The sequence below is a fragment of the Polynucleobacter kasalickyi genome, assembly GCF_900176405.1.
GTDB classification, from domain to species: Bacteria; Pseudomonadota; Gammaproteobacteria; order Burkholderiales; family Burkholderiaceae; genus Polynucleobacter; species Polynucleobacter kasalickyi.
The window spans coordinates 1-112,715 of record NZ_FWXJ01000010.1 but is presented as its reverse complement, the minus strand read 5'-3'; the positions used below and the strand labels follow the sequence as shown (position 1 = coordinate 112,715).

The 112,715-nt window shown below is 40.9% G+C and carries 127 protein-coding genes, 1 tRNA gene, 1 pseudogene and 1 riboswitch (1 of these 130 running past the window's edge); of the genes and pseudogenes, 79 read left to right on the top strand and 50 right to left on the bottom strand.

Annotation, left to right across the window (positions count from 1 at the left end; genetic code table 11):
* The 4 genes from B8983_RS10125 to dksA all read left to right on the top strand — a co-directional run.
* Positions 1-540: the 3' portion of a tyrosine recombinase XerC gene (locus tag B8983_RS10125; RefSeq protein WP_084284151.1), read on the top strand. 465 nt of this gene lie to the left of the window's left edge; only the last 540 of its 1,005 coding nucleotides appear in the window; the start codon falls outside the window, past its left edge; it ends in the stop codon at positions 538-540.
* A gap of 2 nt (positions 541-542) precedes the next feature.
* Positions 543-1,748 carry a class I SAM-dependent rRNA methyltransferase gene (locus B8983_RS10120; protein ID WP_084284149.1) on the top strand — a complete coding sequence of 402 codons (1,206 nt, stop codon included), beginning with the start codon at positions 543-545 and terminating at the stop codon, positions 1,746-1,748.
* Between the two features lie 49 nt (positions 1,749-1,797).
* Entirely contained in the window at positions 1,798-2,841 is a 1,044-nt protein-coding gene (locus tag B8983_RS10115; RefSeq protein WP_084284146.1) for a CobW family GTP-binding protein, read from the top strand.
* A gap of 159 nt (positions 2,842-3,000) precedes the next feature.
* A complete protein-coding gene (gene dksA, locus B8983_RS10110) occupies positions 3,001-3,450 on the top strand; it encodes an RNA polymerase-binding protein DksA (protein ID WP_084284201.1) in 450 nt (149 codons plus the stop codon).
* Between the two features lie 86 nt (positions 3,451-3,536).
* Here dksA and B8983_RS10105 read toward each other — a convergent pair whose 3' ends face one another.
* A complete protein-coding gene (locus B8983_RS10105; protein ID WP_084284144.1) occupies positions 3,537-5,555 on the bottom strand; it encodes a TonB-dependent receptor in 2,019 nt (672 codons plus the stop codon).
* 53 nt (positions 5,556-5,608) lie between these two features.
* Positions 5,609-6,019, bottom strand: a complete 411-nt coding sequence (locus B8983_RS10100; protein ID WP_084284142.1) for a hypothetical protein — start codon at positions 6,017-6,019, stop codon at positions 5,609-5,611.
* Between the two features lie 159 nt (positions 6,020-6,178).
* Here B8983_RS10100 and argB point away from each other — a divergent pair, with 159 nt between their 5' ends.
* From argB to B8983_RS10075, 5 genes are read left to right on the top strand one after another with little or no spacing between them, the layout of a single operon-like run.
* Complete coding sequence (argB, locus tag B8983_RS10095; RefSeq protein ID WP_084284140.1) at positions 6,179-7,081, top strand: acetylglutamate kinase; 903 nt, start codon at positions 6,179-6,181, stop codon at positions 7,079-7,081.
* Between the two features lies 1 nt (position 7,082).
* Positions 7,083-7,721 carry a nucleoid occlusion factor SlmA gene (gene slmA, locus B8983_RS10090; protein ID WP_084284138.1) on the top strand — a complete coding sequence of 213 codons (639 nt, stop codon included), beginning with the start codon at positions 7,083-7,085 and terminating at the stop codon, positions 7,719-7,721.
* Positions 7,718-8,851 (top strand): homoserine O-succinyltransferase MetX, encoded by a 1,134-nt coding sequence (gene metX / locus B8983_RS10085; RefSeq protein ID WP_084284135.1) that lies wholly within the window; start codon positions 7,718-7,720, stop codon positions 8,849-8,851. The genes slmA and metX overlap by 4 nt, the downstream gene beginning before the upstream one ends.
* A complete protein-coding gene (metW, locus tag B8983_RS10080) occupies positions 8,848-9,441 on the top strand; it encodes a methionine biosynthesis protein MetW (RefSeq protein WP_084284134.1) in 594 nt (197 codons plus the stop codon). Before metX ends, metW begins: the two co-directional genes overlap by 4 nt.
* On the top strand, positions 9,438-10,817 hold the full coding sequence (locus B8983_RS10075; protein WP_304442181.1) for an AmpG family muropeptide MFS transporter: 1,380 nt from the start codon (positions 9,438-9,440) through the stop codon (positions 10,815-10,817). The genes metW and B8983_RS10075 overlap by 4 nt, the downstream gene beginning before the upstream one ends.
* On the opposite strand, the gene B8983_RS10070 is transcribed toward B8983_RS10075, so the two are convergent.
* Complete coding sequence (locus B8983_RS10070) at positions 10,814-11,596, bottom strand: exodeoxyribonuclease III (RefSeq protein ID WP_084284196.1); 783 nt, start codon at positions 11,594-11,596, stop codon at positions 10,814-10,816. The genes B8983_RS10075 and B8983_RS10070 overlap by 4 nt on opposite strands.
* Positions 11,597-11,663: 67 nt before the next feature.
* Here B8983_RS10070 and pyrE point away from each other — a divergent pair, with 67 nt between their 5' ends.
* Positions 11,664-12,335, top strand: a complete 672-nt coding sequence (pyrE, locus tag B8983_RS10065) for an orotate phosphoribosyltransferase (RefSeq protein WP_084284132.1) — start codon at positions 11,664-11,666, stop codon at positions 12,333-12,335.
* 21 nt (positions 12,336-12,356) lie between these two features.
* Here the strand turns inward: pyrE and dapF are convergent, their stop codons facing one another.
* The 3 genes from dapF to B8983_RS10050 are packed head-to-tail and all read right to left on the bottom strand — an operon-like array spanning position 12,357 to position 15,000.
* A complete protein-coding gene (dapF, locus tag B8983_RS10060) occupies positions 12,357-13,232 on the bottom strand; it encodes a diaminopimelate epimerase (RefSeq protein WP_084284130.1) in 876 nt (291 codons plus the stop codon).
* 2 nt (positions 13,233-13,234) lie between these two features.
* Positions 13,235-14,122, bottom strand: coding sequence for an LpxL/LpxP family acyltransferase (locus B8983_RS10055; protein ID WP_159460885.1), 888 nt, complete (start codon positions 14,120-14,122; stop codon positions 13,235-13,237).
* Between the two features lie 5 nt (positions 14,123-14,127).
* A complete protein-coding gene (locus B8983_RS10050) occupies positions 14,128-15,000 on the bottom strand; it encodes a lysophospholipid acyltransferase family protein (RefSeq protein WP_084284125.1) in 873 nt (290 codons plus the stop codon).
* 182 nt (positions 15,001-15,182) lie between these two features.
* Between B8983_RS10050 and metK the strand changes: the two genes are divergently transcribed.
* The 3 genes from metK (at position 15,183) to metF (ending at position 18,799) form a co-directional block, all read left to right on the top strand.
* Positions 15,183-16,349 (top strand): methionine adenosyltransferase, encoded by a 1,167-nt coding sequence (gene metK / locus B8983_RS10045; RefSeq protein WP_084284122.1) that lies wholly within the window; start codon positions 15,183-15,185, stop codon positions 16,347-16,349.
* A 9-nt stretch (positions 16,350-16,358) separates the two neighbouring features.
* A riboswitch (S-adenosyl-L-homocysteine riboswitch) is annotated at positions 16,359-16,454 on the top strand.
* A gap of 64 nt (positions 16,455-16,518) precedes the next feature.
* Positions 16,519-17,955, top strand: coding sequence for an adenosylhomocysteinase (gene ahcY / locus B8983_RS10040; protein ID WP_200806892.1), 1,437 nt, complete (start codon positions 16,519-16,521; stop codon positions 17,953-17,955).
* Between the two features lie 7 nt (positions 17,956-17,962).
* On the top strand, positions 17,963-18,799 hold the full coding sequence (gene metF, locus B8983_RS10035; RefSeq protein WP_200806891.1) for a methylenetetrahydrofolate reductase [NAD(P)H]: 837 nt from the start codon (positions 17,963-17,965) through the stop codon (positions 18,797-18,799).
* On the opposite strand, the gene B8983_RS10030 is transcribed toward metF, so the two are convergent.
* Together B8983_RS10030 and B8983_RS10025 are read right to left on the bottom strand one after the other, a co-directional pair.
* Positions 18,796-19,329: a DUF1439 domain-containing protein gene (locus tag B8983_RS10030; RefSeq protein WP_084284118.1), complete on the bottom strand. Its 534-nt coding sequence runs from the start codon at positions 19,327-19,329 to the stop codon at positions 18,796-18,798. The genes metF and B8983_RS10030 overlap by 4 nt on opposite strands.
* A gap of 4 nt (positions 19,330-19,333) precedes the next feature.
* Positions 19,334-19,948: a 5-formyltetrahydrofolate cyclo-ligase gene (locus tag B8983_RS10025; protein ID WP_084284114.1), complete on the bottom strand. Its 615-nt coding sequence runs from the start codon at positions 19,946-19,948 to the stop codon at positions 19,334-19,336.
* A 39-nt stretch (positions 19,949-19,987) separates the two neighbouring features.
* Here B8983_RS10025 and B8983_RS10020 point away from each other — a divergent pair, with 39 nt between their 5' ends.
* Genes B8983_RS10020 through B8983_RS14280 form a run of 3 tightly spaced genes read left to right on the top strand, consistent with a single transcriptional unit; the run spans position 19,988 to position 24,029 of the window.
* Positions 19,988-21,985, top strand: a complete 1,998-nt coding sequence (locus tag B8983_RS10020; protein WP_084284109.1) for a lytic transglycosylase domain-containing protein — start codon at positions 19,988-19,990, stop codon at positions 21,983-21,985.
* Positions 21,986-22,020: 35 nt separating this feature from the next.
* A complete protein-coding gene (locus tag B8983_RS10015) occupies positions 22,021-22,929 on the top strand; it encodes a complex I NDUFA9 subunit family protein (protein ID WP_084284105.1) in 909 nt (302 codons plus the stop codon).
* Positions 22,926-24,029, top strand: coding sequence for a tRNA nucleotidyltransferase/poly(A) polymerase-related protein (locus B8983_RS14280; protein WP_084284101.1), 1,104 nt, complete (start codon positions 22,926-22,928; stop codon positions 24,027-24,029). The genes B8983_RS10015 and B8983_RS14280 overlap by 4 nt, the downstream gene beginning before the upstream one ends.
* On the opposite strand, the gene B8983_RS10005 is transcribed toward B8983_RS14280, so the two are convergent.
* Complete coding sequence (locus B8983_RS10005; protein WP_084284097.1) at positions 24,004-25,227, bottom strand: class I SAM-dependent methyltransferase; 1,224 nt, start codon at positions 25,225-25,227, stop codon at positions 24,004-24,006. The two genes, B8983_RS14280 and B8983_RS10005, sit on opposite strands and share 26 nt — an antisense overlap.
* Before the next feature lie 17 nt (positions 25,228-25,244).
* Between B8983_RS10005 and B8983_RS10000 the strand changes: the two genes are divergently transcribed.
* Genes B8983_RS10000 through glmS form a run of 5 tightly spaced genes read left to right on the top strand, consistent with a single transcriptional unit; the run spans position 25,245 to position 30,574 of the window.
* The gene (locus tag B8983_RS10000) at positions 25,245-26,024 is read left to right on the top strand and encodes an SDR family oxidoreductase (protein WP_084284093.1); all 780 of its coding nucleotides are present in this window, start codon (positions 25,245-25,247) and stop codon (positions 26,022-26,024) included.
* 7 nt (positions 26,025-26,031) lie between these two features.
* The gene (locus B8983_RS09995) at positions 26,032-26,427 is read left to right on the top strand and encodes a dihydroneopterin aldolase (RefSeq protein WP_084284191.1); all 396 of its coding nucleotides are present in this window, start codon (positions 26,032-26,034) and stop codon (positions 26,425-26,427) included.
* A 14-nt stretch (positions 26,428-26,441) separates the two neighbouring features.
* Positions 26,442-27,329, top strand: coding sequence for a tRNA 2-thiocytidine(32) synthetase TtcA (gene ttcA / locus B8983_RS09990; RefSeq protein ID WP_084284092.1), 888 nt, complete (start codon positions 26,442-26,444; stop codon positions 27,327-27,329).
* A 35-nt stretch (positions 27,330-27,364) separates the two neighbouring features.
* Positions 27,365-28,732 carry a bifunctional UDP-N-acetylglucosamine diphosphorylase/glucosamine-1-phosphate N-acetyltransferase GlmU gene (gene glmU / locus B8983_RS09985; RefSeq protein WP_084284090.1) on the top strand — a complete coding sequence of 456 codons (1,368 nt, stop codon included), beginning with the start codon at positions 27,365-27,367 and terminating at the stop codon, positions 28,730-28,732.
* Between the two features lie 18 nt (positions 28,733-28,750).
* On the top strand, positions 28,751-30,574 hold the full coding sequence (gene glmS, locus B8983_RS09980; protein ID WP_084284085.1) for a glutamine--fructose-6-phosphate transaminase (isomerizing): 1,824 nt from the start codon (positions 28,751-28,753) through the stop codon (positions 30,572-30,574).
* A gap of 13 nt (positions 30,575-30,587) precedes the next feature.
* Here the strand turns inward: glmS and B8983_RS14390 are convergent, their stop codons facing one another.
* Positions 30,588-30,872 (bottom strand): CcdB family protein, encoded by a 285-nt coding sequence (locus B8983_RS14390; protein WP_084284189.1) that lies wholly within the window; start codon positions 30,870-30,872, stop codon positions 30,588-30,590.
* A gap of 274 nt (positions 30,873-31,146) precedes the next feature.
* Between B8983_RS14390 and B8983_RS14120 the strand changes: the two genes are divergently transcribed.
* The 4 genes from B8983_RS14120 (at position 31,147) to B8983_RS09960 (ending at position 33,910) form a co-directional block, all read left to right on the top strand.
* Positions 31,147-31,296: an ATP-binding protein gene (locus B8983_RS14120; protein WP_200806890.1), complete on the top strand. Its 150-nt coding sequence runs from the start codon at positions 31,147-31,149 to the stop codon at positions 31,294-31,296.
* Between the two features lie 47 nt (positions 31,297-31,343).
* On the top strand, positions 31,344-32,393 hold the full coding sequence (locus tag B8983_RS09970; protein ID WP_234987002.1) for an ATP-binding protein: 1,050 nt from the start codon (positions 31,344-31,346) through the stop codon (positions 32,391-32,393).
* Between the two features lie 125 nt (positions 32,394-32,518).
* On the top strand, positions 32,519-33,217 hold the full coding sequence (locus tag B8983_RS09965) for a DUF3293 domain-containing protein (protein WP_159460884.1): 699 nt from the start codon (positions 32,519-32,521) through the stop codon (positions 33,215-33,217).
* A gap of 213 nt (positions 33,218-33,430) precedes the next feature.
* Entirely contained in the window at positions 33,431-33,910 is a 480-nt protein-coding gene (locus B8983_RS09960) for an arsenate reductase ArsC (protein WP_084284076.1), read from the top strand.
* Here B8983_RS09960 and B8983_RS09955 read toward each other — a convergent pair.
* Complete coding sequence (locus tag B8983_RS09955) at positions 33,907-34,641, bottom strand: pseudouridine synthase (protein WP_084284074.1); 735 nt, start codon at positions 34,639-34,641, stop codon at positions 33,907-33,909. The two genes, B8983_RS09960 and B8983_RS09955, sit on opposite strands and share 4 nt — an antisense overlap.
* A 117-nt stretch (positions 34,642-34,758) precedes the next feature.
* Between B8983_RS09955 and B8983_RS09950 the strand changes: the two genes are divergently transcribed.
* From B8983_RS09950 to B8983_RS09940, 3 genes are read left to right on the top strand one after another with little or no spacing between them, the layout of a single operon-like run.
* Complete coding sequence (locus B8983_RS09950) at positions 34,759-35,202, top strand: DUF3106 domain-containing protein (RefSeq protein WP_084284069.1); 444 nt, start codon at positions 34,759-34,761, stop codon at positions 35,200-35,202.
* A 16-nt stretch (positions 35,203-35,218) separates the two neighbouring features.
* A complete protein-coding gene (locus tag B8983_RS09945) occupies positions 35,219-35,764 on the top strand; it encodes an RNA polymerase sigma factor (protein ID WP_159460883.1) in 546 nt (181 codons plus the stop codon).
* Positions 35,754-36,053 (top strand): hypothetical protein, encoded by a 300-nt coding sequence (locus B8983_RS09940; RefSeq protein ID WP_084284058.1) that lies wholly within the window; start codon positions 35,754-35,756, stop codon positions 36,051-36,053. Before B8983_RS09945 ends, B8983_RS09940 begins: the two co-directional genes overlap by 11 nt.
* On the opposite strand, the gene B8983_RS09935 is transcribed toward B8983_RS09940, so the two are convergent.
* From B8983_RS09935 to B8983_RS09925, 3 genes are read right to left on the bottom strand one after another with little or no spacing between them, the layout of a single operon-like run.
* Complete coding sequence (locus B8983_RS09935) at positions 36,050-36,961, bottom strand: MBL fold metallo-hydrolase (protein ID WP_159460882.1); 912 nt, start codon at positions 36,959-36,961, stop codon at positions 36,050-36,052. The genes B8983_RS09940 and B8983_RS09935 overlap by 4 nt on opposite strands.
* Before the next feature lie 4 nt (positions 36,962-36,965).
* Positions 36,966-37,646, bottom strand: a complete 681-nt coding sequence (gene can / locus B8983_RS09930; protein WP_084284052.1) for a carbonate dehydratase — start codon at positions 37,644-37,646, stop codon at positions 36,966-36,968.
* Positions 37,643-38,023: an isocitrate dehydrogenase kinase/phosphatase AceK regulatory subunit gene (locus tag B8983_RS09925; RefSeq protein WP_084284050.1), complete on the bottom strand. Its 381-nt coding sequence runs from the start codon at positions 38,021-38,023 to the stop codon at positions 37,643-37,645. The genes can and B8983_RS09925 overlap by 4 nt, the downstream gene beginning before the upstream one ends.
* A 40-nt stretch (positions 38,024-38,063) precedes the next feature.
* Here B8983_RS09925 and B8983_RS09920 point away from each other — a divergent pair, with 40 nt between their 5' ends.
* Positions 38,064-39,125 carry an MBL fold metallo-hydrolase gene (locus B8983_RS09920; RefSeq protein WP_084284045.1) on the top strand — a complete coding sequence of 354 codons (1,062 nt, stop codon included), beginning with the start codon at positions 38,064-38,066 and terminating at the stop codon, positions 39,123-39,125.
* Here B8983_RS09920 and B8983_RS09915 read toward each other — a convergent pair.
* On the bottom strand, positions 39,082-39,642 hold the full coding sequence (locus B8983_RS09915) for a PhaM family polyhydroxyalkanoate granule multifunctional regulatory protein (protein ID WP_084284043.1): 561 nt from the start codon (positions 39,640-39,642) through the stop codon (positions 39,082-39,084). The genes B8983_RS09920 and B8983_RS09915 overlap by 44 nt on opposite strands.
* 81 nt (positions 39,643-39,723) lie before the next feature.
* Between B8983_RS09915 and B8983_RS09910 the strand changes: the two genes are divergently transcribed.
* A complete protein-coding gene (locus B8983_RS09910; RefSeq protein ID WP_084284041.1) occupies positions 39,724-40,800 on the top strand; it encodes a homocysteine S-methyltransferase family protein in 1,077 nt (358 codons plus the stop codon).
* Positions 40,787-43,543: a methionine synthase gene (gene metH, locus B8983_RS09905; protein ID WP_084284040.1), complete on the top strand. Its 2,757-nt coding sequence runs from the start codon at positions 40,787-40,789 to the stop codon at positions 43,541-43,543. The genes B8983_RS09910 and metH overlap by 14 nt, the downstream gene beginning before the upstream one ends.
* 19 nt (positions 43,544-43,562) lie before the next feature.
* On the opposite strand, the gene B8983_RS09900 is transcribed toward metH, so the two are convergent.
* The gene (locus B8983_RS09900; RefSeq protein ID WP_234987001.1) at positions 43,563-43,898 is read right to left on the bottom strand and encodes a DUF1840 domain-containing protein; all 336 of its coding nucleotides are present in this window, start codon (positions 43,896-43,898) and stop codon (positions 43,563-43,565) included.
* On the opposite strand from B8983_RS09900, the gene argS reads away from it, so the two are divergent.
* The 3 genes from argS to B8983_RS09885 are packed head-to-tail and all read left to right on the top strand — an operon-like array spanning position 43,897 to position 46,992.
* Positions 43,897-45,663 (top strand): arginine--tRNA ligase, encoded by a 1,767-nt coding sequence (gene argS, locus B8983_RS09895; RefSeq protein WP_084284038.1) that lies wholly within the window; start codon positions 43,897-43,899, stop codon positions 45,661-45,663. The genes B8983_RS09900 and argS overlap by 2 nt on opposite strands.
* A gap of 49 nt (positions 45,664-45,712) precedes the next feature.
* On the top strand, positions 45,713-46,297 hold the full coding sequence (locus B8983_RS09890; protein ID WP_159460881.1) for an SPOR domain-containing protein: 585 nt from the start codon (positions 45,713-45,715) through the stop codon (positions 46,295-46,297).
* A complete protein-coding gene (locus tag B8983_RS09885; RefSeq protein WP_084284034.1) occupies positions 46,294-46,992 on the top strand; it encodes a thiol:disulfide interchange protein DsbA/DsbL in 699 nt (232 codons plus the stop codon). The genes B8983_RS09890 and B8983_RS09885 overlap by 4 nt, the downstream gene beginning before the upstream one ends.
* Positions 46,993-47,054: 62 nt before the next feature.
* Here B8983_RS09885 and B8983_RS09880 read toward each other — a convergent pair whose 3' ends face one another.
* From B8983_RS09880 to B8983_RS09855, 6 genes and pseudogenes are all read right to left on the bottom strand, one after another.
* Positions 47,055-47,501 carry a nuclear transport factor 2 family protein gene (locus tag B8983_RS09880; protein ID WP_084284032.1) on the bottom strand — a complete coding sequence of 149 codons (447 nt, stop codon included), beginning with the start codon at positions 47,499-47,501 and terminating at the stop codon, positions 47,055-47,057.
* Positions 47,502-47,516: 15 nt separating this feature from the next.
* On the bottom strand, positions 47,517-48,305 hold the full coding sequence (locus tag B8983_RS09875) for an SDR family NAD(P)-dependent oxidoreductase (protein WP_084284030.1): 789 nt from the start codon (positions 48,303-48,305) through the stop codon (positions 47,517-47,519).
* The gene (locus B8983_RS09870; protein ID WP_159460880.1) at positions 48,295-49,503 is read right to left on the bottom strand and encodes an SAM-dependent methyltransferase; all 1,209 of its coding nucleotides are present in this window, start codon (positions 49,501-49,503) and stop codon (positions 48,295-48,297) included. Before B8983_RS09870 ends, B8983_RS09875 begins: the two co-directional genes overlap by 11 nt.
* 13 nt (positions 49,504-49,516) lie before the next feature.
* Positions 49,517-50,281 carry a DUF1365 domain-containing protein gene (locus B8983_RS09865; RefSeq protein WP_084284020.1) on the bottom strand — a complete coding sequence of 255 codons (765 nt, stop codon included), beginning with the start codon at positions 50,279-50,281 and terminating at the stop codon, positions 49,517-49,519.
* 2 nt (positions 50,282-50,283) lie between these two features.
* Positions 50,284-51,612, bottom strand: coding sequence for an NAD(P)/FAD-dependent oxidoreductase (locus B8983_RS09860; RefSeq protein WP_084284017.1), 1,329 nt, complete (start codon positions 51,610-51,612; stop codon positions 50,284-50,286).
* Positions 51,612-52,121, bottom strand: a pseudogene (locus B8983_RS09855) (glutathione peroxidase); the annotation flags it as partial. The pseudogene B8983_RS09855 and the gene B8983_RS09860, both read right to left, overlap by 1 nt.
* A gap of 154 nt (positions 52,122-52,275) precedes the next feature.
* Here B8983_RS09855 and rfaE2 point away from each other — a divergent pair.
* Positions 52,276-52,782, top strand: coding sequence for a D-glycero-beta-D-manno-heptose 1-phosphate adenylyltransferase (gene rfaE2, locus B8983_RS09850; protein WP_084284010.1), 507 nt, complete (start codon positions 52,276-52,278; stop codon positions 52,780-52,782).
* Here rfaE2 and B8983_RS09845 read toward each other — a convergent pair.
* The 3 genes from B8983_RS09845 to B8983_RS09835 are packed head-to-tail and all read right to left on the bottom strand — an operon-like array spanning position 52,779 to position 54,634.
* Positions 52,779-53,009, bottom strand: a complete 231-nt coding sequence (locus B8983_RS09845) for a hypothetical protein (RefSeq protein ID WP_084284008.1) — start codon at positions 53,007-53,009, stop codon at positions 52,779-52,781. The two genes, rfaE2 and B8983_RS09845, sit on opposite strands and share 4 nt — an antisense overlap.
* Complete coding sequence (locus B8983_RS09840; RefSeq protein WP_084284006.1) at positions 53,006-53,842, bottom strand: type III pantothenate kinase; 837 nt, start codon at positions 53,840-53,842, stop codon at positions 53,006-53,008. Before B8983_RS09840 ends, B8983_RS09845 begins: the two co-directional genes overlap by 4 nt.
* Before the next feature lie 6 nt (positions 53,843-53,848).
* A complete protein-coding gene (locus B8983_RS09835) occupies positions 53,849-54,634 on the bottom strand; it encodes a biotin--[acetyl-CoA-carboxylase] ligase (RefSeq protein WP_084284002.1) in 786 nt (261 codons plus the stop codon).
* Positions 54,635-54,655: 21 nt separating this feature from the next.
* Here B8983_RS09835 and B8983_RS09830 point away from each other — a divergent pair, with 21 nt between their 5' ends.
* The 8 genes from B8983_RS09830 to B8983_RS09795 all read left to right on the top strand — a co-directional run bounded on the left by B8983_RS09830 (position 54,656) and on the right by B8983_RS09795 (position 60,234).
* Entirely contained in the window at positions 54,656-55,792 is a 1,137-nt protein-coding gene (locus tag B8983_RS09830) for a VanZ family protein (RefSeq protein WP_084283997.1), read from the top strand.
* A gap of 7 nt (positions 55,793-55,799) precedes the next feature.
* A complete protein-coding gene (locus B8983_RS09825) occupies positions 55,800-56,123 on the top strand; it encodes a (2Fe-2S) ferredoxin domain-containing protein (protein ID WP_084283993.1) in 324 nt (107 codons plus the stop codon).
* Entirely contained in the window at positions 56,123-56,830 is a 708-nt protein-coding gene (locus B8983_RS09820; protein WP_084284186.1) for an alpha/beta hydrolase, read from the top strand. The genes B8983_RS09825 and B8983_RS09820 overlap by 1 nt, the downstream gene beginning before the upstream one ends.
* A complete protein-coding gene (locus B8983_RS09815) occupies positions 56,817-57,086 on the top strand; it encodes an HP0495 family protein (RefSeq protein ID WP_084283991.1) in 270 nt (89 codons plus the stop codon). Before B8983_RS09820 ends, B8983_RS09815 begins: the two co-directional genes overlap by 14 nt.
* A gap of 3 nt (positions 57,087-57,089) precedes the next feature.
* Positions 57,090-57,749, top strand: a complete 660-nt coding sequence (lipB, locus tag B8983_RS09810; RefSeq protein WP_084283989.1) for a lipoyl(octanoyl) transferase LipB — start codon at positions 57,090-57,092, stop codon at positions 57,747-57,749.
* Between the two features lie 20 nt (positions 57,750-57,769).
* A complete protein-coding gene (gene lipA, locus B8983_RS09805; RefSeq protein WP_084283987.1) occupies positions 57,770-58,753 on the top strand; it encodes a lipoyl synthase in 984 nt (327 codons plus the stop codon).
* 23 nt (positions 58,754-58,776) lie between these two features.
* Complete coding sequence (locus B8983_RS09800) at positions 58,777-59,160, top strand: VOC family protein (RefSeq protein WP_439650388.1); 384 nt, start codon at positions 58,777-58,779, stop codon at positions 59,158-59,160.
* Positions 59,161-59,634: 474 nt separating this feature from the next.
* On the top strand, positions 59,635-60,234 hold the full coding sequence (locus B8983_RS09795; protein WP_084283980.1) for a hypothetical protein: 600 nt from the start codon (positions 59,635-59,637) through the stop codon (positions 60,232-60,234).
* 38 nt (positions 60,235-60,272) lie between these two features.
* On the opposite strand, the gene B8983_RS09790 is transcribed toward B8983_RS09795, so the two are convergent.
* A complete protein-coding gene (locus B8983_RS09790; protein ID WP_084283976.1) occupies positions 60,273-60,539 on the bottom strand; it encodes an accessory factor UbiK family protein in 267 nt (88 codons plus the stop codon).
* Between the two features lie 219 nt (positions 60,540-60,758).
* Here B8983_RS09790 and B8983_RS09785 point away from each other — a divergent pair, with 219 nt between their 5' ends.
* The 8 genes from B8983_RS09785 (at position 60,759) to ptsP (ending at position 68,212) form a co-directional block, all read left to right on the top strand.
* The gene (locus B8983_RS09785; RefSeq protein ID WP_084283973.1) at positions 60,759-61,535 is read left to right on the top strand and encodes a TorF family putative porin; all 777 of its coding nucleotides are present in this window, start codon (positions 60,759-60,761) and stop codon (positions 61,533-61,535) included.
* Between the two features lie 29 nt (positions 61,536-61,564).
* A complete protein-coding gene (locus B8983_RS09780; RefSeq protein ID WP_084283972.1) occupies positions 61,565-61,903 on the top strand; it encodes a P-II family nitrogen regulator in 339 nt (112 codons plus the stop codon).
* A 12-nt stretch (positions 61,904-61,915) separates the two neighbouring features.
* A complete protein-coding gene (gene amt, locus B8983_RS09775) occupies positions 61,916-63,403 on the top strand; it encodes an ammonium transporter (RefSeq protein ID WP_084283971.1) in 1,488 nt (495 codons plus the stop codon).
* Positions 63,404-63,529: 126 nt separating this feature from the next.
* The gene (gene gshA / locus B8983_RS09770; protein ID WP_084283970.1) at positions 63,530-64,822 is read left to right on the top strand and encodes a glutamate--cysteine ligase; all 1,293 of its coding nucleotides are present in this window, start codon (positions 63,530-63,532) and stop codon (positions 64,820-64,822) included.
* A 2-nt stretch (positions 64,823-64,824) separates the two neighbouring features.
* Positions 64,825-65,772, top strand: a complete 948-nt coding sequence (gene gshB, locus B8983_RS09765; RefSeq protein ID WP_084283969.1) for a glutathione synthase — start codon at positions 64,825-64,827, stop codon at positions 65,770-65,772.
* 1 nt (position 65,773) lies between these two features.
* Positions 65,774-66,190 carry a PTS sugar transporter subunit IIA gene (locus B8983_RS09760; protein ID WP_084283968.1) on the top strand — a complete coding sequence of 139 codons (417 nt, stop codon included), beginning with the start codon at positions 65,774-65,776 and terminating at the stop codon, positions 66,188-66,190.
* 13 nt (positions 66,191-66,203) lie between these two features.
* Positions 66,204-66,473, top strand: a complete 270-nt coding sequence (locus B8983_RS09755; protein WP_084283967.1) for an HPr family phosphocarrier protein — start codon at positions 66,204-66,206, stop codon at positions 66,471-66,473.
* Positions 66,473-68,212 carry a phosphoenolpyruvate--protein phosphotransferase gene (gene ptsP, locus B8983_RS09750; protein ID WP_084283966.1) on the top strand — a complete coding sequence of 580 codons (1,740 nt, stop codon included), beginning with the start codon at positions 66,473-66,475 and terminating at the stop codon, positions 68,210-68,212. Before B8983_RS09755 ends, ptsP begins: the two co-directional genes overlap by 1 nt.
* Here ptsP and B8983_RS09745 read toward each other — a convergent pair.
* From B8983_RS09745 to gpmA, 3 genes are read right to left on the bottom strand one after another with little or no spacing between them, the layout of a single operon-like run.
* The gene (locus B8983_RS09745) at positions 68,209-68,964 is read right to left on the bottom strand and encodes a HesA/MoeB/ThiF family protein (RefSeq protein WP_084283965.1); all 756 of its coding nucleotides are present in this window, start codon (positions 68,962-68,964) and stop codon (positions 68,209-68,211) included. The genes ptsP and B8983_RS09745 overlap by 4 nt on opposite strands.
* Positions 68,965-68,982: 18 nt before the next feature.
* Positions 68,983-70,416, bottom strand: a complete 1,434-nt coding sequence (locus B8983_RS09740; RefSeq protein ID WP_084283964.1) for a S41 family peptidase — start codon at positions 70,414-70,416, stop codon at positions 68,983-68,985.
* Positions 70,417-70,421: 5 nt separating this feature from the next.
* On the bottom strand, positions 70,422-71,111 hold the full coding sequence (gene gpmA / locus B8983_RS09735) for a 2,3-diphosphoglycerate-dependent phosphoglycerate mutase (protein ID WP_084283963.1): 690 nt from the start codon (positions 71,109-71,111) through the stop codon (positions 70,422-70,424).
* A 91-nt stretch (positions 71,112-71,202) separates the two neighbouring features.
* On the opposite strand from gpmA, the gene B8983_RS09730 reads away from it, so the two are divergent.
* From B8983_RS09730 to B8983_RS09715, 4 genes are read left to right on the top strand one after another with little or no spacing between them, the layout of a single operon-like run.
* Positions 71,203-71,556 (top strand): rhodanese-like domain-containing protein, encoded by a 354-nt coding sequence (locus tag B8983_RS09730; protein ID WP_159460879.1) that lies wholly within the window; start codon positions 71,203-71,205, stop codon positions 71,554-71,556.
* A 20-nt stretch (positions 71,557-71,576) separates the two neighbouring features.
* Positions 71,577-71,834, top strand: coding sequence for a glutaredoxin 3 (gene grxC, locus B8983_RS09725; protein ID WP_084283961.1), 258 nt, complete (start codon positions 71,577-71,579; stop codon positions 71,832-71,834).
* 20 nt (positions 71,835-71,854) lie between these two features.
* Positions 71,855-72,367 (top strand): protein-export chaperone SecB, encoded by a 513-nt coding sequence (gene secB / locus B8983_RS09720; RefSeq protein WP_084283960.1) that lies wholly within the window; start codon positions 71,855-71,857, stop codon positions 72,365-72,367.
* Positions 72,368-72,407: 40 nt separating this feature from the next.
* Positions 72,408-73,439: an NAD(P)H-dependent glycerol-3-phosphate dehydrogenase gene (locus B8983_RS09715; protein WP_084283959.1), complete on the top strand. Its 1,032-nt coding sequence runs from the start codon at positions 72,408-72,410 to the stop codon at positions 73,437-73,439.
* 23 nt (positions 73,440-73,462) lie between these two features.
* On the opposite strand, the gene B8983_RS09710 is transcribed toward B8983_RS09715, so the two are convergent.
* Together B8983_RS09710 and B8983_RS13890 are read right to left on the bottom strand one after the other, a co-directional pair.
* On the bottom strand, positions 73,463-73,933 hold the full coding sequence (locus tag B8983_RS09710) for a tRNA (cytidine(34)-2'-O)-methyltransferase (RefSeq protein WP_084283958.1): 471 nt from the start codon (positions 73,931-73,933) through the stop codon (positions 73,463-73,465).
* Entirely contained in the window at positions 73,915-74,376 is a 462-nt protein-coding gene (locus B8983_RS13890; protein WP_143736157.1) for a hypothetical protein, read from the bottom strand. The genes B8983_RS09710 and B8983_RS13890 overlap by 19 nt, the downstream gene beginning before the upstream one ends.
* Before the next feature lie 279 nt (positions 74,377-74,655).
* Between B8983_RS13890 and B8983_RS09700 the strand changes: the two genes are divergently transcribed.
* From B8983_RS09700 to B8983_RS09675, 7 genes are all read left to right on the top strand, one after another.
* Complete coding sequence (locus B8983_RS09700; RefSeq protein ID WP_084283956.1) at positions 74,656-75,429, top strand: methyltransferase domain-containing protein; 774 nt, start codon at positions 74,656-74,658, stop codon at positions 75,427-75,429.
* 142 nt (positions 75,430-75,571) lie between these two features.
* Positions 75,572-76,738 carry a cytochrome c oxidase subunit II gene (coxB, locus tag B8983_RS09695; RefSeq protein WP_084283955.1) on the top strand — a complete coding sequence of 389 codons (1,167 nt, stop codon included), beginning with the start codon at positions 75,572-75,574 and terminating at the stop codon, positions 76,736-76,738.
* 43 nt (positions 76,739-76,781) lie between these two features.
* The gene (gene ctaD / locus B8983_RS09690; RefSeq protein WP_084283954.1) at positions 76,782-78,383 is read left to right on the top strand and encodes a cytochrome c oxidase subunit I; all 1,602 of its coding nucleotides are present in this window, start codon (positions 76,782-76,784) and stop codon (positions 78,381-78,383) included.
* A gap of 7 nt (positions 78,384-78,390) precedes the next feature.
* Positions 78,391-78,522 (top strand): cytochrome oxidase small assembly protein, encoded by a 132-nt coding sequence (locus tag B8983_RS14385; protein ID WP_369405856.1) that lies wholly within the window; start codon positions 78,391-78,393, stop codon positions 78,520-78,522.
* A gap of 9 nt (positions 78,523-78,531) precedes the next feature.
* Positions 78,532-79,122: a cytochrome c oxidase assembly protein gene (locus B8983_RS09685; protein ID WP_304442180.1), complete on the top strand. Its 591-nt coding sequence runs from the start codon at positions 78,532-78,534 to the stop codon at positions 79,120-79,122.
* A 9-nt stretch (positions 79,123-79,131) separates the two neighbouring features.
* Positions 79,132-79,335 (top strand): DUF2970 domain-containing protein, encoded by a 204-nt coding sequence (locus tag B8983_RS09680; protein WP_084283953.1) that lies wholly within the window; start codon positions 79,132-79,134, stop codon positions 79,333-79,335.
* Positions 79,336-79,365: 30 nt separating this feature from the next.
* Positions 79,366-80,226: a cytochrome c oxidase subunit 3 gene (locus tag B8983_RS09675; RefSeq protein WP_084283952.1), complete on the top strand. Its 861-nt coding sequence runs from the start codon at positions 79,366-79,368 to the stop codon at positions 80,224-80,226.
* Between the two features lie 49 nt (positions 80,227-80,275).
* On the opposite strand, the gene B8983_RS09670 is transcribed toward B8983_RS09675, so the two are convergent.
* On the bottom strand, positions 80,276-80,485 hold the full coding sequence (locus tag B8983_RS09670) for a twin transmembrane helix small protein (protein ID WP_084283951.1): 210 nt from the start codon (positions 80,483-80,485) through the stop codon (positions 80,276-80,278).
* Between the two features lie 27 nt (positions 80,486-80,512).
* On the opposite strand from B8983_RS09670, the gene B8983_RS09665 reads away from it, so the two are divergent.
* The 5 genes from B8983_RS09665 to B8983_RS09645 are packed head-to-tail and all read left to right on the top strand — an operon-like array spanning position 80,513 to position 84,566.
* Positions 80,513-81,289, top strand: coding sequence for an SURF1 family protein (locus B8983_RS09665; protein WP_084283950.1), 777 nt, complete (start codon positions 80,513-80,515; stop codon positions 81,287-81,289).
* Positions 81,290-81,316: 27 nt separating this feature from the next.
* Positions 81,317-81,973: a redox-active disulfide-containing membrane protein gene (locus B8983_RS09660; RefSeq protein ID WP_084283949.1), complete on the top strand. Its 657-nt coding sequence runs from the start codon at positions 81,317-81,319 to the stop codon at positions 81,971-81,973.
* Positions 81,974-81,975: 2 nt separating this feature from the next.
* Positions 81,976-83,091: a COX15/CtaA family protein gene (locus B8983_RS09655; protein ID WP_084283948.1), complete on the top strand. Its 1,116-nt coding sequence runs from the start codon at positions 81,976-81,978 to the stop codon at positions 83,089-83,091.
* The gene (gene cyoE / locus B8983_RS09650) at positions 83,084-83,965 is read left to right on the top strand and encodes a heme o synthase (RefSeq protein WP_084283947.1); all 882 of its coding nucleotides are present in this window, start codon (positions 83,084-83,086) and stop codon (positions 83,963-83,965) included. The genes B8983_RS09655 and cyoE overlap by 8 nt, the downstream gene beginning before the upstream one ends.
* Positions 83,958-84,566 (top strand): SCO family protein, encoded by a 609-nt coding sequence (locus B8983_RS09645; RefSeq protein ID WP_084283946.1) that lies wholly within the window; start codon positions 83,958-83,960, stop codon positions 84,564-84,566. The genes cyoE and B8983_RS09645 overlap by 8 nt, the downstream gene beginning before the upstream one ends.
* Here B8983_RS09645 and rpoH read toward each other — a convergent pair.
* Positions 84,563-85,483: an RNA polymerase sigma factor RpoH gene (gene rpoH, locus B8983_RS09640; RefSeq protein ID WP_084283945.1), complete on the bottom strand. Its 921-nt coding sequence runs from the start codon at positions 85,481-85,483 to the stop codon at positions 84,563-84,565. The genes B8983_RS09645 and rpoH overlap by 4 nt on opposite strands.
* A gap of 173 nt (positions 85,484-85,656) precedes the next feature.
* Entirely contained in the window at positions 85,657-86,553 is an 897-nt protein-coding gene (ftsY, locus tag B8983_RS09635) for a signal recognition particle-docking protein FtsY (protein ID WP_084283944.1), read from the bottom strand.
* A gap of 40 nt (positions 86,554-86,593) precedes the next feature.
* On the opposite strand from ftsY, the gene B8983_RS09630 reads away from it, so the two are divergent.
* Genes B8983_RS09630 through B8983_RS09610 form a run of 5 tightly spaced genes read left to right on the top strand, consistent with a single transcriptional unit; the run spans position 86,594 to position 90,703 of the window.
* The gene (locus B8983_RS09630; protein ID WP_084283943.1) at positions 86,594-87,988 is read left to right on the top strand and encodes a M16 family metallopeptidase; all 1,395 of its coding nucleotides are present in this window, start codon (positions 86,594-86,596) and stop codon (positions 87,986-87,988) included.
* 11 nt (positions 87,989-87,999) lie between these two features.
* Positions 88,000-89,340, top strand: a complete 1,341-nt coding sequence (locus tag B8983_RS09625; RefSeq protein WP_159460878.1) for a M16 family metallopeptidase — start codon at positions 88,000-88,002, stop codon at positions 89,338-89,340.
* Positions 89,337-89,933: a 16S rRNA (guanine(966)-N(2))-methyltransferase RsmD gene (rsmD, locus tag B8983_RS09620; RefSeq protein WP_084283941.1), complete on the top strand. Its 597-nt coding sequence runs from the start codon at positions 89,337-89,339 to the stop codon at positions 89,931-89,933. The genes B8983_RS09625 and rsmD overlap by 4 nt, the downstream gene beginning before the upstream one ends.
* 19 nt (positions 89,934-89,952) lie before the next feature.
* A complete protein-coding gene (coaD, locus tag B8983_RS09615) occupies positions 89,953-90,441 on the top strand; it encodes a pantetheine-phosphate adenylyltransferase (RefSeq protein ID WP_084283940.1) in 489 nt (162 codons plus the stop codon).
* A 1-nt stretch (position 90,442) separates the two neighbouring features.
* Positions 90,443-90,703: a YfhL family 4Fe-4S dicluster ferredoxin gene (locus B8983_RS09610; protein ID WP_084283939.1), complete on the top strand. Its 261-nt coding sequence runs from the start codon at positions 90,443-90,445 to the stop codon at positions 90,701-90,703.
* Here the strand turns inward: B8983_RS09610 and pth are convergent.
* The 6 genes from pth to B8983_RS09580 all read right to left on the bottom strand — a co-directional run bounded on the left by pth (position 90,689) and on the right by B8983_RS09580 (position 95,674).
* A complete protein-coding gene (gene pth, locus B8983_RS09605; RefSeq protein WP_084283938.1) occupies positions 90,689-91,276 on the bottom strand; it encodes an aminoacyl-tRNA hydrolase in 588 nt (195 codons plus the stop codon). The two genes, B8983_RS09610 and pth, sit on opposite strands and share 15 nt — an antisense overlap.
* Before the next feature lie 87 nt (positions 91,277-91,363).
* Positions 91,364-92,014: a 50S ribosomal protein L25/general stress protein Ctc gene (locus tag B8983_RS09600; protein ID WP_084283937.1), complete on the bottom strand. Its 651-nt coding sequence runs from the start codon at positions 92,012-92,014 to the stop codon at positions 91,364-91,366.
* 117 nt (positions 92,015-92,131) lie between these two features.
* The gene (locus B8983_RS09595) at positions 92,132-93,091 is read right to left on the bottom strand and encodes a ribose-phosphate pyrophosphokinase (RefSeq protein WP_084283936.1); all 960 of its coding nucleotides are present in this window, start codon (positions 93,089-93,091) and stop codon (positions 92,132-92,134) included.
* A 104-nt stretch (positions 93,092-93,195) separates the two neighbouring features.
* A tRNA-Gln gene (locus B8983_RS09590) sits at positions 93,196-93,272 on the bottom strand.
* Positions 93,250-94,173, bottom strand: coding sequence for a 4-(cytidine 5'-diphospho)-2-C-methyl-D-erythritol kinase (gene ispE, locus B8983_RS09585; protein ID WP_084283935.1), 924 nt, complete (start codon positions 94,171-94,173; stop codon positions 93,250-93,252). The genes B8983_RS09590 and ispE overlap by 23 nt, the downstream gene beginning before the upstream one ends.
* Positions 94,166-95,674 carry a lipoprotein insertase outer membrane protein LolB gene (locus B8983_RS09580; RefSeq protein ID WP_084283934.1) on the bottom strand — a complete coding sequence of 503 codons (1,509 nt, stop codon included), beginning with the start codon at positions 95,672-95,674 and terminating at the stop codon, positions 94,166-94,168. Before B8983_RS09580 ends, ispE begins: the two co-directional genes overlap by 8 nt.
* 38 nt (positions 95,675-95,712) lie before the next feature.
* On the opposite strand from B8983_RS09580, the gene mutM reads away from it, so the two are divergent.
* Complete coding sequence (mutM, locus tag B8983_RS09575) at positions 95,713-96,546, top strand: bifunctional DNA-formamidopyrimidine glycosylase/DNA-(apurinic or apyrimidinic site) lyase (RefSeq protein ID WP_084283933.1); 834 nt, start codon at positions 95,713-95,715, stop codon at positions 96,544-96,546.
* Positions 96,543-97,658: an A/G-specific adenine glycosylase gene (gene mutY, locus B8983_RS09570; RefSeq protein ID WP_234986997.1), complete on the top strand. Its 1,116-nt coding sequence runs from the start codon at positions 96,543-96,545 to the stop codon at positions 97,656-97,658. Before mutM ends, mutY begins: the two co-directional genes overlap by 4 nt.
* Here mutY and rapZ read toward each other — a convergent pair.
* The 9 genes from rapZ to B8983_RS09525 all read right to left on the bottom strand — a co-directional run bounded on the left by rapZ (position 97,641) and on the right by B8983_RS09525 (position 103,987).
* Positions 97,641-98,525 carry an RNase adapter RapZ gene (rapZ, locus tag B8983_RS09565; RefSeq protein WP_084283931.1) on the bottom strand — a complete coding sequence of 295 codons (885 nt, stop codon included), beginning with the start codon at positions 98,523-98,525 and terminating at the stop codon, positions 97,641-97,643. The genes mutY and rapZ overlap by 18 nt on opposite strands.
* A gap of 1 nt (position 98,526) precedes the next feature.
* Positions 98,527-99,477, bottom strand: a complete 951-nt coding sequence (hprK, locus tag B8983_RS09560; protein ID WP_200806893.1) for an HPr(Ser) kinase/phosphatase — start codon at positions 99,475-99,477, stop codon at positions 98,527-98,529.
* Between the two features lie 23 nt (positions 99,478-99,500).
* On the bottom strand, positions 99,501-99,947 hold the full coding sequence (locus tag B8983_RS09555) for a PTS sugar transporter subunit IIA (RefSeq protein ID WP_084283929.1): 447 nt from the start codon (positions 99,945-99,947) through the stop codon (positions 99,501-99,503).
* Positions 99,948-99,966: 19 nt separating this feature from the next.
* Entirely contained in the window at positions 99,967-100,311 is a 345-nt protein-coding gene (hpf, locus tag B8983_RS09550; RefSeq protein ID WP_084283928.1) for a ribosome hibernation-promoting factor, HPF/YfiA family, read from the bottom strand.
* Between the two features lie 124 nt (positions 100,312-100,435).
* The gene (gene lptB / locus B8983_RS09545) at positions 100,436-101,197 is read right to left on the bottom strand and encodes an LPS export ABC transporter ATP-binding protein (protein ID WP_084283927.1); all 762 of its coding nucleotides are present in this window, start codon (positions 101,195-101,197) and stop codon (positions 100,436-100,438) included.
* Positions 101,184-101,768, bottom strand: a complete 585-nt coding sequence (locus B8983_RS09540; protein WP_143736156.1) for an LptA/OstA family protein — start codon at positions 101,766-101,768, stop codon at positions 101,184-101,186. The genes lptB and B8983_RS09540 overlap by 14 nt, the downstream gene beginning before the upstream one ends.
* 4 nt (positions 101,769-101,772) lie before the next feature.
* A complete protein-coding gene (gene lptC / locus B8983_RS09535) occupies positions 101,773-102,420 on the bottom strand; it encodes an LPS export ABC transporter periplasmic protein LptC (protein ID WP_084283925.1) in 648 nt (215 codons plus the stop codon).
* Positions 102,420-102,980, bottom strand: coding sequence for a KdsC family phosphatase (locus B8983_RS09530; protein WP_234986996.1), 561 nt, complete (start codon positions 102,978-102,980; stop codon positions 102,420-102,422). The genes lptC and B8983_RS09530 overlap by 1 nt, the downstream gene beginning before the upstream one ends.
* A gap of 11 nt (positions 102,981-102,991) precedes the next feature.
* Positions 102,992-103,987 carry a KpsF/GutQ family sugar-phosphate isomerase gene (locus B8983_RS09525; protein ID WP_084283923.1) on the bottom strand — a complete coding sequence of 332 codons (996 nt, stop codon included), beginning with the start codon at positions 103,985-103,987 and terminating at the stop codon, positions 102,992-102,994.
* 12 nt (positions 103,988-103,999) lie between these two features.
* Between B8983_RS09525 and B8983_RS09520 the strand changes: the two genes are divergently transcribed.
* Positions 104,000-106,003, top strand: a complete 2,004-nt coding sequence (locus tag B8983_RS09520; RefSeq protein WP_084283922.1) for a cation:proton antiporter — start codon at positions 104,000-104,002, stop codon at positions 106,001-106,003.
* Between the two features lie 17 nt (positions 106,004-106,020).
* Here the strand turns inward: B8983_RS09520 and uvrA are convergent, their stop codons facing one another.
* Positions 106,021-108,888 carry an excinuclease ABC subunit UvrA gene (gene uvrA / locus B8983_RS09515; protein ID WP_084283921.1) on the bottom strand — a complete coding sequence of 956 codons (2,868 nt, stop codon included), beginning with the start codon at positions 108,886-108,888 and terminating at the stop codon, positions 106,021-106,023.
* A gap of 50 nt (positions 108,889-108,938) precedes the next feature.
* On the opposite strand from uvrA, the gene B8983_RS09510 reads away from it, so the two are divergent.
* The 4 genes from B8983_RS09510 (at position 108,939) to B8983_RS09495 (ending at position 112,548) form a co-directional block, all read left to right on the top strand.
* Entirely contained in the window at positions 108,939-110,144 is a 1,206-nt protein-coding gene (locus B8983_RS09510) for an MFS transporter (protein ID WP_084283920.1), read from the top strand.
* Between the two features lie 96 nt (positions 110,145-110,240).
* Complete coding sequence (gene ssb / locus B8983_RS09505) at positions 110,241-110,696, top strand: single-stranded DNA-binding protein (protein WP_084283919.1); 456 nt, start codon at positions 110,241-110,243, stop codon at positions 110,694-110,696.
* A gap of 122 nt (positions 110,697-110,818) precedes the next feature.
* Entirely contained in the window at positions 110,819-111,907 is a 1,089-nt protein-coding gene (locus B8983_RS09500) for an alpha/beta hydrolase (protein ID WP_084283918.1), read from the top strand.
* 113 nt (positions 111,908-112,020) lie between these two features.
* Entirely contained in the window at positions 112,021-112,548 is a 528-nt protein-coding gene (locus B8983_RS09495) for a GlcG/HbpS family heme-binding protein (RefSeq protein ID WP_200806888.1), read from the top strand.
* The last annotated feature ends 167 nt before the right edge of the window (positions 112,549-112,715 follow it).

Below are 112,715 nucleotides of genomic sequence, written 5' to 3'. Positions count from 1 at the left end.
GTGAGGGACTACGCCATCGTCGAGTTGTTTTATTCTTCAGGCTTACGTTTGTCAGAACTACTGAGTATTGAAATTCGGTTGTCGGGAGATCGTCCAAATGCTCGACAAAGTTGGCTTGATTGGGAAACTGCCGAAGTAAATGTTTTTGGTAAAGGCGGTAAACGACGCATCGTACCTGTTGGCTCCATGGCAATGCAAGCACTGATACATTGGCGAGCAGAATGGGAGCGAAGGATGCCAGATTTGTTCGGACCTTTATTTATAAACGAAGCAGGAGTCAGCTTAGCACCTCGAACGGTGCAAGCCAGGCTTAAAAAATTAGCGGTTAGTGCTGGTTTACCAATCCATGTTCACCCGCACATGCTGAGGCACTCCTTTGCCAGCCATGTTTTGCAATCGTCCCATGACTTGCGAGCAGTACAAGAAATGTTAGGACACGTCAGTATCGGTAGTACCCAAATTTACACCTCTTTAGATTTTCAACATTTAGCGCAGGCTTATGATCAAGCCCACCCTAGAGCAAAACCAGAAAAAAGTTAACGATGCAAGCCAATCTTATATTAGTCGCAGGTAAAGAAAGAGCCCCGATGCAGGGCCACCCTTGGATTTTTTCAGGAGCCATTAAAAGCTTTTCGGGAAAAATGAGCCCAGGGTCAACGGTCACAGTCCATAGTGATGATGGTAAATTTATTGGCCGAGCTGCTTATAGTCCATCATCCCAAATTCGAGCAAGAATTTGGTCATGGGATGAAAATGAACCGATTGATCACGCCTTTTTTAAAAGAAAAATTGCTGCTGCAATTGCCCATCGTAATAAGTGGGTAAAAGATACCAATGCCATTCGCTTAATTTTTGGTGAGGCAGATGGCTTGCCTGGACTCGTGGTTGATCAGTATGACAAAATTTTAGTCTGTCAATTTCTAAGCGCAGGAGTTGAGCACTGGAAAGAGGTGATTGTTGGCATTCTGCAGGCACAAACACATTGTGAAACGATTATTGAACGCTCGGACGCAGCCGTAAGAGAGCGTGAAGGATTGCCTTTAATTAGCGGTGTACTTTACGGTGAGTTAAAAAACCCTGAGGTGATTGCTGTTGAAAACGATATTCAATATTTAATTAACCCCTTTGAAGGCCATAAAACGGGCTTTTATATTGATCAACGTGATAATCGAGCCCTAGTTGCCCAATGGGCTAAAGATTGTCGCGTTTTAAATACCTTCTGTTATACCGGTGGTTTTTCACTTGCTGCGTTACATGGTGGTGCGAAAGAAGTGATCTCGGTAGATTCCTCAGGGGATGCTTTAGCAGTTGCCCAACGCCAAGTGGCGTTAAATGGCTTTGATCAAAGCAAAGCGCAATGGTTAGATAGAGATGCTTTTGAGGTGTTAAAAGAATTTCGAGTAGCGGAAGAGTTATTTGACATCATTATTTTAGATCCGCCGAAGTTTGCTCCATCTGCCCAACATTTATCAAGAGCAAAAAAAGCCTATAAAGATATCAATCGCTCGGCCATGCAAATGTTGCGTCCTGGCGGGCTACTTTTCACCTTTTCTTGCTCCGGTGCAATGGATTTAGAAACATTTGATCAAACGGTAATGTCTGCAAGTGTTGAGGCCGCAAGTCACAAAAAGGACGAAAATCTAAAATTTAGAGTATTAAAACGCTTGACTTCAGGGCAAGACCACCCTAAATTGATTTCCTTTCCTGAAGGAGACTACTTAAAAGGACTCCTTTTAGAAAGAATTTGATGTACATTAGAGCGTTGTATTTGTAATTTTAATTATTTTGTAGGTTTTTATGGCACTTATTCCAGTAACAATTTTGACCGGTTTTCTTGGTAGCGGGAAAACAACCCTTTTAAAACACATTCTCACAGAAGATCACGGCAAAAAAATTGCCGTCATAGAAAATGAGTTTGGTGAAGAAAATATTGATAATGAAATCTTGATTCAAGATAGCAATGAACAAATTGTTCAGATGAGTAATGGTTGCGTCTGCTGTACGATTCGTGGCGATTTAGTAACCGCCTTGAACCAGTTGTGGGAACAGCGCAAAAATAAACAAATTAATTTTGACCGAGTGGTCATTGAGACCACTGGGATTGCAAACCCTGGGCCCGTCGCACAAACTTTCTTTATGGATGATGATGTGGCGGAACACTACGCGTTAGATGCGGTAGTGACCTTAGTCGATGCAAAACATGGTGATGTGCAACTTAATGAACATGAAGAAGCGCAGCAACAAGTAGGATTTGCTGACCAAATTTTTATCACCAAAACTGACGTGGTGGAGCCAAAAACAATTCAAGCACTGCGTAATCGTTTGGTGCACATGAATCCTAAAGCACCGATTAAAGAAATTCAAAAAGGCGTAGTTAATTTAGACGAAGTCTTTGATTTGCATGGATTTAATTTAAATGCTAAGTTGGATATTGATCCACACTTTTTAGAGCAAGAAAACCATGATGATTGTGGTCACGATCACTCTCATGATCATGACCACCATGGTCACGACCACCATGACCACCATCATCACGGTCACACAGATCGCATCCAGTCATTTGTCTTTAGAAGTGAAAAGCCGTTTGATCATAAAAAATTAGAAGATTTTTTGGGTGGTATTTTGTCTGTGTTTGGTGAAAAACTTCTCCGTTACAAGGGTGTCCTCTTCATCAAAGGATCAAATCGTAAAGTCGTTTTACAAGGTGTTCATGAAATGATGGGTAGTGATATGGCGGGTCCATGGGGTAAAGAATTAAAGCAAACGAAGTTAGTGTTTATAGGGATTGATTTACCAAAAGATACCCTTATGATGGGTCTTGAAGGTTGTTTAGTAAATTAAACAGCCATTTTTTATTTATTTCATATAAAGTGTGTAAAGTAAAAAGAGGGAGACGTGATGGCAACGAATAAAAAAATAAAAGCGCCAAATGATTTAGAATCGGCACCCAGCTCAACAAAAGTAAAAACAACTGCTAAAAATAGTGAAACAACCAAAGACATGACTACAAAACAAAAGAAAACTGATAAAACCGAAGTTCAGGAGATTCTTTCTGAAGAAGCTTTGTTAAAGATGTCTGAAAAAGACTATATGAATAAACAGCAGCTAGAGTTTTTTAAAGAGCGCTTGCACCATTTAAAAGATGATTTACTTAAAAATGCAAACGTCACTACAGAAAACCTCCGTGAGAATAACTTGGTACCAGATCCTGCAGATCGGGCAACGATTGAGGAAGAACATGCTTTGGAGCTTCGCACGCGAGATCGCGAAAGAAAACTGTTGAAAAAAGTGGAACAGGCCTTGGCACGTATTGAGTCAGGTGATTATGGTTGGTGTGAAGAGACTGGGGAAGCAATTGGCATCTCCCGTTTATTGGCAAGACCTACTGCTAATTTGTCCTTAGAAGCCCAGGAGCGAAGAGAGCTTCGTCAAAAATTATTTGGTGACTAAATTCCGTATAGCAAATTGCTGTTTGGAACAGCCAACAAACTCAACCCTAAAAGAATACTCAATATCTTTTAGGGTTTTTTCTTATATCAATAGAAAAGACTGAGGCCAAGCATCAAGTTGCGACCCGCTGATGGGGCATTCATCCGAATTGTTTCTACCGTTGTTGAGTACCTGATGGTGTCATTCAGTAGATTATTGGCCATGAGGTAAAGATTGCCATCCACAGATCCTAGATTGAATCTACGTGCAAGTCGAATATCTAATTTGTTATAGCTTGGAGTAGGGTAAGTTTCAAACGTCGCTAACCTTGTTTGTCCTAGGCCATGAATAAGGCTCAGTTTAGAACTCCACAATCCCTGATTAAAACCTATATGCCCACCTAAGCGCATGGCAGGTTGTAGTGGTAGGTTTGACGCATCCTCAAAAGTACCACGCACCCCATCACTGAATACGCGAGCAGAAAACCCAGACCCTTGTGGATTGAAAAGTAACTCTGATTCGAATCCGGTCAGAGAAGCGTTTGCTTGAGTAAATTGCCTGATGGGGTAATTCGAGCTTACATCGACCGCATTCAAATACTGGCCATAAATGTAATCTTTAGTTTTATTTTGATATAGGTTCAATTGACCTCGCCAGAGTCCCTTTGTTTTTTTCCAGCCCCACTCGATTTGATAGGCAGATTCTTTAGTTAGGGCCGAATTACCAATGTCGTAGGAAGCAGTAGCATCATGGTTCCCATAAGAAAATAGTTCATCTACCGCGGGTGCGCGCTGGGTCATTTGTAGCGTTACACCAGTTTGATAGCCTTCCAAATAATTCCAAAAAGCACTACTTGAGGCAGAGTATAGATGAGTTTGAACACTAGTTCGTAAGGGGGAATTATAGGTCGTTAGATTAGAAAACAGAGGAGTATCTGCATAGGGGATATCGTTATCTGGATTTTGACTCACTCTCTCAAAGCGTAAGCCCGTTTTAATATCAATGCTTGCGACTGAGGTGTTTTCGACGAGGAATATGGCCAGATTATTAGACTGAGTTTTTGGGATGATGGCAGCCGTTGCCCCAACACCCGTTAAATCAATCGCACCTAATCGACCTGTACTGAGTTGTATGCCGAAAGAACCACTCCAGTCAGCGATTGGTTCATGAAAAGCCTCTAGTCTTAACTGATTGACTATATTCGTAAAATAGGTTTGTGGGACGTGATCAATGGATTGTTCGGTATGTTGGTAATTGGTATAAGCATATTTAAGGTCAAGTTGAGAAATACCAGCTACTGGATGACGAATCACATGGACTAAGTCGAGTCTTTTTTGTATCAGATCAATATAAGACCCCTCTACCGACGGGATGCCGTAATCATTCCGGTATTCGCCATATGAAATACCAGTATAAGATTGGTCGGCATGATAAGTAGCGCCAAAGCCAAGATCAGAAAGTTGCGCGGAAGAGTAGTTTTGAGTTAATCCGTCTGGTCGCACATAATCATCGCTTGATTTTTTGATACCATCAAAATGTAGTGACCACCGACCTACCGAACCTTCTGTTAAAAGGCCAGTCAAGTAACCTTTATCCTGAAAGTTATATTGAGTTTGGAATTCAGAGTAAGGATTTGAAATACTGCTTTCGGCAATCCGATTGTTATCAATCGTGATTAAACCTGCGTTAGAGCCTGAACCAAACCGCAAAGCATCGCTACCCCTAAAGATTTGTATTTTTTGTAAAAAGACCGGATCTACACTCACTGCATGGTCATTCGAAAGACTCGATAGGTCGCCTGTACCCATACTATTTTGCAAAATAGGGACTCGATTGCCAGACATTCCTCGGAGGACAGGGCGACTGGCATTATTTCCAAAGGAGGTACTACCAACCCCCAATTCATCATTTAGTAAGGCGCCTAAGTTACTCGTGTTTTGTTGTGAAATATTGACGTTCGGTATCGAAAAAGTAGCATTTTCGGATTTGGTCGTAGCACCAGAGACGGTTATTTCCTCTAATTCCGTAAATGTGGAACTAGGAGTTTGTGCATAACTGGCTGAAGCACTTAAAAAAAACAACCAAAACCTGAAAAAATAGACAAATATTTTTTTGACAAAACACATAAAAACTCCCCATACGATGATGGATTAACGCAATGAATGAAAAAACTTATAAATCAGCGTGAGAGGAGTTGCGGCGGAGCTCTACTTAAAAAATATTGAGGGAGTTTATAGCTAAAATTCGGTAAAAATATTGGGGGAAGCAGGAAAAAAACGAGTGAGCTAGCAAATTGAATTTGAGTCGTTAAGAAAACGGCAGTAGTTAAAGAGCAGGAGTCCCAAGCAAAGCAGTTATGAGTAATCGAGGAGTTGGGTTGACTCTTGTCAGAAACCCCAATCGCAAGGCTTAGTTGCCCTAGTCCACCTTGATCGTTTTCTTGAATCAGCGCTGAGCTGACTGCAGTTGGGGTCCAACCATGGTTAATCGCATGACCCAAGCCAAAAAATTGCGTCCATAGTACTGCACAAGTTATCAGGAATATAACAAGTCGATGGCGCACTTTTGAGGATGATGAATGGGCATGCATAGCAATAATTTACCATTCTCTTTTGCCAAGTGGTGAATTAATAGTAGTTCACGCGATCAATAAAGTGTTGTAACTGAAAAGAATCTGTAATATATATTCAAACCTTAACAGAATTAGACTATAAAATAAGTAACGCTAAATAAACGCAAATTAAAAATTATGGACAAACAACAAATCACGCTGAGTGATATCGCACCTACCCTCAAGGCTGAAATTTTAGCGGAGGCACTACCTTACATTAAAAAATATCACGGTAAAACAATCGTTATTAAATATGGCGGTAATGCCATGACCGAGGATCGTTTAAAAGAAGGCTTTGCTAGAGACGTCATCTTATTAAAACTGGTTGGTATGAATCCCGTGGTTGTCCATGGTGGTGGACCACAAATTGATGATGCTTTGAAAAAAATTGGTAAGGCTGGAACCTTTATTCAAGGGATGCGCGTGACCGATGATGAAACCATGGAGGTCGTCGAGTGGGTTTTGGGGGGCGAAGTTCAACAAGATATCGTGATGATGATTAACCAGTTTGGTGGTCAGGCAGTCGGATTAACGGGCAAAGACGGTGGATTAATCAAGGCAAAAAAACTCTGGATGACTGATCGGGAAGATCCAACCAAGAAAATTGATATCGGTTTTGTTGGTGAAATTAGCTCCATTAATCCTGCAGTTGTAAAGGCTTTACAAGATGACGCTTTTATTCCAGTGATTTCGCCGATCGGCTTTGGTGAAGACGGACGTGCCTATAACATCAATGCCGATGTTGTTGCTGGCAAAATGGCCGAGATCCTCAATGCAGAAAAACTAGTCATGATGACCAATATTCCCGGAGTAATGAACAGTAAAGGGGAATTATTGACGGATTTAACGGCTAAAGAAATTGACGAACTCTTTGCTGATGGTACTATTTCAGGTGGGATGCTACCAAAAATTTCTTCTGCATTAGATGCCGCAAGATGTGGTGTAAATTCTGTTCATATTATTGACGGTAGAATTGAACATTCACTTCTTTTAGAAATTTTGACAGAACAAGCTTTTGGAACAATGATTCGATCAAACTAATATGAGTACCTCACCAATGGAAAACCTAACGGCTGTAGACCAAGAGACAACTGCTCGTAAGCGACCAAAGCCGGGTGAGAGACGTATTCAAATTTTACAAGCCTTGGCAGAGATGTTAGAAAATCCGCAGGGCGATCGAGTTACCACTTCAGCACTTGCTGCCAAGATTTCAGTTTCAGAAGCTGCGCTGTATCGGCATTTCGCTAGTAAAGCCCAAATGTTTGATGGCTTGATTGTGTTTATTGAGCAAAGTATTTTTGGTCTGATTAATCAAATCATCGCCAGAGATGAGAGCGGCGTAAACCAAATTAAGGAAATTGCCTCGATTCTTTTGGCGTTCGCAGAAAAAAACCCTGGCATGACAAGAGTGCTCTTAGGCGACTCTTTGTTTCAAGAAGACGCAAGATTACAGGAAAGAATTAATCAACTATTAGAGCGAGTTGAAGCATCGCTAAAGCAATCCTTTCGGATTATGCAAACCCAACAAAACTTAAACTGGGCGCCAGAGGAAATTAGTCAGCGTTCAAGTCTAGTAATGACTTTCGTCGTCGGTAATTGGCATCGGTTTGCTAGAAGCGGCTTTAAGAAGTCACCGATGGACCATGCTCTACCGTCGCTTAACATCATCTTGATGGTATGAGTAGTTTAAACACCCAATCACATCACTTACAATTTTTTGAGCCAATTCAACTTCAGTCTGGGGCTCAATTTGGGCCTTACTCCTTGGCTGTCGAAACCTATGGCACTTTGAATGCGGATTGTTCAAATGCTATCTTGGTTTGCCATGCGCTTAATGCTTCCCATCATGTTGCTGGGGTAGATGAGAAGGGACAATTAGGCTGGTGGGACAATTTAATTGGTCCGGGTAAATGTGTTGATACCAATGATTATTTTGTCATTGGGATTAATAACCTTGGATCCTGTTTTGGTTCAACGGGGCCGATGAGTATTGACCCTGCGACTGGCCACCCCTATGGCTCAAGCTTCCCCGTATTAACCGTAGAAGATTGGGTGAATACGCAAGAGCGAGTGGCGAATCACTTTAAAATTGAAAAATTTGCTGCAGTGATTGGTGGAAGCCTGGGTGGCATGCAGGCCTTGACTTGGGCTATTTTGTACCCTGAGAGAATTGAACATTGTGTTGTGATTGCATCCGCAGCAAATTTATCAGCTCAAAATATTGCGTTCAACCAAATTGCCAGAAGTGCAATTATGAGTGACCCAGATTTTCATGGGGGTAATTTTTATGCTCATGGAGTAGTTCCAAATCGTGGTCTACGAGTGGCGCGAATGGTAGGTCATGTGACATACTTATCGGACGACGATATGGCGCAGAAATTTGGTCGTACCTTGCGTAGAACAGCACAAGAAGGACAAGATTATCGCTATAGTTTTGATACCGAGTTTGAAGTAGAAAGTTATCTTCGTTACCAGGGCGATAAATTTTCTGAGTATTTTGATGCAAATACGTACTTATTAATTACCCGAGTACTCGATTATTTTGATCCAGCCAAAGCGCATCAGGGCAATCTTAATCAGGCCTTGAGCAAAGTACTTGCTAAGTTTTTGGTGATTAGTTTTACGACCGATTGGCGCTTTGCCCCGACCCGTAGTCGGGAGATTGTTAAAGCATTGTTAGACAATCAAAAAGAAGTCAGTTACGCTGAAATTGATGCACCTCATGGGCATGATGCATTTTTATTGGATGATCCAAGATATCATCAGTTAGTCAAAGCTTATTTTCAAAAAATAAAACGGGGGAAGCTATGACCCCGCATATTCGAGCAGATTTTGCAGCGATTGCAGATTGGATTGCACCTCACTCCAGTTTATTAGATGTTGGATGCGGTGATGGAGAATTCTTAGAGTTTATCCAAGGCGTGAAGCAAGTGAAGACCTATGGTGTGGAGATTGCTGATCAAAGTGTTTTAGCTTGTGTGGCGCGAGGTCTCAATGTCATTCAACAAGATCTTGAAGGGGGTCTAGCACTGTTTGAGGATAAAAGTTTTGACACGGTCATCTTGTCTCAAACCCTACAAACGATTCATCAAACTGAAAAGATTTTGCATGAAGTGGCTCGGGTCGGTAAAGAGTGTGTCGTGTCTTTTCCTAACTTTGCCCATTGGTCTCATCGCATTGATGTTTTCATGGGGCGTATGCCGATTTCTAAATCATTGCCTTACCAATGGTATGACACACCGAATGTAAGGGTATTAACGATTGCAGACTTCGAGTTGCTTGCCAATCAAATCGGCCTTACAATACTCGACCGTGTTGTCCTAGATGGAGGTAAGAGAGTGAATTGGTGTAGTAATTTATTAGGTAGTTTAGCAATTTATAGGGTGTGTTCTTCGAAATGACAGGATTAGATTTCAAACACACCAAACAACAAAAATCAGAAATTTCATTTACACATCAGCAAAAAAAAAGTTGGACTAACATCCTTCAAACCTACACAAAGTGGCGTACCTTGAGAATGTTAGGGCTGGGATTTTCTGCTGGCTTACCCCTGCTATTGATCTTCGGTACATTGAGTTTTTGGTTGCGAGAGGCAGGTATCAATCGAACAACCATTGGGTTTTTATCGTGGATTGGTTTGATGTATGGTTTCAAATGGGTCTGGGCACCACTCGTCGACCGTTTACCTATTCCTTTTCTGAGTCGAAAAATTGGGCGACGCAAATCCTGGTTGCTATTGGCTCAGGGTCTCGTTATTTTAGGCTTGATCGGCATGTCTCAAGCGGACCCAGCACAAAATTTGTCAATCTTGGTTTGGAGCGCTCTGCTTGTTGCTTTTGGTTCAGCAACTCAAGATATCGCTCTGGATGCATTTCGTATTGAGTCTGCTTCAGCAGAGGAACAGGGAGCCTTGGCAGCTGCTTATCAGACTGGCTATCGCCTTGCTATGATTTGGGCTGGTGCGGGGGCCTTATGGTTGGCAGCAAGAGCACAAGGGGAAACGGTCGGTTATGACTTAAATGCTTGGCACATCGCTTATGGGTGGATGGCGGCGTCTATGTTGCCTGGGATATTGATTGTCTTGATCTCAAAAGAAAAGACCCCACTGACTGCCACAGGTGCCCGAAGAAATCTTGCGGTCTGGTTGCGTGAGGCATTTTTGCAACCCTTCGTTGATTTTATTAGTCGCTATGGTTGGTATGCAATTTTGATCTTATCCTTAATTGCTGTTTACCGCATCAGTGATGTGGTGATGGGCATTATGGCTAATCCCTTTTATGTGGATATGGGTTATACCAAGGATGAAGTAGCTGCTACATCAAAGGTTTTTGGCGTCATCATGACCCTTGTCGGCGCATTCATTGGTGGGGGCTTAACGATTCGTTTCGGTATTTTACGGATTCTGATGCTAGGGGCATTCTTATCAGCACTCAGTAATTTATTGTTCGCTTGGCTGGCAACAGCGGGACATGATCTTTACGGATTAATTTTTGTGATTTCTGCCGATAATTTAAGTTCTGGAATTGCCTCTGCTGCTTTCATTGCTTACATTTCATCACTCACTAATATTCAGTACAGCGCTACTCAATATGCGTTATTTAGTTCGATGATGTTGATCGTACCAAAATGGCTAGCTGGTTTTTCAGGGATGTATGTAGACCACTTTGGCTATCAGCATTTCTTTATTTTTACCGCAGTTATAGGTATGCCAGTATTTGTTCTGATTTATCTAGTTGAAAAATTTGCACCAACCATCAGTGCTGAAGAGACTAGTTAGAGAGAGAAATCATAATCAATAATTAGAGGAGCGTGATCTGAAAAACGTTCCTCTTTGTAAACTTTCTGAGTGATCGCTGTTTTGGCTAAAGTATCCGTAGCGATCTGATAGTCGATGCGCCATCCAACATTATTGGCATAGGCTTGACCACGCTGACTCCACCAAGTGTAGCAAGTATCTGTCGCGGTTGGCTCAAGCAATCGATAGACATCCGTAAAGCCTTCATTGGTAAATAGGTGGGTTAACCATGCCCGTTCAGCTGGTAAAAAGCCCGAGTTTTTAACGTTGCCTTTCCAGTTTTTTAAATCGATTTCATGGTGGGCAATGTTGATATCACCGCATAAAACAATCTCACAACCAGACTTTTTCAATTGCACGAGAAAAGGTAAAAACACATCTAAAAATCTAAATTTAGAGGCTTGACGATCCTCAGAGGCAGACCCAGAGGGGAAATATGCAGAGATAATCCACCGGTTCCCAAACCTCAGTGCGGTATATCGACCTTCATTATCAAATTCTGCGGCACCAAAGCCAGTAAAGATTTCATCGGGTTGATGGCGGGTATAAATACCGGTGCCACTATAGCCTTTCTTTTGCGCAAAATGGAAGTAACCTTGATAGTTCCCGGGTTTAGTAAACTCTTCCCCAAGATCATTTGCTTGCGCTTTAATCTCTTGTAAACAAACAAAATCAGCTTCACTTTTGGCAAGCCATTGTAAAAAGCCTTTTTTAGTTGCAGAGCGGATACCATTTAAGTTGGCGGAGACAATTCTGATCATAGATATAAAAGATAAAAAACAATAAAAAAGTAGATAGCGACTTAAAATAGTAGAAATTAATTTAAGCATATCTATTATGAACTCAAACTCTTTCGAATTTATCCAATTTTCCCTTGATGCTAAAGTGTTAGCTTTTGGATCTTTCAAAACTAAAGCCGGTCGGATGTCCCCTTATTTCTTTAATGCGGGTGATTTTAATGATGGCGCAAGACTAGGTGCGTTGGGCGAGTTTTACGCGAATGCGTTGCTTGCTAGTCAAATTGAATTTGATATGCTATTCGGGCCGGCATATAAAGGGATTACCTTAGCGGCGACAACGGCTGTAGCGTTAGCTAAAAAAGACAAAAATGTCCCATTTGCCTACAACCGTAAAGAGGTTAAAGATCACGGTGAGGGCGGCACTCTCGTGGGAGCAAAGCTGCAAGGTAAAGTAGTCATTATCGATGATGTTATTTCTGCGGGAACTTCAGTACGTGAATCGGTTGAAATGATCAAAAAGGCTGGCGCACAACCCTGTGCGGTGTTGATTGCTTTAGACCGTATGGAACGATCTGGGGATGCAGTAAATGTTGGTGAATTCTCTGCAGTGCAAGCGGTGAAGGAAGAGTTTGGTATTCCTGTTATCGCCATTGCGAATTTACAAGATTTGCTCGATTTTTTACAAAGTACAGCGGATACCCATCTTCAACAAAATTTGGTGGCCGTACAAACGTATCGGAATACCTACGGGATTCGTTAATTTCTAACGGTAAAGTCTTGATTACAGGTCTGGCACACTAATTTTGCCTTCAAATACAGTTTCGGCTGGACCTGTCATCATCACGGAGGCATTTTTACCATCATTCGCGTATTGCCACTCAATCAAGAGTTCGCCACCCTTGGTATGAACACTGACTGGCGAATCGAGGACGCCCTGTAAGATGCCAGCCACTACTGCTGCACAAGCACCAGTTCCACAAGAAAGCGTTTCGCCTGAACCGCGTTCAAACACCCTTAAATGAATGGTATTACGATCAATGATTTGCATAAAGCCAGCATTGACTCGTGCCGGAAAACTTGGGTGATGCTCAATGAGTGGCCCTGTTAAAAGCACTGGAGCTTTATCAAGTGCATCAACAATTTGAACGGCATGTGGATTGCCCATCGAAACGGGCGTAACCCAAAAGGAACCTTCTTTTGTTGGCAAAAGGTAATTGATGGTGTCTGCAGTTACTCGAGACTCCAGGCCACTCGGATGAAATGGTATGAGGGGTAAATCTAAAACGGGTGCACCCATGTTTACCTCAACCAAGCCGTGATCTTTTTCACTGAGTACGAGTAAGGTATGGGCAACTTCTACGCTAATTTGTTTTTTGTCAGTAAGATTTTTTTCACGCACAAAACGAACGAAACATCTTGAACCATTACCACACTGCTCTACTTCAGATCCGTCATGGTTGATGATCCGATATTTGAATTCTGCATCTGGACGAGTTGGTTTCTCAATTAATAAAATCTGATCTGCACCAATCCCAAACTGTCGATCTGCTAAATAGCGCCACTGCGCACGACTCATATTGGAGAGGTCTTGATGGATGCCATCAATCACAATAAAGTCATTGCCGGCACCATGCATTTTCGTAAAGTGAAGTTCCATAATTAATAAAATTTGGGTTGGTTGTCAGGACGGTTTTTGAATCGCTTATGCACCCAATAATACTCTTCTATGCGTGGTTGTATCATCGACTCAAAGTGTTGGTTTAAACGCTTAGTGTCGTGCACAAAATCATTGCTTGGGAAGTTTTCCCAAGGTTTACTGATTTGGCAGGTATAAGATTGGCCATCCGGATTGAGCGAGGTTGTAACGCTACAAACTTGTGCTTTTGCAAGTAGCGCAATCCTAGACACGGAGGTTACGGTACAGGTTGGAATACCAAAGAATGGAACAAATACTGAGTCCTGTACCCCGAGGTCCATGTCAGGAGAAATAACAACGGGTTGACCGGCCTTTAAACTACGAATCATCTCGCGCGAAGACTGCAATCGATTACGCATTTTTGCGCCAAAACGTTCACGCCAAGTGCAAATACGTGAATCAAAAAAATCATTTTTCATTTTTACATACAACGTAGACGGCTCTTTAATGCCTAGCTCAGACATGTACAAGGATAAAGCCACTGCCCCTGCCTCTATTCCCATTAAATGTATTCCCACTAATAGTCTTGGCACACCATCGTCGAGTGGGACCTCACTCTGTACGGAGACAAGTTTTTTAATTTGATTTTTTGACCCAAGCCATAAATAGGCTCTCTCCGTCATACTCCTACCAAATAAACGCCAATTTTTCTTTGCAATCTCTGCGCGTTCTTGGTCAGATAACTCTGGAAAACATCGCTGCAAATTGATAGCAACGACTTTTTTCCGTTCAATTGGCAAGGAGCTAGCAATCGTACCCAATACATCACCAATACAATGATTGAGTCTAATTGGTAGGTACGATAAGAAATATAAAAAACCTAGTGCAAGGTAGTTAAGAAAAAGGGACATGAACTTCATTCAATAGCTTTAGGTGTCATCGTGCCATCTACCGGAGCAGAAATGCCTAGTGGAGCTTTATAGCGATTGTAGGACCAAAGGTATTGATCCGGGTGAGTCATGATCACCTCTTCTAACGCTTGATTAATTTGTTCCGCTGACTCTACAGGAACTTTACTTAAAGGTGTTGTAATGCGTTTAGCCTGCATCAACCAACCTTTACCATTTGGTTTACGAATGGCCGAAAAAATAATCGTCGGCACTGCATTTTTATTAGCAATCTTGGCCGGAAGTACCGCTGTGTAGGCTGGCTTTCCAAAGAAAGAAGCCCAAACACCCTCACCCTGTCCAGGTACCTGATCTGGCAAAATGCCCACAGCCTCACCTTTTTGTAGGGCTCTTGCTACTTGCCTCACCCCTTGTAAATTGGCTGGCACAAAATTCATTTGAGGGTGAGACCGCCCTTTTTCAATCAACTCATTTAACCAGGCTTGTTTTGCGGGTTTATAGATAATCGTGGCTGTAAAGTGCTCCGCCAAAACTCTTGGGATCATTTCAAAAGCCCCTAAATGCGGTGTTAGCATCAGTAAGCCACGCCCTTCGGCATAGGCCTCTTCGACGAGGTGCCAATCTTGTATTTCGGTGATGGCGAGTGCTTTTTGGGGATTGTGCCAGATCCAAAGACTATCCGTTAACATCATCCCAGCGGATTTTGCACAGGCGATTGGATTAATTTTGATGCCATATTTTTGGGTGGCATGTGTCGTATTTTCTAAAATATACCGACGATCATTTTTAGAAAAATGAAAAGTCAAAAACCCTAAAAGGGATCCAATCGATTGAAGCCACTGGAGGGGCAAATTGCCTAAAAAGTAAATAATCCATCTCATCCCACTATGATATGCAATTTTTGTAAGTTTGAAAAAATATTCTTTTTCAGATACACTAACAGATAGTAATCATCGCCGAGTTAAAGACAACTTGCAGGGCGACTCAAAAATTCTGCTAAAGCGTCGCCGTATGGATTAAGTTGTCGGCACGTGTTGTCATAACTTTTTTAGGAATCCATTTAATGGCGAACGAATATTTATTTACCTCCGAGTCTGTTTCAGAAGGCCATCCAGACAAAGTCTCCGATCAAATTTCTGACTCAATCCTTGATGCAATCATTGCTCAAGATCCAACTGCACGTGTAGCTGCAGAGACACTTTGCAACACGGGTCTAGTGGTTTTAGCAGGTGAAATTACTACTACAGCAAATGTAGACTACATCAAAGTTGCGAGAGATACGCTCAAGTCAATTGGCTATGACAATACTGAATACGGTATCGATTACAAAGGTTGCGCAGTATTAGTTGCATATGACAAGCAAAGTCCTGATATCAAGCAAGGTGTTGACAGTGCTGAAGATGATCCTTTGAACATGGGTGCAGGTGATCAAGGTTTAATGTTTGGTTATGCCGTCAATGAAACTCCTGAGTTAATGCCTTTGCCAATTCATTTGTCACATCGTTTGGTAGAGCGTCAATCACAACTGAGAAGAGATGGTCGTTTGTCTTGGTTGCGTCCTGATGCGAAGTCCCAAGTGACCTTGCGTTATGTTGACGGTAAGCCACACTCGATTGATACGGTTGTTTTGTCTACACAACACGCACCTGATATTGAGTTGGCTGCTCTCAGAGAAGCTGTAATTGAAGAAATTATTAAACCAGTATTGCCTAAAGAGTTAATTAAGGGTGAAATTAAGTACTTGGTAAACCCAACTGGCAGATTTGTGATTGGCGGTCCACAAGGTGATTGTGGTTTGACGGGGCGCAAAATTATTGTTGATACCTACGGTGGTTCATGCCCCCATGGCGGTGGTGCATTCTCTGGTAAAGATCCATCCAAGGTTGACCGCTCAGCTGCTTACGCAACTCGCTATGTAGCTAAAAATGTGGTTGCTGCCGGTCTTGCCACGAAATGTTTAGTTCAAGTTTCTTATGCGATTGGCGTTGCAAAACCGACCTCTGTGTGGGTTAGCACCTATGGGACCGGCGTTATTTCGGATGAGAAAATTGCTGAGTTAGTAAGTGAACACTTTGATTTAAGACCAAAAGGTATCGTGCAAATGTTAGATTTATTACGTCCAATTTATCGTAATACAGCCGCATACGGACATTTTGGTCGTGAAGAGCCAGACTTTACCTGGGAGAAAACAGATAAAGCCGCAGCATTAAAAGCAGCAGCAGGTTTATAATAGTACAAATTCTTCAAGGAGCGTTGCGAGGATGTTTTCTTATTTAAGAAAACACCCCAGGCTTGAAGGGGCTCTTATGGGTCTTAGCAACGGCGCTCACTAACCAAGTAATGCATGGTTGGTGGGCTTTTTTTTGCCCTCAATTATGTCTAAATTTATCGGAGAGTATATGAACCTACCAATGAACGGGACTGCCAACGATTATGAAATCGCGGATATAACATTAGCAGATTTCGGCCGTAAAGAAATCGCTATCGCTGAAACAGAAATGCCAGGACTGATGGCAATTCGTCAAGAATATCAAGTTAATCAACCACTCAAGGGTGCACGGATTACAGGTTCACTGCACATGACTATTCAGACGGCGGTATTAATTCAAACATTGCAAGCATTGGGGGCAGACGTGCGCTGGGCTTCTTGCAATATTTATTCCACACAAGATCACGCCGCTGCCGCAATTGTTGCGGATGGTACGCCAGTGTTCGCCATTAAAGGTGAAACTCTTGAGCAATATTGGGACTTTACTCACCGTATTTTTGAGTGGACTGATGGTGGTTATTCCAACATGATTTTGGATGATGGTGGCGATGCAACTTTGCTATTACATTTGGGTGCCCGCGCAGAAAAAGACTTAAGCATTTTAAGTAACCCAACTAGCGAAGAAGAAACAATTTTGTATGCTTCGATTAAAGCCAAGCTTTTAAAAGACCCAACTTGGTATTCTGTCAGACTGGCACAAGTGAAGGGCGTGACAGAGGAAACAACCACAGGTGTGCATCGTTTGTATCAGATGTTTAAAAAAGGCGAGTTAAAGTTCCCGGCCATTAACGTCAACGACTCTGTTACAAAAAGTAAGTTTGATAATCTCTATGGCTGTCGTGAATCATTAGTGGATGCAATTAAACGTGCAACCGATGTGATGATTGCTGGTAAGGTGGCAGTTGTGGCTGGTTATGGTGATGTAGGTAAAGGTTCTGCACAAGCTTTGCGTGCACTATCCGCTCAAGTTTGGGTAACTGAAGTTGATCCGATTTGCGCTTTGCAAGCAGCGATGGAAGGTTATCGGGTCGTGACGATGGATTATGCGGCTGATAAAGCAGATATTTTTGTAACAGCTACAGGTAACTATCATGTGATTACTGAAGAGCACATGTTAAAAATGAAGAACCAAGCGATTGTTTGTAATATTGGTCACTTTGATAATGAGATTGATGTGGCTAGTGTAGAAAAATACCGTTGGGAAGAAATTAAACCGCAAGTTGATCACATTATTTTCCCAGCTAGTAATGGTCAGCCAGAGAAGCGGATCATCATTCTTGCTAAAGGTCGTTTAGTGAATTTGGGTTGTGGTACAGGTCACCCTTCTTACGTGATGAGTTCCTCTTTTGCCAATCAAACGATTGCACAAATTGAGTTATGGACCAAGGCGAACACGAATGAGTACCCGATTGGTGTATATACTTTACCGAAGCATTTAGATGAAAAAGTGGCTGTTTTGCAATTAAGATCACTGAATGCGCAGTTGACTGTTTTGCGTCCAGACCAAGCCGATTACATTGGTGTTTCACAAAGCGGCCCATTTAAACCTGATCATTATCGTTATTAATTAATCAATGAATATATCTGAGATAGAAATTAGCGTTGAGTTTTTTCCACCGAAAACACCCGAGGGTGCCAGTAAGTTAAATTTGGTTTCGCAACGCCTGACAGAGGCGATTGCGCCAAGTTTTTGCTCGGTAACCTTTGGTGCTGGTGGATCTACACAAGAAGGCACGATTGCAACCGTCCAACAACTTCTCGCCAACGGCAATGATGCGGCGCCTCATTTGTCTTGTGTCGGTAGCTCGAAAGAGAACATTCTTTCTTTAGTGAACCGCTATCAAGAGATGGGCGTTAAGCGGATTGTCGCCCTGCGTGGAGACTTACCCTCGGGTATGGGGCAATATGGTGAATTTCATCATGCGAACGAATTAGTTTCTTTTATTCGTGAAAAAACCGGTGATTGGTTTCATATTGAAGTCGCGGCCTATCCCGAGTTTCATCCGCAATCTAGTTCTGCAGAGTCAGATATTCAACACTTTGTGAATAAGGTGAAAGCAGGTGCTAATTCAGCTATAACGCAATACTTCTTTAACTCAGATGCTTATTTTCAGTTCTTAGATGATGTGGAATCCCGTGGCGTTACTGTCGATATCGTGCCAGGCATTATGCCGATTACGAGCTCTACCCAGTTAATGCGATTTTCTGATACTTGTGGTGCAGAAATTCCACGCTGGTTAAGGCGTCGCTTAGAGGGCTTTGGGGATGATACTGCTTCTATCAAAGCATTTGGTGAAGAAGTGGTGAGTGACCTTTGCCTTCAGTTGATCAGTGGTGGTGCGCCGGGCTTACATTTTTATTCTTTAAATATGGCTGAACCTACGATTCAGATTGTGAATAATCTGCGTTAATCAAAGTAAAAACGGATTCCTTCCGCCTCTACTTTAAGATGCGATGGTGCCTTTGGTATCATCGCATTTTTACTTGTAAATTCATATACTGTGATGCCATTCAATAGCTGAGTCAAGATTGGATTGAGCTGCATCAATAACTTTTCTGAAGATGAGTAGAGGTTGTCAATATCTAAGGACTCAATTTGAGGTTGCATTAAGAGGACTTTTTTTGACATGTTGTCATACCTGAAGGAAGAACTGAAGCGTACTTTTCCTTTGATGGCAGATTGATTGGGCAGAATTATGGAGATAGAACTGGCAACCTCAATGCGCTGTGAATTTTCTTTGGTAGAAACATCCGTATTATTTAATTGAATCATTAATAAGGGTGAAAAATCTTGCGTAATTGGCGCATGTAATTGCAAATACAAATTAATCAATGAGGTCGGCAATAAATAGTCAGATTTTGCCTGACTAAAAACACTAAAAAAACAACCAAAGATAAGTATTAAGAATGCACGACGTAATGGAATAGACGTTGATTTCAATGTATTAAGGTCTCAAGTAGAGAGAAGATTCGGTGAGCATTCCTTGCAGGGGATAATCATGTTCCTGTGGTATCCAAAGAGGATGATCTGTTTCTAAGGCGTCTAAGGAGATGCCTAATACAAATGGTTGGCTGCCTTGATGTTGATACTCATTCAGCGTACGATCGTAATAACCTCCCCCATAGCCAATTCTCCAGATCTGCATCTCGGCAAAAAACCAGCCTACACAGGGCGCAATGATTAGATCTGGCTCTATCCTCTCTGTGCCAACTGGTTCGAAGATATTTGCAAAACCTTTTGTCATTGTGGTTTTGTCGTCCCAGGCGAAGAACTGGAGTACTTGATGTCGTTTTGTGATGGGCAAAGCAAGTTTTCTATTAGAATCATGGCGTTGCCAATCTAATAGGGGAACCCTGAGATCCAGCTCGCCATGGATTGGCCAATAAAACGCGATCTTTTGAATATTTAGCGAATATATCGTGTCGATTTTCTCTATAGCCATTAAAATCTTACTATGCAGTAATTTTTCAAAATGAGGCTTTACAGCAAGTTGAGCTTGACGCTCCTTGCGTAAATCGATCAGTTGTTGTCGTACTGCTTTATTTTGTACTTCATGCATAGGAGTTCAAATCCGTTGAAAGGGCTTTAGCAAGAATATATGCATCACTTAATACCATCCTTTACCAAATATTTTCAAGTTACCTTAATCGTTTCTATTATTACTTGTTTTGCGTCATTTGGGCACACTGAAGCAAAAGAGGTGAAAAACTCAAAGCATTCTGCTGGAAAAAGTACGAATGAAAATACCGCTGCACAAAACCCAAACAATACCCCCATTCCAGGCAATCAAGAATTAAGTGATAAAGATTTACAGTTTATCGATTTGCGCGAAGCTGCGCGTAAAAATGATTTGTTAAAGGCGCTTCAACTTGCGGGGAATCTCAAAGATTATCCAATGCAAGATTATGTTGAGTATTTTAAGTTAAAGCCAAGACTTTATGATTCGTCTGGTCGAGCAAATGCCATGACAGATGCCGATCGTGAAGTGGAAAGATTTCTCCAGCGCTACAAGGATACTGGACTAGCGGATCGACTGAGGAACGATTGGATTTTGGTATTAGGTAAGCGAAGAGATTGGAACGAGGTCGATCGACAGTACGCACAATTTGCCTTAGATGATGATACCCAAGTGAAATGCTATTCATTTTTAGCGCGCTTATATAAAGGTGAAAATCCAAAGCAGGTAGGTCTTGCTGCCAGAGCAGCGATGCAAGATGCAAGGTATTTTGGTGAAGGTTGTCCAGATGCAGTGCAAGCATTACAAGCTCGGGGCGGTTTAACCCAGTCTGAAGCAGAAGCAATTAGTCGAATCGCCTCAGAAAATAGTTTAGATACCTTGGCAAAAAAAATGGCGAATGATCCCATTTTTGAAATGGTCAAGTTGGCAAGGACTAATCCGACTTTGGCACTAATCAAATTAGAAGAATTTGATTTTGCTGGTTCATCTGAGCATCGTGGATTAATGTATGGCGTAGTTGGTCAGTTCCTCGCCAAAAAACAAGATCCCAAAGCACTCGAAATGTTTAAACGTCAACACCAACTGAGCGACAGTGGACTACTCTCCCCTGAGTCTTCTGAGTGGAAAGTGAGAGCTGCTCTGAAGGAAAAAGATTGGAAGTTTGTTAAAGAGTCGATTGAAACGATGCCAGATTGGATCCGCTTACGAGATCCGGCCTGGACTTATTGGTACGGTCGAGCACTCAAGGAATTGAAGGACCAAAGAGCAAACGAATACTTTATGTCCATCTCTTCACAATTTAATTTTTATGGTCAATTAGCCTTAGAGGAACTCAACAAGCAAATCGTGATTCCCGCCAAAGTTACCGTGAGTGATAACGAAATATCTACGATCGGATTGACACACTCAGCCTTCGATAAGGCTGCTAAGTTGTATGCCATGAATCTGCGGACAGAAGGAAATCGTGAATGGAATTGGGAATTAAGAAATTTATCTGATCGTGAACTGATTGCAGCGGCTGAATATGGTAAACGGATTGGGCTGTTAGATAGAACCGTAAGTACCGCTGATCGAACCAAGATTGAACATAATTTTTCATTGCGATATCCAACTCCTTATATTGAGAAACTGAATCCGATTACCCAGAAAATTAATTTAGATATCCATTGGGTTTATGGTTTGATTCGCCAAGAGTCTCGTTTCATTACTTCAGCAAAATCTGGCGTGGGTGCGTCTGGTTTGATGCAAGTGATGCCGACAACCGGCAAGTATGTGGCTAAAAAAATTGGCTTATCAGATTTTCGCCCTGAGAATCTTGCAGAAATTAATACGAATTTAATGATTGGCTGTAATTATTTGAACATGGTCTTGAACGATTTGGATGGCTCTTGGGGATTGGCCTCAGCGGCCTACAATGCAGGGCCGAGTAGACCGAAGCAATGGCGCCAGTCATTAAAGAAACAAGTAGATGGTGCCATTTTTGCCGAAACGATTCCTTTCAATGAGACAAGAACCTATGTTAAAAATGTTTTATCGAACGCTGTTTATTATGCGCATTTAAATGGTAAAACAAACTCTCTTAAAGAAAAATTAGGAAATGTTTATCCCGCTGTTGCCGTAACATCTAATTTGCCCTGAGTTTTCTGAGCCACATTTTTTAAACTGGAATTTTTATGAGTCAACAAGTATTAATTATTGGTGGTACCGGCTTTGTTGGATCTCATCTTACCCAAGAACTCTTGGCGCAAAATTATTCCGTGGTCATTGCCAAAAGATCAGATAGTCCATCGAAGTATTTATTAGATCAGCGTGCGCGTGTGATATCGCATCATGATTATTCTGAAATGGGTGTGCGAGAACTGTTAGGTCATGTACCTAAGGATGCCGTGGTAATTAACTTGGTGGGTGTCTTACACGCAAAACAAGATGATCCTTATGGACCGGAGTTTTTAGAAGCGCATGTCAATATTCCGACGCACATCATTTCTGCCATGAAATTTTTAGGCATGAAAAGATATCTGCATATGAGCGCACTTGGAGCTGATGCAGATGGAACTTCCATGTACCTTCGGTCAAAAGGTGATGCAGAGGATCTGGTCAGGAACTCTGGCCTCGACTTTACTATCTTTAGACCCTCAGTAGTTTTTGGTAACGACGACCAATTTATTAATATGTTTGGAAAGTTACAAAAATATTTTCCGATCATGCCATTAGGTGGCGCTAAAGTCTTATTTCAACCGGTGAGTGTGGAAGATGTCAGTAAGGCTTTTACCCAAGCTATTGCGATGCCCCAAACCATCCACCAGTCTATCGACTTATGTGGTCCAACAGTCTATTCCTTAGCTGAAATTGTAAAATTTGCGGCGAAACGTCAAGGCGTATCTCGACCCATTATTCCTTTACCAAATTGGGCGACATATTTACAGGCATGTTTACTTGAGTTCCTGCCTGGACCCAAAGTGATGTCACGAGACAATGTGGCTTCCATGAAAACGCCTAGCGTGTTGTCATCCGGATCACCTAATCCCTTAGAGCAAATTTTTGGATTGACTCCAACTCCATTAGAAAGTTTACTCAAGTGAAAGTGTATGTAGTCGGCGGTGCGATTCGCGATCAGTTACTCGGCTTATCAGCATCTGATCGTGATTATGTGGTGGTTGGGAGTACACCACAAGCAATGATTGCCAAAGGATTTATACCTGTAGGGCAAGACTTTCCAGTTTTTCTTCATCCGCAAACGAAAGAGGAGTACGCCTTAGCGAGGACGGAAAGAAAGTCTGGACAGGGATATAAGGGCTTTACTTTTTACACTTCCCCAGAGGTCACTCTTGAGCAAGATTTAATTCGTAGGGATTTTACGATCAATGCGATGGCGCAAGAGGTCGACGATAACGGAGCCTTGGTCGGTCCGATCATCGATCCCTATGGCGGTCAAATGGATTTAAAGGGACACCTGTTTCGCCATGTAAGCGATGCCTTTAAAGAGGACCCTTTGCGAATACTCCGCTTAGGCAGATTCTTGGCACGCTTTAATACCTTTGTAGTAGCGCCAACGACGCTAACCTTAGTTCAAGAAATGGTACAAAACCAAGAGTTGCAATATTTAGTACCAGAGCGCATTTGGCAGGAATTGAGCCGTGGCTTATTAGAATCTAAACCCTCGCGCATGTTTGATTTTTTGCGGGAAATAGGCGTTAATCAAGCCTTGTTACCAGGCCATCTATTTGTTGATTCGAGATTGAAAAATACCGGAAAAGTTCTAGATCAACTTGCAATAGAGCACGCTCCTTTAGAAAATCGATTAGCCGTTTTATTGTGTGAACTCGATCGCGCTGAAGTTGATCAGTGGCTTGAACAGAATAAAGTTCCAACAGATTTAAGAAACTTTGCCAAAGCATATGGTCAGGTGAATCGTTTTTTAAAGACGAGCCACTCTACCCCTAATGAGTTTTTGAGTCTTTTCGACGGCTCTGATTTATGGCGAAAGTCAGAGCGATTTATGCAGCTCTGCACCTTAGCTAGGTCATTAGGGATGGATACTCTTATATTGGACGCAGTCATCAAAAAGGTTCAAGCAGTAAATTCTGGTGAGATTGCAAAGCAAGTCACCAGCAATAATGGTCAAGATATTGCTAACGCAGTGATGGCGGCTCGTCTTAAAGCAATCTCATCCGCCCTCTAAAGCCCGGTAAGGTATTCAATAATTCATCCAATGAATCATCTTTTAGGCGATTCATTGACCATGCCGCCACTTTAAATAACTCGCCCATTTCTGCTTCTGAAATGAGTTTCTGTAGGGCATTACTTTGGGGTAAAAATCGCATTGGATCGTTGATGTCGGCGTTCGATAATAGTAATTGACCAATACCAGCATCCAGTAGGTAAGCACCTTGACTAAGATAGGCAATTAAATCGAGACCTTCATTGAGGGCGACTTGATTTAAGCTAGTCCATTCCACATGGGCGGTTAGATCACATAAGCCAGGTAAATAAAATAAGTCATTAATGGAGTGGTGTTGGTGATGCGCAATGATGGTCCCTTGCGCTCTTTGGGGATGGTAATACTCTTTTGCGGGAAAGCCATAATCAATCGTCATCAGTAGACCTTGACGAAGAGATTTAGCAATCATGGCGATCCAAGATTGCGCACGTAAATGGGTTTCGGTTTGATAACCAACGGGTAAATCAGTATCATTTTCACGCAGATAAGTTGGTAAATCTTCCATTGGAACTTTCTGATAGTCTATCCATATCCAATGGTCAGAAAAGCTCGGTGAGCTTGCATGAGGGTTTTGCGTGATGCCACGGTAATACCACCCATCTGCCTTTTTAATGATGAGGTCGACGGGGAAAGCGTCAATCACTTCATTCGCTAGAATCACCCCATCAAATTCAACGGGCATAGCCGAAAGCCATTCGATAGCGACTGGGATTTGATGTTCTTTAATAAATTGCTGGAGATGTGTCTTTTGACGCTCTTGTAAATCCGGAGAGACCTCTAAGATTTGATAAACATGGGGAAGAGTATTTAGCTGATGTAACTGCAGTAGAATACTGGCCGCTAAAGCCCCGGATCCGGCTCCAAACTCTAGAATTTTGGCAATATGTCGACCAGCCCGAAAATGTTGAATCACTGGAGAGATTGTTTCTGCAATACTTGCACCAAAATATGGACTGATTTCAGGAGCGGTTATAAAATCACCCTTTGACCCAAGTTTCATTGCGCCGCCAGTGTAATACCCTAATGTTGGGGAATACAGGGCTAAATCCATAAAGTCAGAAAATAGCAATCTATTGTCAGATTTTTGAATAACTTCATCAATAAGGATCGATAATTGACGACAGTGGGATAATGCTTCGGTATTGCTTAGTATTTCCATGAAAGATCTAAATTTAAATGAACCAACAAAATAAAATTGCGCTGATCACCGGTGCTGCAAAACGAGTAGGGCGAGTGATTGCGCTACAAATGGCTGCGGCAGGCTGGGATATTGCAATTCATTATGGTAAATCAAAGCAAGACGCTCTAGGGGTAATTTCGCAAATTGAAGACATGGGGTGCCGAGTCATTGGCATTGAAGCGGATCTGCAAGATCCTGAAGAAGTTAAAAAAATCCTACCCGAATGTGTTGCTCGCTTAGGTTTGCCAGACTGCTTAATCAATAATGCTGCTTTATTTGAGTATGACGAGCCAAGTGCCTTTCAGAGCGATTTATTGAATGCACATATGCAGATCAATGTCGCTGCCCCCTTAATATTGTCTGAACAACTTTATCAACTGCATGCTGCGCAAACTTCGCCCAAAGAGCCTGCTGTCATTATTCATTTGCTGGATCAAAAATTAGATAATTTAAACCCGGATTTTTTTTCATATACGATGTCGAAGGCCGCTTTAGAAGCTGCCATGAAAATGCAAGCACTGCATTTTGCTCCTAAGCTAAGGGTGGTAGGAGTTGCGCCAGGTATTACGATGATTTCCGGTGATCAAAGTGCTTCTAGCTTTCAACAAGCGCATCAAATGACACCACTGCAAAGGTCCTCGTCACCGGAGGACATTGCACAAGGTATTCTTTATGTTTGTAGCGCAAAAGCGATGACAGGAACAACCCTCCAAATTGATGGTGGCCAACACTTATTTGGCTCACGCAGAGATGTAATGTTTTTAACGAATGAATAAAGGATTTATGACTTCCGCAACTAATACCAATGTACTGGCTAATTGCCGTAGATTGTTTCTTAAAGATTACGATGTCCCAATGAATATTGGCGTGCATGAGTTTGAAAAAAAAGCTGAACAACGGGTGATTATTAATATTGATTTGTATGTGCCATTAAAGGACAACTCGCCACAGCAAGACGATTTAGCAGAAGTGGTTGATTATGACTTTATGCGCGAGACCATCAAGTCCATTGTGAGTCAAGGGCATATACAGTTACAGGAAACTTTGTGTGATGAAATTATGCAAAGAATGTTGGCCCATCCTCTCGTCATCGCTGCAAGAGTGAGTTCTGAAAAACCTGATGTGTATCCTGATTGCGCCAGTGTTGGTGTTGAATCCTTTCAAATGAAAAACCTGTAATTATCCCAATACCTATGACTACAGATCCCCGCAAAGCCGCCTACGAAGAAAATAAATTGGCAAAGAAGCTATGTCGCTTAGCCGGTCAGGCGATAGGCGATTTTAAGATGATTGAAGACGGTGATAAGGTGATGGTGTGCTTATCCGGCGGCAAAGATAGTTATGCCATGTTGGATGTATTGCTGAAGCTTCGCGCTAGAGCCCCTATACACTTTGATATTGTTGCCGTGAACTTAGATCAAAAGCAGCCGGGATTTCCTGAAGATGTTTTACCAAATTATTTGCGTAATTTAGAGGTGCCCTTTCATATTGAGGAACAGGATACTTACAGCATTGTGAAGCGGGTAGTGCCCGAAGGAAAAACCACCTGTGGCCTTTGCTCGAGATTAAGAAGAGGTATTTTGTATCGGGTGGCGGATGAACTTGGGGCGACAAAAATCGCTTTAGGCCATCACCGTGAAGATATTTTAGAAACGCTACTATTGAATATGTTCTATGGCGGCAAGTTAAAAGCCATGCCTCCTAAACTAAAATCTGATGATGGTCGGCATATTGTGATTCGTCCATTGGCATATGTTCCGGAAAAATATCTAGAAGCTTATGCAATCCAAGAGAACTTCCCCATTATTCCTTGTAATTTATGTGGCAGCCAAACCAACTTGCAACGAGTGGCAATGAAAGAGCTTTTAAAGTCTTGGGAGAAAAGTCATCCGGGTCGTGTGGAGAGTATTTTTAAGTCTCTCACTCAAGTTACTCCCTCACATTTGCTAGATTCTGAGTTATTTGATTTTCAAGATTTATCGCTCAATGTAAGCCCCAATGAGGGGGATAAAGCAATTGATGAAGGTTTTGATTCATCCTGTATTAGTACGGAAAATGTACAATTGATTCAGTTCAATTGATGCTCTTTGTAATTTAACTCCGATAGCCACGATTCATGAATATAGTCATACTTGCAGCTGGACAAGGTAAAAGAATGAAATCTTCTTTGCCGAAGGTACTTCATCGCATTGGTGGAAAATCAATGCTCGGACATGTTTTAGATGGCGTTACTCAAATTGCTCCAACTACCCAGCCCTGTATTGTGATTGGCCATGGTGCCGAACAAGTTCAGTCTTACCTCAGTAAAGATTTTCCCAATGTACAAACAGCTATTCAAGCAGAGCAAAAAGGTACTGGCCACGCAGTGTTGCAGGCGAGTCCCTTTTTAACAAATGCCGGTACTACGATTGTTTTGTATGGGGATGTACCACTGATTCAAGCAGATACATTACAACAATTAAAGCAATTAGCCGAAGATGGTGGCTTGGTTGTTCTCACCCAATGGATGGATAATCCAACCGGTTATGGACGCATCGTTCGGAATGTGAATGGTGAGGTGGTTGGTATTGTCGAGGAAAAAGATGCCTCGATCTCCCAAAAAGAAATTAAAGAAATTAATACTGGCATGCTGGCTTGCAACACAGCTGATCTTAAAAGATGGCTGGGCTTGTTACAACCTAATAATGCGCAAGGTGAGTATTATTTAACGGACATCATCGCGCTGGCTGCTCAAGAAAGTGTACCTATTCGAACGACGCAAGCAACTTTTGGTTGGGAGGTACAAGGTGTTAACAGCCGCTCACAATTAGCCGCTTTAGAGCGGGAATATCAATCCTTTTTGGCGAGTAACTTGTTAGAGAGTGGCGTGACCTTGGCGGACCCAGCCAGAATTGATATTCGTGGCACTTTAAATTGCGCAAGTGATGTGTATATTGATGTTGGCTGTGTCTTCGAGGGTGATGTTCAAATTGCTTCTGGCGTGAAGATTGGCCCCTATTGTGTGGTGAAGAACGCTAGTATTGGTCAAGATACACAGATTCATGCTTTTTCGCACATTGAAGACGCCCAAGTTGGCACTAGTGCCGTGATTGGTCCTTATGCTAGACTAAGACCTGGTGCACAAATTGCCGATCAAGCGCATATCGGCAATTTCGTGGAAGTAAAAAATGCTCAAATTGGTCTTGGTAGTAAGGCAAATCATTTGTCCTATATTGGCGATGCGATTGTTGGTGCTGGTGTAAATATTGGTGCTGGCACAATTACTTGTAACTATGATGGAGTGAACAAGCACCAAACCATTATTGAAGATGGTGCTTTTATTGGTTCTGACTCGCAATTAGTGGCGCCTGTTAGAGTCGGTAAGGGAGCCACCCTGGGTGCTGGTACAACCTTAACCAAAGATGCGCCACCTGATCAATTAACAGTGAGTCGAGCAAAGCAAGTCAGTTTGACTTGGAAGCGACCAGAAAAAATCAAAAAATAATTTTATTAAGGCAGAATTATGTGCGGGATTGTTGGAGCAGTTTCTAAAAGAAATATTGTCAGCATCTTAGTTGAGGGGCTGTCTCGCTTAGAGTACCGAGGATATGATTCTTGTGGTTTGGCAGTGGTCAATGAAAAAAACCAACTAGAGCGAAGCAGAACAACACAACGCGTTGCTGAACTAAAAGAAAATACGACTGCCTTATATGGTGCTACAGGGATTGCTCACACGCGCTGGGCGACCCACGGCAAACCAAATACTGATAATGCCCATCCCCACTTTTCTGGTGACTTAATTGGGGTTGTACATAATGGGATTATTGAAAATTACGAATCTTTAAGAGCGGAATTGATCGGTAAAGGATATCAGTTTACTTCCCAGACTGATACCGAAGTAATTGCTCACTTGGTACATAATAACTATTCTTCAATGAATCATCGTGATTTGGTCGAGGCTGTCAGGCTTACCCTTCCAAGACTACATGGTGCCTACGCCATCGGTGTCATTGCCCAAGATATGCCAGGTATTTTAGTTGGCGCTAGAGCCGGTTCGCCTCTCGTCGTTGCCTATGGAGAGCAGGAAAACTTCCTAGCCTCAGATGCATTAGCCGTTGCAGAACATGCTAAAAGCATGACGTTCTTAGACGAGGGTGATCTTGTGGCCCTTACCCCAGACTCCGTCAAGGTGATGAATTTTGCCGGAGAGATACTCCAGCGTGAGATTCGTCCGGTACCCGCTCAGGTCGCTTCGGTTGAGCTTGGACCTTATCAACATTTCATGCAAAAAGAAATCTTTGAACAGCCAACAGCGATTGCCAACACGATTGGTAATGTCGAAAAAATTGACTTTGATATTTTTGGCGCAACCCATGCCGATTGGTCAGAAATTAATCAAGTATTGATTCTTGCTTGTGGAACTAGTTATTACTCAGCCTGTGTGGCTAAATATTGGATTGAAGCATTGGCAGGAGTTTCGACTCAAGTAGAAATTGCTAGTGAGTATCGCTATCGAGTTTCGGTTCCCAATCCCAAAGCCTTGGTAGTGGTCGTCTCTCAATCTGGCGAGACTGCGGATACTTTAGCGGCACTTCGTCATGCAAAATCTTTGGGGCATGAGAAGACCTTAGCAATCTGTAATGTGGCCTCTAGTGCCATGATGCGTGAAACGATGTGGAAATTTCAAACGAATGCGGGTACCGAAATTGGCGTTGCTTCCACCAAAGCTTTTACAACCCAGTTAGTTGGCTTGTACTTCTTAGCATTAACTTTGGCTAAATTAGGCAAGAGTCCAACGCCAATTCACGAAAAAGAACATATTGATCGTCTGCGTCATTTGCCGGCAGCCTTAAATGCAGTATTAGCCTTAGAACCACAAGTGATAGCGTGGGCACAGCAATTTGCAAAATATCATAACGCTCTCTTCTTGGGCCGTGGAATGCATTATCCCATCGCACTCGAGGGCGCCTTGAAGTTGAAGGAAATATCCTATATCCATGCTGAAGCTTATCCTGCTGGAGAACTAAAGCATGGACCGCTTGCCTTGGTGGACGAGACGATGCCAGTCGTAACTGTTGCTCCAAATGATGATCTGCTCGAGAAACTCAAGTCAAACATGCAAGAAGTCGCTGCTAGAGGTGGCCAGTTATATGTGTTTGCTGATGTGGATGCCAATATACAAGCAAGTGCTGGGATCCATGTGATTCGTATGCCAGAAAACTATGGCAACTTATCCCCGATTCTTCATGTGGTGCCATTGCAACTATTGGCCTATCACACTGCTCTTGCCCTTGGCACTGATGTAGATAAACCAAGAAACTTGGCTAAAAGTGTCACTGTAGAGTAAAAGTTAATTTTTTCTATGGTCGTGTTTTTAGATAAACTAAAAACCGTCGAGCAAGCGGTCTATGACTGTGATAATTAGATTTTGATGGTCTTTTAAAGAATAAACTTGTTTTTTTAAAAGTGAACATGGAACTGCCGCCATATCCTGGGGTTTCTAAGATATATCTATTTCCTTTAATGATAAATTGCGGTAAAAAATCTTGAGGCAGCCTAACTTGTTTATATTGCTTAGCGTTTTTTAAAGAAATGACAACTCTAGCTGAACGTTTATCTAATAACTCAGCTTGAACATCAAACAGATAAGGGTAGAATTATTTTTTTCGGATGAACTATCGTAAACAGTAAATCGTTCAATTAAAAACTTCTTCATTGCTCAAGTGGAAGTCCCTCTAACTCTATGATTTTATTGTAAGAAGAGAAGAAATCGGAATGTTCAAGCTTCTATAGCCTTTCTTTTTCAGATTCGAATTTTTATAACATCATTCCCTTTAGTGCATTTAGAAGCACCCTAACCTTTCAATTGGACGGGGTACAACCTTTCAATTGGACGGAGATTGCGTTAAACCTAAAGTTATGGATAATTCAACTTTACATCCTCGCTTTGCTCTCCATCGATTGGTAGAGGCACTGCAAGATACGCCGGTGGTACTTATTCATGGTCCACGCCAATGTGGAAAAACAACGTTTGCACGCTCTGTGGGCGATGCAGCTGGTTATTCATAATCAGTTTTGATGATGATGTCTTAAGGGCATCAGTTAAAACAGATCCGATGGGATTTGTGACAGAGTTACCTGATAAAGTGGTGTTGGATGAGGTGCAGCGAGTACCTGAGTTGTTTACTTCGCTTAAATTGGTGGTTGACCGTGATCGGCGACCAGGACGATTCATTCTGACTGGTTCGGCAAACGTGTTATTGGTAACAAAGTTGGCAGATTCTTTGGCCGGTCGTATGGAAATTTTACGCCTTCACCCACTTTCGCAGTGTGAGCTGGGAGCAATAAAATCAAACTTTCTTAATGAGTTATTTGGGGATGGTTTTAAGATGAAGCAGCAGGCAAGATTGGGTAAGGAACTTATCGAGCGGATTGTGGCTGGCGGCTATCCCGCCGCTCTTGCTAGATCTTCATCACTTAGACGTGCAACTTGGTATCGTAAATACATTGAAACAATGATACAACGTGATGTAAGAGATATTGCACGAATTAGTTCGCTAGATGTGCTACCACGTTTGCTATCTCTAGCTGCTGGGCAGACGGCCAGGATGCTTAATGTTAGCGAGCTGGGATCTCCTTTTCAGCTGAGTCGCCCAACAATACGCGATTATGTAACCTTACTAGAGCGTGTATTTTTACTCGAAGAATTGCCACCTTGGCACAATAACCGTTTAAGCAGGCTAATTAAAACTCCAAAGTTGCATTTAGGAGATTCAGGACTTGCTTGCGCTTTGCTTGGGGTAGACGCCGCAACATTATGGGAGGATCGTACCCTGCTTGGACAACTATTGGAAACTTTTATATTCCAGGAACTTCGCCGTCAAGCAAGTTGGCAAGATGATCCAATAAATTTTTACTATTATCGTGATAAAGATGGAGTAGAAGTAGACATAGTGTTGGAAGGTCGTGGCCAATCTGTAGCTGGTGTGGAAGTGAAAGCAGCCGCCACTGTATCGCTAAGAGATTTTCATGGGTTGCGAAAACTGAAGGAAAGCAGTGGAAATCGATTTGCTGGAGGTGTTGTTTTGTACGATGGCGAAGTTACGACTACATTTGGTGAGAAGTTGTTTGCTGTGCCAATACGAAGTCTATTTGAGCCCACCTGATGATCTTTCTTATGAACTAAAATTTGGTGGAAGAACATTTAAAAAAGTGGCTGTAACAGATTGAACAACCTTAAAACCTGAAAAACCATTTTTTTTGGCAAAATATGATTAAAAAGACAAACTCAATGATTCACCAAATCTCCCCTCAACTTATCAAAGCATACCGTCAAGCCTCTTATGTGGTGTTTGGGGATGAAGGTGAAATCGCCCTAAAAGTAGGTAAAGTAAGTCTAGAATTGGTCACGATATTGAAGAAAAATAATGTCAACTGCGCCGCATTTTTGACAGCTTACAACCCGCATAGTCAGCAACTTGAGCGCACCGCAAATCAACTATCCCAGGCAAAATTATTAGAGGAGTTGCAATCTCAACATATTGATTGTTTACTAGGTGAAGGGCGTGATGACTCGGGAGAGTGGCTAGCTGAGTCAAGTGTGCTTGCCTTGGGTATTGGCTTACAAAACGCCGAAATGTTGGCTCAACAATTTAAACAGAATGCTTTTGTTTGGGTTAATAATTTAGATGGACTAGTCAGTTTGCGACTATGTCATCAGATAGCCATCCCTACTTCTAGTGAAGCTAATCAATGGATCTCGCAGTTACCTGCACATTTACAGGAAGTTGCTAGGCTGACGCCATTTACAGAAATAGCCTGGCTAATGAGTGTGCCAGACCAAGAACTTGAGCATTGGTTAAATGTTGATTCTTGGGATTTAAATAAACCATGGCCACTAGCAAGACCAGACGGATCAGCAATGGGCGTTGGTTCTGAGCTTGACCGAGTCTTTCGTCTCATTCCAGCTGGTGTGCAACGATTCATCTAGAAAAAAGTGCAAATCAATGACTAGTCATCATTTTGCAATAGTATTGCAGTTACTATAGGAATGACCATTTAAAAGGTGTTAGTAGCTCAATACCGTCAATTTCTTGTAGTAGAGCAATCAAGAGGAACTGCACAAGTTAAAAATTGATTAAGTTTTCGTGATGAAGTAGTTCCACTAACTTACTGTTTAATTAAAATTGAAAGACAGCTGCAAATGAAGACATACAACATCCTATTCTTGTGTACCCATAACTCAGGTAGATCTATTATTGCGGAAGCATTAGCTTCAACCCAAGCAAAAGGAAAATTCACTGGATATTCTGCTGGATCAACACCAGGTGATACAGTGAGTCCGTATGCAATAGAGATAGCAAAAGAACACGGCTATGATTTATCAAAATTACGTAGTAAAAGTTGGGATGAGTATGCTCTACCAGATGCACCACATATGGATTTCATTATTACGGTTTGTGATAATGCCGCCGGAGAAGAGTGCCCATACTGGCCCGGCAATCCAGCAGTCGCGCATTGGGGATTTCCAGATCCATCATTGGTAGAAGGTTCTGAAGAAAAGAAACGTCAAGCGTATAAAGATGTGATGGTCGGCCTGAAAAAGAGAATTGATATATTGGCTGATTTACCTGATGAATCGCTCGATTCACTAAATATTAAAGCGATTCATTCTCAAGTTTAAGTTGTCGGGTTTTTAGAGAGCTGGTTAAGTTCATCTGGCTTCAACCAGCGCCATTCGCCCTCTTTAAGAGCCTCTGGCAAGACAAACTCGCCGATTTGGAATCGATGTAGTTGCTCCACATGATTGCCTGCAGCAACCATCATTCTTTTTACTTGATGATATCTACCCTCAACGATCGTCATGTTCAGTTGGAAATCACCCACTTGTTCACAAGCGATGGCATTACATGGGGTGGGATCATCGTCCAGTACCACACCATTTAGTAAGCGTTCAATTTGCTCTTTTTGAATTACTTCAGCGGTAGTGATTTGATAGACCTTACCGATGTTTTTCTTCGGGGAGGTCATCTTATGGATAAACTGACCATCGTCAGAGATTAATAAAAGGCCCGTTGTATCTTGATCTAAGCGACCCACACATTGGACCCCACGCTCAATTAACGGGGCAGGTAAAAGTCCATAGATACTCGGATGATGTTTTGTCTTATGCGAACATTCATAGCCAGTCGGTTTATTAAAAACAATGTAAGCTTTCTCATGAAACTCCCAATCTTGTCCTTCAATCGTGAGTAATAAATTGATGGGGCTAAAAAGCTCTTGAGGGTCTTCCACTAAAACACCATTCACCTTGACCATGTCAGCAAAAACTAAATTATTACAATGGCGGCGGGTGCCAAAGCCTTGGCTAAACAAAATTTTATCGAGGGGGATTTTTTTAATGGAAGTCGCCATATAGATTGAACCTAAAAGGATATTTTAATCTGTAATAGATTTAACTAATAAATCTACCGTAAGTAATTGAATCTTTAAATTGTCAAAAGAATAAATCAACTAAAGGAGCTTTTTAAAATGAAGCAAAGTATTTATAGATTATTACAAATTACGGCGATGACTTTCTCTATCAGCGGTTTTGCGCTAGCGGCACTACCCGAGCCATTGGATCCGAGGGAAGTTGCGAATATGCCGATTGAACAAAGGCAGGCTCGCGCTAAGGAATTACATGAATTAATGAAACAAGCAACGCCAGAAGAACGTAAAGAGTTTCATCAAAAATTGCGTTTAAAAATGCAATCCTTATCTCCCGATGAGAGACGTGCAATGCATGAAAAGATGAAAGAACAATGGAAAGCCTTAACGCCTGAACAAAGAGAGCAAAGGAAAAAGGAGCGTCATGAATATTTAAAATCACTTTCACCAGAGCAAAGAGAGGAAATGAAACAAGAAAGGCATCGTTTGCTTGAAAAATTTCCTCCGAAGGAGCGGGAAGGTTGGAATAATGAGCTATCTAAATAATTAAGAAAGATTGCTATTGAAAACCAAGCAATGGAATAACGATCAGGAGTTACTTACTGCCGCCGTTGGGGGTAGCTCTATAGCGACAGCAGAGATTGTCTTACTTTTATCAGATGATGCAATTAGGTTGGCATGGCGCATCATGGGTACAAATCAAGATGCAGAAGATGTCGTACAGAGTGCCTTCTTTAAATTGTGGAAAAATCACGAGCACTTTAAGGGCGAGGCAAAATTAAAAACATACTTTTATACGATTGTTCAAAGAGAGTGTTTTAATGCACTTAAGAAAAATAAAAATCACTGGAATCTTGATGACCTGGATGAAATTAGTGAAGAAATTTCTGATGCTAATTACTCTGAAGATGCGGGTGAGCTGAAATCAGCTATCCATAGATTGCCACCCAAGCAGCGCTTAGCGATAGTCCTGTGGGCCTATTACGACAACACCGCTGAAGAAATTGGTGAGCAATTAGAGATGAATAAAAATGCAGTAGACCAATTGTTGTTTAGAGCAAAAGCAAATTTGAAAAAATATTTTGAGAGTAAAAATCATGCAAGATGAACAATTAAAAAAACTGCTTCTGAGTGAGCCTGCACCAAATGCGAATCAAGAATTCAAAATGAAGATGCTCAATCAGTTAGATTTATTGTCAGTTGAGAATGACCATTTTTTTAGCACAACGCATAACACCCTTATCCAAAAAAACCAAAGCAATTGGCAGTATTTAGTCATCGCATTCATGATTGCTACTACTGCTCTTATTCTGACGCATCATCAACAAACTGATCACATTGACGATGAACTAGCAAAGCTCAATCCGATGACTGAGTTAACCCTATCGACCCTTTAGGCATTGAATAAGGTTTGCATACGAATCTTAATTGCATTAGATTTGACTAAGGCATTGAGTGATTGTTGAAACAAATCATGGATTGGTTGATTGAGGAGCTCAGCAATTTTTTGCAGCATTGGCGTATTTTTGAACCAGTCTAATGCTATCTCTTGGCTGCATTGTTGCCATTCCAGTAACTTAAACTTTAGTAGTACATTGACCACGTGGATCAAGTTACGATCGGGATTTTTGCGCAGATAAGCCAAGCGATCGTGGGCAAAAATAAGCGCCTGCGAAACATCATTAAAAATACTGCCATGTCCAGGAATTACAATGTTTGGTTCAATCTCAGCAATCAATTCGAGGGTCGCAAAAGCCCCGTCAATATTTGGGACACCTTCATTGTTTGGAAACAATGCACCAAATCCCTTTTCCCAAAGTGCATCACCGGAAATTAGAATTTTATATTCAGGATTAAACAATAATTGAGCTTGATCTTCATGGCCAGGCGCTTGATGAATTTCCCAATCTAGGTTGCCAAGTGTGATCACTGTATTGGGTTGATAAGTACCAAACGCACTAAAAACTGGGCAAGGTTGCCCGAGCTCCGAGAAGCCGAGTAATGGTTCATTCCAATCTTGTACCGCATCAAATTCGGCACTAGGGACTAACAATTTAAAATTAAAATCATTGATTAATGCCGCATTACCCCCGCAATGATCAGAGTGTAAGTGCGTATTAATTAAGAACCTAGGAGTCCTGTCCGTGAGTACTTGCATCTTTAGATTTAATAATTCAATAGTTTGTGATTGATGCGTACAAAAGCCGCTATCAATCACATCTAAAAAATTATCAGACCACAGATACACTTGATTGGCTGAGAGCCAACCTCGCTCAATCACTTGCAAATTAGATGGAAGAGGCAATGCGTTAGCCAACGATATTTTGGAATTTAGAAATTACGGAGCGGTACCGGCTTTCTAACTCAGCAATATTTTGGATGCTCATTCCTAAATCACGGGCATAGCCATCATGTAAACCATAAATCCAGCCATGTACCGTTAAGGGTTGTCCTCGTTGCCAAGCATCTTGCACAATCGTGGATTGGCAAACATTGCTTACTTGTTCAACCACATTTAATTCACAGAGGTAGTCTAATTTTTCTTGACGATCCAGTACTTTACCCAAGTATTGACCATGTTTGTCTTCCACGTCTTTGACATGGCGAATCCAATTATCAGCAAGGCCAACACGAATATTTTCCATTGCGGCTCGAACGCCCGAACAACCATAGTGACCAACCACAATGATATGTTTGACCTTTAATAAATCAATCGCAAATTGAATGACTGAAAGGGCATTCAGATCTGTATGTGCAATCACATTGGCGATATTGCGATGGACAAAAATTTCACCTGGAGCAAGACCAATGACCTGATTGGCAGGTACTCGAGAATCAGAACAACCAATCCATAAATATTCTGGAGATTGTTGATTTGCTAATCGTTGAAAAAAGTCCGGGTCTTCGGTGATGTTTTTTTGCACCCATTCTTGGTTATTTTTAAATAGCTCCGTGAGGTGATGAGGATTTTCAGAGGTTATGTTGGTCATTCCGAGATCCTTTCGTTTGATAATGTTGTTTGCTTGTTAATAAATCTTAAGTGCTGTGGGTAACTAAATAAACTGGGGGTAACCCCTTTGGGTAATTTTACTTGCTGCCAAATTTCTGAATCGAAGTGGAAGGTGCCACACTTATCTGCCAAAGAAACAATACGCCCCTTAACTCTGTCATCATCTCTGTCATCAGAATACTCAATTCGACCTTTGATATGCTCATGAATACCAACTCGGTTTTGTGACTCGAAAGACTGCATTGCATCTAAGTTGGCTTCTCGAAATATTCGATCATGGCGATTAAATCCATCTAAAATAAGCTCAGACATATCAGAGACAAATTGCACAGATAAAAATTTAGGAAATTTAGACATACAAATATCTTAATGTAAAACCAACTATTAAAGACAAAATATGACCCCAATTCACTACCCATTTGAAGATAATATGCCCCTTCCAGGCCAAGTACAGGCCGTTGCTGACGGAGTTTTTTGGTTACGAATGAAACTACCATTTGCTTTAAACCATATTAATTTGTGGTTATTACGAGATTGTTTAAATGGCGTTGAAGGTTGGACTGTGGTGGATTGCGGAATTACCTCTCAGGAAACAAAAGATGCTTGGGAGCAAATTTTTGCCAATCATTTGCAGGGTTTACCAATTATTCGGGTACTCGTCACCCACATGCACCCTGACCATGTGGGATTGGCGCATTGGATTTGTGAGCGCTATAAAGCGCCTTTATGGATGTCCATGACCGATTTTTTAATGGCAAGATGGTTGAGCTCCAAAGAGGGGGGAGCTGCGATTGGGTCGGTCTCAGGTGGCGGAGGTTCAGCAGATCATTTTGCAAGGCACGGACTCACCAATGAAGAGGATTTGGCAAAGGTTAGAGCACGTTCTGATTATTACAGTAATCTTGTGCCAGCAGTGCCACAGAGATTTCACCGGATTCAGGATCAAGATTTGATAACCATCGGCAACCGTACTTGGCGAGCAATTAGTGGCTTTGGCCACTCACCAGAGCATATGTCACTCGTTTGCGAGGATAGTAAGATCATGATTACCGGAGATATGCTGTTGCCTCGTATTTCAACCAATGTTAGCGTGCATGATGTCGAGCCAGATGCTGACCCATTGGGCTTATTTTTAGATTCTTTAAAAAAATATCTACCCCTAGATCCAGCGACCTTGTTGTTACCTTCACATGGCAAACCCTTTCAAGGCATGCATTTTAGAATTGATGAACTGGTCAAACATCATGATGACCGTCTGGCCGAGACATTCAATGCCTGCGAAAAACCAGCGACTGCTAAAGAAATCATCCCGATTCTATTTAAAAGAGAGTTAGATATTCATCAGTTAACTTTTGCAATGGGAGAAACCATTGCCCACCTCAATTACTTGATGAGGCGAGGCAAATTAAATCGAATTAGCGACTCCGAGGGGATCTGGCGGTTTTCGCAGAAGGTTTAGCCGCCGTCTTGCGTGCTCTTGGTTTTGCGGTAGTTTTTTTTGCCGAAGGAGCTGCCTGTGCAAAACCTTGCATCATGGTTGCGGCCGACTTGGACATTTGTTCCATCAATTCTTGAGCGAGTTTTCCTCCGGCACCAGCAAATTCGGTTGCCTGAGCAAAACCTTCAGCTGCCTTCGCTGTGGTTTGATCAGTCGTCTCCGCTGAGGAGCTATTCTTCATTGTCTCGGCAATCCCTTGTAATGTAGACAGGGTCGCTCTTTGCACTTCGAGACCTTGAACAGTAGTTTGTAAAACATTTAAATTTAAGGTGAGCCAAGCTTCCACACTCTTTAAATCTTTAATTCGTTTATCTAACTCCTCGATATCGAGTGTGGGAATTCCAAATGGGTTTAAAGAGGACATACCAGGAATACCAAAATTCGGCATCCCGTTCTCTTTACTAGCTGTAGAAGCGTTTGACCACATATTTTTCATCATTTCTACGCTTTGTTGAAAGTCCGGCATTGGATTAAACATTTTGAGCTCCACTAAAGATTGTTATCTAATTGTAAAATATAAGACTTCAGTAACTAAATCAATCTTTTTTTAGAATCATCTATGTCTCCTCAACCGTCAAACCAATTGATTCAATACACAAAAGGTCAGCTTTTGCCAGAATTGCTTAGCCAACGCATTTTGATTTTGGATGGTGCAATGGGCACGATGATTCAACAATATAAATTACAAGAGGAAGATTTTCGTGGCGGATCTCATCGCTTTGATAATCATCCTATTGATTTAAAAGGGAATAACGAGTTACTTTCTATTACAAAACCTGAAGTCATTTTGGAGATTCACCAAAAGTATCTCGCTGCGGGTGCCGATATTATTGAAACGAATACTTTTGGTGCAACTACAGTCGCCCAAGAGGATTACCATTTGGCTGACTTGGCTCGGGAGATGAATCTTGCCTCAGCAAAATTAGCTAGACAGGCGTGCGATGAGTATTCAACACCAGACAAACCACGATTTGTTGCTGGAGCCCTTGGCCCAACACCAAAAACAGCCAGTATCTCTCCGGATGTAAATGACCCTGGTGCTCGAAATGTGAATTTTGAAACACTAAGAAAAGCATATTACGAGCAAGTAGAAGCATTGGTCGAAGGGGGTATTGACGTCCTTTTAGTGGAAACTGTCTTTGATACGCTCAATGCAAAAGCTGCACTTTATGCGATTGATGAATACTTCGAGAACTCTGGTGAGCGTTTACCAATTATGATTTCTGGGACGGTAACGGATGCGTCAGGCAGAATTTTGTCAGGTCAAACTGTATCGGCTTTCTGGAATAGTTTGCGTCACGCTAAACCGCTCACTTTTGGCTTAAATTGTGCTTTGGGTGCAACCCTAATGAAGCCTTATATTGCTGAGTTAGCGAAGATTTGTGATGTAGCAATTTCATGTTACCCAAATGCCGGATTACCGAATCCAATGAGTGATACAGGCTTTGATGAAACCCCAGAAATTACTTCAAGATTAATTGAAGATTTTTCAAAAGATGGTCTCGTCAATTTGGTTGGTGGTTGTTGTGGAACTACGCCAGAGCATATTGCCGCCATTGCTAAAAAAGTTGCAAACTATTCACCTCGAAAAGTATCAGATATTTGGAATTCTTATAGGTCAAATGCCAGTGAGTAAAAATAATAACCTACCGCCACTTCGACTCTCAGGCTTAGAAGCATTTAATCTTGAGTCCCATATTCGATTCGTTAACATTGGTGAGCGCACCAATGTGACGGGTTCTAAGGCATTTGCACGTCTAATTCTTAACAACATGTTCGATGACGCTTTAAAGGTTGCTCGGCAACAAGTGGAGAATGGTGCACAAATCATTGATATCAACATGGATGAGGCGATGTTGGATTCAAAGGCTGCCATGGTGCGCTTTTTAAATCTGATAGCTTCTGAACCAGATATTGCTAGAGTACCCATGATGATTGACTCTTCAAAATGGGAAGTCATTGAAGCAGGCCTTCGTTGCGTGCAAGGAAAAGCAATTGTTAACTCCATTTCTCTAAAAGAGGGTGTTGAGCCTTTTGCCTTGCAAGCTAAAAAAATTAAGCGTTATGGTGCTGCTGCAGTAGTGATGGCTTTTGATGAGCAAGGTCAAGCAGATACCTATGAAAGAAAAATTGAAATTTGCAAGAGATCCTATGATTTCTTAGTCAATGAAATTGGTTTTGCTGCCGAAGATATTATTTTTGACCCCAATATTTTTGCGATTGCTACTGGGATTGAAGAGCATGATAACTACGCGGTCGATTTCATTAATGCGACTCGTTGGATTAAGGAAAATTTACCTGGTGCTAAGGTCAGCGGTGGCGTCTCTAACGTTAGTTTCTCTTTCCGCGGCAATGACCATGTGCGAGAAGCGATTCACACAGTTTTCTTGTACCATGCCATCGAGGCGGGTATGGATATGGGCATTGTTAATGCCGGTCAGCTTGGTGTGTATGCTGATTTAGACCCTGAATTACGTGAGCGCGTTGAAGATGTGGTTCTGAATCGATTCAAAGAAAAAGATGGCAAGACGACTACCGAACGGTTGCTAGAAATTGCCGATAACTACAAAGGTGGCGGCACTAAACAATTACAAACTTTGGCTTGGCGTGAAGAACCAGTGCGAGCTAGACTCTCACACGCTCTTGTACAAGGGATTACCGACTTTATTGTTGAGGACACAGAAGAAATTCGTTCTGAAATTGAACGCGCTGGTGGTCGTCCGATTGAGGTGATTGAAGGACCACTCATGGATGGCATGAATGTGGTTGGTGAGTTATTTGGTGCTGGAAAAATGTTTTTACCCCAAGTGGTTAAAAGTGCGAGGGTTATGAAGCAAGCGGTAGCTCATCTGATTCCATATATTGAAGAAGAAAAGCGTCAGTATGAAGCGGCTGGACGTGATGTCAGGTCGAAGGGAAAAATTATCATGGCTACTGTAAAAGGTGACGTCCATGATATTGGTAAAAATATCGTAACAGTTGTGTTGCAATGTAATAACTTTGATGTTGTCAACATGGGTGTGATGGTGCCGTGTAATCAAATTTTGCAAAAAGCTAAGGAAGAAAATGCGGACATCATTGGCTTATCTGGCTTGATTACGCCTTCTTTAGAAGAAATGACTTATGTTGCGCAAGAAATGCAAAAGGACGATTATTTTAGATCTAGAAATATTCCTTTGATGATTGGTGGCGCTACTACTTCTAAAGTCCATACTGCAGTGAAGATTGCACCTCATTATGATGGGCCAGTAATTTATGTGCCAGATGCTTCAAGATCTGTTTCAGTTGCTTCAAGTTTGTTGTCAGATGAGTCTGCCAAACAATACTTGCAAACGATCAAAGATGACTATGAGAAAACTCGTCAATTACACGCCAGCAGAAAAGCTACTCCTTTAATTACGTTTGAAGCTGCGGCACAAAATGCTGAGAAATTAGATTGGGATCATTTTGCAATTTCCGCTCCTAAATTTATTGGGCGTCGCGTATTTAAGAATTTTGACTTAAATGAAATTGCTAAATTTATTGATTGGAGTCCGTTCTTCCAAACTTGGGATTTAGCGGGTAAGTTCCCTAAGATTTTAGAAGATGAAATTGTCGGCGAGTCTGCCACTAAAGTATTTGCAGATGGCCAAAAGATGTTAGAGCGTTTGATTCAAGGGCGCTGGTTGACTGCAAATGCTGTCGTAGCTTTTTATCCCGCAGCAAGTGACGGGGAGGATATTTTATTATTTAGCGACGAGTCAAGAACTGAAAAAATTCTGACATGGCACCAATTAAGACAGCAAACGGATCGACCAGTCGTTGAGGGTGTGAAGCGCCCAAATCGATGTTTGGCTGACTATGTGGCTCCGATACAAAGCGGTAAAAAAGATTACGTAGGGATGTTCGCTGTTACCACCGGTCATGGCGTAGAAGCTAAGGTTGATGAGTTTATACGTCAGCATGATGATTACAATGCGATCTTACTGAAAGCACTTGCGGATCGATTGGCAGAGGCGTTTGCTGAATACATGCATTATCGTGTTCGAACTGACTTGTGGGGATATGTTGCCAATGAGTCCTTGAGTAATGAGGAGATGATTGATGAGAAATACATTGGCATTCGTCCAGCCCCTGGTTATCCAGCTTGTCCAGAACACAGTGTTAAATTAGCAATGTTTGAAGTACTTCAAGCAGATGAAATTGGCATGGAGTTGACGGAGTCTCTTGCAATGAATCCTGCTTCAAGTGTGTCAGGTTTTTATTTGGCGAATCCAGAAGCGCAGTACTTTAATGTTGGACAGATTGGTTTAGATCAAGTCAATCATTTAGCGAATCGTTCACAGCGTACTGTAGATGATACGATTAGGGCAGTTTCTAGCAACTTTGACTCAAATTAAAAAATCTTTCGTTACGGGCTTAAACACCCCAAACGATAGGCTCTTGGTATTTGTGAGCAGATTTGAGAAGTGTCAAGAAAGGAAAAGCTCTCTGGCCAAGTCGGTCAGAGCTTGCCAGTTCTTCTCTTGACATGGTTGAGCGAGCAATGACATCTTGTTCGATGGCAGACTCTAGCGTTCGAATCAAGGTTGGTAAGGTATCAACCGTTAAAATACCGGTAGGTTCTAGTTTTTTGCCGATTGTCAGAAAAATCTTCTTAGTAAGATCTTCTAACATGAGGCAATTTGCAGAATTTTTAGATTGAAATTTATATAGCATTTTTTTAGCATACACTACGGAATCCATTTTTGTCATGCTTGTACAAACTCAAAAACATTTAGAACGCTTAATTCACGACGGATTAATGCAAGTTGCTCAAAAACAGCAATTAAATCAAGATAATCTACCAGTTGCAAGACTGGAAAGGCCAAAAGTCGCCGAACATGGTGATGTTGCGACCAATATCGCCATGCAAATCGCCAAGTCTTGGAAAATGAATCCTAAAGATTTAGCAAGTCAATTGGTCCAAGAAATTGAACAGCTTGATCCACAAAAAGAAACAATTAGTAGCCTAGAAATTGCCGGGCCAGGCTTTATTAATATTCGCTTGAGTAATGTCGTCAAGCAATCCGTTGTCCAACAAATTTTGAGTCAGGGGCAATCTTTTGGTATTTTGCCACCGCAGGAAGAGCCCCCTGTATTGATTGAATTTGTTTCCGCCAATCCAACCGGCCCATTGCATGTGGGACATGGTCGACAAGCGGCGCTCGGTGATATTTTGGCAAGCGTCATACAGACGCAAGGTAGAAAAGTACATCGAGAGTTTTATTACAACGATGCTGGTGTCCAGATTCAGAATTTAGCAATCTCTACGCAAGCCAGAATCAATGGTCTAGAACCAGGTATGGAAGGATGGCCAGAAAACGCATACAACGGAATGTACATTAAGGATATTGCGAATGCTTACTTGGCAGGACAGACGATTTCAGCTGCTGACTTGGCTCCTGTTGTCGCCTCCAAAGATCCCCAAAATTTAGAAAATATTAAACGCTTCGCAGTAGCCTATTTAAGACAAGAGCAAGATATTGACTTGAGAGCCCTTGGCGTCCATTTTGATGAATACTATTTGGAATCCTCCCTTTATTCTGATGGCAGTGTCGAAAAGATTGTTTCTGATCTGACAGAACTTGGGAAGACCTATGAACTGGAAGGCGCTCTTTGGTTAAGAACAACTGAAGATGGAGATGATAAAGACCGAGTCATGAAAAAAACCGATGGTACCTTTACGTATTTTGTACCTGATGTTGCCTATCATGCCAGTAAGTGGGCGCGTGGATACCACGCAGTTATTAATATTCAAGGAAGTGATCATCATGGCACTATCGCTCGGGTTCGATCAGGAATACAAGGAGTCGCAGCGAAGAGATCATGGGCAGTCCCGAAAGACTACCCTCAGTACATCCTTCATAAAATGGTCACTGTTTTAAAAAATGGTGAAGAGGTCAAGATTTCCAAAAGAGCTGGTTCTTATGTCACGGTTCGAGATCTAATTGAGTGGTCTGGTGGGGTTAATGAGGATTTATCAGAGTCCGATCGAATCGCTGCCTTAGAAAAGGGTAAAGATGCTGTTCGCTTTTTCTTGATTTCTCGGAAGGCGGATACGGAGTTTGTCTTTGATATCGACCTAGCTTTGCAACAAAATGATGAAAATCCAATCTTTTATGTGCAATATGCTCATGCAAGAATTTGTTCGATTTTGCGTCAATGGGCTGGAGATGAATCCAGTTTAAAGACGGTTGCTTTGGAAAAATTAGCAAGTAAGGCGGCTGATGATTTGATGAGAAGGTTAAGTCAGTATCCACAAATGTTGTCTGATGCTGCCAACGACTTGACACCCCATAGCGTGGCCTTTTACCTAAGAGATTTAGCGGCCGATTTTCATTCTTTTTATAACTCCGACAGAGTCTTGGTAGACGATGAAGAGCTAAAAAATGCTCGGTTAGCGTTACTCTTAGCGACAAAACAAGTGCTAGCAAATGGCCTAGGAATATTAGGGGTTAATGCACCTGAAAAAATGTAAATTGCAGGTGTAAATTTTAGGGGTTATGATGGATAAAATGGACATTAATATGAATCAAAAATTATTCATTAATCAAGGCGGAAATACTTTTATTGGTATTGTGATTGGCCTTATTCTTGGCCTTGGCATTGCTTTGGGTGTGGCTTATGTCATCTCAAAAAACTCCCCAGAAGATAAGGCGACTAGTCGGTCATCCGAAATGGGACTAGTTCCCAAGCTATCTAACTCCGTAGATCCTGGTCAAGTGCCTGATGTGAATCAACCCCTTAGAAAAAATAAATCGAACGATGAGGCCAATAATGACCCTGTAGCATCGGTTGTGAAAAGCAGTCAAGATACCACCCCAGCAATTGCTCCACCAGCAAATGTTGCAACAACGGAGAGTTCGAAATCAGATACGATCTACTGGGTTCAACTGGGTGCTTATGGAGATAAAAGTACGGCCGAAAGTGAGAAAGCTTCTTTTGCTTTACAGGGCGTTCAAACAAAATTAATTGAGGGTAGAAATGATGGCCAAACAATTTGGCGTCTCAGACTAGGTCCTTTTACTACCGAAAGCGAAGTTCAAACCTCCAAAACAGCGTTAGAGAACATAGGAATCTCTTATACCGTCATTAAGGCAAAAAAATCATGAAAAGACAATTTTTTAAAAATTCTTTGGGCTTATCCTTATTATTAATAGGCTCTATTGTAAGTGCGCAATTACTTCCACCTGGTGCTAAATCAGTTGTCACACCAGCACCAGCACCAACTACTCAAGCTAGTAGCTTTGTGGAGGGGCTTGATTACCGAAAGTTAGTATCGCCCCAGCCAACGGAGTCTAAAGGAAAAATCGAAGTGGTTGAATTTTTTTGGTACGGTTGTCCGCACTGTAACGATTTAGAGCCAGAGTTATTGGCTTGGTCCAAAAGGCAAAAAAAGGATGTTGTACTAAAGAAAGTGCCAGTAGCATTTCGTGATGATTTCTTAGCCCATAGCCAAATATTCTATGCTTTAGAGTCCATGGGTAAAGAAGCAGAGTTCACGCCGAAAGTATTCCAAGCCATTCACACAGAGCGGAAATCTTTGTTAAAAGAAGAGGAAATTTCGAATTGGGTTGCGGCGCAAGGACTAGATCAAAAAGCTTTCATGACGGCTTACAAATCTTTTACGGTGATTACAAAAGCAAAGACAGCTAATACGGTTTCACAATCCTATCGTGTAGATGGAGTGCCAACGATTGCAGTACAGGGCAAATATATGACTTCCCCATCAATCGCTGGTACAAAACAAAGAGCTATCGAAACGCTAGACTTTTTAGTTGAGCAAAGTAGAAGCGGCAAGATGTAGTTTTTAGAAAATTTACGGACTAGATTTGGAGCCTAAATAGACTCCAAATTTTTGTATACAAATTAGGCTAACTTTTTAAGGCCCTTCATTAGAGATCCAATGAGAGGTAAATGTTCATAAATACCCTCCGCAGGGTCCCAATAATCCGTGTGGGAAGAGACTAAACAGTCTTCGTTAAACTGTAGCCAACTTACCCCAGTCACGCATTTCTTCGTAGTATCCCAGCGCTTAAATTGAAAGTGAAACTCCCAAAGCAAACAAGCTGAATGATCTTTTTGTAGTGCTTGCCGCACAATAAATCGGGGGTAATCAACTTGCTCAAACATCTTGATAAAAATCTTTTTGATTTCATCCCTACCAACCACTCGATTAAATGGATCTTTAAAAGATGCATCCATGGCGTAAAGCGCGACGAGTTCATCGATTGTTGCAATTGAAATAGTTTCGTATTTTAATTGGAGAGTTTCGATAGCACCTCTTAATGCGTCAATCTTGAACGAGTTTTCCATAGAGCGATGCCTTCATTACTGAGTAATAAATTTTTTAACAAGCCAAAAATAAATCGGATAGGGGAGGATGCGTAACAATTTCAAGAAAAAAGAAAACTCTTTCGGGAAATGAGTTTCAAACTCGCCTTTTTTTAAACCATTACCAATTTCTTCTGCCGCCCTTTCTGGGGAAATCAAGGAGGGCATTTTGAAGTCATTAATTGCTGTCGCTGGAGTCTTGACGAAGCCCGGACAAATAATATGTACCCCAATACCTAGTGGATTTAAATCCTCATATAACGATTCCGCAAAGTTTAAAAGAGCAGCTTTGGTCGGACCGTAAATCAGTGATTTGGGTAGACCACTATAGCCTGCAACACTTCCGACCAAAGCGATATGTCCATGACCTTGTTTTAAAAACTGCGGGATCAGAAAATTCAATACGCGAATCGGGCCTAGTAAATTCGTTGAGACCATGTTTTCTGCATCAACAATATTTAAAGTTTTGGCTTCAATGGGCGTATACACGCCTGAGACAAATAAGAGAAGATCAATCGTAGAAAAGTGATTTAAAACTGCCGCTTGCGCCTTTTCAACACTCTCCAGTGACATTACATCCAAGGGGATGATATTACTTTGTACACCAAATTCATTAGTAAGCGTTTGGTTGAGATCAAGGAGTGATTCTTCCCGTCTAGAAGAAATAATTAAGTTGGCACCTTCTTTGGCTAACCAACGGGCACATGCGTGACCGATTCCTGAGGAGGCTCCAATTAACCAAACATTTTTGTTATGAAAATCCTTTAACGGAGGATTAAGACTCATGGAGTGGTTTTTCTATAGTAAATTGAACAACATCTAAAGTTTTCTCAGCAAAGCCAGCCGCACAATAATATAAATAAAAATTCCAAAGGCGAATAAACTCATCCTTAAAGCCTAGCGCTTTAATTGCATCAATCTGTTGATTAAAGGAATCCGCCCAAATTCTTAATGTTTGAGCATAATCTTCACCAAAATAAAAGCGATCTTTGACCTTTAGGCCTGCTGCTTTCACTTGACTCTCAAAGGCACTAACAGAGGGTAACATCCCACCGGGAAAAATATATTGTTGAATAAAGTCAGTGCTAGTTCGATAAACTGGAAAGAGTTCATCGTCAATCACAATCGTTTGAATGACAGCCTTTTTCCCAGGCTTTAAACAACGATCAATGGTCTTAAAGAATGAAGGCCAAAAGGCCTCACCAACTGCTTCAAACATTTCAATGGAAACAATCCCATCGTATTCATGATTGCAATCACGATAGTCCTGAAGAATGGCAGCACTATTTTGCTCAGCAAAGCTAGCATTCGAGCCTTTTGCGGCTAATTCTTGTTGTACATAATTCAATTGTTCAGTGGAAATCGTAATTCCATCAACGGCAACATTTTGTAAGTTGGCACGCTTCATGAAATTACCCCAACCACAACCAATTTCCAAAATCTTATTACCTTGTTCAACCTCTAAATTGCTTAAGATTTTTTCGCATTTCGCATTCTGAGCATCTTGCAAGGGTTGGTGATAGTTACCATTGAATAAAGCACTGGAATACATCATGCTTGGGTCTAGCCATAAGCCATAAAACTGATTACCAAGGTCGTAATGAGCATGGATATTTTTTTTACTTTGAGCTTTTGTGTTTCGGTGTAAAAAATGTTTTAGTTTATAAATGAGCGAGCCAAACCAAGTGCCATAAATAAGTTGAGTAAAAAAAGATCTATTTTGTAAAACCAATCGTAATAATTTTTCTAAATCATCGGTCTGCCAAAAGTTTTTAAAAAATCCCTCTGCTACTCCAATATCACCACTAGAGATTGCTAATGAAAAGGCCTTTAAATCATTAATTTTTATCTGTATGGGGGTGTCATGATCGTGGGCTAATTGACCAAAAATATGTTTCGAACCATCGGGCAACGAAAATATAAATTGCCCCCCTTGAACTTTTTTAAAACAGCTAAATACGATCTTTTTGGAAATGAGTGACATAGAATGATATTGCTTAAGTAGTTGTTGTAGCTGGTTTTTTATAAAATTTTGCACCTTTAACCAACAATTTAATAGCCTGAAAATGAATTTTAACAATAACTCCAAAAGTGAGTAATGGATAGTTAAAAAAAGCATTTAATTTGCTTGCAAAGGTAATGGGACTTTCTTGACCACTGATGCTTGTCATGAGTACGCAATCCTCTTGATCAAAGTATTCAATTCGACTGACGTGTCGTGCTTGGTGTTCAAGCTCTTGCCGCATAAACCGGAATTGATAACGTCCCTTCACATCAAAGAATGGAGAAACGTAAAACAGCTTATCGGTGTGCAGCGTTTTACCCCATGGTAAGTTATCTTGATGGTCATGAAGCAAATACGCATGACGATCACCGAAGGTATTGTTTACCTCGGCAACGATTGCCACCAGGTTATTTTTATCATCATGACAAAACCAAAAACTTACCGGATTAAAAACATAACCAAAAAATCGTGGGAAGGTATGCAGCCAAATTTCGCCGTTAGCTTTTTCAATCTGGTGATCAGATAAGAGTTGCTCTACCCAATGTAAGGATGTCTGATTGTTAAGACCGTGGTCTTTGTCATAAAAGGAAAAGATAGAAAATTTATTATCCCCGATTCCCACATTAGAAAGCAATTTGGGATCTTGCTTTCTGGAACGCATCGGAATGCGCAGGTAGAAAACACGATATGAAAATCGATTATTCGGTTGATAACGATGATGAATAACTCTGCCAAAGTGAAAAGAAGCTTGTGCCATTTTTAAAAATGAGCATTCCGCATAATTTCACTGGCAATTAATTCACCTGATTTAAAACCATCCTCATGGAATCCGTAGCCAGTCCAAGCCCCACAAAACCACACTTTATGTTTACCTTGAATATTTGGTAATAATTTTTGAGCGGCAATTGCTTGAGTGTCAAACAACGGATGAGAATATTCGATGGTTTGAAATATTTTGTCCTGTTTTGGTAAGGTATGAGGATTTAAGGTAACAATAACTTGGTGCTCCTTAAGGTCCACGGGGATTGGTTGGAGCTTATTAATCAAATAGTGGACGCAAACAGCACTCGAATCATCGAGGCCCTGACCAACTGGAGTATTTGACGCATAGTTCCATGCAGCCCATACCTTTTTTTCAGCCGGCAACTGTGATTCATCCGAGTGTACATAAGCAATATTATTTTTATAAGGGATCGAACCTAATATTTGCTGTTCGTTTTCAGTCGGGTCTTGAATAATCGATAGTGCCTCATCACTGTGACAGGCTAATACAACTTCATCAAAAGTTTTGATCTGACCACTATTTAAATGTAAATCAACGCCGTTCGCATGCCTTGTCAGGTAATGAATACCATCCATTAACACGGGAATTCCTTTTTCTTTTAATTTATCCAAAACGCGATGAACATATTCTCTAGAGCCCCCCTTGACAGTAAACCATTGCGGGCGATTGACGATATCCAGTAGGCCATGATTTTCACAAAATTGTGCCAGGGTCAAGATTGGAAACTTCAGCATCTCTTGCGTTGTACAGGACCAAATTGCACCAACCATTGGTAAAAGATACCAATCTCTAAAAGGCAAACCGAGGCGGTTCTTTTGCAGAAAATCCTCAACACTAATTTCTGGGGAATTGGCGATCGCATTTGTTTTAGCGAGTTTTTTACAAAGCGCATTAAAGCGCAAAATATCAATAACCATGCCCCAAAATTTCCAACTCAATAAGTTCCGTCTTTGCGCAAATAGGGTATTAATCGTATCCCCAGCCCACTCAAGGGCGGTGCCGTTTTTTCTTGGAATAGAAACCGCAAACGACATTTCCGATTTTGCCACTGGAACTTTTAATTCATCAAAAAAGTGAATTAATCTTGGATAGGTGCGTTCATTAAAAACTAAAAAGCCAGTATCAATCCAAAAAGATTGATCACTTCCGGGAGGAGTGTAAGAAATTGAGTGGCTATGACCACCAATACGAGCTTGTTTTTCGAACAAAACCACTTCTAAATTTGGGTCATTGCGTAATGCATAGGCGCAGCTGAGTCCTGATATACCACCGCCAACGATGGCGATTCGTTTCTTTTGAGACATTACTTCTTTCCGGCTAATAGTTTTTCGATTTCAGAGGTGACGGTTCTGCTGTCTGGATTGGTCATGCTACTAAAGGATTTGATGACATTTCCATCACGATCAATTAAATATTTATAAAAATTCCATTTTGGTGATGTTTTTGTCTTTTCTTGTAGTAGTTTAAAGAGTGGATTCGCTGTTGCCCCGCTTACCGAGGTTTTAGCAAACATGGGGAACTTTACATCGTAGGTATTCTTACAGAAATCTGCGATTTCTTTATTTGAGCCAGGCTCTTGTTGGCCGAAATCATTAGAAGGGAAACCTAAAACGACGAAGCCTTTCGCAGCATAAGTAGCATAAATTTTTTCTAAACCTTCGTACTGAGAGGTAAAACCACAGTAACTCGCGGTATTAACGACCAGTACCACCTTTCCTTTATATTGACAAAGGTCTTGGGTAACTTCGTCTTGTAACCGAGGAAATTTGAAATCCAAAGAGGTTGGGCACGTTTCTGCACTAAAACTAAAAGTAGGAAGAATTATTGCAAAACACAATAAAAGTTTGATAAAAAATCTTGTAAAACAATGCATACTAAATTTTCCAAATTTTATAAATAACCTAAAGTCTAAGCGATATTTAAAACAATTTCCGAAAAGGATGTTTTAAATAATTTAGAATGAAACAATGAATCCAGTTAGTTACCCATCTCCTGTCTTTGAAAGTAAAGTCTTACCGATTAATTTTACGTCAGATCAACTTTCAAAAGCACTGCAAGCCATTGAAAAACCTGTGGTTTTTACTAATGGAGTATTTGACATCTTACACCGTGGACATGTTACCTATCTAGCGCAGGCTAAAAGTTTGGGGGCTAGTTTAGTTGTCGGTGTGAATGCTGATATCTCAGTAAGAATGCTTGGTAAAGGCGATGACAGGCCAATCAACCCGGAGATAGACCGTATGTGCTTACTTGCTTCTCTCGAAAGTGTTGATTTAGTCGTCCCGTTTTCTGAAAAAACACCGGTCTCTTTGATTGCCCAAATTCGACCAGAAATTTATGTAAAAGGTGGCGATTACGACATTGAGACCTTGGCTGAAACCGAACTCGTTCGAACCTGGGGTGGTTTGGCTTACGCCATCCCTTTTATTCATTTCAGTTCAACCACTAAATTGCTTGAGAAAATTCGAGTTTAATTTTTCTTCGTTTTCTCTACTTCCAACACAGCTTTCACCTCGCCATTGATGGTAATTGGCGCAATATTTTTTATCATTTCCTCACTGATTAGTCGTTCTGGGGAGTTAGAAGACTCTAGCCACCGATCAATCTGCTCGATGGTCCCCATTGGATTAAAAATGTTGCTAAATATGAGCACGACATTGATGAAAATACAGAGAATGAGTAACCACTTGATTGTTTTCAAATGTGGGCTTCCTTGTGATGTAGACGCCATGCATTGAGGCCGACAAGAATTAGATTTGGCTCTTGAACGAATTTCACTTGGTTTGAATCAGAGAGTAAATATGCCTCTAATAGATTGGCATTGCCACCAGTGATCAAGATAAGTTCTAAGTGAGGTAATTGTGCGATTGCTTGTTGGATGGCTCCTACCGTTGCCAAAACCACGCCCATTCCGATAGCATCTTTGGTGCTGGTGCCGAATGGAATGGCGAGCGTTCCTTGGTTATTAAAAGTCTGATCATCATCCCTTGAAGTTGTCAGTTGATTGGCTTCTAGGGTTGGTAAATTAGCGGTGGATTTACCCAATGACTTGAGCATTAAATCTAGCCCAGGTATGATCCAACCGCCGATGAATTTTGACCCTTGGTGGAGGTAGTCAATCGTCGTTGCAGTACCTGAAGCAATCACTAGGATGTTTTTTTCAGGATAAAGTGTTTTCGCTCCCAACATCCCGGCTAATCGATCGGTACCAAGTTCGGTGGGGCGTTGATAGCCGTTATCAAACCCGGGAATAACTGTTTCCCCACTGAGTTGATAAAGAGTGGCACTTGGGAAATGCGCTTGCCAAATTTTCAAAACATCGAGTTGTCCCACACAAGTACAAAAAATATTTTGAATGACCGCAACGGAGCTTGATGTCAACAGAGAGTCGAACTGTTGCATGATTTGCTCTGAAAGTTCTTGATTGTTAATGATTCCGGACTGCTCAATGCTCAAAGAGCCCCCTAAACCGGATTTCGTTGTAATCCATTTACTTCTGGTGTTGCCAATATCAAGTAGTAAATCAAGTTCCATTAGTATTTATTGAGAGTTGCGTAAAGAGATATTGCCATTATGAATGGTTTGTAGCCCAATCGGAGATTCCAACATTAAAGCGCCTTCGGCCGTGATCCCGATCACCCTGCCACTTTGAGTAACTTGTTGGTCTTCGATTAGAACCACATCCCGTTGATGATAAATGTGGCAATCATTCCACCGTAAAATATCTAAAATATAGTTTTGGTTTGTAAATGCGTTTAAACCCTGAATCAATTGATACGTAATCGTTTTCCAAAGCGCCATTCGATCAATGACTTTGTTATTGCTAAGAGGTAAATGCTCTAGAGAACTGACGCTGTAAGTACTATTGATGGGGGTATTTAAATTACTCATATTTAGCCCGATACCAATAATGGTCCAAATAGGCTCAGTTGGTTTTTTTTGACCACTTTCAATTAATACCCCCCCAATTTTTGAGTTATTGAGAAAAATATCATTTGGCCACTTGAGACCTAAACCAACATTTTGAAGAGTTTTTAGATCAGTATTCCAATACAGTGCAATACTTTCTAAAATAGCTAAACCAACCACTAAACTTAGTGGTTGTAATGCCCTTAAATTGGTTGTTGGTTCAAAAGAATAAGCAAGCGAGAAAGTTAATGAGTGATTTTCTTCAGAAATCCAAGCATTTCCTCGGCGCCCTCGACCAGCGGTTTGATGGATTGCTAGGCGACTAATGGGTTGATGTAATTCATTATTTCGCCAACGATTCATTAAATCGAGGTTGGTAGAGAGTGTTTCGCTAACTTGTTCAAAAAGACATGGCATGTATGAATGATAATGTAAATAATGTTAGTAGAAATGATCAAGAAGTCCAATAACTCAACTCAAGAGATAAATGATCTTGCCCCCTTGGTATTGGCAAGGCTCTCTCTTACCGTGATTACTGCATTAATAATATTTGCCAGTTTGACACCATTCAATTTTCATTTATTCACTTTAAATCCTTTTGCATGGATTGCAGCTCCTCTACCTAAATATATCCCGCTATTTGATGTGGAAGTGAATGTACTTGGGTACTTACCTTTAGGTTTTTTAACTGTTTTTGCCCTTTTCCCACGCTGGGTGAAATGGCCTGCATTTATATTTAGTTTACTGTTCGGCATAATCCTTTCAGCAAGTTTAGAGTCTGCGCAAACCTACTTATCCACTAGGGTTGCTAATTTGACGGATTTATACGCTAACGCATTAGGCACATTTATTGGCGCCTTATTAGCCATAACGATTCATCCAGTCTGGTTGTCTGAACAGTTGACTACCCGCTTTCGTATTACTCTCAAAGGTAAAAATCAGGGGATCTTCCTTTTATTGGCAATTTTCCCTATTGCTCAAATATTTCCTCAGAATGTGTGGCTGGGTATGGGCGATTTTAATTTAGCGTTTTTAAGAATCTCCCCTTATTGGTCAACACTATTGAATAACACCACGCAAGAAGTGATCATCGCGGCGCTTGCCGTAATAAGTACTAGTGCCTTCTTGATGTGTGGAACCTCAATGCAGTTTCCAAAAATTAAAGTGGTTTTTAGCATTATTTTTGTCGGCGGAGTACTAAAGATTGCGATGTCACAACTCCAATATGGCTCCTTTGATATAAAACATTGGATTAGCATTGCCAACCTTGCTGGCGTGATCATCGGCTTCATCGGCGCAATCGTGATAAGGAATTGTTCTCGAGTTACGCAATGGGTTGTGGCACTAGTGGGTTTTATATTGCTATTGATACTCGTTAATATATTGCCCCAAAACCCTTATTATTTATCCCAACTACAATTACTTCCTCAAGGGCGTTTAACGCATTTCAATGGCTTATTAGAGTCGATCACGATGATCTGGCCTCTTCTAGCGATTTTCCTTTTAACCAAGCAATACAAATCCTTTCACGATTCTTTTAGCGCGTCTTCAGGAGTGGAAGTTAAACAGATATAATTTGCAGATGAGTCAATTTCAATACCACGCCTTTTTTTGTCTAAATCTTCGTAAGAATGGAGAAAATTCTTGCGAAAATCACTGTGCTACCGATTTATTTGATTATGCAAAAGCTGAATGCAAGCGTTTAAACCTCAACGGAGTAGGTAAAGTGCGCGTCAATCGTGCTGGGTGTCTAGATCGATGTGATTTTGGACCAGTCATGGTTGTTTACCCAGAGGGCATTTGGTATCAATTGGTGGATAAAGAGGATATTGATGAAATTATTCAAAGCCATTTTATGAACGGTACACCAGTAGCAAGACTTGCCTTAAGTGATGCATCGATATGATGAAAGCGATTGACCAACTTATTCCCATTACGATTGGCGTTGCACAAGCTAAGATTGAATTTCCTGAAGCTTTGACGGTTGATCCAAGTACAACCATTCAAGGGATTGCTATTGTTGCTCATCCGCATCCACTCATGGGCGGTACGATGGATAACAAGGTTGCTGTCACGCTATCAAAAACATTGAATAAATTAGGTTTTATTACCGTCAGGTTTAACTTCCGTGGGGTGGGGCAATCAACCGGTGTGCATGATCATGGTATTGGTGAAACACAGGATCTTGAAGAAATTGTAGCCTTGGTGAGAAGTTCAGCATTTTGGGAAACGATCCCACAGACTCAGGCTTTACCATGGGTCCAAGAGATTCCTAGATTGCCTTATGTCTTAGCTGGGTTCTCCTTTGGCACTTTCGTGAGTAGCCGCTTGGTGGAAAAACTGCAAGAAGATCTGCCGAAAAGGTTAATTCTAGTTGGAACTGCCTGTGGCAAATGGGATGTGCCAAATGTGCCAGCTAATTCAATCATTATTCATGGCGAGTTAGATGAAACCATCTTATTAAGTAATGTTTTTGAGTGGGCAAGACCACAAGAACTAATAGTTCAAGTAGTACCTGGAGCGGATCATTTTTTTCATCGCAAATTACATTGCATTAGACAGGCGATTACAGCCGCTTGGTACGGAGTAGAAAATGGACATGACCATACATAATGAGTCTTTAATAAAGTATCCTTGCAACTTTCCTATCAAGGTAATGGGCAAAAACCATCCTGACTTCAAACCCGCTGTGGCGATGGTTTGCAAGCAGTTTGACCCACAATTTAATTATTCGGAAATTGAAGAGCGGATGTCAAAATCGAATAATTATTTAGGATTAACGGTGAATATCAATGCCACGAGTCGAGAGCAGTTGGATGAGATTTATCGCACCTTATCGACTCACCCCTTAGTTAGCGTTGTTTTATAAGCGATGCCAAGTAATGCCATCGAGGTATTACATCTTGGAGTGCAGGATTACCTAAGCACTTATGAGGCGATGAAAGAGTTTACTCAACAGCGGACCGAGTCAACTCAGGATCAAATTTGGGTTTTAGAGCATCCGCCAGTTTTCACCCTTGGATTAGCTGGTGAGATGCAGCATTTATTAGTTGAGCACTCAGATATTCCCGTAGTTAGAGTCGATCGTGGCGGTCAAATTACCTACCATGGCCCTGGCCAACTAGTCGTTTATTTGCTATTAAATTTGAAGCGTCAGCAATTATATGTGCGTGAATTAGTCAATAAAATTGAACAAGCTGTCATTGATACACTTTTACAATTAGATGTTTACGCCCAAAGAAAACCAGGAGCACCTGGCATCTATTTAAGTGAGCAAAACATTGGCTATGAGTATTTGGCGGGGGCAAAAATAGCCGCTTTAGGTTTGAAAATTACCAAACAATGCACTTATCATGGCTTATCCCTTAATGTAAATATGGATTTAAAGCCCTTTGAAATGATTAATCCATGTGGATATCCAGGGATGCAAACAGTTGATTTGGCTTCATTAAATAAGAGTAAAGCCCTTTTAGACGTTTCCAACATATTAATTAATGCCTTAACAAGTCAATTGCATCAACACCATAGCTGACTTAAGAATAAAATACTACTATGACTGATAAAACAATTACCGAACTGGCTTACGACCCATTAAAAAAGCAAAAATCCGCTGAAAAGACTTCGCGTATTCCGATTAAGATCGTACCGATTGAGCAAGTATTGAAAAAGCCGGATTGGATCCGTGTGCGGGCTAGTTCTGGCAATTCGAGGTTTTCTGAGATCAAAAAGATTCTGAGAGAAAACCAATTAGTGACGGTGTGTGAAGAAGCAAGTTGCCCCAATATCGGTGAATGTTTTGGCAAAGGTACGGCAACTTTCATGATTATGGGTGAAAAATGTACCCGAAGATGTCCATTCTGTGACGTTGGTCATGGTAGGCCAGATCCTTTAGATGTGAATGAGCCAATGAATTTGGCGAAGACGATAGCCGCCTTAAAACTGAGCTATGTTGTGATTACTAGCGTCGATAGAGATGATTTGCGTGATGGTGGTGCAATGCACTTTGTCTCTTGTATTCAAAATACCAAAGAGCTTTCTCCAAATACCAAGGTGGAAGTTTTAGTCCCAGATTTTAGAGGCCGTCTTGAAAAAGCCTTAGAAATTTTTGGCACCAATAATGGCCTAGGTTTGCCAGATGTGATGAACCACAACTTAGAGACGGTGCCTCGTTTATACAAGGAAGCAAGACCGGGTGCAGATTATTTACACTCCCTCAAATTATTAAAAGATTTTAAAGAGTTATATCCCAATATCCCTACAAAAAGTGGTCTCATGGTTGGACTTGGCGAGACAGATGAAGAAATCTTAGAGGTGATGCGCGATATGAGAGAGCATCAAATTGATATGCTGACGATTGGCCAGTATCTTGCTCCGTCGAATCACCACTTGCCAGTGAGACGATATGTTCATCCAGATACATTTAAGATGTATGAGGAAGAGGCGATCAAAATGGGCTTTACCCATGCTGCTGTGGGTGCTATGGTGCGGTCAAGTTATCACGCGGATCAGCAAGCGCACGATGCTGGAGTCATTTAAAAAAACAATAATAGATAGGAATCATGATGTTTAGTCACATTATGCTGGGAGCAAACGATTTAGAGGTTTCAAGAGATTTCTATGATGCTGCGTTAGGAGTTTTAGGCATTAAGCCTGGCAGTCAAAGTAATCAGCGATATTTTTACCGAGGTCCGGGCGGTGTCTTTGCGATTACAAAGCCAATTGATGGGAATGACGCAACACCTGCCAATGGTGGGACCATTGGCTTTAGCGCCAAATCAGTTGCTGAAGTAGATGCTTTTTACGCCATCGGCATTAATCATGGTGGAAGTGCTTGCGAAGGAGCCCCAGGGTATCGTGAAGGCGTTGCTGGTACTGTCTATATTGCTTGGCTCAGAGATCCTGCTGGTAATAAAATTTGCGCTTTGCATAGGATTCCCAAATAAGCTATCAGCACTCTTTCGCAAGTTAGGAAACATAGCAAATTTGAGAGAATAAGGTATAGAATAAGGGTAAATGAATGGAGTACTCGTTCTTTACTATGATTTAGATTATTTTTTTAAGGAATACGATGATGAATAGCACAGCAATTGAAACAAAAAATAAATTAGCAAAAATATACTTGGTAATGGGTTTAGCATTTGTTGGGTTATTTTCAACCATCACAATCTTATCGCTGTTTGTTTCCTCACTGAACTTTTAATCAGCTCTAAATGGATTGAAAAGCTCATATTGGGCTCAAAAGTATAAAATTTCCCCAATCGATTGCTGTGTCGTTCCAATAAAACCAATCATGGATTGACTTGCTTGCTAACGAAGTAAATAGCTAATTGAGCCACCTTTTGTAACTCAGCAATTTGACCATTAACTATGTGCACTATTCGAGCATTTAGTAGACTCAACAGGCGTATTTTTTATCGATGCAAAATAATCATTGGATATCACTGAAGCAAATATTTTGCATATTACTGGTTAGCATCTTTTTATGCGCTTGCACCGCGACATTTAATTGGCGAGAAATCCGATCAGATGAGCAAGGCTACTCTGCATTATTTCCTGCAAAGTCAAATGTTGAGCAAAAAAAACTACCTTTTAACGATCGTTTGATTGAAATTTCTTTGGAGACTTCCTCCGCCGATGAGGCTTTATTTGCTATTGGTAGTTTGAAGCTCGATGAAAAAGAAAACGCAAGTGCGGATTTGATAACACTCATGCAAAAAAATGCTCAACGTAGTATTCAGCAAGAGACAGAGCCTATTTTATTAAAAGCAAGTTTTAAATTGGCTGGTGAAAACAATACCAAGATTGATGGTGATGGCTTTCAATTGAGTGGTGTTAGCCTAGATGGTAAATTTCGAATATATTGGGTTTACTGGCTCAAGCGTTCTGATAGCAATCAAATGACACGCGTTTACCAGTTAACAGCCATGAAGGCTTTTAAGCAAAAACCTTCAGGCCAAGAAATCAGCTCAATCACTGAGCAATTTAATACTTTCCTAGGTGGCTTCAAGCCATATTAAGTAATCAACTGTCTGAAATAGGCTGAAAAAATCAGTAATTAAGAGTTTGTCAGCAACTTCGCTTCTAGTGCCGCAACTTTCTCTTCTAACTCTTCAAGCTTGGTACGGGTTTTGGCAAGAACTTGAACTTGTATCTCAAACTCTTCACGAGTAATGAGATCCATCTTTTGAAATCCTTGCTGCATTAAACCTTTGACGTTCTTTTCAATGTCCTTCGCGGGAGACTGAGCTACAGCATCAGAGACCTTTTTTTGGACATCTTCGGCCATCGTTTGGAATTTTTTAAAGAAATCAGAATTACTCATGAGCATCTTCCAAGAAGTTAAACATCACTAATCATAAACTTTTTGTGTGAAATATGTGCAGAAGCCAATTTCACCAATGTGGTGCGACATAAAATAGCCATGCAATATTTTGGTGAATGTTAACTAGAGGAGTAAATCCGTTTTGTAACAATAGAGTTAAGAAAAGTGTAGTTTTATTATTTGTAACAATTTTTATTAACTTGAATTGGGATTATTTAAATGAAAAACAAAATTTTAGCTTTAAGCGCAATTTCCGCAGCATGTTTGATGATGATGTCTACTGCAATGGCAGCTGATGAGCCAGCAGTTGCTGCTGATCCAGGTCCTGTAACAGCAAACGTTACTTTAGGTAGTGAATATCGTTATCGTGGTATTTCACAAACAAATTCAAAGCCAACAATTCAAGGTGGTTTTGATTATGCGCACGAAAGCGGTTTTTATGTTGGTAACTGGAATTCAAACATTAGCTGGTTAAGTGATGCTGCTCCAGGTTCTTCAGCACCGATCGAAATGGATTTCTACGGGGGATACAAAAAAGAAGTAGCTGAAGGCTTAACTTTAGATGGCGGTGTGCTCCAGTATTACTACCCAACTTCAAACTACCCAAGTGCTAGTACAAACCCAAATACTACTGAGTTGTATGTAGCTGCTACTTATACTTTTGCAACTTTAAAATATTCATACGCTGTAACTGATCTCTTCGGCTTTGCTGGAAGTAAGGGATCTGGATATGTAGATTTAGCGTTAAATTATGATACAGGCGTTGAAGGCATCACTTTAAATGCACACGTTGGTTATCAAAAAGTTGCAGGTTCTGCAAATCCTAACGCGTCTTACACAGACTGGAAATTAGGTTTAACAAAAGACTTGGGTCATGGTATGAACGTTGCTGTAGCTTACATCGGTACAAATGCTGATGGCACAGTTTACGTTTCACCAACTGGTCAAAACCTCGGCCGTGGCACAGGCTTTATTTCATTCACTAAAGCATTTTAATTTAATCATCCACGGATGAGGAGAGCTATATGAAACTAATCATAGCAATTATTAAACCCTTCAAACTGGACGAAGTCCGTGAAGCACTAGCAGGTGTTGGTGTTTCTGGAATTACCGTTACAGAAGTGAAGGGCTTTGGACGCCAAAAGGGTCACACAGAACTTTATCGTGGAGCTGAATACGTAGTTGATTTCCTACCGAAGGTAAGAGTTGACGCGGTTGTAAGCGACGATTTAGTTGATCGTGCGATCGAAGTAATTGAAACAGCTGCTCGCACAGGAAAAATTGGCGACGGTAAGATTTTCGTTACCCCTATTGAGCAAGTTGTGCGTATTCGTACCGGTGAAACCGGCGCGGCAGCACTATAAAAGGAGTTTAAAATGACTAATTGGATTAAAAAAATAGTTGCTGTTAGCGCGGTATTAGTAAGTTTAGGTGCGGCTTCATTGTTGCCTACAACTAACGTATTCGCTGACGAAAAAGCAGCGCCAGCTGCAGCTGCAACTGCAGCAGCTCCGGCCGCAGCAGCGCCAGCTGAACCAGCTGCTGCAGCACCAGTTCCTAACAAGGGCGACACAGCTTGGTTACTTGTTTGTACAGCACTCGTAATTATGATGACTGTTCCTGCCTTAGGTTTGTTTTACGGTGGTTTAGTCCGTAAGAAAAACATGCTTTCCGTATTAATGCAGTGTTTAGTTGTATTTTCCTTAATTATGGTTCTTTGGGCTATTTACGGATACAGCTTGGCATTTACTGAAGGAAATGCATTCTTTGGTGGTTTTGATCGTCTCTTCTTATCTGGTATCACTCCAGATTCAGTGGCAGCGACCTTCTCTAAAGGTGTAGTTGTTCCAGAATTGGCATACATGGTCTTCCAAGCAGCTTTTGCTTCTATCACAGTATGTTTGATCATTGGTGCGTTTGTTGAGCGTATTAAGTTTTCTGCAGTATTACTTTTTGCAGTTCTCTGGTTTACATTCAGCTACCTACCAGTTGCTCACATGGTTTGGTTCTGGTCAGGTCCTGATGCTTACACTGACGCGGCTGCTGCTGAAAAAGCAACTGCTGTTGCCGGATGGTTATTCCAAAAAGGTGCTTTAGACTTTGCTGGTGGTACCGTTGTTCATATCAATGCTGCGGTTGCTGGCTTAGTTGGCGCGTTCGTTGTTGGTAAGAGAATTGGTTACGGTAAAGAAGCATTTAAGCCGCATAGTCTTACTTTAACAATGGTAGGTGCTTCATTATTGTGGGTAGGTTGGTTTGGATTTAATGCTGGATCAGCATTAGAAGCAAACGGTAGTGCAGCCTTAGCATTTGCAAATACTTTAATGGCAACAGCTGCGGCAGTAATGTCATGGATTCTTGCTGAGTGGGCATTAAAAGGCAAGCCATCCATGTTAGGTGGCGCATCAGGAGCTGTTGCAGGTTTAGTTGCAGTAACTCCAGCTGCAGGTTACGTTGGTGTGATGGGCGCTCTCATTATTGGCCTAATTGCTGGCGTAGTTTGCTTATGGGGTGTTTCTGGACTCAAGAAGTTGATTGGTGCAGATGACAGCTTAGATGTATTCGGTGTTCACGGAGTAGGTGGCGTTACTGGAGCCCTATTAACTGGTGTATTTGCATCACCATCACTCGGCGGCACAGGTATTTATGACTACGTTGCTAACGCTGTTGCTCCTGATTACTCAATCATTGATCAAGTAATCATTCAAGCTACTGCTGTAGGCACGACGATTGTTGTATCCGGTGTTGTTGCTTTCGTTAGCTACAAGATTGTTGATATGATCGTTGGTTTACGTGTAAGTGAAGAAGAAGAGCGCGAAGGTTTAGATATCAGTTCACACGGTGAAACTGCTTACGAAATGTAATCTATAAGTAGTATTAGTAGTGATTTAATCGGGTACTAATGTGAGTTAGTACCCGATTTTTTTATAAATAAATAAAAATTATCTAAAATGAGTATTCGATGATGAAAATATACTTACAATAGAAATATGGTCCCACACTTAATTACTGCTTTAAATGGCCCTTTATTAGACCTTGAAAAAAAAGTTCTAGAGGCTACCCCGACTATCGAACGTTGGTTCAGACTAGAGTGGCAAGATCACACACCGCCATTTTATTGTTCAGTTGATTTAAGAAATTCAGGTTTTAAGCTTGCCCCTGTAGATACGAACCTATTCCCAGGTGGATTTAATAATCTCTCACCTGAGATGCTACCGCTAGCGGTACAAGCGGCAATGGCGGCGATTGAGAAAATTTGTCCTGAAGCCAGAAACCTATTATTAATTCCAGAACGCCATACAAGAAATGTCTTTTATTTGCAAAATGTGGCAAGACTTGTTTCTATTTTGCGTCAAACAGGGCTGAATGTTCGACTAGGAACACTTTCTGATGAAATCAAGAAGACAACAGTCGTTGATTTGCCAGATGGACAGCGTTTAACCTTGGAACCATTATCACGTATCGGTTTAAAAGGTCGAAGATTGGGTTTAAAAGACTTTGATCCTTGTTCTATCCTTCTAAACAACGATTTATCTGCTGGTGTACCAGACATCTTAAAAAATATTCACGAACAGTACGTATTGCCACCATTACACGCAGGTTGGAGTACCCGTAGAAAATCTCAACATTTTGCCTGCTATGACGATGTCGTTAAAAAATTCGCCAAAGCAATTGACATTGATCCTTGGGTCTTAAATCCCTACTTTGCAGCCGTAAAAAATGTTGATTTTAATGCGCGTGTCGGCGAAGAAGAGTTGCAAGAGACGGCGGCAGGACTCCTTAAGAAAGTTGCTAAAAAATACAAACAAATGGGGATTAAAGAAAAGCCCTATTTGGTGGTCAAGCCTGATGCTGGAACTTACGGTATGGGTATTATGACCATCCATGATGCTAGCGAGTTGAAAGACTTAAATCGTCGTGAACGAAATAAGATGAGTGTCATTAAGGAAGGCCTTGAGGTGACTGACGTGATTATTCAAGAGGGCGTTCATACTTTTGAGAAGGTCAATGAAGCAGTCGCAGAGCCAGTTGTCTATATGATTGACCGTTATGTGATTGGTGGATTTTACCGAGTCCATACGGGTAGAGGTCCTGATGAGAGTTTAAATGCACCTGGCATGCACTTTGTCCCCTTAGCCTTTGAACAAAATGCCATCCCTGATGTCACGGCGAAACCTGGATGTGCCGTACCCAACCGATTCTATTTGTATGGAGTTGTTGCGCGTCTTGCTTTGTTGGCAGCATCACTTGAATTAGAACGAACAGATCCTGATCGGGAATAACCATGCAACTTTTATTCATTGCTGACCCGATAGAATCTTTTAAGCCATATAAGGATTCAACCTTGGCAATGATGGTGGCTGCTCAGGCCGCTGGCCATGAAATTTTTTATGCTTGGTCAGAGTCTTTAGCTTCCTTTGATGAGAATGTAACCGCCTTAGCTGTAAAAATCAGTGTGGATAAGTCATCCGCAAATTGGTTCACAAAGTATGAGGAGCGTAGGACAAGTCTGTGTGATTTTGACGCGGTTTTAATGCGTCAAGATCCGCCTTTTTCTGCAGAATATTTAGCAAATACTTTGTTGCTTTCTCAAGCGGAACGATTGGGCGCGAAAGTGTTTAATGACCCAAGTGCTCTGCGTGACCACTCAGAAAAAGTCGCTATCTTGGAGTTTCCGGAATTAATTGCTCCAACCACCATCACCAGAGAACTATCAATTATTAGAGCGTTCCATCAAAAGCACCAAGATATCATCATCAAGCCACTAGATGGCATGGGTGGAATGGGTGTATTTCGAGTTGGTAAGGATGGTCTAAATCTTGGCAGTATTGTAGAAACTTTGGGCAATAATGGCGCCCGTTCCTTAATGGTTCAAAAATATATCCCTGAAATCACCCAAGGCGATAATCGGATTTTACTGATTGATGGCGAACCTATACCGTATTTGTTGGCCCGTATTCCACAGGAAGGTGATATCAGAGGAAATTTAGCAGCTGGTGGTAAAGGCGTAGCTAGACCATTAACTGAAAATGAATTGTGCATAGCTAAAAAAATTGGTACCCAATTGGCTAACAGAGGATTATTTTTAGTCGGTATCGATATGATTGGTTCATACTTAACAGAAATCAATGTAACTAGTCCGACCTGTTTTGTGGAGATTTTTGATCAGACTGGTTTTGACGTCGCTTCAACTTTTATTGGAGCATTAGAAAAACGAATTATGGAAAGCTAAGATGGCTGGAATCTTAATCGTTGCACACACCCCAATTGCTTCTGCAATGTTGGATTTTGTTGATCATATTTATGGATCTATTCCAGATAAAATTCAAGCCCTAGATATTCCAGCGCACGAAGATACTAAAATTTCTGCGCAAAGATTACAGGCGGCAGTTGATTTAGTATCTGAAAGTAAACAGGTTTTAATTTTGACAGATATTCTAGGAGCTACGCCAGCGAACGTGGCCGGAAAATTTGCTCTCAATGATACTGACAATCAAATCATGGTAATTACGGGACTTAATTTATCAATGTTGCTTCGTGCTGTAAGTCATCGTCATGAACCACTTGAGCAGATTGTCGAAAAATCACTTCAGGGTGGTATGCAAGGGGTTGTGAAGATTAGAACCTCTGCCAAAATGACCATTGAATAAATCGTAAGAAGATATGCAATCACAAACAGTAAAAATAATTAATCAATTAGGCTTGCATGCTCGGGCATCCGCCAAGCTGACCCAGTTGGCAAGTGAATTTCCCTGTGATATCTTTATTGAGAGAAAAGGTCGTAAAGTTAATGCAAAAAGCATCATGGGCGTCATGATGCTAGCCGCTGGAATCGGTAGTGAGGTCCAATTAGAAACCTCTGGAGAGCAAGAGCAAGAGGCAATGACTGCACTAGTCGAACTTATAAATAATAAGTTTGGCGAGGGTCAATAATGAGCTTTACTTTGCATGGGTTGTCTGTATCTCAAGGAGTAGCGATTGGTCGCGCCTTAACTATTTCTGCCGCTTCTTTAGAGGTTAATCATCAATTTATCTCAGATGACCAATGTGAATTTGAGGTGGCGCGTCTAAAAAATGCATTTATCCACGCCCAAGAAGAATTACAAAAACTGAAAGATAGTTTGCCGGAGAACTCCCCTGAGGAGATGGCTGCATTTTTAGATGTGCACCGATTCATTCTTGAGGATAAAGACTTACAAAAAAAACCAACAGAACTCATCTTAAAAAGAAAATATAACGCTGCTTGGGCTTTAACCACCGTACTAGATGATCTTTTGGCAGAGTTTGATGAAATCGATGACCCTTACTTAAAAGAGCGGGGTGCGGATTTCCGCCAAGTCATTGAAAGGGTCTTGGTAGCACTGAAAGAAGATGCTAGACCTGCCAATCCACATCACACTGATCTCGACCGATCAAACTCCGAAGTGATTATCGTGGCTCAAGATATTGCTCCTCACGACATGATGCATTTCAAGGAGTTTAACTTTTGTGGCTTTGTGACTGATTTTGGTGGCCGAAATTCGCATACAGCAATTGTTGCCCGTAGTTTAGATATTCCCGCTGCAGTCGGTGTGAAGTTGGCTAGTCAAATGATTCTTGATGATGAGTGGATCATTGTGGATGGTGATCGTGGGATTGTGATTGTCAACCCATCAGAAATTATCCTAGATGAATATCGTCATCGGCAAGCAGAGTTAAAACTCGCTAAAGAAAAATTAGAACAACTGAAATATACCCAAACGATGACTTTGGATGGTGTTCAAATTAATTTGTTAGCAAATATAGAAATGCCTGAGGATGCCTCTGAGGCAATGGAACGTGGAGCTTTAGGGATTGGCTTATTTCGTTCAGAGTTCTTGTTCATGAATCGTGACGGCAAATTACCGAATGAAGAAGAGCAGTATCTGGCCTATGCTCAGACCATAGAAGCAATGCACGGGTTACCTGTAAACATTAGAACGATTGACATCGGTGCAGATAAAAATTTGGGAAATGATGAAAATAATGTTACCAGCGATATTTCACCCCTAGGCTTAAGAGGAATTCGCTGGTCCTTATCCGAACCAGAAATCTTCTTAACCCAGTTACGGGCCATTCTAAGAGCTTCTGCTCATGGAAAAACCCAAATTATGGTTCCCATGCTTGCCCAAGTGCATGAAATTGATTTGACCTTCAACTTAATCGCGCAAGCTAAAAAACAATTAGAAGATCGCGCGATTGCGTTTGATCCAAATATCAAGATTGGCGCAATGATTGAATTGCCCGCCGCAGCTCTCACAATGCCAGCCTTTTTGAGCCGCTTTGATTTTCTATCAATTGGTACAAACGACTTGATTCAATATACTTTAGGGATTGATCGAACCGACAATGCGGTAGCAAATCTGTACGACCCTCTTCACCCAGCGATTATTCAATTGATTGCAAGAATTATTAGTGAGGCAAATGCCGCCAATATTTCTATTTCTGTCTGTGGAGAAATGGCTGGCGATGCAAAGGCAACTAAATTACTGCTAGCAATGGGCCTGAAGGATTTTTCAATGCATGCGAATCAAATCCTCGTTGTGAAGCGAGAAATCTTAAAGTCGAATACGGTTAAATTGAAGAAATTTCTACCAAAGATTTTGCAAACGTATCATCCAGATACAATCAAAGAACTAGTCGAAAGCCTTTAGTTTTTCGTTGGATGACAAACGCTACAACTAGGGTTTCTAGAAATTTTAATGTGGGAGAAGTCTGAACGCTTTGCATCCCACATACCAAGCTTTCCCACCATACTATTCCCAAAGCCAATTAATAGTTGCAAGGCATTCGCGGCTTGGATAGAGCCGATAATTCCTACCAATGGAGAAAATACGCCCATTTGCGAGCACTTTACTTCTTCAAAGGATTCTTCAGGTGAAAAAAGACAGGCATAGCATGGGGAGTGTTCGAGCCTACTGTCAAACACACTAAATTGCCCATCAAATTGGAGAGCTGCTCCGAATACTAGAGGCTTTCTAGTGGTAACACAGACCTTATTAATTAATTGCCTAGTTTTAAAGTTATCAGTGCAATCAATCACCACATCAATTTCTGCTATCCGTTCCATTAGAAAAGCTTCATCAGCCCGTTGTGCAAATGCCGTAACTTTAATGAGCGGATTTAATTTTTCTAAAAAAGTCTTAGCCGCATCCACTTTATGTTGGCCAATATTTTCTGACGAATAGGTAATTTGACGTTGTAAATTAGTGAGATCAACTTCATCATCATCAATCAGTGTAATCGCACCAACGCCCGATGCAGCCAAATAGGGTGCACAAGCAGAACCAAGTCCACCCGCACCAATGATTAACACGTGGGAGTTGATTAAAACATCAACCCCCTCGATACCAATATCGTCTAGCAGAATATGCCTTGAATACCGAAGTAACTCCTGGTCATCCATGATCAAGTTGTTGAAAAATTACTCTAGTTTCGATTTGGATTTAATGACTTCGCGACCCGTTAAGAATGCTCTTGCTTGTGAAAGCATAAAGTCGTCTTCAGAGCCAAACTCGGGAAGCTTTTTAGCTTTTTCTTTGGCGCGATCTTCTGGTGTCATTTTGGCATTTTTCTCTTCTAATGCTTGTAATTCTGCCATACGACGTTTTTCACGCTCACTCATTAATTGATCTTCAGCCTTTTGTTTGTTTTTCAGGTGATTTTCACTATCAATTTCACGCGTTACTAAAACATCAAATGGATCACCATCGGCATTTTGATCAACTGCAATATCTGGCTTGATGCCATAAGCTTGAATCGATTTGCCATTCGGCGTGTAGTAATAAGCGGTAGTAATTTTTAAAGCCGTATCAGCAGTGATTTGACGAACAGTTTGAACCGAACCTTTACCAAAGGTGGTTTTGCCCATAATAGTTGCACGTTTGTAATCCTGTAAGGCGCCTGAAACGATTTCAGATGCTGAAGCAGAATAGGCATTGGTTAAAACGACTAAAGGAATTTTCTTAAAGACTGCTGGCAAGTTCGCTAATGCATCATTGGACTCAGATAGTCGATAATTATCCGGCTCAGCTTTAAAAATTTGTTTGCTATTCGTTGATTGCCCTTTGGTGGAGACAATTTCTACACCAGGAGGTAAAAATGCCGCAGAAACCCCAACCGCACCTTGTAAGATGCCGCCACCGTTGTTTCTTAAGTCTAAGACAACACCTTTAATAGCTGGATTCTTTTGGTAAGCATCAGTGAGTCTTCTCGCCAAATCAGGCACAGTGCGTTCTTGGAAACTGGTAATTCTTACCCACAAAGTGTTGTCATCAAAAATCTTCGCTTTGACGGATTGAACTTTGATTTCAGCGCGCGTCAGTGTGACTGGAAAAGACCTATCTTCAGATTTTCTTAAAATCATTAAGGTGATTTTTGTACCCGGCTCGCCACGCATCTTACGAACAGCTTGGTCGAGCGTCATACCACGCACCGGCTTATCATCTAAACGGGTAATTAAATCACCGGCTTGTAAGCCTGCTTTGGCTGCTGGCGTATCTTCAATCGGATTCATTACTTTCACGAGCCCGTCTTCCGAAGAAATTTCAATACCCAAACCAGCAAACTTTCCTTGAGTTTGCTCTTGCATATCAGAAAATTCTTTGGTATCCAAAAAAGCTGAATGAGGGTCCAAGCTACCAACCATCCCTTTTACAGCATCGGTCAGTAATTTTTTATCGTCAATCGGTTCAACATATTCTCGTTTGATACTACCAAAAACGGTAGAAAGTAGCCTGAGTTCTTCTAAAGGAAGTGAGGCACTTTGCTGAGCAGTAGCAGTTAATTGCCAAGTAATTACAACGCCAGTTAAGACGCCACTAACAATTAGAAGACAATTTTTGAAAATTTGTTGCATATTGTTTAGTCCAAGAAATAATGACGAATGGGTTTTAAATTATCGTCTAATTCATAAATAAGCGGTTTGCCATTAGGAATATTAATTTCCATAATATCCTCATCTGAGATTTCACTCAAATATTTCACTAAAGCACGAATACTGTTGCCATGAGCAGCAATGATTGGTTTCTTGCCAGCCAACAATGCGGGCGCAATGGACTCGTTCCATAAAGGTAATACACGATGCACCGTATCCTTTAAACACTCGCCTCTTGGAATATCGTCCTTATTTAGTTTTGCGTATCTAGGATCATTAAATGAGTTCCTCTCATCATCAAGCGCTAACTCTGGTGGACGAACATCATAAGACCTGCGCCAAATATGCACTTGATCAGCACCGTATTGCTCTGCTGTCTCTGCTTTATTGAGGCCAGCTAAAGCACCATAATGTCGCTCATTCAAACGCCAGCTATGAACAGTAGGGATCCACATTAGGTTCATTTCTTTTTGAACTAACCAAAGCGTTTCAATAGCCCTTCTAAGAACAGAGGTATAGGCTACATCAAACGTAAAGCCAGCACTTAAAAGTTTTTTCCCAGATTCTGTAGCTTGATCGATACCGGTTTGAGTTAAATCGACGTCTACCCAACCGGTAAAACGATTTTCAAGATTCCAAGCAGATTCACCATGCCGAATAAGTACTAACTGTTTCATATACACGCTCTTTATATATAATTGAAGGATGGAATTCATTTTAAATACAAACAACCTTATTTTACTATCCATGATGATCGTTAGTGGAGGCATGCTTCTTGCGCCTCTAGTACCTGGCCTCATTCATGGTGGTAGTTCTGTCAACCCAACCGCGGCCACTCTTCTCATTAATCGCAGCAAAGCAGTAGTGATTGATGTTAGAACAGCCGAAGAATTTGCTAAAGGACATTTAGCAAGATCAAGAAATATTGTTATAAATCAGCTACCTAGTGATCTAGAAACCTTGAAAATTGCAAAAAACTTACCTATAATCTTAGTCTGTGACTCAGGCACTCGTTCATCCAGTATGATTCAAAAAATCAAGGGTGCAGGATATGCCGAGGTATTTAATTTAGAGGGCGGTATCAAAGCTTGGAATCTCGCTGGTTTGCCTCTTGTTAAATAATTTCACAATCGGAGTAGAAAATGGCTAATGTTTTAATGTATAGCTCGCAAGTTTGCCCTTATTGCAGAATGGCTGAGAAATTACTTGCAACTAAAGGTATAACTGAGATTGAAAAGGTATTAATTGATCTCGACCCTTCCAAAAGGGAAGAGATGATGCAAAGAACAGGCCGTCGTACGGTGCCACAAATTTATATCGGTGACACCCATGTAGGTGGTTTTGATGACTTGTCAGCTTTAGATAAAGCCGGTGGTCTTGATAAATTACTTCAGCAATAACAACTCTTATCGGAAAAAACATGTCAGAAAATCAAACAAATAGTTCACAAAATGTATCAGCAGAAGCAAATTCTCCTGTTTTTCAAATTCAGCGCGTGTATTTGAAGGATATTTCTTTAGAGCAACCCAATGCGCCACAAATTTTTTTAGCGCAAGGCGAGCCACAAGTTCAAATTCAAATTGATATCCAAACAACTGCTTTGAATGAAGGTGTGTTTCAAGTAGTAGTTATCGGCAATGTAACAACCACAGTGGCAGATAAAGTACTGTTTTTGATTGAAGCGCAACAAGCTGGAATTTTTGAGTTGAGAAATATCCCAGCTGATCAACTTGATCCGATGCTTGGGATTGCTTGCCCAACAATTTTGTATCCGTACCTACGTTCAAATATCGCCGATTTAATTGGTCGTGGTGGATTCCAGCCAATTCATTTGACTGAAATCAATTTCCACCAGTTATACGAGCAACGTATGCAGAGAATGGCTGAAGCTGAAAAAGCCAATGCACCAACTGGAAACTCACTACCCAACTAATTAGTCTTTTGAAGGCTACTTTTAGGAATAACTCAGGCACATGAACGTAACTATACTAGGTGGCGGTGCCTGGGGAACTGCGATAGCAATTCACCTCGCTAAATACAATGATTCAAAAATCTGCTTATGGGTAAGAGATACCCATAACGTACAAACGATGCTTGAGGCTCGTGAAAACACACAGTACCTACCCGGCATAAAATTACCACCTAACTTAGAAATTACAGATAATTGGGATTTAGCCTTAGGTCAAGCGTCCACCAGTAAAGACTTAATTGTGATTGCCACACCCTTAGCGGGATTAGAGGAAATTACTTTAAAGCTAACGCAGAGAACCTTACCTTTACCGGACGTGGTCCAGCATTGGATTTGGTTATGCAAAGGCATTGATGCTGATTCAGGTATGCTGCCTCACGAAATAGTACAAAAAGTACTTGGAGAACAAGGAAAATTAGAATCTGTTCACTACGGCGTTTTATCGGGTCCTAGCTTTGCAAAAGAAGTAGCGCAAGGCTTGCCTTGTGCGCTCACTGTTGCAAGTCAATTTAACGATTTGAATGAAATGACCCAGGTACTTTTCCATCAAAAATCTATGAGGATTTATGTCTCTGATGATGTTACTGGGGTAGAGCTTGGGGGCGCGATAAAAAATGTTTTAGCCATCGCGACCGGGATTGCCGATGGACTTCATTTAGGTTTAAATGCTCGGGCAGCGTTGATTACTCGTGGCATGAACGAAATGAGCCGTATTGGCATTGCGATGGGCGCCAAATTAGAGACTTTTTTAGGCTTGGCTGGACTGGGAGACTTGATATTAACTGCAACGGGAGATTTGTCTAGAAACCGTAAGGTTGGCATCGAATTGGCAAAGGGCCATTCCTTAGATGAAATTCTCCAGCAATTAGGGCATGTGGCAGAAGGGGTGCGTTGTGCCCAAGCTATTGAGAAACTAGCCCAAAAACATCATGTCGAAACACCGATTATTAGAACTGTTTGCGATATATTATTTAGACATGTCAAGCCCATGGATGCGGTCAATGCAATGATGTCTAGAGATCCAAAAGCAAAGTAAATTTTGGCTTCCTTGCCTAAGTTTCAAAGGCCGTTTTGAAATGCGTGTTGACGCCAAGCTTCATAGGTGACCACAGCTACCGAGTTTGAAAGATTCAAGCTCCTACTCTCAGGCATCATGGGTAAACGCCAACGATTGGTGAGAGAAATCTGACTACGGACCTCCTCCGGTAAACCACTTGTCTCATTACCAAAAATCAAAAAATCACCAACTTTAAAAGTTGCTTTCGCAATAGAGTGACTTGACTTGGTGGTCAGTGCATGCATTTGTTCAGGGCGCGGTTGCACAGTACTAATGAAATCAAGCCAACTTTTGTGAACTTGAAGGTTGGCGAACTCATGGTAATCAAGGCCGGCACGTTTTAATTTTGAACTCTCAAGCAGAAAGCCTAGGGGCTCAATTAAATGAAGGGTACAGCCCGTGTTGGCGCTAAGGCGAATAATATTCCCCGTATTTGCGGGAATTTCTGGGTGAACTAGGACAATATTGAACATGTTTGTGTTTTCTTATTTGGCACTCGTATCATAATCCAATTACTAACCCAAAGTGCGCCTAAGGACTTCAATGCTTTAGCAAAGTGATGATAAATATATTCTGATTCCATGAGATTGCCAACCACCCCGATACGTAAGTGGGCGATTGAATGGACCAAGCTTGGATTGAGCTCAATTTGAAAGGGACTTTGATTGGGTGCCAACATGCTCGCTTCAGGATAGGAGTCCAGTAATGCAGTCAGGTAAGGGATATTCCTGCTCCTAGATAGTAATTTAGTCATCTCAAGGTTGCTCTGGTAACCGCGTAATTGTGTCGCACTTAAGGGTTCAGGCATTGGAATCAGCAAATCCACTGGTGAAAACTCTTTTGAAACCATTTTTTCCCAAGCTAAAAAAATCCCTTTCGACTGTTTTAAATTCCCATGTAGATGAAATTTCTTCATTAAAGGAACTAATCTAGAGTGCTCAGAACTCAAAGAATGAGTTGCATCAAAAGCCCAATGAGCGACACTACATCGTTTACATACCCAAGCATGGTGGGGATTAGCGCAAATCACACATTTCTTAGAGGAAATTTCTCTGAATAGACTTGTTTGACAATGTAGACAAATTACGTCTTTTTGCCTCTGATTACAAATAAGACATGCACAAGGGGCAAAGATTTTTAAAAACTCAAAAATCGGGCGATAATTCAATATTTCCTCGGTAAATAGTTTAATCATATGGGCGTAGTTCAAAATAAGATCATTGATAACCCATTTTTATTGTGGGTAAAAACCGAGCTATCACAACGGATGGCTCAGAATCTGGCATTTATCAAGATTGAACCTAAACGGATATTTCTCGAAAATAAAATCGCTACAAATGCTGTCAAAGAATTAAAGGCAATTTATCCCAAAGCATCTTTTGCAGCGAATTTTAAGATTCGCAAAAGCCTCATTGAGTCCATTCTTCAATTAAAAGCCTTCTTCGCAAAGAAAGCTCCTAAAAATAGCCACTTATCAAAATATGATTTAATTTGGTCGAGTAACCTCGCTATTCCAAAGCATGAGATGACCGAGTCACAAATAAAAGCTTGGAACGAGCTCAATGCCGATGATGGTTTGCTGATGCTGACTTATTTAGGCCCAGATACAGCTAAGGAATTCCAAGAAATCTTTTTGAGTAAGCCAGATATCGTTGATATGCACGATTTTGGTGACTTATTAGTACATTGCGGTTATTCAGATCCGGTGATGACGATGGAATATTTAAAATTGGAATATGAAAATATCGAAATTTTGTTTAAAGAGTTGAAAGCTTTAAATCTCTTTCAGGGAATGAATGAGGTTCATGAAAATAAAGATATCGTCGAAAAAATTACTAAGTTAAGAAACTCCGATGGTAAATGGAGTTTAACTTTAGAAATTGTTTATGGACATGCTTGGAAAGTTGTAAAGAAAAAAGAACATATTGTTAAAATTGACGCAAATTCAATCTTGGTAAAGAAAAAGTAGTTTTAACCAAGGTGTTTTGAACATAATTAATTCTTGAAGTGAAGAAAGAAGTAATTAAAAACTACCATGTCAGCGGGATATCAAAAATAAATAATATAATATGATTCTAAATTATAAAAATCTTCAATTGCTTAGGAAGAAAATGAACTTGAACACTACTACAACACGCCTCGTTACTGGGGTTATTGCTTCTATTGGCGGTTTATCAGCATCCTTTGCTGCGTTAGCTTATAACGATATGCCAGGTGGTCCAGCCGTTAGACAGTTAAATTTCGCAGCTCCTGTGACCAAAATTATGGAAGAAATCCATTGGTTACATTGGTTCATGATGATTATTTGTGCAGTAATCTTTATTGCTGTTTTTGGCGCAATGTTTTATTCCATTTTCAAACACAGAAAGTCAAAAGGTAGCAAGCCAGCTGATTTCCATGAAAGTACTACGGTAGAAATTATTTGGACAATCATTCCATTAATTATCGTTATTGGTATGGCTCTTCCTGCTACTAAAACTGTAGTAGCGATGAAAGATACAACGAACGCTGATATCACCATCAAAGCGACTGGTTATCAGTGGAAGTGGGGCTACGACTATATTAAGGGTGAAGGCGAAGGAATCGCTTTCCTATCTACACTATCAACCCCGCGTGATCAAATCAACAACTTGGCAGAAAAGTCAGACACCTATTTAATGGAAGTTGACAATGAAGTAGTTGTGCCAGTTAACAAAAAGATTCGTGTGATTACAACTGCAAACGACGTTATCCATTCCTGGACTGTCCAAGGCTTTGGTGTTAAGCAAGATGCGATTCCTGGTTTTGTCCGCGACGCATGGTTTAAAGCAGAAAAAATCGGCACTTACCGCGGTCAGTGTTCAGAGTTGTGTGGTAAAGAACATGCGTTTATGCCAATCGTTGTAAAAGTCGTATCTGATGAAGACTATTCAGCTTGGGTTTCAAGTAAGAAAAAAGAAATGGCGGCATTAGCGGATGATCCAAGTAAGACTTATACCTTGGAAGAAGCTAAAGAACGTGGTGCAAAAGTTTATGCAGCAAATTGCCAAGTATGTCACCAGCCAAATGGTAAGGGTGGTGGTGCATTCCCAGCTTTAGATGGCTCAAAAGTAGTGAACGGTCCAAAAGAAGGTCAATACCAAATCTTGTTGAACGGTAAAAATGCTATGCCTAAATGGGCAAGCCTATCAGATACAGAGTTGGCTTCTGTGATGACATTTACTAGAAATTCTTGGGGCAATCATACGGGTGAAGTGATTCAACCGAGTGATTTTGTAGCAGCCCGAGCAGCTAAATAACCATTCAATTTATTGAAACCAATATACTAAATTTGGAGAATTCATGAGTACTGTAACTACCCACGATACGATGCATGATCATAGTCATGATCATGCTCACGCGATGCCAACAGGCTGGAGAAGATGGTTATTCGCAACGAACCACAAAGACATCGGTACGATGTATCTTGTTTTTGCAATGATGAACTTGTTTGCTGGCGGAACAATGGCTTTGTTGATCCGTTTAGAGTTATTTCAACCTGGTTTGCAGTTTTTACGCCCAGAGTTTTTTAATCAGTTAACTACATTGCATGGTCTAGTGATGGTTTTCGGTGCCATCATGCCTGCGTTCGTAGGTTTTGCAAACATGATGATTCCATTACAAATTGGTGCATCCGATATGGCTTTTGCCCGGATGAACAATTTTAGTTTCTGGATTATGCCGGTAGCTGCAGCCTTGTTGCTTGGTTCATTCTTGGCTCCCGGTGGTGCAACTGCTGCGGGTTGGACTTTGTATGCACCTTTATCTGTGCAAATGGGTCCTGGTATGGACATGGCGATTTTTGCAATCCATTTGATGGGTGCTTCATCCATCATGGGTTCAATTAACATTGTTGTCACTATATTAAACATGCGTGCACCTGGTATGTCACTCATGAAGATGCCGATGTTTTGTTGGACTTGGTTGATTACAGCTTATTTGTTAATTGCTGTGATGCCAGTTTTAGCTGGTGCGATCACTATGGTATTAACAGATCGTCATTTCGGCACAAGTTTCTTCGCAGCATCTGGTGGTGGTGACCCAGTCATGTATCAACATATCTTCTGGTTCTTCGGACACCCTGAAGTGTATATTATGATTTTGCCTGCGTTTGGTATTGTTAGCGAAGTAATTCCTACTTTTGCACGTAAGAGATTATTTGGTTATAGCTCGATGGTTTATGCAACAGCATCCATCGCAATTTTATCTTTCATCGTTTGGGCTCACCACATGTTTGCAACTGGTATGCCAGTTACAGGCCAATTATTTTTCATGTACGCAACGATGTTGATTGCAGTTCCGACAGGCGTGAAAATTTTTAACTGGATCGCAACAATGTGGCAAGGTGCAATGACTTTTGAAACACCAATGTTGTGGGCAGTGGGCTTTATTTTCGTGTTTACCATTGGTGGCTTTACAGGATTGATCTGCGCAATGGCACCGATTGATATTGGTATTCAAGATACTTATTATGTCGTAGCTCACTTCCATTATGTGTTGGTAGCGGGATCATTATTCGCCATGTTCTCGGGTTTTTATTACTGGGCGCCGAAGTGGACCGGTTATATGGTTAATGAGACTCGTGGCAAGATTCACTTCTGGGGTTCAATGATTTTCTTTAACGTTACTTTCTTCCCTATGCACTTTTTAGGATTAGCTGGTATGCCAAGACGTTATGCTGACTATCCGGTTCAATTTGCAGACTTCAATATGATTGCATCGATTGGTGCGCTCGGTTTTGGTCTCTCACAATTGTATTTCCTCTTATTTGTAGCATTGCCTACTTATCGTGGTGGTAAAAAAGCAGAAGCCCAATCTTGGGAAGGTGCTGAAGGTTTAGAGTGGACTGTTCCGTCACCTGCACCATTCCACACGTTTGAAACTCCACCGGTTTTTAACAAATAAGACGGATATGGAATCTGACACTAATAAAATTGCTGTAACTAAAACATCATCCGCTAATAAGCGGATGGGTTTAACTTTATTAAGTATTGCGGTTGTTTTTTTTGCCTCAGTCATCATAAAAAAAATGATTGTAGGATAGGTCGAAGAGGTGCTACGTTTAGCTAATTTAAATCGTCAAATGTCAATGAAGTTAGTTGTTGTAACTGTCTTGATGTTTGGTTTTGGTTACGCATTAGTACCAGCTTATCGGGCAATTTGTGAGTTAACAGGGATTAATGTAGTTACTAGTAAAAGTGAGTATGGCATTCGGGCCTTTGGAGCGAAATCTGTCAAAGAAAACACCCAAATCCAGACTGACAGAATAGTAACCATTGAATTTGATTCGAATGTAAAAGGTCTTCTCCGGTTTAAGCCGATGCAGCGTTATTTGGAAGTGCATCCCGGGGAAATCACCCAAATTGTGTATGAAGTTGTAAATGAGCAAGATCGAGTAGTCGTTGCACAAGCAATACCAAGTTATGCCCCAAAAGTTGCGACACAATACTTTACAAAGTTAGAGTGTTTCTGTTTTCAACAACAGACTTTGCAACCGAAAGAATCAAGGCAAATGCCGGTAATGTTTGTAATTGATAAAGATTTACCAAAGGATGTAAAAACGATTACTTTGTCTTACACGTTTTTTGAGATTCAAGGGGCAACACCCGTGAGTCGAAATGAAGTTAAACCATCGAGAATTTAAAGAAAATTAATGCCTGATAACCAACCCCGCTCCGCATTTTTACAGTCGATTGTCGCGGTATTATGGGCGTTTTTAGGTGTTAGAAAAGGTGATGGTCAAAAGCAAGATATGGCCTCACTATCGTTTGTTCATGTAATAATTGCAGCAGTCATAGGCGTACTCATTTTCATGGGAACCCTATTGTTAATTGTTAAATTAGTTTTATTAAAATAGCTTATCAATATTCGTTTTTAGGAGCACATTATGTCGTCAACACCTACTCAAGCCCCATATTATTATGTGCCTGAGCCCTCAAGACACCCAATCAGGGCTAGCCTTGGTTTATTAGCCTTTGGCTATGGAATGTCTCAGTGGGTCAACGGCAGTCAATGGGGTGCTTACCTTACTGGATTAGGAATTCTTTGGGTACTGTTTGTTTTGTATCAATGGTTTGGTGATGCAATTGCTGAATCTGAGGGTGGTTTAAACAGTGTGAACGTAGATATTTCATATCGTTGGTCCATGAGCTGGTTTATCTTTTCAGAAATCATGTTTTTTGGCGCATTTTTCTCATCCCTGTTTTATGCTAGAAATATTGCCATGCCTTGGTTGGGTGATATCGATAGCCACTTACTTTGGCCTAATTTCTCAGCCGTTTGGCCAAATGCTGGTCCTGGTGGATTAGTTGATACATTTGAAACAATGGGCCCTTGGCCAATTCCGTCAATCAATACAGCAATCTTGCTGACATCTGGTTTGACAGTTACATGGGCACACCACGCCTTAAGAGCAAATCATCGTAAGCAAGCAATTCAAGGTTTAGCTTTAACTGTTGGCCTTGGTTTTATCTTTGTATGTTTGCAAGTTTTCGAATATGTTCATGCTTATCATGAGCTGAATTTAAAGTTAACCTCTGGTATTTATGGTTCAACATTCTTCATGCTAACGGGCTTCCATGGCTTCCATGTAACCCTGGGCGCTATTATGTTGGCAGTTATTTTACGTCGCTTAATTAAAGGCCACTTTACCGCCGATAATCATTTCGGCTTCGAAGGCGCTGCTTGGTATTGGCACTTTGTTGACGTAGTTTGGCTTGGCTTGTACTTATTAGTCTATTGGATGTAACACAATTGAAATCAAACCGCTGTTCTTACAGCGGTTTTTTTTCGTCAACTTAGCTGCCGACTCTGATTCCAGTACTCTGAATCCATCCCATGTAGTGGGAGAACCAAACAGTAGCGAATAGAAAAATGGATAAACCGATTCTTAGAAATAAGGATCTGACCATATTGGAGCTAGATCCTTTATCTCGCATCATAAAAAATAAAGCAGAGCCAAGACTCAATAAGATACAAATAAAGATAATTGGGATTAGTATTCTCATATATCAATTATCGCTTGAAAAATAAAAATGATCCAATACTCCATTCGCCAAGACATTGGCCAACGCAAAACAGCATTTGTAGCAATGGTGCTATTGGTATTGTTAGGTATAGGGCTTGGTAATTGGCAGTTACATAGAGCTGAGTACAAAGAAAATTTAGCTAGCAATATTGCAAAAAAAGAAAAACAAAACCCATTATCGGCATCAGATAAAAAGTGGGAATTAACTGACGCCATTTATCATCAAATCATCATTGATGGTTATTGGTTGAGTGCTGAAGGAGTTTGGCTGGATAACCGTCCTCATCCACAAGGACGGGATCCCATCACGGGAATAACTACAGGCTTTAATCTATTGATGCCAATGAAAATCAAGGTAAAAGAGCAAGACTTTATTATTTGGGTTAACAGAGGTTGGGCACCAAGAAATTTCTCGCAAAGGGATGTGGTTCCTACAGTAAATGATATCAATACGAAAGTCCAAATTCAAGGCGTTGCATTTGCTGATGCTGGGAAAACCTATAATTTTGGACAAGAGGTAGATGCGAAAGCAAGTGATGGAAGAAGGCTATTACAAAATTTCTCGATAGCCAATTTCTCTCAAAAAATTAATCTTCCATACCAACCTTTCATCGTCCGTCAGGATAGTGAAGGTAATGATGGCCTAGATCGAAATTGGTCTAAGATGGACTCTGGTGCGTCAAAACATACAGCATATGCAATCCAGTGGTTTGCATTATCCATAATGACCTTTTTCTTTTGGCTAATTACAGGATTACGCAAGCAATCGAAAAGATTGGGATAATAGTGAATTGTTAACAATTCTGAATCTATGAATCAAGATACTCCACTCATTCCAGCTTCAAAGATAAATTCAAATCCAAAAGTGCACTCCAAAAAAGGGCGTTGGCAAATGTTTTTGCTATTAATGGTTTGTGCCGCTCCAGTGATAGCTTCTTACATTACTTTTTATTTGATTAAGCCCACCGGCGGAAAAACAAACTATGGAGAATTAGTTTTTCCGGTTGAACCAGCGCCAACGGAGTTTTTATTACCAATTGTGCAGGGTAAGTGGACTTTGCTGATGGCAAGACCGGCACAAAATTGTGAAATTGATGAAGCAAATTGCCTTAAACAATTATTCCTGATGCGCCAAGTACGAGCCGCGATGGGAAAAGAAAAATTACGCTTACAAGTACTTTGGTTAGTCAGTGATGAGGCTGAAGTGAGTGAAAATATTTTGAAAGCATATGACCCCGAAATTGCCGGCGTAAAAATTATTCATATGCCAAAGTCAGGTGCTGAAAGAGAGCAATTAGATACTTGGCTAAATAGCCATCAAAACCCGAAGGCAATCCAGTTGTTAGATCCAAATGGTGCTCGGATGATGCAATATCCAGTGAGTGAAGAGGGACCTGTCTTTAATAAAATGCGTAAAGATATTGAGAAACTTCTGAAGTGGAATCCCACAGGAAAGACTGGCGCATAATTATGTCGATGATGTTGGTCATTCAACTAGCGATAATCGCTCTTTTTTTAGGGTCCATCCCATTTGCTATCAATGCCTATAAAGGGAGTTCGCTTGGTTTGTATCGGTTAAGTTCGATCACGATCTTTATTACTTTTGATTTAATTCTATTTGGGGCATTTACCCGATTAACTGATTCTGGTTTGGGATGTCCTGATTGGCCAGGATGTTATGGTCATTCAAACCCTCTACTTGCCTCAGAACAAATTTCTCTTGCACAGTCACAAATGCCATTTGGCCCAGTGACACAAAGTAAAGCTTGGATTGAAATGCTACATCGCTACTTTGCTAGTGGTGTTGGATTTCTAATATTAAGCATAGCAATCATTACTTGGATTAATCGGCAGAAATTAGGGCAATTTGTCACAAGTTTATCAATCGGTTTGTTTTTTTTAGTCTGCTTACAAGGTGCTTTTGGTGCCTTTACTGTCACTTTAAAACTGCAACCATTAATTGTTACAACCCATCTTTTATTGGCACTTTTACTGTTGGGAGCTCTAGTGGTTTTAAATCACATGACGAATCCTCATCAAGCGCAGGAAAAAAAAGACCCTCATTATTCTGCACTTTATGCCTTGGGTTTAATGCTCGTTTGTTGCCTGCAAATTTTTTTAGGCGCATGGGTCAGTACAAATTATGCTGTCTTAGCTTGCCAAGACTTTCCTACCTGTAATGGCAGCCTTGTGCCAGCAATGGATTTTCAAAACGGCTTTACATTTTGGCGGGAACTCGGTAAGACCGTGTCAGGAGAGTATTTGCCAATAGAGGCTTTAATTGCAATTCATTGGTTACACAGAGTCTTTGCTGGGATTGTATTTATATCGATTACATTCTTTTATTTCCACTACCGAAAATTAAGTCAATCTGGCACTTCGGATTGGCATTTAGCATTAAATAAGTGGTTAAAAGTATTAGCTAGTGTTGCCGTATTACAATTTGCCACTGGTCTATCAAATGTCGTGCTGCAATGGCCGTTAATTGCAGCATTAATACATACAGGTGGGGCAGCCCTTTTAATCGTTGCGACAACCAAGTTACTATTGTTAGCACTACCAAAACCAACCATTATTAATGAGTAATTTAAAATCCCCTTCAATCCCTAAATGGCGTCAATACTATCTGTTGACCAAGCCTAGAGTTACCCAATTAGCGGTGTTTTGCGCCATCATTGGGATGTTTTTAGCAGTGCCTGGCATGGTGCCATTAAAACCTTTAATCGGCGGCTCAATTGGTATCTGGCTCCTTGCTAGTGCGGCATTTAGTGTGAATTGTTTGATTGAGCAAAAGGTCGATGCCAAGATGAAGAGAACTTCATGGCGTCCTTCAGCAACTGGCGATGTCACCGTATCGCAAATATTAATTTTCTCTGCAATCCTTGGTGCCTTAGGGATGGTGTGTTTATGGTATTTCGCCAATCCCCTGACGATGTGGTTAACTTTTGTGACCTTTGTGGGATATGCAGTTATTTATACCTGGATACTGAAACCAGCGACACCTCAAAATATCGTGATCGGCGGCCTATCAGGTGCAATGCCACCTGCCTTGGGTTGGGCGGCTGTTGCGAATGACTTATCACCAGAAGCTTGGTTACTCGTGTTGATTATCTTTGCATGGACACCACCACACTTTTGGGCTTTGGCACTTTATAGAAGAGAAGACTATGAGAAGTCTGGCTTACCAATGTTGCCAAATACTCATGGTGAAAGGTTCACCTTACTGCATATTATTCTTTATACCCTCATCCTTTTGGCGGCTTCTATCTTGCCCTTTGTTTACCAAATGAGTGGTTATTTATATTTAACGAGTGCACTGATTCTTGGAGGCATCTTTTTATGGTATTCCTTACAGCTTTATTATCATTACTCCGATCAACTCGCTAAAAAGACATTTAAATACTCCATTATTTATCTTTCTATCTTATTCTTAGCGTTATTGGCAGACCATTATGTTTAATCAAACGAACTTCATTCGGATTTTAAGATTTTCGATTGTGTTTTGCGCTGTATCTTTTCTAACAGCATGCGATTTTTCAGCAAAAAAATTCTTTAATACTGATATTACTGGAGCGAGTTCATTCAACCCAAATTTTGAGTTAGTCGATCAGCTTGGTAATGTAAGACATTTATCAGACTTTAAGGGAAAAGTAGCCATTATTTTTTTTGGTTACACCCAGTGTCCTGATGTTTGCCCTACGACTTTGATGGAAATTAAAGAGGTTGTAGAGCTGTTGGGGAAAGATAAAGACAAGCTGCAAGTAATCTTTATCACTGTCGATCCAGAACGTGACACGCAAGAAGTTTTAGCGCAATATATACCAAGCTTTGACCCTAGCTTTTTGGGGCTTCGACCAGCCACTCCTGAGGCTTTAGAGCAAGTAGTAAAAGGCTTTAAGATTTTTGTCCGAAAGGAGTCTACTCAGGATGGAAAATACTACACCATGAGTCATACTTCAGGTAGTTATGTGGTTGATCAGGATGGGAAGTTAAGGCTATTTATCAAACACAATCAAGGCGCTCAAACTTTAGTGAATGATTTAAAGCAATTAATCAATTAAGCGCCTAAGGCAGAGCGCATTTTTTTGAGAGCAGTAGCTTCAATTTGGCGAACTCTTTCCGCAGAAATATGTAACTCATCAGCTAAATCATGCAAAGTAAGTGGGGTGCCACCAACGATGTTTGGTAACCAACGGGATTCAATGATTCTACGTGAACGGTCATCTAAAGAAGATAACGCTACTTGAAGCCCTTCTAATTCTTGATGCATATCTTCTTGCTTCATGAGAACCTGAGTAGGTTCAAGACTAGAATCAGACATCCAACTGCCTTGTTCACGCACTTCACCATCATCATTCTCAGGCTCTAGGGCAACGTCTGCTCCTGAAAGACGAATTTCCATTTCACGCACATCATGTTGATTCACATCAAGCGCTAAGGCTAGATCTCTGACTTCATCAGTACTTAATGCATTTAAAGTAGGCTTATTACTTCTTAGGTTAAAGAATAATTTTCTTTGGGGCTTTGTTGTTGCGACCCGGACTAAACGCCAATTTTTTAAAATAAACTCATGAATCTCAGCTTTAATCCAAAAAATTGCATAGGAAACTAAACGAACACCTTGATTCACATCAAAGCGTTTCACAGCTTTCATTAAGCCAATATTTCCTTCTTGAATAAGATCAGCATGGGGAAGGCCATAACCTAGATATTGTCTTGAAACAGAAACAACCAAACGTAAATGACTGAGAATGAGTCTTCTCGCAGATTCTAAGTCGTTTTCATCCTGGAGTTTTTTAGCAAATTCAATTTCTTCGGCCGCCGTCAACATGGGCATCTGATTTACAGCTGAAATATAAGACTCTAGGGTGCCTACACCACCAGAGGGCAAAACCGGCATTTGTGGAATGAGCGAATTACCCTTCTTTTTAAAAGGTGCCACTTCATTCTCTAAATGGGTTAGGTTCGCAGTCTTCATACTATCATTTTAGCACTCCTATTTAAAGAGTGCCAACAATTTTAAAGCAACAAATGCTGCTAGCATATTTAATAAACTTGGAAAATACTTAGCTTGTACTGGTGGGATACGGTGTTCGTGAGAATTTTTTACCGAGATTAAAAATGGTAAAGACAGAGTCTTAGATCGTCAGTCTAATCACTCACTAACTCTTTGGCGAAAGCATCCGCCTCAAAAGGAATTAACTGCTCAACACCTTCACCAATGCCAATAGCCATGATTCGCGGCAAAATATGGCTAGAAGCTAAAACATGAGCAATCGCGCATAAAACTCCACCTTTAGCCGTACCATCCATTTTGGTAATAATCAGACTTGATAAATCAAGCGCTTCATGGAATGCTTTAACTTGAGAAACACCATTTTGACCCGTATTACCATCAAGAACGAGGACCGTATGATGAGGCGCGGATGGAATTAGTTTTTGAATAATCCGCTTTACCTTCTTCAACTCTTCCATCAAATGACTTTGAGTGGCTAAACGACCAGCAGTATCTATGACTAGCACGTCAACATTTCTAGCAATTGCAGCCCCGATAGCATCATGAGCTACTGTTGCAGCGTCACCAGTGGTTTGATTAATCACTTCAACTTGATTGCGTCGGCCCCATTCACTCAATTGCTCTCTAGCCGCCGCCCTAAAAGTATCGCCAGCTGCTAGTAAAACTTTCTTATTTTGGCGTTGAAGAGCGTAGCAGATTTTACCAATACTGGTTGTCTTACCAGCGCCGTTAACTCCCACAATTAACCAAATTTCAGGATGATTTGTAGGGGAATGTGAAATAAGCGGATTGTTAGTAAACTCTAAAGGTTGGAGAAGTTTAATGATTAACTTTTCTAAAGCAGACTTTAAAGTACTACCGTCATCAATCTTTTCTTTTTTTGCGACAGTTCGTAGTTGAGAAATGAGGTCACTGCTGGCATGGATACCGACGTCTGCTAATAAAAGTGACTCCTCCAATGACTCAAATAGTTCTTCGTCAACACGAGATCGTTTGAAAATAGAAGAAAGTGATTTACGTAGTCCGAACATAGATTAGTATTTTAAGCGAAGAAATAGGGGTTTACCAAAGATGACAAAAAGTATCAACAAAAAACAGATTCTGAAATGTTTCCTAGTAAGCATAACGCTAATTTATCAGAGCTTTGCCTTAGCTGAGCAAAGTGCAGAAAAGTATATCCATGAAAGGCAATTGAGTAATGGTTTGAGAGTCATTGTAAAAGAGGATCACCGCTCGCCTACTGTAGCCCATATGGTTTGGTATAAAACAGGGTCAGTTGATGAAGATGTTGGCGTCACTGGGGTAGCTCATGTGTTGGAGCATATGATGTTTAAAGGGACAAAATCGATTGGTCCTGGAGAGTTTTCAAAACGAGTTGCTGCTTTAGGCGGTCGTGAAAACGCGTTTACCTCGAATGATTACACCGCTTATTTTCAGCAAATTGAAAAATCACATTTAGCGAAAGTCATGCAACTTGAAGCAGATCGTATGCAGAATTTAGAACTCTCTGAAGCAGAGTTTAAAAAAGAAATTCAAGTCATTATGGAAGAAAGAAGACTCAGAACGGACGATAAAGCTCCAAGTTTGCTTTATGAACAGTTTTTAGCAACAGCACTTAATGCAGCTCCAAACAGACACCCAGTCATTGGCTGGATGAATGATTTAAAAAATATGACCTATCAGGACGCTAGAGATTGGTATGACAGTTGGTATACACCAAAAAATGCAGTACTTGTCATTGTGGGAGATGTCCTGCCCAATGAAGTCTTTGAGCTAGCTGAAAATATCTATGGCAAAGTTCCGCCAAAGGAATTGAAGGCAAGAAAGTTGAAACTAGAACCGACCCAACAAGGTAGACGATATTTTGAGTTGAATGCACCAGCTGAAAACTCAATCGTCATGTTGGGTTGGAAAGTCCCAAAAATAGTAAATGGTCAAATTGATCAGCTAGAGCCTTTTGCAATCGATGTTTTGACTGGCATATTAGATGGCAATCAAAATGCTAGGTTTAGTCGTCAACTGGTGAATGAGAAAAAGATAGTTAGTTCAGTCGGTACAGGTTATGAAGGCTTTTTAAGGGGGCAAAGTTTATTAACTATTTCAGGCGTACTTTTACCAGGGAAAACTCCCGAGATGTTCGAATTGGAAGTAAAAAAAATCTTAAAAGACATTGCTCAAAATGGTGTCAAACCAGAGGAGTTGCAACGCGTAAAAATTGCTGTGATGGCCTCCCAGGTATATAAAAAAGATTCTGTATTTGGTCAAGCAATGGAAATTGGTTCCCTTGAAATGAATGGTATTTCTTGGCAACAAATTGGAGTAATTGATGAAAAGCTGCAAGCAATCACTTCTGAACAAGTTCAAGCAGTTGTTCAGAAATATATTGACGATAGTCAGTTGACGGTGGGTGTTTTAAAGCCTATAGCAATTAACAAAAAAACAAATATCTCTACAAACGCTAAATGATGAAGAAAAAGATGAAATCAACTTTAAAGACAGTTTTTCTCAATTTAATAGCTCTAACACTTTTGCCGTTAGCTCAATTCACTTCTGCTGCATTGCCTATTCAGAAAATTCAACTCGACTCTGGAGCAACGCTATTTTTTGTGGAAGCTAGAACTATACCCATGATCAATATTGGGATAGATATCAAGGCTGGTAGCGTTTTTGATCCAAAAGGTAAAGTAGGCGTGGCAGATTTTGCCGCTAATCTTTTGAATAAAGGTGCCTTGGTACAAGGTGTTAAGAAGGATGAAGCTTATTTGTCTGACAAAATTTCAGACTTAGGGGCAGTTTTTAAAGCGAGCGTCAGTAATGAGTTGACTTCTATTCGGATGAAGTCTTTAAGTAAAGCAACCATTCTGGATGAAGTAATTGCTATTTCAGCGGAGATGATTGCGAACCCAAGCTTTGAGCAAAAAGTTTTATCTAGGGAAAAGTCGCTTGCTGTGAGCGGTTTGTTAGAAAGTCAAACTCGTCCAGACTACCTAATGAGCGAGCAATTTACCAAAATGTTGTATCAAGGAAACCCATTGGGAAAAATGGCATCTGTTGAGGATATTAAAAAAATAGATGTGCAAGATTTAAGAAAATTTCATCAATCTTATTACCGAGCAAAAAATACCAATGTCATTATTGTGGGTGATGTGAGTACTGAAAATGCAATCCAAATTGCGAATCGTCTCACCCAAAAAATGCCAAAAGGCCCAGAGCTTGACATGTCGGTGCCAACTTTTAAACCACTTCCGGTGAAGCCTGCTGATGTTCGAGAAGTACATATACCCCATCCTTCTACGCAAGCACATATTCAAATGGGGATTGACTCAGTACCAAGAAATCATCCAGACTATTTTCCGTTGCTAGTTGGTAATTATATTCTTGGTGGTGGTGGGTTTGTATCACGCCTAATGAATGAAATTCGAGAAAAAAGAGGTTTGGCTTACAGCGTTTCTAGCTACTTTATTCCAGCAAAATATTCAGGATTTTTTTCTGCGAGTATGCAAACCAAAAAGGAACAGTCTGCCCAAGCGGTACAACTTTTAAATCAAACCATAGGTGAGTTTGCTAAGAGTGGACCAACCGATGAAGAGATCATTGCTGCCAAAAGTAATCTCGTCAATGGCTTTGCTTTACGAATCGACAGTAATAATAAATTGCTCGAAAATGTTGCCAACATTGCCTGGAACGATTTACCATTAAATACCTTAGATACGTGGACGACGCAAATACAAAAAGTCACTAAAGAGGATATTCAACGTGTATTTAAAAAATATTTAGATTCTGACAGAATGATTACAGTGGTGGTTGGCGGAAATTGAAAAAAAACTCAGGACCTACAAACAAAGTCAGGATCATCGCTGGCCATTGGCGTAGCAGACAAGTTCAAGTGATTGATCAAAAAGATTTAAGACCGACCACAGACCGTGTGAGGGAAACACTTTTTAATTGGATTAATCCTTTGTTGCAAGGTTCTGCTTGCTTGGATTTATTTGCCGGTACAGGAGTGCTAGGACTTGAAGCCGCTTCTCGTGGAGCCAAGTTAGTTCAATTTGTAGAGCAAGGTCCCAAAGCCTATATAAACATAAAAAATAATCTGGAGATGCTTCAGCCAGGTCCTAGCGCTTGTCAGATTGAGGTGACTCGTGCTGATGCAATTTATTGGTTGGGGAGGCATGATGCATCAATCTTTGACATTATTTTTGTGGATCCGCCCTTTGATGATGTAAATTTGTTACAAAATTCGCTTAAAACGCTTGGAAAGGTGCAGTTTCAAACTAAGTCTCCAATAATTTATGTAGAATCCACAACTAAGATAGAAAATGAAGTTATTTTAGAAAATTTGCAAGATTGGCAAATTGATCGCCAATTAATTGCTGGAGCTGTAAAAGCAAGTCTTCTAAAGAAAAAATAGGGCTATTTGAGGATTAATTATGACAATTGCAGTTTATCCAGGAACATTTGATCCTTTAACGAGAGGTCACGAAGATTTAGTTCGTAGAGCGTCATCGATTTTTAGTGAAGTGATTGTAGGTATTGCCGATAGTAAAAACAAAAAGCCTATCTTTACTTTGGAAGAGCGTATTCAAATTGCAAGCGAAGTATTAAGTCACTATCCAAACGTACGTGTAGAAGGCTTTACCGGCCTGCTAAAGGACTTTGTAAGAAAAAACAATGCTCGGGTCATCGTTCGTGGATTAAGGGCTGTATCAGACTTTGAATACGAATTCCAAATGGCAGGTATGAATCGTTATTTAGTTCCTGATGTGGAAACACTATTTTTGACACCTTCCGATCAATATCAATTTATTTCGGGCACCTTTGTGCGTGAAGTAGCCCTCTTGGGTGGCGATGTAAGTAAGTTTGTTTTCCCATCGGTTGAAAAATGGTTAGATAAAAAGGTGAAAGCAGCTCAGGGTTAATATGGCGTTAATGATTACTGATGATTGTATTAACTGCGATGTATGTGAGCCTGAGTGCCCCAACGATGCCATTAGCATGGGGGCTGAGATTTACGAAATTAATCCTGATAAATGCACCGAATGTGTTGGCCACTACGACAAGCCACAATGTCAGATTGTTTGTCCAATCGCCTGTATCCCAAAAAATCCAGAGTTTAATGAGAGCAATGAACAGCTTTTACAGAAATATAACAGACTGACCAAATCATTAAAGAGTGTGTAGTTCTTTCATTGCTTTAGGTAAGTCGTCATTTAATACATCTGGTAAAACCCGCATAAATTGATAGAAACAGTCTTCAATCAGCTCCATTTCTGGTTTGGGCGGACGCTTTAATACGTAACTTGCGACTTCTTGGTGTGGCGAGCCCTTTTCCACAAAATCTCGGGGATGACCAATGCCGACACGCAGTCGTAAATAGTCTGGGGTGCCAATATGCGACTGGATACTCTTTAAGCCGTTGTGTCCACCGGTTCCTCCGCCCATTTTTAGACGGATAACCCCTGGTGCCAAATCCAGTTCATCATGTACCACTAATAATTGAGTTGGTTTAATTTGCAAAAATCGCATGAGTTGACCTACCGACTCACCACTTAGATTCATGTAGGTCGATGGCTTTAATAACCAAATATCATGGCCTTGCAATTTACCCTTTGCCACTTCGCCTTTAAATTTTTGCTCTACTTTAAAAGTCGCTTGGATGTTTTGGGCAATGAGATCGCATAACCAAAACCCAGCATTATGTCGATCGTTTTTGTGTTGATCTGTTGGGTTACCAAGGCCAATAATTAAGAGCATTTTGATGAATAAATTTATATGGTTTGAAATGCAGGCTTAGAAAAAAACCCGCATGAGCGGGTTTTCTCGCAGAAGAATAAGAAAAAATTATTCCTTACCTTCTTTATCTTTCAATTTTGTTGCTGTTGGAGCAGCAGGTGCCTCAGGAGCACCAGTTGGCACATCTCCACCGGAAACTGCTGGCATACGAGCTACTACAATCGCTGGATTCTCATGTTCAACATGTAAACTTAAAGCAACACCAGCACCTAAGGTTAGGTCTTTAGCGTGTAAAGTCTGACCAACTACCATGGCACTTAAGTCAACTTCAATGAATTCAGGCAAGCTAGCCGGTAAGCATTCGATTTCGATTTCGTTAGTAATGTGATTGATTACACCACCACCTGTTTTAACTGCTGGACATGTGTCCTCGCCTTTAAAGTGGAGTGGAACTTTTACGTGCACTTTGTGAGTAGCATCAATACGTTGAAAGTCGATGTGTAAGACGAGCGGCTTAAACGGATGCATTTGGAAATCACGTAAAAGTGCTTGAGTAACCTTGCCACCAATTTCAATGTCTAAAATTGATGAATGGAAGGCTTCTTTTTTCAAAGCGTGGAAAAGTGCATTGTGATCTAATTCCACTGCTTGCGGTAAATCTGTACCACCGTAAATAATGCCAGGTGTTTTTCCAGAATTGCGCAGGCGGCGGCTCGCACCAGTGCCCTGTACGCTACGTTCGTAGGCTGTAACTTTCATGAGTAAATCCTTAAGTAAATTGCTTCAATAATTTACCCCATTAAAAATGGGGTAGCTTCTCCTGTTCGCGACCAAACAGAGAGGACTGTCATTATAACTCGATTTAATCTCAGAATGCTAGTCGGCGTCGGTAAACATGGACATTACAGATTCACAACGACTAATCCTTTGTAAGGTCTCGCCAAGTAAAGGAGCTATGGATATGAAACGAATTTTAGGATTTGCCTTAGCCGTTACACTTAATGGAATCGTATCAGTAACAACGACTTCGTCCAATTGAGACTCTAAAATTCGATTGATTGCAGGACCCGATAAAACGGGGTGAGTACAGTAAGCCATGACGCTTTTTGCACCTCTTTGCTTGAGAACTTCGGCAGCTTTGCATAAAGTTCCACCGGTATCAATCATGTCATCCATAATGACGCAACGACGACCATCAACTTCACCGATTACATGCATTACTTCTGAAACGTTCGCTTTTGGACGACGTTTATCAATAATTGCTAAGTCACAGCCTAATTGTTTTGCCAGTGCACGGGCTCTTACTACGCCACCAATGTCTGGTGAAACAACCAATAAGTCACCATTATTTTTGCTGTGTAGGTCATTCAATAAAACGGGAGAGGCATAGATGTTATCTACTGGAATATCAAAAAAGCCCTGAATTTGGTCTGCATGAAGATCCATCGTAACAACACGTTCAACCCCTGCCACAGATTGCAACATGTTAGCAACCAACCTGGCAGAAATCGCAACTCTAGCTGAACGAGGGCGACGATCTTGTCGAGCGTAACCAAAATAGGGAATAACCGCAGTGATTGTGCCAGCGGATGCACGCTTTAAAGCATCTACCATAATCATCAATTCCATTAAATGATCATTGGTCGGAGCGCAGGTGGATTGCAAGACGACAACATGCTTGCTTCGGACATTTTCTTGAATTTCAACTTGAATTTCACCATCTGAAAATTTGCCCACCATGGCTTTGCCTAGCTCAAGCCCTAAATAATCTGAAACGGCTTTTGCTAGTTCTGGATTGGCGTTACCAGTAAAAATTACCATGGACTCATTGCTCATAGGTGCTCCAGTAGGAAAAAGGATATGAAATATCTGAAAAGAAATATTTTTTCAAAAAGATAAAAGGGGAAGGGGAAAGAAAGACTGAGGTGAGACACGCTGGGTGGCAGAGGAGGAAGGATTCGAACCTTCGCATGCTGGAATCAAAATCCAGAGCCTTAACCAACTTGGCGACTCCCCTGTTGCGTACTACTCATTAATTTACTACTTAAATTATTACTTGGTACTAAATTATAAGCTGAGTGCTGCTTTAAGCTCTTAACTTTATAAATTTTCCATCCATATGGAAGTTCTGAAAGACAATGGCCCATATTTAAAGTGTTTGGAATCTCGCAAAAAACTGAACTACCAGAACCACTCATCATCGGTTGGGTATTTGGAAACATACTTTTCAACCACCCAATTGCATTCTTAACTTCAACATGTTTTTGCTCGGCAATTACCTGTAAATCATTCTGAAACATGGTTAATTTAGAATATTGCTCTGCAAAGTCAGTTATTGTAATCCTACTGTGATTTCTAGTCAATTCAGTTGATGAAAAAATTTCTTTTGTTGGAATTGAGACGCCCGGAAAAATCACCAAATAATCATTAACTGGTAACTCAATCGGTGTAATGATCTCACCAATACCCTCTACAAACGCATTATGACCTTGGATAAAGAAGGGCACGTCAGCCCCTAATTTCAAGCCTATATCCATTAAATCTTGCTTGGAAAGTGCTAAATTCCACAAATGATTTAAGCCCAATAAAGTACTTGCAGCATCTGAGGATCCACCTCCTAAGCCTGCGCCCATTGGGATTTTCTTATCTAAAGCAATCTCTACTCCCTGGTTAACTCCCAGGGTGCTTTGTAGTAAGTAAGCTGCTTTAACGACTAGATCATCTTTGGGTAAAACATTTGGAATTGGATTGATTCGAATAATTTGCGAATCTTGCCTGGTCTTTAAGAAAACCTCATCTGATAGGTCGAGTAACTGAAAAACACTTTGTAGCAAATGATAACCGTCAGAGCGTTGACCAACGACATGTAAAAAAAGGTTGATCTTTGCAGGCGCAAGAATACTAAGCTGCTTAATCATTGATCAGATCAAAAATTAAGCGAATATCAATCTCTTTACCTCTATCTGATCGATTCATATGTAACTTTTGTATTTTGTTGTCGTTGGACCAAGTATATTTTAAAGTCCAACTATCTTGGACAATCTCCTCCACTTGACCAACTGTATTTCTCTTTAAGGTACTTTGACTACCAGCCCGTGGGAAACCAGATAACCATTCTGTTAAACCTCTAGCTGGAATAGGTAAACCTAAAGTTTGGGCCATTAATTGATCAGCATCAATCGCATTCACAACCTTACCGTTTTGTTCTAAAGAAGCACTGCCAGGTTTAATGCGAATTTTAGCGATGGACGTGCCTATCGGAGATCTAATTTCCAAGTCATCAACTAAATCCACACGATTTAAAGTAAAGGCACCAGACCCACCATCTTGGGATTTAGCATCATTAATTTTGACAGAAAAACGACCATCCCATTTTCTTGCTTTTGTGCTATCGAAGACTACAGGTTTTAGCCATGTGGGACGAAGCCTACGGAGTGTTTCTTTTAGTGTGGAATTATTGGCGTTGATCGATTCAGCTTTACGCCAGACTAAGTCGGCCTCTAATTCTTTACCTGATTTAAATAAAACTTCACCCAAGTGAGCGCCCACTTCGGCCTCATTGAGTTGATTAAATGAATCCTGCAGATATTGCAATGCCAACTCATTATTTCCTAAACGATAATTAACCCAGCCTAAACTATCTAGAATAAAGGGATTATTGGGGTTGATTTGGTTAGCCTTATTAATGAGATATAAAGCATCGGTCAAACGAATATTACGGTCAGCATAGCTATACCCCAGAGCATTTAAAGCGTTGGCATCATTTGGATTCTCTTTCAAGATGGATTGAAGCGCAGCTTCCATCTTTTCAAAGTTGCCAGCTTTTTCTTGTCCTAAAGCATACAAAAATAAAACTTCTTTATCCTTGGAGAGGGGTTTTAAATCACCAACAATTTTGGAGAAAGCCAGCAACGCTTCATCTTGGTCATCAGCCTTATTAAACAGAGGTAAAACTTGTTTTAAGAACTCATCTCTTTTTTTAGTAGATTCATATCTTAAAAATTTCACGGTAGGTTCAACCGCATCACTCCACAATTGATTAATCAATAACAAGGTGATGTAGACTTCTTTAGAGGTGTTATCGGTTGGCGGAGTGAGTTCATCCCATAGTTTTGCAGCATCCAAAGAGGACTTGGGGGATTTAGCTTGTAAAGCAATTTCCATCGCCCTTTGTGCAATTCTCGGATCTTTGGTTGATCTAGCAAGATTCAAGAGTGTTTGGTAGGCGGCCGCAACTTCTCCTCGTTGCAAAGCAATTTCTGAAGTTAAAAACAAGTAAATATTTTCAATATACTTTTCCGCATCCTCTTCTGAAGCCGCGGTTTGTGCAAAAATGTTAGCACTAGTCAGGGTTGTAAAAAGAAGGAATAGTGATGAAAAGACTATTCGACGAAAATAAGATAAATTGTTTTTTGCCATTTGCTTATTCTATATAACATTCAATATTATTTCTAAAAATGCCAGAATTACCAGAGGTTGAAGTTACCAAACAAGGGATCGCGCCAATTATTGAGGGCCAGTCAATCACTGATGTCGTCATATATGACGGAAGATTGCGTTGGCCTGTACCCATACATTTAAAAAATATTTTGACTGATCAAAAGGTGCGTTTATTAAGACGCAGAGGAAAGTACATTTTATTTGAATTCGAACATGGCACGATGATTATTCATTTAGGGATGACGGGGGTACTCAGAATACAAGAGATTACCGAACCACCCCGCAAACATGATCGAGTGGAGTTTCAATTTGGGAACAAAGTATTGCGCCTTCACGATCCAAGAAAATTTGGTTCAATTCATTGGCATCCTTTATCAGAAACCCCTGTAGATGATATGCCGATGTTAAAAAGATTAGGCGTGGAGCCATTTGGCCCTGAATTCGCTGGCGCTTTAGGGGCTGATTTACTATTTAAAAAATCTAGGTCTAGAACCGTTTCCGTTAAGGAGTTCTTGTTAGCGGGCCAGTGCGTGGTTGGGGTAGGTAATATTTACTGCTCAGAGAGTTTGTTTACTGCAGGAATTAATCCAAAAACACCAGCTGGTAAAGTGAGTCTAAAGCGATATGAATTATTAGCCCAAGCAATCAAGTTAACTTTAGAAAAGGCAATTCAAGCTGGTGGTAGTAGCTTAAAAGATTTTGTGAATAGCCAAGGGGAGCCTGGTCATTTTATGGTTCAAACCAAGGTCTATGATCGAACGGGTGAGCCCTGCTATGGTTGTGAAGGATTAATCAAGCAAATTAAACAAGGTCAACGATCAACTTTTTACTGCCCTAACTGTCAAAAATGAGTAGTTTTGCCCAAAAACTGGTTAAGTGGCATCAGAACTATGGCCGCCGGGGATTGCCATGGCAGGGGGTGAGGGATCCCTATAAAGTTTGGTTATCAGAGATTATGTTGCAACAAACACAGGTTGCGACGGTAATAGATCGTTATCAATTATTTTTATCAAAGTTCCCTACTGTGAACGCCTTAGCTCAGGCGCCCTTAGATGATGTGATGGCTTTGTGGGCAGGCCTTGGCTATTACACAAGAGCACGAAACTTACATGCATGCGCTAAGATTATTGCTTCTGAATTCAATGGAAAGTTTCCAGAGGAGCCGGAAACGTTAAATAAACTACCTGGAATTGGAAAATCAACAGCAAGAGCAATTGCTGCATTTTGTTTTAATCATTCAGCAAGTATTTTAGATGCCAATGTACAACGCTTAATCGCTAGAGTATATGGGATTGAAGGCTCTTTAAAGACGAGTAGCGAGAATAAAAAGTTATGGGATTTGGCGGATCAATTAGTCCCAAAAGAAGCGGCTTTGATGCCAATATATACGCAAGCCTTAATGGACTTTGGCGCAACTGTTTGTAAACCAACTGCTCCGATCTGTCAAAATCAAGTGGTAAATAACTGTGTTTATTCTGCGGATTGCATCGCCTTTAAAAATGGTTTGGTCATGCAAATTCCACTAAAAATTAAAAAATCACCCTCAAAAATCGTGGTTAGTGAAATGCTTTTGATCTTGAGTCAAGATGAAATTCTTTTGGAAAAAAGGCCTTCTTCTGGGATTTGGGGCGGTCTTTGGACGTTACCTGAAACACCATGGGTAGAGGTTAAAAGTGAAAACGAGGTTTCGAATACTAGTTTTCAACTTGAACAATTTCAACCGGTAGTTACTTTTACCAACCAATCTATCTATGACGAGGCAAAAATCTTAGCCCCTTTAAAGCATGTATTTACGCATAGAACCTTGTATTTTTCAACGAAGGTAGTTCGGGTTCAAAAAAATATGGTCAAGTGCAACCAATCCTGCGACTGGGTGAAAAAATCTGACCTTGGCCATCTCGGATTACCAACTCCAATTAAAAAATTACTGGCAGACTTTCAGGTGCTAAAGAGAGTGGATTGACGCATTCGCAATATCGCGATGTCGTTTCAATGATGGCAAATTTGAAAATTCAGGGCTATGTTTGAACGTCTTATAGAGCTTATTGACTAGTGCAACTGAGCGATGTTGACCACCAGTACAACCAATTGCAATCGTTAGGTAACTACGGCCGTCTTTTTGATACTTTGGCAGCCAAGAGCTAACAAATGCATTGATATCGATAAACATTTTATTAAACTCTTCCGTTTGAACTAAAAAATCAATGACTGGCTGATCATTACCTGTTAAATGCTTGAGGGCGTTTTCATAATAAGGATTTGGAATACACCTTGCATCAAACACAATATCTGCATCGTGAGGTACACCATTTTTAAATCCGAAAGATTCAAATAAGATAGTGATGGCTGATTTTTTTTCATGCACCAACTCTAGAAGCCAACTACGCAGGGTGTTTGCAGAAATATTGCTTGTATCTATTTGATGGGCAATTTCACCAATACCGGCCATTAAAGATCGTTCTTGATCGATTGCATCAATGAGGGACTGTGCAGAATGATCTGCATGGTTGAGGCTTAAGGGGTGCCGTCTTCTTGTTTCAGAAAAGCGTTTAACTAAAGCTTCAGTAGAGGCGTTAAGGAAAATGGTGTGGATTTCATGGCGATCTTTTACTTGGTCAATAATGCCTGGTAGATCTTGAATACTTGAACCGCGTCTAGCATCAATCGCTACAGCAATCTTGTACGTCCCATCGCTATCTAATTGATCGATTAAAGAGGTAAGCAAATTGATTGGTAAGTTATCGACACATTCAAAGCCAGCATCTTCTAATGCATGAAGTGCAACTGACTTACCTGAACCCGAAATACCAGTAATAATAATGATACTCATGTTAATTATTAGAGTCGGAATGAATTAATTTTTGTTGACGACTAATAAAGTCCTCAAGCGTATTAATACCACGGAGTTGAAGAATCGTATTGCGGACCGCCGCCTCTACCAAGACCGCTAAGTTACGACCTTCAGCTACTTGAATTTTGACCGTTCTAATTGCTAGGCCTAGAATTTCAGTATATTGACTTTCTAAAGGGAGGCGCTCAAAGGTTTGGTCAGTTCTTTTAACAAGCTGAACAATTAGGCGTAACTTCAGTTTACGTCTAACGGCAGTTTCACCAAAAATAGTTTTGATATCTAATAAGCCTAAGCCCCTGACCTCTAATAAATCCCGCAGAATCATCGGACAGCGACCTTCAATGTAATCAGGCCCCAGTCTAGAGAAGTCAACTGCATCGTCCGCTACGAGGCCATGCCCCCTTGAAATCAACTCAAGACCTAATTCACTTTTGCCTAGACCAGATTCACCAGTAATTAAGACACCTAAGCCTAAAATATCCATAAAAACACCATGCATTGTGATACTTGGTGCGCCAATTTTAGTGAGGTATAAACGTAAATGATCAATTACCTCGGCGGCCGGGAGATGTGTCTCAAAAAGTGGTGTGGAGGATCTTTGGCAATGCAACTTCAGGTTGTCTGATGGAATTTGGTTGTCGGCAATAATAATGCAAGGTGGATGCATCGAAATTAAATCAACCAATTGATGACGTAGTTGTGCTTTTTGTAAACGATTCAGATAGTTAATCTCTGGTTCACCACAGACTTGTAGCCGTCTTGGGTGAATGAGGTTTAAGTGACCCACTAGATCCGAGGCGGAGGAAGCTTGCGCAACCACCTGTTCATCAAAACAACGATCTGCGCCTTCTTGGCCGGTAATCCAGCGTAGCTTTAAATCGTCAATGTTCTCATCAAAAATATGTTGAGCGCTGATCCCAATGAGCGACAGTTGCTGGATCATTTGTACACTTCCTAAATCGTTAGAGCGTCGAGAATTTCATTTGGTAATTGGCCACAACGTAAAACTTCACGTTTATTTTTATCGGCTAGAGTTTGGGCAATTTCCGAGAGTAACTCAAGATGAAGTTGCGTTGCTACTTCAGGCACTAATAGGAAGATAGAAATATCAACAGGCTCGCTATCGGAACTACCGTAATCAATCCCTTTTTCTAACCTATAAAAGCTTATCAGTGGATTCTTTAAGCCTTTTACACGACCATGGGGAATAGCTACACCCAAGCCTAGCCCGGTAGAGCCAAGTTTTTCTCGGTCCTGAAGGCAATTAAAAATCAGATCTTCATTCAAATGACTTTGAGAAGAAAAGTTGGAACTCGCTAAACGAAATAAAGAATTAACGTCAGACGCTTGGACGTCTAGGAAAATTTGTTTTTCAAATAAAATTTTAGCGAGTTCACTCATACATCTATTATAGGTTTATTCAGTCAAGACTTGCCGAAATATATTTCGCTCTGACTGGGTGGTGATGATTTTTCGTAATTTCTTTTAACTTTAAAATTTGTTTATCTAATTTATCAATCGTTAAATCAATTGCCTTGTATAGGTCTGAATGATGCGATTGGGCAAACAAATCTTTGCCTAATGCATGAAAACTAATTTCACAGGTTTGACGGAGTTCTTTTTCATGCGCTTTTTCGACAAAAAATGTTGCGCTTACTTGGATGATTTGGTCGAAATGTTTTTTTACGGTTGCTAATTTTTCGCTTAAATGCTCTTTAATTGCTGGAGTTACTTCAAGATGATTACTGTTAATAATTAGTTTCATAAACTCTCCAAATGCGACGTTGAAAAACAAAATTAATTCGGAATTATCTTCAATTTAGTTTACTACGCCTTTAGATTAACAGTGATTTAATAGGTTGCCAAGTGTCCAGATAACTTTGGCGGATTTACATCTTAAAGTTTTCTCCCAAGTACACCCGGCGAACACTTTCATTTTCGATAATTTCGCTCGGCAAGCCTTCCGCTAGGACGACGCCATCGCTGATGATGTAAGCGTGATCGCAAATACCTAGGGTCTCTCGAACATTATGGTCCGTAATGAGAACGCCAATATTACGATCTTTTAGGAATTTGATAATCCGCTGAATTTCTCCTACAGCAATTGGATCAACACCTGCGAATGGCTCATCAAGCAAAATAAACTGGGGGTTAGTTGCAAGCGCCCTTGCAATTTCAACACGTCTTCTCTCACCACCTGACAAGGATAAGGCAGGATTGTCGCGTAAATGGGTGATTTGTAATTCTTCTAATAGCGCATTTAATCTACCGTTCATTGCACTACGAGTCATTTTTTTACCATTGGCATCCACTTGGAGCTCTAACACTGCTTGAATGTTTTCTCGAACTGACAGTTTCCGAAAAATGGAGGCCTCTTGGGGTAGATAGGAGAGGCCCATGAAAGATCTTTCATGAATTGGCAACTTACTAATGAGCTTGCCATCGAGGGTAATCGTACCTTGATCCGCTGGGACTAAGCCAACAATCATGTAAAAAGAAGTGGTTTTACCAGCACCATTTGGGCCCAACAAACCTACAATTTCACCCCTTTTAACTTCAAGACTAACGTCTCGCACAACCGTTCTTTTGCCATATTTTTTTTGTAATCCCTTGGCAATCAGGGCTGAGCGAATCGGGCTATTGGCTAACATAGTTTGGCTTTACATCAAATAGTTTAGGGGATTCTTTATATTTCGGCGACAGTAATGATTTCGCAAAGTTCTGCTCGCCTTTGCTTACTGCTTGGTATTTTTCAGTAAATAGGTTGTATTGTATTTGATCCGCATTCAGTTTATCTCGCCAGTGTTTACCAGAGCTTCTCGATGTAAAAGCTTGACCAGTAATAATTAAGACATCAGTCCTTTCTTCATAGAGAATCAACTCCCCTTCGCCGTGAATAAACTCTATAGTGGTGCTATCTAGCTGTTGAGTAAACTCAGCTAATTGAGACGTGTCTCCAATGACGGAAATTTTTTGAAATCCATCAGGATCAACGACGACGACGGCTTTGGCCCCTTTAACTAAAATACTACCCCGTTGCACTATTACATGCCCAGTTAAAACATATTCTTGATTGACATCGTTAAAGTCGACTTTGTCAGCATTAAATTGAGTAGCTTTGCTTTGATCCGACTGAAGCGCCTGGGATGAATTAGAAATGCATGTCAACACCAGCAAAAAACCAATGAGCATGTGATGAAAGTCAAATCTGGTTACTCTCACAACATCACCTTTTAAATGAGTTGTTAGGCGCAATCACACCACTGACATCACCAAACATCAAAATTGACTGGCTAACATTGTCGTAGTCCGCACCCTTGGTTGCTGTAACAATCGATTCACCACGTTGAATTTTGACCGGAAGACGAGTCGATAGTCGATCATCATTAATGAATACTTCTAAATACTCAGAATTTAATTTAAAAAATGGATTAATGATTAATCCCGCGGAATTAATTTGATCGGGACGACTAACCAGAACATTTTTAAAAAGCTCGACGATATCCAGGTCGCCACTAATGTGAGCTGTTTCAGACCTCACTGTAGTTGGTTGCGCATTCTTGTTAAAAAGTCGTAATTGTGGTTTGAGCACATCAATGGAAGCATCATCTTCATAGTGCTTAAACTCTCGCCCTAATAAGCGATATTTTGTCGAACCATCAAGGTTTAAAACCGTTAATTTAGCCTCAGTAAAGACGTAATCGGGTTTATGCTCCTTACTTCTTGCAACAGTTGGTAATTCGGGCAGTATGTTTTTCTTGAGATACCAAAATGATAATAAGGTGAGGCTTGCTAATAACAGTATGGGAATTAACCGAACAATAAATCCAGTAACAGAATCTTTAACAGTTGAAAAAGTAAGTCGTTGATTCATCAGAGCGCTTGTCGAAGAAGTGGAGCGTATTTGTCTTGTGCTTTTAAAATCAAATCACATACCTCGCGAACTGCACCATTGCCACCAGGCAAACGGGTGATAAATCTAGCAATATTCAAGACTTCAACATGCGCTTGAGCGGGCGCCACAGGTAGCCCAACCCTGGCTAAAACGGACAAGTCCGGCCAATCATCACCCATTGCGGCACAAGCTTGATAGGGTAATCCTAGTTTTTCACGAAGAGATTCAAAGACCACTAATTTATCGTGGACACCTAAAAACACATGTTCGATGCCCAGAGCTTTTGCTCTTAAGGTCACCATTTCAGAGTTTCTACCAGAAATAATCGCACATTGGATACCATTTTCTACTAATAGCTTAATGCCATGGCCATCCAGGCTGTTAAAAACTTTAATATGCTCAAGACCGTCTGGACTAATAAAGAGGGAGCCATCCGTTAATACCCCATCAACATCTAATATGAGTAGTTGAATATGTTGAGCTCTTTCCAATGCTTGTGGGAAATTTGCTATTTGGTTCGTTAGGTAGATATCGCTCAAAATGCAGTCGCCTAGAGAATTTTGTTGGTAAGTAAGTCGTGCATATTTAAGGCACCAACTAATTTATTGTGTTGATCAACCACCACTAATTGGTTAATGCGATGGCGTTCCATGATTTCTAAAGCCTCTGCCGCCAAGACATCTTGCGAGACAGTTTTCGGCTGGAGTGTAATCACATCTGCAACCTTAACATCTTCAAGTTGTAATGTTTTTTCTAACAATCTACGTAAATCACCATCGGTAAACACACCTAAAACAGATTGGTTGATATCAGTGATGATGGTCATCCCCAATCTTTTTTTAGACATTTCTAATAAAAGATTTTTAAAGGAGTCGGTGACGGTATTCGTGGGAATATCATTGCCTGAGTGCATGATATCTCGGACTAATGTCAGCAATCTTTTACCTAAGCTGCCACCGGGATGAGACAAGGCAAAATCGCTTGCTTGGAAATTTTTTGCATCTAATAAGACCACCGCCAGTGCATCGCCCATCGCCAGAGTAGCTGTCGTGCTAGTGGTAGGTGCAAGATTTAGAGGACAAGCTTCTTTTTGAATGGCTACATTTAGATGAATATCCGCAAATTTTGCTAATGAAGATTCTGGTTTGCCAGTCATGGCAATGAGTTTAGCCCCCATCCGTTTAATTAATGGCACAATGGTCATCAATTCAGTCGCTTCTCCAGAGTAGGATAAGGCCAGAAAAACATCTTCAGATTGCACCATGCCTAGGTCGCCATGGCTTGCTTCTGCAGGATGGACAAAAAAGGCAGGTGAACCCGTTGAGGCGAAGGTTGCGGCAATTTTTCTGGCAATATGTCCTGATTTGCCTATGCCAGACACCACAATCCGGCCCCGACAATGCATTAAAAGATCAACGGCTTTTAAAAAAGCATCCCGTTGTTCTTGGTTATCAAACCGATTTTTCAGTAGTTGAATACCCTGAGATTCAATTTCAAGGGTATTCTTAGCCAAATTAGTGAAATGTTCACTTTGTTCGAATATCATAATATTTAGTATATGCCTTCTATTTTGCAAACCGCACTCATCTTATTGGCCTCAGCACTTGCTGGGGTACTAATAATACGCGCTAGTAAATTACCTCCTATTTTAGGTTATTTATTAGCAGGCCTTGTGATTGGTCCAAATGCTACTGCTCTAGCAGCTGATAGCACCATGTTAAAGAACTTTGCTGAGTTTGGGGTTGTTTTTCTGATGTTCTCGATTGGTTTAGAGTTTAATTTAAGCAAACTCAAGTCGATGAAGAGCATTGTTTTTGGATTTGGGGCCAGCCAGGTCTTCCTGACAATGTTTTTGACAATCCCAGCCGGATACTTACTACGTTTTTTTCTGCCCTTAAGCCTTCCTTGGCATGTCTTGTTTGCATTGGGGGGGGCTTTAGCCATGTCTTCAACAGCGATTGTGATCAAAGGACTTGCTGAAAAATTTGAGCTCGATACTCCCCACGGCAAAAATGTTGTTGGTGTACTGATCTTCCAGGATTTAGTGGTCATTTTCTTGCTCATCTTAATCCCCTCCTTAGATAAAAACTCAGGAGATATGGCCGTTGCTTTATCGTTAGCTGGAGTAAAAATAACAGTCGCCTTACTGTTAATTTTCGTTGTTGGAAAAAGTATCTTTAGTTCGTGGTTTAAGTTAGTGGCTAGTATGAAATCGCAAGAACTCTTCATGCTTAATGTCTTATTAGTGGTCATTGGCGTATCTGCCATCACTGAATATATCGGCTTATCAATGGCATTAGGGGCCTTTATGGCTGGTATGTTAATTGCTGAAACCCCTTATCGATTTCAAGTGGAAGAGGGCATTGAGTCTTTCCGAGATATTTTATTAGGGCTGTTTTTCATTTCCATCGGTATGTTGGTCGATTTCCATGTTGTTTTTAATCATTTCCATTTAGTCATATTCCTATTTTTTGGGGCGCTCATCCTGAAATTTGTGATTGTTGCTGGTTTGGCCAAGCGCTTCGGTGCTAGCTCTGCTGAGGCGATTAGAACGGGAATTTGTTTGACCCAAGCAGGTGAATTTGGTTTTGTTTTAATTCAACAGATTGATCAACTGGATTGGATTGTTCCTAGTGTTTCGCAGTCTGTCATTGCCGCAATGTTGTTATCGATGATGTTGGCACCAGTGTTGATTCAATTTAACGATAAGATTACTTTGAGATTCGTCAGGAATGAATGGTTTAATCAATCCCTTAATTTGACCAAAATTGCCTCACAAAGCTTGAAAAATTCAGATCATGTAATTATTTGTGGGTTTGGCATTTCTGGACAGCAGCTAGCAACCATCTTAGAGCAAGAACAAATTAAATATATCGCACTAGATGCGGACCCTGACCGAGTCAGTGATGCCAGTCAAGCCGGTAAATCTGTGGTTTACGGTGCTTCGCAAAGTAAAAACCATCTGATTGCAGCAGGTATCGTGCGAGCCAAAGCCGTGGTCATTACATTTCAAAATATCAACGAAACAATAAAAGTGATTCAACAAGTCGAATTATTACACCCAGGGATACCCATCATTGTTCGCGCAACCGATGAGACCGAAGTGGAAAAATTAGAATTAGTTGGCGCTACTCAAGTGATTCCTGAGAAAACGGAAGGTGGCTTGATGTTGTCGGCACAAGTTTTAACGGTAGTAGGTGTGCCGATTAAACGGGTTATAAGACGGGTGACTCAGGCTAGGGAAAATCGATACGGCGCATTGAAAGGCTTTTTTCCGAGTTTTGAAAATGATGACAGTGAAACCACCAACTCTTCAAGGTTACATTCTGTAAAGTTAAAAGCTAATACTCAGGGAGTCGGAAAAAACCTAGATTGGTTGCAGAAAGAGTCAGGAGCCGATTTGCATGCTATCCGTCGAAAAATCTCAGGATCCCACTCAAATTACAAGAACCTAGCCCCTGATGAAAGCATTACCTTTCAAGAAGAGGATATCCTTACTTTGCTAGGATCCCCCGATTGTTTAGAAAAAGCCGAAAAGAGATTACTGAAAATTCTAGTCTAGTCTATCAGCTACCTTATTTAGTTGGCTGCTTTTAGAAGCGGTTTCAAATATTTTCCAGTAAAGCTTTTTGGAGACTTTGCGATTTGCTCAGGACTGCCCTCTGCAATGATTAAACCGCCACCTGCACCGCCCTCTGGCCCCATATCAATAATCCAATCTGCTGTCTTAATTACATCCAAATTATGCTCAATGATGAGAATCGTATTGCCCTGCTTTCGCAAAGATTGGATGACTTCTAATAACAGTTGAATATCTTGGAAATGTAGGCCAGTCGTTGGCTCATCTAAGATGTACAGCGTTCTACCCGTATCTCGTTTGGATAGCTCCAATGATAGTTTGACGCGTTGGGCTTCACCACCGGACAAAGTGGTGGCACTTTGCCCTAATCGGACATAGCCCAAACCAACATCTAGCAGTGTTTTTAATTTTCTACGAACAATGGGCACCGCCTCAAAAAAGTCATGGGCTTGTTCAATTGTCATCGTTAGTACTTCGTGAATATTTTTACCTTTATAGCGAATATCTAAAGTTTCGCGGTTGTAACGTTTTCCATGGCAGACATCGCACGGGACATACACGTCGGGTAAAAAGTGCATTTCTACTTTAATAACGCCATCACCCTCACAGGTTTCACATCTACCGCCTTTGACGTTAAATGAAAATCTACCGGTTTCATAACCTCGTTCTCGTGCGGCTGGAACACCTGCGAATAATTCTCTGATTGGGGTAAATAACCCAGTATAAGTTGCAGGGTTGGAACGCGGAGTTCTACCAATGGGAGACTGGTCAACGCTAATAATCTTATCAAAATGTTCTAAGCCGTCAATTGATTTATAAGGCTCAGGCTCCGCATGGGAACCATATAAGTGTTGGGCGACTACATGATGCAGGGTATCGTTAATTAACGTGGACTTACCGGAGCCAGAAACACCTGTAATGCAGGTTAATAAGCCAACAGGAATTTTAGCGGTTACATTTTTTAAATTATTCCCGGTTGCGCCTTCAATCGTAATCCATCGATCATTGGGTTCAAGTCGCTTTTTAGGTACTTCAATTCTTTTTTTACCAGATAAGTACTGACCTGTTAAGGAGTCTGGGTTGGCTTCAATTTCTGCTGGAGTACCTTGTGCAATCACTTTTCCACCATGTACACCAGCGCCAGGGCCAATATCAATCACATGGTCAGACGCACGAATCATGTCTTCATCATGCTCTACAACCAATACGGAGTTCCCTAAGTCACGTAAATAAACTAACGTTTGGATTAAACGATCGTTATCGCGTTGATGCAGTCCAATGGATGGCTCATCTAACACGTACATGACGCCAGTTAAACCAGAACCAATTTGTGAAGCTAATCGAATACGTTGTGCTTCGCCACCAGATAGCGTATCGGCACTTCGATCTAAAGAGAGATAATCCAATCCGACATCATTTAAAAATTTGAGCCGAGAGGAAATTTCTTTAACAATTCGATCCGCAATTTCTCGTTTCGCACCTTTAAGATTTAACTCTGAAAAATACTGGTAAGCAGCTTTGAGAGGTAAGTTACTAATTTCAAAAATAGCTCTACTACTCTGTCCTTCACCAACTTTAACGAAGCGGGCTTCTTTACGAAGTCGGCTACCAGCACAGTCAGGGCAACTCTTTACATTTTGATATTTTGCTAATTCTTCACGAACTGCCGAAGAATCGGTCTCACGATAGCGCCTTTCAAAATTGGCGATAATCCCCTCAAAAGTATGTGGCTTGATAACTGGTACACCTTTTTCGTTCAGGTATTCAAAGTCAATCTTATTGGCCCCAGAACCGAAGAGGATCAAATCTTGAACTTTTTGACTTAAAAGTTCAAAGGGAACATCTAAATCAAACTTAGCAAAGTTTGCTAAGTTTTGGAGCAGGCGGAAATAAAATTGATTCCGACGATCCCATCCTTTAATTGCTCCTGAGGCCAGTGATAGTTCAGGGTGCATCACAATTCGTTTCGGATCGAAGAAGGAAATATGACCTAAACCATCGCAACTCGGGCATGCGCCCATTGGATTGTTAAAAGAGAATAATCGGGGTTCTAATTCTTGCAAGGCAAAAGAGCAAATAGGGCAAGCAAATTTATTAGAAAATAGTACTTCACCCTCGTTATCCATATCAACGATGAGCGCTCTACCATCAGCTAGTCGAAGGGCAGTTTCTAAAGACTCAGCTAAACGTTGCTTAATATCTTCTTTTACTTTGATACGATCAACTACTACTTCAATGGAGTGCTTATCGGTTTTTTTTAAGGTTGGTAGACTGTCGACTTCATATACCTTGGCTTTTGCCGTATTCGTTGTGCCACCACCTGAGCGAATTCGAAAGCGGACAAAGCCTTGCGCTTGTAGGTCTTCAAACAAATCCTCAAACTCGCCCTTACGATTAGAAACGATGGGGGCCATAATCATGAGCTTTGTATCTTCAGGCATCGCTAAAATATGGTCCACCATTTGCGAAACACTTTGGGCTTCTAGAGGTAGTTCATGTTCTGGGCAGTGAGGTGTCCCTGCACGGGCAAATAACAAACGTAAATAATCATGAATTTCAGTAACAGTACCAACAGTCGACCTTGGATTATGGCTAGTTGCCTTTTGTTCAATAGAAATTGCCGGCGAGAGCCCCTCAATGGAATCCACATCCGGTTTATCCATTAATTGTAAAAACTGCCTTGCATAGGCTGATAATGACTCTACGTAGCGACGTTGACCTTCCGCGTAAAGCGTGTCAAATGCCAAAGAGCTCTTGCCGGATCCTGAAAGACCTGTCAGTACTACGAGTTTATCTCTAGGGATATCAAGGTTAATGTTTTTAAGGTTGTGGGTTCGAGCGCCACGGATTTTAATTTCTTCGTTCATAATATATATGTGCTTATACTCAGCTTAACCCATTAATATAGCCTTAATTTATGAATCCGTCAGAACTTAGATCATCTATAGCCCTAGCTTGCGTCTTTGCCCTCAGAATGCTTGGGTTATTTTTGATTATTCCGATTTTTAGTTTGCACGCTAAAAATCTACCAAATGGCGATAACTCCACTTTGGTTGGCTTGACGATTGGTATTTATGCCATGGTCCAGGCTTTATTACATATTCCTTTAGGAATGTTGTCTGACCGTTATGGCCGAAAAACAATTGTTGCCTTTGGCTTGAGTTTATTTATTATTGGCGCATTAGTGGCCGCGAGTCATGATGATTTGTTTTGGATTTTGGCAGGTCGTGCAATCCAAGGAGCAGGTGCAATTTCTGCAGCTATTTCTGCCTGGGTTGCCGATTCAACTCGAGAAGAGGTGCGTACGCGCGCAATGGCAATTATCGGGGGTAGTATTGCTTTGAGTTTTGCCTTGTCAGTCATTATTGCTACGCCCTTATATGAGTTATTGGGTATGTCGGGAATCTTTGTAATGATGGCTTGTCTGGGTCTGGCTGCCTTGATTGTAACTATTCAATTTGTACCTTCCGCGCCAATGTTAAATCTTCCTCAACCAGAGGGCACGCAAAATAATTGGGATCGCTTTATGAAGGTTCTAAACAATTCCCAACTGGTTAAATTAAATTTAGGTGTATTACTCATCCATGCCACCCAGGTTGCTATGTTTATAGCTATTCCTCGCATGATGCTAGCCGATGGCCTTGATCTTCCTTCCCACTGGAAAATGTATATCACTGTTTTAATTCTTTCTTTAGTGGTGATGGCCCCAATGCTCATGAGAGCAGAGAAAAAGAATCAACTCGCCTTACTTTTAAAGGCTGGAGCATTTTTTGTGGTGTTCGCACAATTAATCTTTTTCGGCATTATCGGTATGGAAAATTTGAATCTATACGTTTTAGGATTTGGCTTGGTAATCTTTTTTACCGGCTTCAACATCCTAGAGTCCTTAATTCCTTCACTTATTTCTGTCATTGCTGGTGATAATCGCGGGGCTGGACTAGGTATTTACAACACTTCAATGTCTATCGGTTTGTTTTTAGGTGGAATTATGGGTGGATGGGTGTTCGGTCAGTTGGGAATTCAAGCCATATTTATGATTAGCTTAGGGTTAATGTTTGCTTGGTGGTTGTTAATTTTTAATATGACCGGATTGGTTAGAAAAGTAAAAGCCAGTCATTCGTAAGGGCGATTTTCGCTGGATTTCACCAGTTTCATTGGTAAAATGAAATCATTAGCATCAGTATTCATGAGTAGTACTCAATAATTTTTGGAGGTTGTTATGGCATCGGTAAATAAAGTAATCATTGTTGGAAATCTAGGAAAAGACCCAGAAACACGTTATCTACCGAGTGGTGATGCTGTTACTAATATCACTGTTGCAACCACCGATAAATATAAAGACAAAGCCACGAATGAGATGAAAGAACAAACCGAGTGGCATCGGATTACCTTTTTTGGAAAACTGGCTGAGGTTGTTGCTCAGTACCAGAAAAAAGGTTCTGCTATTTATGTGGAAGGAAAGCTTCGGACTAGAAAGTGGACTGACAATGCTGGGGTTGAAAAGTACTCCACTGATATTATTGCTGACTCTATGCAGATGCTAGGAGGTCGCTCTAGCGAGAGTAGTGCGCCTTCATCTAGTAGCTATCGAGAGCGTAATGATGCACCTTCGAGCTTGCCATCGAGCTCACCAAGTTCATCTTTAGGTGCAATGGATGACGATATTCCATTTTAAAGATGTAACTGCGATGTTTTGAGGATGAAATGTCAAAACCTAAAACCCATTTCTTGTAGAAGTGGGTTTTTTTTGTGCTAAATTAAATCAAAATATTACTTACTATAAATAACGGAGACAATATGTGGTTTTTCAAAAGAAAGCATCAGCTTAAGCAGACTCGCGCGCATTTGCGTACCGCTTCTTTAATTTCCCTATCGCTGCTTGCAACGGTAGGTCAGGCGCAACCGTCCGTAACTCCAAAATTACCACCGATGAATATTGTGGATATAGGTTCCTTTCATGTTGGTGGGCGGTTTGCTGAAGTCAGTGGTAAAGAAGTGAAAGATGTTGTCTTTACGCCAGGTGGAGCACCTGCGCGGCTTGATCCTAATGGGAAATATTTGGTTGAATCGATGTATGTGCAGTATTTCACCCCCAAAAATCTAAAAGCAAAATTACCAATTTTGTTATGGCATGGCGGTGGATTGACCGGGGTGACTTACGAGTCAACACCAGACGGTCGGGAAGGTTGGCAGCAGTACTTTATTCGGAATGGCTGGAAAACCTATGTTTCTGATGCTGTCGAGCGTGGTCGATCCGGCTTTGCATCTCCAGATATTTGGCCTTCCCCACCTCAGTACCTAACCATTGATAATCCTTGGAGTCGTTTTCGAATCGGTACAGGTGGGTGGAATGACGACCCTGCGCAAAGAAAACAATTTGCTGGCAGTCAGTTCCCAGCAGAAGGTTATTTGAATTTCATGCGTCAAGTAGTGCCACGCTGGACCAGCACAGATGAAGTGACGATTAAGGCCTATACAGAACTCGTCGATAAAGTCTGCCCTTGCGTAGTTTTAGTGCATAGTCAAGGTGGTCAGTTTGGACAAAAAGTTGCTCAAGCCAGACCAGACAAAGTAAAAGCTTTAGTGCTCGTTGAACCAGCGGGACTCGGTGACCCAGCCCCAGAAAAGTTGGCAGCCTTAAACGGGATGCCTATCTTGACAGTTTATGGAGATTACATTGATCAAGATTCTCGTTGGCCATCCATGAGGAAGGGGCAATTAGGACTGAATGAAAAATATACTGCTGCGGGTGCAAAAATTGATGTGATTAACTTGCCTGAGATCGGCATTAAGGGTAATTCTCACATGATGATGATGGATAAAAACAATATGCAAGTTGCGCAAGTCATTAATGACTGGCTCAAGAAAAAAGGTTTCACTCAGTAAACCCATTTTGTTTCATAGGGAATGTCCTTAGTTCAAACTGATTTTCAAAACCAGAAAATCAGTGCAAACTGAGGACACCTTTAAAAATAACGTAATGAATGAGGAGATGCACTATGAATAAAATGAAACTAAAAATATTGATAATGATATTGGTAGGTTTGCAAGCATCATTTGGTATGGCACAGCCAGCCCCAGATCCAGCTGATGATGTTCCTGATGCCATGCCATTCGATTTAGCACTAGGTACTCCGATTAATCTTGAACGTGCTGAAGCTGCTATTAATGCAGCAATCGCAGAAACAAAAAAACGTAACTGGAAAATGAATATCGCAGTGGTAGATGTCAATGGAGATTTAATTGTTTTCAAAAGAATGGACAATGCACAATTAGCTTCTATTGCTATTGCTGAACACAAAGCGAAGGCAGCAGCACGTTTTCGTCGTGAAACCAAGTTGTTTGAAAAGGGCATTAATATTGGTAAAAACAACAACATTATTACTTTAGACGGCGTTATCGCTTCTAGAGGCGGTATCCCGTTAGTTGAAAATGGAAAAATCATTGGTGCCATCGGTTGTTCAGGCGGCACAGGATCTCAGGATGAATTAGTTTGTAAAGCGGGCGCAGCGACATTGAGTAAGTAATTTAATAAATCTTACTAAAAATAGCAGAAAAGCCTCTCTGAGTTGAATCTCGGAGAGGCTTTAAATTTTATCCAATCGTGCGGAAAACCTCGCCGTTCAGGGCGAGGATGAATAGCACGGACAGCCTGTCTGTCCTTGACGTTTCTATCTTGTTAAAATAATAAATG

Coding starts and splice junctions, on each gene's coding strand:
- B8983_RS10120 (WP_084284149.1), top strand. CDS start 543: ATGCAAGCCAATCTTATATTAGTCGCAGGTAAAGAAAGAGCCCCGATG.
- B8983_RS10115 (WP_084284146.1), top strand. CDS start 1,798: ATGGCACTTATTCCAGTAACAATTTTGACCGGTTTTCTTGGTAGCGGG.
- dksA (WP_084284201.1), top strand. CDS start 3,001: ATGACTACAAAACAAAAGAAAACTGATAAAACCGAAGTTCAGGAGATT.
- B8983_RS10105 (WP_084284144.1), bottom strand. CDS start 5,555: ATGTGTTTTGTCAAAAAAATATTTGTCTATTTTTTCAGGTTTTGGTTG.
- B8983_RS10100 (WP_084284142.1), bottom strand. CDS start 6,019: ATGCATGCCCATTCATCATCCTCAAAAGTGCGCCATCGACTTGTTATA.
- argB (WP_084284140.1), top strand. CDS start 6,179: ATGGACAAACAACAAATCACGCTGAGTGATATCGCACCTACCCTCAAG.
- slmA (WP_084284138.1), top strand. CDS start 7,083: ATGAGTACCTCACCAATGGAAAACCTAACGGCTGTAGACCAAGAGACA.
- metX (WP_084284135.1), top strand. CDS start 7,718: ATGAGTAGTTTAAACACCCAATCACATCACTTACAATTTTTTGAGCCA.
- metW (WP_084284134.1), top strand. CDS start 8,848: ATGACCCCGCATATTCGAGCAGATTTTGCAGCGATTGCAGATTGGATT.
- B8983_RS10075 (WP_304442181.1), top strand. CDS start 9,438: ATGACAGGATTAGATTTCAAACACACCAAACAACAAAAATCAGAAATT.
- B8983_RS10070 (WP_084284196.1), bottom strand. CDS start 11,596: ATGATCAGAATTGTCTCCGCCAACTTAAATGGTATCCGCTCTGCAACT.
- dapF (WP_084284130.1), bottom strand. CDS start 13,232: ATGGAACTTCACTTTACGAAAATGCATGGTGCCGGCAATGACTTTATT.
- B8983_RS10055 (WP_159460885.1), bottom strand. CDS start 14,122: ATGTCCCTTTTTCTTAACTACCTTGCACTAGGTTTTTTATATTTCTTA.
- B8983_RS10050 (WP_084284125.1), bottom strand. CDS start 15,000: ATGAGATGGATTATTTACTTTTTAGGCAATTTGCCCCTCCAGTGGCTT.
- metK (WP_084284122.1), top strand. CDS start 15,183: ATGGCGAACGAATATTTATTTACCTCCGAGTCTGTTTCAGAAGGCCAT.
- ahcY (WP_200806892.1), top strand. CDS start 16,519: ATGAACCTACCAATGAACGGGACTGCCAACGATTATGAAATCGCGGAT.
- metF (WP_200806891.1), top strand. CDS start 17,963: ATGAATATATCTGAGATAGAAATTAGCGTTGAGTTTTTTCCACCGAAA.
- B8983_RS10025 (WP_084284114.1), bottom strand. CDS start 19,948: ATGCATGAAGTACAAAATAAAGCAGTACGACAACAACTGATCGATTTA.
- B8983_RS10020 (WP_084284109.1), top strand. CDS start 19,988: ATGCATCACTTAATACCATCCTTTACCAAATATTTTCAAGTTACCTTA.
- B8983_RS10015 (WP_084284105.1), top strand. CDS start 22,021: ATGAGTCAACAAGTATTAATTATTGGTGGTACCGGCTTTGTTGGATCT.
- B8983_RS10005 (WP_084284097.1), bottom strand. CDS start 25,227: ATGGAAATACTAAGCAATACCGAAGCATTATCCCACTGTCGTCAATTA.
- B8983_RS10000 (WP_084284093.1), top strand. CDS start 25,245: ATGAACCAACAAAATAAAATTGCGCTGATCACCGGTGCTGCAAAACGA.
- B8983_RS09995 (WP_084284191.1), top strand. CDS start 26,032: ATGACTTCCGCAACTAATACCAATGTACTGGCTAATTGCCGTAGATTG.
- ttcA (WP_084284092.1), top strand. CDS start 26,442: ATGACTACAGATCCCCGCAAAGCCGCCTACGAAGAAAATAAATTGGCA.
- glmU (WP_084284090.1), top strand. CDS start 27,365: ATGAATATAGTCATACTTGCAGCTGGACAAGGTAAAAGAATGAAATCT.
- glmS (WP_084284085.1), top strand. CDS start 28,751: ATGTGCGGGATTGTTGGAGCAGTTTCTAAAAGAAATATTGTCAGCATC.
- B8983_RS14120 (WP_200806890.1), top strand. CDS start 31,147: ATGGATAATTCAACTTTACATCCTCGCTTTGCTCTCCATCGATTGGTA.
- B8983_RS09970 (WP_234987002.1), top strand. CDS start 31,344: ATGGGATTTGTGACAGAGTTACCTGATAAAGTGGTGTTGGATGAGGTG.
- B8983_RS09965 (WP_159460884.1), top strand. CDS start 32,519: ATGATTCACCAAATCTCCCCTCAACTTATCAAAGCATACCGTCAAGCC.
- B8983_RS09960 (WP_084284076.1), top strand. CDS start 33,431: ATGAAGACATACAACATCCTATTCTTGTGTACCCATAACTCAGGTAGA.
- B8983_RS09955 (WP_084284074.1), bottom strand. CDS start 34,641: ATGGCGACTTCCATTAAAAAAATCCCCCTCGATAAAATTTTGTTTAGC.
- B8983_RS09950 (WP_084284069.1), top strand. CDS start 34,759: ATGAAGCAAAGTATTTATAGATTATTACAAATTACGGCGATGACTTTC.
- B8983_RS09940 (WP_084284058.1), top strand. CDS start 35,754: ATGCAAGATGAACAATTAAAAAAACTGCTTCTGAGTGAGCCTGCACCA.
- can (WP_084284052.1), bottom strand. CDS start 37,646: ATGACCAACATAACCTCTGAAAATCCTCATCACCTCACGGAGCTATTT.
- B8983_RS09925 (WP_084284050.1), bottom strand. CDS start 38,023: ATGTCTAAATTTCCTAAATTTTTATCTGTGCAATTTGTCTCTGATATG.
- B8983_RS09920 (WP_084284045.1), top strand. CDS start 38,064: ATGACCCCAATTCACTACCCATTTGAAGATAATATGCCCCTTCCAGGC.
- B8983_RS09915 (WP_084284043.1), bottom strand. CDS start 39,642: ATGTTTAATCCAATGCCGGACTTTCAACAAAGCGTAGAAATGATGAAA.
- B8983_RS09910 (WP_084284041.1), top strand. CDS start 39,724: ATGTCTCCTCAACCGTCAAACCAATTGATTCAATACACAAAAGGTCAG.
- metH (WP_084284040.1), top strand. CDS start 40,787: ATGCCAGTGAGTAAAAATAATAACCTACCGCCACTTCGACTCTCAGGC.
- argS (WP_084284038.1), top strand. CDS start 43,897: ATGCTTGTACAAACTCAAAAACATTTAGAACGCTTAATTCACGACGGA.
- B8983_RS09900 (WP_234987001.1), bottom strand. CDS start 43,898: ATGACAAAAATGGATTCCGTAGTGTATGCTAAAAAAATGCTATATAAA.
- B8983_RS09890 (WP_159460881.1), top strand. CDS start 45,713: ATGAATCAAAAATTATTCATTAATCAAGGCGGAAATACTTTTATTGGT.
- B8983_RS09885 (WP_084284034.1), top strand. CDS start 46,294: ATGAAAAGACAATTTTTTAAAAATTCTTTGGGCTTATCCTTATTATTA.
- B8983_RS09880 (WP_084284032.1), bottom strand. CDS start 47,501: ATGGAAAACTCGTTCAAGATTGACGCATTAAGAGGTGCTATCGAAACT.
- B8983_RS09875 (WP_084284030.1), bottom strand. CDS start 48,305: ATGAGTCTTAATCCTCCGTTAAAGGATTTTCATAACAAAAATGTTTGG.
- B8983_RS09870 (WP_159460880.1), bottom strand. CDS start 49,503: ATGTCACTCATTTCCAAAAAGATCGTATTTAGCTGTTTTAAAAAAGTT.
- B8983_RS09865 (WP_084284020.1), bottom strand. CDS start 50,281: ATGGCACAAGCTTCTTTTCACTTTGGCAGAGTTATTCATCATCGTTAT.
- B8983_RS09860 (WP_084284017.1), bottom strand. CDS start 51,612: ATGTCTCAAAAGAAACGAATCGCCATCGTTGGCGGTGGTATATCAGGA.
- rfaE2 (WP_084284010.1), top strand. CDS start 52,276: ATGAATCCAGTTAGTTACCCATCTCCTGTCTTTGAAAGTAAAGTCTTA.
- B8983_RS09840 (WP_084284006.1), bottom strand. CDS start 53,842: ATGGAACTTGATTTACTACTTGATATTGGCAACACCAGAAGTAAATGG.
- B8983_RS09835 (WP_084284002.1), bottom strand. CDS start 54,634: ATGCCATGTCTTTTTGAACAAGTTAGCGAAACACTCTCTACCAACCTC.
- B8983_RS09830 (WP_084283997.1), top strand. CDS start 54,656: ATGTTAGTAGAAATGATCAAGAAGTCCAATAACTCAACTCAAGAGATA.
- B8983_RS09825 (WP_084283993.1), top strand. CDS start 55,800: ATGAGTCAATTTCAATACCACGCCTTTTTTTGTCTAAATCTTCGTAAG.
- B8983_RS09820 (WP_084284186.1), top strand. CDS start 56,123: ATGAAAGCGATTGACCAACTTATTCCCATTACGATTGGCGTTGCACAA.
- B8983_RS09815 (WP_084283991.1), top strand. CDS start 56,817: ATGACCATACATAATGAGTCTTTAATAAAGTATCCTTGCAACTTTCCT.
- lipB (WP_084283989.1), top strand. CDS start 57,090: ATGCCAAGTAATGCCATCGAGGTATTACATCTTGGAGTGCAGGATTAC.
- lipA (WP_084283987.1), top strand. CDS start 57,770: ATGACTGATAAAACAATTACCGAACTGGCTTACGACCCATTAAAAAAG.
- B8983_RS09800 (WP_439650388.1), top strand. CDS start 58,777: ATGATGTTTAGTCACATTATGCTGGGAGCAAACGATTTAGAGGTTTCA.
- B8983_RS09795 (WP_084283980.1), top strand. CDS start 59,635: ATGCAAAATAATCATTGGATATCACTGAAGCAAATATTTTGCATATTA.
- B8983_RS09790 (WP_084283976.1), bottom strand. CDS start 60,539: ATGAGTAATTCTGATTTCTTTAAAAAATTCCAAACGATGGCCGAAGAT.
- B8983_RS09785 (WP_084283973.1), top strand. CDS start 60,759: ATGAAAAACAAAATTTTAGCTTTAAGCGCAATTTCCGCAGCATGTTTG.
- B8983_RS09780 (WP_084283972.1), top strand. CDS start 61,565: ATGAAACTAATCATAGCAATTATTAAACCCTTCAAACTGGACGAAGTC.
- amt (WP_084283971.1), top strand. CDS start 61,916: ATGACTAATTGGATTAAAAAAATAGTTGCTGTTAGCGCGGTATTAGTA.
- gshA (WP_084283970.1), top strand. CDS start 63,530: ATGGTCCCACACTTAATTACTGCTTTAAATGGCCCTTTATTAGACCTT.
- gshB (WP_084283969.1), top strand. CDS start 64,825: ATGCAACTTTTATTCATTGCTGACCCGATAGAATCTTTTAAGCCATAT.
- B8983_RS09760 (WP_084283968.1), top strand. CDS start 65,774: ATGGCTGGAATCTTAATCGTTGCACACACCCCAATTGCTTCTGCAATG.
- B8983_RS09755 (WP_084283967.1), top strand. CDS start 66,204: ATGCAATCACAAACAGTAAAAATAATTAATCAATTAGGCTTGCATGCT.
- ptsP (WP_084283966.1), top strand. CDS start 66,473: ATGAGCTTTACTTTGCATGGGTTGTCTGTATCTCAAGGAGTAGCGATT.
- B8983_RS09745 (WP_084283965.1), bottom strand. CDS start 68,964: ATGGATGACCAGGAGTTACTTCGGTATTCAAGGCATATTCTGCTAGAC.
- B8983_RS09740 (WP_084283964.1), bottom strand. CDS start 70,416: ATGCAACAAATTTTCAAAAATTGTCTTCTAATTGTTAGTGGCGTCTTA.
- gpmA (WP_084283963.1), bottom strand. CDS start 71,111: ATGAAACAGTTAGTACTTATTCGGCATGGTGAATCTGCTTGGAATCTT.
- B8983_RS09730 (WP_159460879.1), top strand. CDS start 71,203: ATGCTTCTTGCGCCTCTAGTACCTGGCCTCATTCATGGTGGTAGTTCT.
- grxC (WP_084283961.1), top strand. CDS start 71,577: ATGGCTAATGTTTTAATGTATAGCTCGCAAGTTTGCCCTTATTGCAGA.
- secB (WP_084283960.1), top strand. CDS start 71,855: ATGTCAGAAAATCAAACAAATAGTTCACAAAATGTATCAGCAGAAGCA.
- B8983_RS09715 (WP_084283959.1), top strand. CDS start 72,408: ATGAACGTAACTATACTAGGTGGCGGTGCCTGGGGAACTGCGATAGCA.
- B8983_RS09710 (WP_084283958.1), bottom strand. CDS start 73,933: ATGTTCAATATTGTCCTAGTTCACCCAGAAATTCCCGCAAATACGGGG.
- B8983_RS13890 (WP_143736157.1), bottom strand. CDS start 74,376: ATGAAGAAATTTCATCTACATGGGAATTTAAAACAGTCGAAAGGGATT.
- B8983_RS09700 (WP_084283956.1), top strand. CDS start 74,656: ATGGGCGTAGTTCAAAATAAGATCATTGATAACCCATTTTTATTGTGG.
- coxB (WP_084283955.1), top strand. CDS start 75,572: ATGAACTTGAACACTACTACAACACGCCTCGTTACTGGGGTTATTGCT.
- ctaD (WP_084283954.1), top strand. CDS start 76,782: ATGAGTACTGTAACTACCCACGATACGATGCATGATCATAGTCATGAT.
- B8983_RS14385 (WP_369405856.1), top strand. CDS start 78,391: ATGGAATCTGACACTAATAAAATTGCTGTAACTAAAACATCATCCGCT.
- B8983_RS09680 (WP_084283953.1), top strand. CDS start 79,132: ATGCCTGATAACCAACCCCGCTCCGCATTTTTACAGTCGATTGTCGCG.
- B8983_RS09675 (WP_084283952.1), top strand. CDS start 79,366: ATGTCGTCAACACCTACTCAAGCCCCATATTATTATGTGCCTGAGCCC.
- B8983_RS09670 (WP_084283951.1), bottom strand. CDS start 80,485: ATGAGAATACTAATCCCAATTATCTTTATTTGTATCTTATTGAGTCTT.
- B8983_RS09665 (WP_084283950.1), top strand. CDS start 80,513: ATGATCCAATACTCCATTCGCCAAGACATTGGCCAACGCAAAACAGCA.
- B8983_RS09660 (WP_084283949.1), top strand. CDS start 81,317: ATGAATCAAGATACTCCACTCATTCCAGCTTCAAAGATAAATTCAAAT.
- B8983_RS09655 (WP_084283948.1), top strand. CDS start 81,976: ATGTCGATGATGTTGGTCATTCAACTAGCGATAATCGCTCTTTTTTTA.
- cyoE (WP_084283947.1), top strand. CDS start 83,084: ATGAGTAATTTAAAATCCCCTTCAATCCCTAAATGGCGTCAATACTAT.
- B8983_RS09645 (WP_084283946.1), top strand. CDS start 83,958: ATGTTTAATCAAACGAACTTCATTCGGATTTTAAGATTTTCGATTGTG.
- rpoH (WP_084283945.1), bottom strand. CDS start 85,483: ATGAAGACTGCGAACCTAACCCATTTAGAGAATGAAGTGGCACCTTTT.
- ftsY (WP_084283944.1), bottom strand. CDS start 86,553: ATGTTCGGACTACGTAAATCACTTTCTTCTATTTTCAAACGATCTCGT.
- B8983_RS09630 (WP_084283943.1), top strand. CDS start 86,594: ATGACAAAAAGTATCAACAAAAAACAGATTCTGAAATGTTTCCTAGTA.
- B8983_RS09625 (WP_159460878.1), top strand. CDS start 88,000: ATGAAATCAACTTTAAAGACAGTTTTTCTCAATTTAATAGCTCTAACA.
- coaD (WP_084283940.1), top strand. CDS start 89,953: ATGACAATTGCAGTTTATCCAGGAACATTTGATCCTTTAACGAGAGGT.
- B8983_RS09610 (WP_084283939.1), top strand. CDS start 90,443: ATGGCGTTAATGATTACTGATGATTGTATTAACTGCGATGTATGTGAG.
- pth (WP_084283938.1), bottom strand. CDS start 91,276: ATGCTCTTAATTATTGGCCTTGGTAACCCAACAGATCAACACAAAAAC.
- B8983_RS09600 (WP_084283937.1), bottom strand. CDS start 92,014: ATGAAAGTTACAGCCTACGAACGTAGCGTACAGGGCACTGGTGCGAGC.
- B8983_RS09595 (WP_084283936.1), bottom strand. CDS start 93,091: ATGAGCAATGAGTCCATGGTAATTTTTACTGGTAACGCCAATCCAGAA.
- ispE (WP_084283935.1), bottom strand. CDS start 94,173: ATGATTAAGCAGCTTAGTATTCTTGCGCCTGCAAAGATCAACCTTTTT.
- B8983_RS09580 (WP_084283934.1), bottom strand. CDS start 95,674: ATGGCAAAAAACAATTTATCTTATTTTCGTCGAATAGTCTTTTCATCA.
- mutM (WP_084283933.1), top strand. CDS start 95,713: ATGCCAGAATTACCAGAGGTTGAAGTTACCAAACAAGGGATCGCGCCA.
- mutY (WP_234986997.1), top strand. CDS start 96,543: ATGAGTAGTTTTGCCCAAAAACTGGTTAAGTGGCATCAGAACTATGGC.
- rapZ (WP_084283931.1), bottom strand. CDS start 98,525: ATGAGTATCATTATTATTACTGGTATTTCGGGTTCAGGTAAGTCAGTT.
- B8983_RS09555 (WP_084283929.1), bottom strand. CDS start 99,947: ATGAGTGAACTCGCTAAAATTTTATTTGAAAAACAAATTTTCCTAGAC.
- hpf (WP_084283928.1), bottom strand. CDS start 100,311: ATGAAACTAATTATTAACAGTAATCATCTTGAAGTAACTCCAGCAATT.
- lptB (WP_084283927.1), bottom strand. CDS start 101,197: ATGTTAGCCAATAGCCCGATTCGCTCAGCCCTGATTGCCAAGGGATTA.
- lptC (WP_084283925.1), bottom strand. CDS start 102,420: ATGAATCAACGACTTACTTTTTCAACTGTTAAAGATTCTGTTACTGGA.
- B8983_RS09525 (WP_084283923.1), bottom strand. CDS start 103,987: ATGATATTCGAACAAAGTGAACATTTCACTAATTTGGCTAAGAATACC.
- B8983_RS09520 (WP_084283922.1), top strand. CDS start 104,000: ATGCCTTCTATTTTGCAAACCGCACTCATCTTATTGGCCTCAGCACTT.
- uvrA (WP_084283921.1), bottom strand. CDS start 108,888: ATGAACGAAGAAATTAAAATCCGTGGCGCTCGAACCCACAACCTTAAA.
- B8983_RS09510 (WP_084283920.1), top strand. CDS start 108,939: ATGAATCCGTCAGAACTTAGATCATCTATAGCCCTAGCTTGCGTCTTT.
- ssb (WP_084283919.1), top strand. CDS start 110,241: ATGGCATCGGTAAATAAAGTAATCATTGTTGGAAATCTAGGAAAAGAC.
- B8983_RS09500 (WP_084283918.1), top strand. CDS start 110,819: ATGTGGTTTTTCAAAAGAAAGCATCAGCTTAAGCAGACTCGCGCGCAT.
- B8983_RS09495 (WP_200806888.1), top strand. CDS start 112,021: ATGAATAAAATGAAACTAAAAATATTGATAATGATATTGGTAGGTTTG.